Raw genomic sequence first — 115343 nt, 5'->3', positions numbered from 1 at the left:
CCTCTTCACCGCGCATATACCAGGAGGCGAACATGTGGATCAGGAAGCCGACGCCGGTGACCACGGAGAGCATGGTCAGCGAGAGGCCGTCCAGCACCAGGTTGAAGCCGATGTTGAAATCACCGACCGACATCCAGGTCCACAGCGGTACGCTGAAAGGCTGACGCCCGTTGTTAAAGAAGTCGATACCCGCATACGCTGTCACCAGCGCGGCCAGGCCAACAGAGCCCATGCCGACGGTCGCAGACAGATTCTCAGACCAGCGGCCGCGAGAAAACGCCAGCAGCACGAAGCCAATCAGCGGAAAAATAATGGTTAAGGCAAGCATGTTCATCCACGCAACTCACTTACTGAATCGATGTTCAGATTCTGGCGGCGACGATGGAGCTGCAGCAACAGCGCCAGGCCAATACTCGCTTCGGCAGCCGCGAGGCTGATGGCGAGAATGTACATCACCTGACCATCGGTCTGGCCCCAGTAGCTTCCGGCGACCACGAAGGCCAGCGCGGAGGCGTTAATCATGATTTCCAGCCCGATCAGCATAAACAGCAGATTGCGGCGGATAACCAGACCGGTCAGACCCAGAACGAATAAAATCGCAGCGAGGATCAGTCCATGTGTTAAGGGGATCATGCGCGCTCCTCCGTTTTTCTTTTCGCGCGGTCGTCAGTGCGGTTGCTCAGCACCTCGCCAGCACGCTCTTCGCGGCCAACGTGGAAAGCAACAACCAGACCTGCCAGCAGCAGCATTGAGGCCAGTTCAACCGCCAGAACGTATGGGCCAAAGAGCGTGATACCTACCTCTTTCGCGCCAATCGGCGTGCCGTCGATGCCCTGATCGTTAACACCCAGAATGGCGTACACGATCACCACCAGCATGATGGCCGACAAAATTGCCGGGCCGATCCACACCTGAGGTTTTAACCACTGACGTTCCTGCTCAATTTCAGAGCCGCCCAGGTTCAGCATCATCACCACAAACACGAAGAGCACCATGATGGCCCCGGCGTAGACGATGATTTCCAGCGCACCGGCGAAGTGCGCGCCCAGTGCGAAGAACACCCCGGAAATGGCCAGCAGCGAGATGATTAAGTACAGCAGCGCATGCACCGGGTTGGTGTGCGTGATCACTCGCAGCGTAGCCAGGATGGCGATAAGGCCACAGATATAAAAAGCGAATTCCATTGCCCTCTCCTTACGGTAACAGGCTCTTGACGTCGATAGGCTTAGCTTCGTTCTCTGCTTCACCCTTATCTTTGCCGTCGATTGCCATACCCGCCATCCGGTAGAAGTTATATTCCGGGTATTTGCCCGGACCGGAAATCAGCAGATCCTCTTTCTCGTACACCAGGTCCTGACGCTTGTACTCACCCAGCTCGAAGTCTGGAGTCAGCTGAATCGCCGTGGTTGGGCACGCTTCTTCACACAGACCGCAGAAAATGCAGCGTGAGAAGTTGATGCGGAAGAACTCAGGGTACCAGCGGCCGTCTACCGTCTCGGCTTTCTGCAGAGAGATACAGCCTACCGGACACGCTACCGCACACAGGTTACAGGCAACGCAGCGCTCGGAACCGTCCGGGTCGCGCGTCAGCACGATACGGCCACGGTAGCGCGGCGGCAGATATACCGGCTCTTCCGGGTACATCCGGGTTTCGCGTTTGGCAAACGCGTGCAGGCCGATCATCCAGATACTGCGTACCTGAGTGCCGAAGCCTACCAGTAATTCTTTTAAGGTCATGGTCTATAGCCCCTTATGGCTGCTGCCAGAGAATGACAGCCGCCGTTACCAACAAGTTGACGAGCGTCAGCGGCAGGCACACTTTCCAGCCGAAGGACATTACCTGGTCATAACGCGGACGCGGTAACGCTGCGCGAATCAAAATGAACATCATCATGAAGAACGCGGTTTTCAGCGCGAACCAGATGAACGGCGGTAAGAACGGGCCATGCCAGCCACCGAAGAACAGCGTTACCATCAACGCGGAAATGGTGACAATACCGATGTACTCGCCCACGAAGAACAGACCGAATTTCATACCGGAATATTCGATGTGGTAACCGTCGGCCAGTTCCTGTTCGGCTTCTGGCTGGTCAAACGGGTGACGGTGACACACTGCAACGCCCGCGATGGCAAAGGTAATAAACCCAAAGAACTGCGGAATAACGTTCCAGATGTCGGCCTGGTTATTGACGATGTCGGTCATGTTGAATGAACCGGCCTGCGCCACCACGCCCATCAGGGAAAGACCCAGGAACACTTCGTAACTCAGGGTCTGCGCGGAAGCACGCATCGCCCCCAGCAGCGAGTATTTGTTGTTACTGGACCAGCCTGCGAACAGGACCGCGTAAACCGCGAGGCCTGCCATCATCAGGAAGAACAGAATGCCGATGTTCAGGTCAGCGACCACCCAGGTCGGGCTGACCGGAACGATAGCAAACGCCAGCAGCAGCGAGGTGAAGGCGATCATCGGTGCCAGAGTAAAGATCACGCGGTCCGAGAAGCGCGGGATCCAGTCCTCTTTAAAGAACATCTTGATCATATCCGCGACCAGCTGGAGTGAACCACCCCAGCCCACGCGGTTCGGTCCGTAACGGTTCTGGAACAGACCGAGCAGACGACGTTCACCAAAGCTCATGAACGCGCCGCAGGTGACCACCACCAGCAGGATAACAATCGCTTTCAGAATGCTCAGCAGGATGTCGATAAGATCCGGCGTTAACCAACTCATGCTTTTGCCTCCTGCAGATTATCAAGACGCGCACCCGCCAGAACCGGCGCGATGCCAGGCATACCCATCGGCAGACCTACCTGCCCTGCTGTCAGACTTTCAGAAATAATCAGCGGCAGGCTGATGGTCTGGCCGTCATAGCTAAAGGCGATGTTTGCACCCGCGTTAACGCCAAGCTTCGCGGCGTCAGCCGGGTTAAGCTTGATGTACGGCTGCGGCATACGGGTCTGGAAGACCGGTGAACGCTGGGACAGCTCGTCGCTACCGAACAGGTGGTAGTACGGGGCAATACGCCAGCTACCGTCCTGCGCCTGGAAACTCGCCGGTACGGTGGTGAAGAAGTCCAGACCGGTTTCGGAGGCTTCAATCAGACGCACGCCCGGATCGCCGTGGCGCAGGGAGCCGCCCACTTCAGCCTGGAACTTGTTCCATGCCTGCGGGGAGTTCCAGCCCGGTGCCCATGCGAAAGGGATTTGCGAACGCGGCGCAGACGGCTGGTTGTTCCCTTCCATCGAGAAGGCGAACATGGTGTCTTTATCCTGCGGCTGGCGCGGTTCGTGCACGCTGATGTTGGCACGCATCGCAGTACGGCCACTGTAACGGTGCGGTTCACGCGCCAGTTTCTGGCCGCGAATGCGGAAGCTTGCTTCAGGCGCGGCATCTTTAATGCCTGCCAGCTGAGGCAGTTTTTCGACTACCGCGTCGATAACGTGGTCGAGCTGCGTCCAGTCCACTTCACGGCTCTGCACGGTGCTGTGCAGGGAGTGCAGCCAGCGCCAGCTTTCCAGCATCACGGTGTTGCTGTCGTAGTACGCCGGGTCATAAACCTGGAAGAAACGCTGTGCGCGGCCTTCGTTGTTGATAACGGTACCGTCGCTTTCTGCGAAGCTTGCCGCAGAGAGCACCAGGTGCGCTTTGTCCATAATCGCGGTGCGCTGATGGTCAATGACCATCACCAGCGGGGCTTTGGAGAGCGCGGCGTCTACGCGAGCGGCAGAAGCATGACGATGCAGGTCGTTTTCCAGCACCACCACGGCGTCAGCGGCACCGGATTCCAGTTCGCTTAGCGCTTTTTCCAGCGAGCCGCCGCCAATCATGCCCAGACCAATGCTGTTCACCGCACGGGCAATCATGGTCACACCGACGTCAGCACCGCGGCCTTTCAGAGCTTTGGCCACGTTGGCTGCTGCCTGAATGATCTCTGCGCTACCGGCGTTGGTACCGGAAATAATCAGCGGTTTCTTCGCACCGGCCAGGGCCTGAACAATCACGTCGACCTTGTTTTGCAGGTCGCGATCCAGCTCAACGGCCGGTGAGTTGTTGTCCAGCGCGTGGGCAATGGCAAAGCCAAGACGCGCCTGATCTTCAACCGGTGCGCAGTAGGTCCACGCCGCAATATCGTCCAGACGGGTGTTGTCGACGTTGGTCACAAACAGAGGATGCTTCGCGCGCTGGCCGATGTTCAGGATCGCCGCAATCTGCCAGTCAGCCACTTTCTGCGCCGCTGCCATTTCACGTGCTTTACCCTTCACCGCCTGGCGAACCGCCAGAGCCGCGCGTGCGCCGGTCTGCGTCAGGTCTTCACCCAGCACCAGGACCGCATCATAGGATTCGATTTCGCGCAGCGCAGGGGTATGGATACCGCCTTCACGCAGCACTTTCAGTACCAGCTGCAGACGTTCCTGCTCGCCCTGGGCGATACCGGTATAGAAGTTTTCCGCCCCAACCAGCTCGCGCAGGGCGAAGTTGCTTTCGATGCTGGCGCGCGGAGAGCCGATACCGATCACTTTCTTCGACTGGCGCAGAATGTCTGCCGCGCCCTGCATCGCCTGTTCAGCGTTCAGGGTAATGAAGTCGTCGCCACGGCGTTGAACCGGCTGACGCGGACGGTCCTTCAGGTTCACATAGCCATAGCCGAAACGACCGCGGTCGCACAGGAAGTAGTGGTTAACGGTACCGTTGTAACGGTTTTCGATACGACGCAGTTCGCCGTAGCGCTCACCAGGGCTGGTGTTGCAGCCGAGGGAACACTGCTGGCAGATGCTTGGCGCAAACTGCATGTCCCATTTACGGTTGTAACGCTCGGAGTGGGTTTTATCCGTGAAGACGCCGGTCGGGCAGATTTCTACCAGGTTACCGGAGAATTCGCTTTCCAGTACGCCGTCTTCTGGACGACCGAAGTAGACGTTGTCATGTGCGCCATACACGCCCAGATCCTGACCGTCTGCATAGTCTTTGTAGTAACGCACGCAGCGGTAGCAGGCAATGCAGCGGTTCATTTCGTGAGAGATGAACGGCCCCAGATCCTGATTACGGTGGGTACGCTTGGTAAAGCGATAGCGACGGAAGCTGTGACCGGTCATCACGGTCATATCCTGAAGGTGGCAGTTACCGCCCTCTTCACAGACCGGACAGTCGTGCGGGTGGTTGGTCATCAACCATTCCACAACGCTTTCACGGAACTGTTTCGCTTCTTCGTCATCAATCGAAATAAAGGTGCCTTCGGTGGCTGGCGTCATACAGGACATCACCAGGCGACCACGCGTGTCTTCCGCGTTTTGATATTGCTTCACCGCACACTGGCGGCAAGCACCGACGCTGCCCAGCGCCGGATGCCAGCAAAAGTACGGAATATCGAGGCCAAGAGACAGACAAGCTTCCAGCAGGTTGTCCGCCCCGTTGACTTCGTATTCTTTGCCGTCTACATGAATCGTAGCCATTAGCATGCTTCCAGTTGGCTCGGTCGAAACCGAGCGTTAATCAAAATTCTTGTCGTTACCAGCGCGCTTTAAGCAGGTTCGGCTGAATCCCATTGATGGCATGGGTATTGCTGAACGGCTGCTTGATGCCTGCTTCGAACTCGTCGCGGAAATATTTGATCGCGCTCTGCAGAGGTTCGACGGCACCCGGTGCGTGGGCACAGAAGGTTTTACCCGGGCCTAAGAATCGACACAGTTGCTCAAGCGTCTCGATATCGCCAGGCTGGCCTTCGCCACGTTCGATTGCACGCAGGATCTTCACGCTCCACGGCAGACCATCACGGCACGGTGTACACCAGCCGCAGGACTCACGGGCGAAGAACTCTTCCAGGTTACGCACCAGCGAGACCATGCCGATCTCGTGGTCGACGGCCATCGCCAGCGCCGTACCCAGACGGCTGCCTGCTTTACCAATGCTTTCGAACTCCATCGGCAGGTCAAGGTGGGCTTCGGTCAGGAAGTCTGTCCCTGCCCCACCCGGCTGCCAGGCTTTAAATTTCAGACCATCGCGCATGCCGCCGGCGTAGTCTTCAAGAATTTCGCGCGCGGTGGTACCGAACGGCAGTTCCCAGACGCCAGGATTTTTCACGCGACCGGAGAAGCCCATCAGCTTGGTACCGGCATCTTTGCTTGAGGAGATGCCCTGATACCACTCCACGCCGTTGGCGAGGATAGCCGGAACGTTACACAGGGTTTCGACGTTGTTTACGCAGGTCGGTTTCCCCCACACGCCGGAGCTTGCCGGGAACGGTGGCTTGGAACGCGGGTTCGCGCGGCGGCCTTCCAGAGAGTTAATCAGCGCGGTTTCTTCACCGCAGATATAACGCCCGGCACCGGTGTGCACGAACAGTTCGAAGTCAAACCCGGTGCCCAGGATGTTTTTACCCAACAGGCCCGCTTCGGTGGCTTCGGCAATCGCGCGACGCAGGTTTTCCGCCGCTTCAATGTACTCACCGCGCAGGAAGATATAGCCACGGTACGCTTTCAGCGCGAACGCGGAAATCAGCATGCCTTCCACCAGCAGGTGCGGCAGCTGTTCCATCAGCAGGCGGTCTTTATAGGTGCCCGGCTCCATTTCATCGGCGTTACACAGCAGGTAACGGATGTTCATGGATTCATCTTTTGGCATCAGGCTCCACTTCAGACCGGTGGAGAAGCCCGCGCCGCCGCGGCCTTTCAGGCCAGACTCTTTTACCGCGTTAACGATGTCGTCCGGCGCCATGCCGCCAAGGGCTTTACGCGCACCGGCATAGCCGTTTTTGCTCTGATATTCGTCGAGCCATACCGGCTGTTTGTCATCACGCAGACGCCAGGTCAGCGGATGCGTCTCAGCAGTACGAATTACAGTTTTCATTTGTACTGCTCCAGCAGGTCAGGAATCGCTTCCGGCGTCAGATGGCTGTGAGTGTCCTCATCAATCATCATGGTCGGCCCCTTGTCGCAGTTACCCAGGCAGCAGGTTGGCAGCAGAGTAAAGCGTCCATCGAACGTGGTCTGGCCCGGCTTGATATTGAGCTTCTTCTCAATCGCAGCCTGGATGCCCTGATAACCGGTGATATGGCAGACAACGCTGTCACAGTAGCGGATCACATGGCGGCCAACCGGCTGACGGAAGATCTGGCTGTAGAACGTGGCTACGCCTTCTACGTCGCTTGCCGGAATACCCAGCACTTTCGCGATCTCATAGATCGCCCCGTCCGGCACCCAACCACGCTGTTTCTGTACGATTTTCAGCGCTTCAATGGACGCCGCACGCGGGTCTTCGTAGTGGTGCATCTCGTGCTCAATGGCGGCACGTTCTGCTTCACTCAGCTCAAAAGCCTCGGTTTGTGGTTGTTGATTCTCGTGCATAATTAGCGGTCCACATCTGACATAACAAAATCGATACTACCCAGATACACAATCAGGTCAGAGACCAGACTGCCGCGGATGGCGGACGGAATCTGCTGCAGGTGCGCAAAGCTCGGCGTACGCACGCGGGTACGGTAGCTCATGGTGCTGCCGTCACTGGTCAGGTAGTAACTGTTAATACCCTTGGTCGCTTCAATCATCTGGAAGGATTCTTGCGCCGGCATGACCGGACCCCAGGAAACCTGCAGGAAGTGGGTGATCAGGGTTTCGATATGTTGCAGCGTGCGCTCTTTCGGCGGCGGCGTCGTCAGCGGGTGATCCGCCTTGAACGGGCCTTCCGGCATGTTGTTGAGGCACTGCTCAAGGATGCGCAGACTCTGGCGCAGTTCTTCCACTTTAAGCATCACGCGGGTGTAGCAGTCGGAAACACCGCCGCCCACCGGGACTTCAAAGTCGAAGTTCTCGTAGCCAGAGTAAGGACGGGCTTTACGCACGTCGAAATCAATACCGGTCGCACGCAGACCTGCACCTGTTGTCCCCCACTCCAGCGCTTCTTTCGCGCCGTAGGCAGCAACGCCCTGGGAACGGCCTTTCAGGATGGTGTTACGCAGCGCGGCTTTCTCGTAAGACGCCAGACGTTTTGGCATCCAGTCGAGGAATTCACGCAGCAAACGGTCCCAGCCGCGCGGCAGATCGTGCGCCACACCGCCGATGCGGAACCAGGCCGGGTGCATACGGAAACCGGTAATCGCTTCCACCAGATCGTAGATTTTCTGACGGTCGGTAAAGGCGAAGAACACCGGGGTCATCGCGCCGACGTCCTGAATGAACGTGGAGATGTACAGCAGGTGGCTGTTGATACGGAACAGTTCTGACAGCATGACGCGAATCACGTTAACGCGATCCGGCGTAACGATACCCGCCAGTTTCTCAACGGCCAGCACGTATGGCATCTCGTTGACGCAGCCGCCGAGGTACTCGATACGGTCCGTATACGGAATGTAGCTATGCCAGGACTGACGCTCGCCCATCTTCTCAGCACCACGGTGGTGGTAGCCAATGTCAGGCACGCAGTCGACAATCTCTTCGCCATCGAGCTGAAGAATAATACGGAATGCACCGTGCGCAGACGGGTGGTTCGGACCGAGGTTAAGGAACATGAAGTCCTCGTTGTCGGTACCGCGCTTCATGCCCCAGTCTTCCGGTTTGAAGGTCAGCGCTTCCATTTCCAGATCCTGTTTGGCTTTGGTCAGCTCAAACGGATCGAATTCGGTTGCACGTGCCGGGTAGTCTTTACGCAGCGGGTGGCCGGTCCAGGTCTGCGGCATCATGATGCGCGTCAGGTGCGGGTGGCCGTCGAAGGTCATGCCGAACATTTCCCAGGTTTCACGCTCATACCAGTTGGCGTTCGGGAAAAGTTTGGTGATTGTCGGCAGATGCATGTCGTTTTCAGACAATGCCACCTTGAGCATGATATCCGTATTACGGTCTATTGAGATCAGGTGGTAGAAAACGGAAAAGTCCGCAGCAGGGAGCCCCTGGCGGTGGGTACGCAGACGTTCATCCATGCCGTGTAAGTCAAACAGCATGACGTACGGTTTTGGCAATTTCTTGAGGAAATCGACAACTTCCAGCAATTGCTCACGCTTCACCCAAACAACGGGTACCCCGGTGCGGGTAGCCTGAACAGTAAAGGCATCCGGCCCAAAACGGTTGCGCAGTTCGCCAATGACTGGGTCATCCAGATGATCCCGGGTCTGCCAGGCGGCTTCTTGCGCGGTTAAGTCGGTCATATTGTTCACCATTGCAAATGGTCCGTGGTGACTGTTGAGCCTGGCTTCGCGCTATTTGAGTAGTGATATGCGAAGGTGTTCTCCAGGCCTACAGGCGCAATTTAAATTTCGTCAGGCGTACGCAGATTGGTGACGGCAATACGTTCACCACGTTTACGCTCGCGCTCAGACTGCATGTTCGCGCGATACACACCCTGATCGCCAACAACCCACGACAGTGGGCGACGTTCTTTACCAATAGATTCCTGCAGCAGCATCAATGCCTGCATGTAGGCTTCCGGACGTGGCGGGCAACCCGGGATGTACACATCCACTGGGATAAATTTATCTACGCCCTGTACGACGGAATAGATGTCGTACATACCGCCAGAGTTAGCACATGCCCCCATGGAGATAACCCATTTAGGCTCCAGCATCTGGTCATAAAGACGCTGAATAACAGGTGCCATTTTGGTAAAGCACGTACCGGCTACCACCATCAGGTCAGCCTGACGTGGGGAAGCACGCAGTACCTCTGCCCCAAAACGCGCAACGTCATGCACCGCAGTGAATGACGTCACCATTTCAACGTAGCAGCAAGAAAGGCCAAAGTTGTAAGGCCAGATGGAGTTCTTACGACCCCAGTTGACCATATCGTGCATGGCATGTTCGAGTTTGCCCATGTACACGCTTTTATTGACTTCTTGCTCCAGGGGGTCGGTTACGATCTCCTGTTTTTGCAGGGGGTAACGGTCATTCTCACCGTTAGGATCTATGCGGGTGAGCGTATAATCCATCTTATTGCCTCGCTGTTACTGCTGACGATTAGAGATACTGTTTTCCGGGTTGATGTGTTCACGACGTGAACGCGCAGGCGTCCAGTCAAGCGCGCCAATACGCACCAGATAAACCAGACCGGCCAGTAGCACTAAAATGAAAATTGCGGCCTCGACAAAGCCCACCCAACCACTTTCGCGGATGGACGTTGACCATGCGAAAAGGTAAAGCGCTTCCACGTCGAAGATGACGAAGAACATGGCTACCAGATAGAACTTGGCAGACAGGCGTAAGCGAGCGGAACCTACTGAATCAATACCTGATTCGAAAGGTGTGTTTTTGTGCCTTGCACGGGCGCGACCGCCCAGGAACCAGCCGCCGACTAGCATCAGGCAGCACAGGCCAATGGCTACAATAAGAAAGATTGCGAATGCCCAGTGATGAGCGATGACTTCTGTGGATGTTGACATACTCATTGCTTACTCATCAAAAGTGATACCAACGACACTGCTCTTGCTGGCAGATGGGCATCACATCGATTCATGGGGAGGAACAAATAACCTTACACTAACTGTCAGAAATGAGACGTAGACAGCAAAATGATGGGGTTTTTTACTCCTTTCTATAACCTATTGTCAACTTTAACAAAGGTTTCTTCACATTAAATTACATCGAGCGATTCTCATTAACATTTGGTGCCCTTTAACCCTGGTGGGTGCATGACTTTCCGTCAAATGTATGTTGTTGAATCGTGTCCGTTTCGGAAGTAAAAAAAATAACCCTCCTATTTTGACAGGATTTGCCAACGATTCCTCCCCCCAAATAGGAGTATTTTCTTGATCTGTGACACGCTTTTGTTAATTCAACCAGGAAAACGGCAACATATTTCCTGTTTTTTTAACATGAGAGGGATATGGATGAAGTTAGAACGGAAAACGGACAATATGTAAGCAAAATCATTTAGCTTATTGATAAATATAGAGTATCCTGAAAATCCATATGCTATAAGCGGATATTATTGCTAAAAAAAAGCCACTGCATGCGAAAATCACACGAGTGGCCTTTTTTTACACTTACATTTTGTTACCAGAATTTTGAGCAGGCGATCACTCAAAATCCCCTTCAACGATCAGGGAATCATCCCCCCCTTCGGAGGTAACGCGCTCGAACTGCCACGGGTTATGGTAGTTTTCCATCGCGTCGAACACCACCTTTGCCAGCTCGTTATGGCTGGACGAATTGTGGCAGAGCAGATATTCCGTATCCGGCAGCGCAGGCAGGCCATCGGATTTTCCCAGAACGCGCAGATCGGGGCTCATCATCTCTACCGGACGCGCCGTTACACCCAGACCGGCCTTCACGGCTGCACGGACCGCTGGCAACGTGGAAGCCACATACGCCAGACGCCACGGAATGTTGGCCTCATTCAGCGCCGTGAGCACCATATCACGGAACGGGCTCGGGTCATCCAGTAAGACCAGTGGCACCGGTTCCCCTTTTTGCAGCACGTATTCGGCTGCGCAATACCAGTGCGTAGGCGATGTACGCAGCGTCAGGCAATCAAACTGCCCGGGACGATGCGTAGTCACCACCAGGTCGACTTTATTCTCATTTAACATCTCAACCATAAAAGCATTACGCTTTACGCTAACGTCCAGTGCAAGCTTCGGATAAACCGAACTGATACGATTGAGAAGAAACGGCAATATTGTATCCGCTGACTCATCAGATGCGCCTAACGTTAGCACCCCTTGTAGGTTGCTAAACATTAATGACATACATGCTTCATCATTAAAGCGAAGAATTTTCCTGGCATAACCCAGAAGCTGAATACCGTGTTCCGTTAAGAGCTTATTACGCCCATGACGCGCAAAAAGCTCTTTACCAACCAGTTGCTCCAGCCGCTGCATTTGCTGGCTGACGGCGGACTGAGTTCGGCAAACGGCGGCAGCAGCTGCTGCAAAAGTGTTGAGATCGGCGACCGCAACAAACGTTCTCAGCAGATCGAGGTCGAGATTCATTATCGGACGATTTGCATTTATCATATCTATTCACTTTCAGGTTGCTCGTGCGGAGCTGCCCGGGTTGAAGCTGTGTGTAACAGTTAAGCAATTCCCTCTGAAGGTTTTCCCTCGCATCCCGGCCCGGCAGACTGCCTGACAGATAGTTATTGTGCTGCTTTATATCAACAGTCAGAAAGCACGTTTCATGACGTTATTTTTATTCTCTTAAACGTTCAGGATATTTAGATGTTCGCAGGTTTATGTAAATTACATTAAAGGTATAACACCTTTTCTGCCATCTTTATCGCAGCGCTGTCAACGTAGCAGGAGATGTTCGACACATTCCAGCCAGAGATAACTCCAACAATAACAATCAATTAATTCGGAAAATCAGTTACAGATATACAAAAACCGTGTATCTGCCCCCTGCTTTCCTGTAAGACATCTTAACCCAAATCCACTTTATTTATAAGTCTTATTGCAATATTGAGGATTAAAGAAGAATGTTAAGCTTCTAAACTAATTTTATTAAAATTAACTAAAGTTGCATTTTATAGGTTAATAATAAATAAATTTTAATTTAGATTAAGACCATTCATTAATGGCACTTAACATTAATTTCACATGAGTAACTTTTAGCCACATTATGCTTTTACAGGAACATTCCTCAAGCACTCAGGATTTACGAAAAGTCACTCAGGGTGATTGCTACCGTCGTCCGGCTCACCACTTATTTTATTCAGCACAATATACAGTATTTTGACAAATTAATAGCACATTCGCCCCATCCTGGTACCGTAAGTGCAACTTTAAGCCAGTATAAAAGCGAATGTGCAGCGAAAAAGATTTATCAATTTTTTGCTGCCGGCACAAAATCTTCTACTGCACACCCTTCAAAACGAAGCGAGGGGGGAGTACATTATTCCGTGCTGACTTCCACGGCAGGGAGTGGCAATAATAGCGAAAAGGTTAAAGGTTCATGTCCCCTATCGAAAAATCCAGCAAGCTAGATAACGTCTGTTATGACATCCGCGGCCCGGTTCTGAAAGAGGCAAAACGCCTTGAAGAGGAAGGCAATAAGGTTCTTAAACTCAACATTGGTAACCCTGCGCCATTTGGTTTTGAAGCGCCGGATGAAATTCTGGTTGATGTGATCCGCAACCTTCCTACTGCACAAGGCTATTGCGATTCAAAAGGACTTTACTCCGCACGTAAAGCTATCATGCAACACTACCAGGCACGCGGCATGCGTGATGTTACCGTTGAAGATATTTATATTGGCAACGGCGTCTCCGAACTGATCGTGCAGGCGATGCAGGCGCTGCTGAACAGCGGTGACGAAATGCTGGTTCCCGCACCGGACTATCCGCTGTGGACGGCTGCAGTATCCTTGTCCAGCGGTAAGGCCGTGCACTATCTTTGCGACGAGTCCTCCGACTGGTTCCCGGACCTCGATGATATTCGCGCAAAAATCACGCCCCGCACGCGCGGCATCGTGATCATTAACCCGAACAATCCAACGGGTGCGGTATACTCAAAAGAGCTGCTGATGGAGATCGTCGAGCTCGCCCGCCAGCACAACCTGATCATCTTTGCCGACGAAATTTACGACAAGATCCTGTACGACGCGGCACAGCACCACTCAATCGCAGCGCTGGCCCCGGATCTGCTGACCGTCACCTTTAACGGCCTGTCTAAAACCTACCGCGTGGCCGGTTTCCGTCAGGGCTGGATGGTATTAAACGGTCCGAAAAAGCACGCCAAAGGCTATATTGAAGGGCTGGAGATGCTGGCCTCCATGCGTTTATGTGCCAACGTTCCGGCGCAGCACGCAATCCAGACGGCGCTGGGTGGTTATCAGAGCATTAGCGAGTTCATCGTGCCCGGTGGACGCCTGTACGAACAGCGTAACCGCGCGTGGGAGCTGATCAACGATATTCCGGGGGTTTCCTGCGTGAAGCCGAATGGGGCGCTCTATATGTTCCCGAAAATTGACGCGAAGCGCTTCAATATTCACGATGATCAGAAAATGGTGCTTGATTTCCTGCTGCAGGAAAAAGTGCTGCTGGTCCAGGGCACGGCGTTTAACTGGCCGTGGCCGGATCATGTGCGCATCGTGACGCTGCCGCGCGAAGATGACCTCGAAATGGCCATCAGCCGCTTTGGTCGCTTCCTCTCTGGATACCATCAGTAATCTTAAAATCAGGCTACTTCGGTAGCCTGATTTGCATCTTCCCTCCCCTCCCCGCACAATGAACGCCTGTCGCAGTGAAGACAAAAGGTATCCTATGAGTCAGAGTCATTTCTTTGCCCACCTCTCCCGCCTGAAACTCATCAACCGCTGGCCGCTGATGCGCAACGTGCGCACAGAGAACGTGTCAGAGCACAGCCTGCAGGTTGCCATGGTCGCTCACGCGCTGGCCGCCATTAAAAACCGCAAATTCAACGGTCAGGTCAATGCAGAGCGCATCGCCCTGCTGGCGATGTACCACGATGCGTCAGAAGTGCTGACCGGCGACCTGCCTACGCCGGTGAAATATTTCAACTCGCAAATTGCGCAGGAATATAAGGCCATCGAGAAGATTGCCCAGCAGAAGCTGATCGACATGGTGCCGGATGAGTTGCGCGACATCTTTGAGCCGCTCATCGATGAGCATCAGTACACGGAAGATGAAAAGTCGCTGGTCAAACAGGCCGACGCGCTCTGCGCCTATCTGAAGTGTCTCGAAGAGTTGTCCGCAGGGAATAACGAATTTTTACTGGCAAAAACGCGCCTGGAAAAAACGCTGGAATCCCGCCGCAGCGAAGAGATGGATTATTTTATGCAGGTGTTTGTACCGAGCTTCCATCTGTCTCTGGATGAGATCAGCCAGGATTCACCGTTGTAATTTTTCGCCGGGTGGCGGCTTCGCCTTACCCGGCCTACGTTTCTGCGCTCACGCTTAAAACGGGAACAGGACCGGTATCAATACCACGCACACCACCATCACCAGCACGGTGAACGGCACGCCCAGCTTCACGAAATCGCTGAACTTATAGTTCCCGGGCCCGAGCACCAGCGTGTTCACCGGTGAAGAGACCGGCGTCATAAATGCCGCGGAAGCGGCCATCGCCACCATCATCGCAAACGGGTACGGCGATACGCCCATGGACTTTGCCATCGCCAGCGCGATAGGCGCCATCAGTACCGCCGTCGCGGTGTTGGAGATAAACAGACCGATGGTGGCGCACATGATAAACAGGCAGACCATCATCATGTACGGCCCATACCCGCCGCCGACGTCCATTAAGCCTTTAACGATCAGATCCACGCCACCGGTTTTTTGCAACGCCAGGGCGAAAGGCATCATCCCGACGATGAGAATAATGCTCGGCCAGTGAACGGCTTTATAGGCGCTTTCGGCGTCAATACAGCGGAATTTACCCATCAACAGGCAGGCGATGATTGCCGCGACCGGATTGGGAATTTCATCGGTCAGCATCAGCGCCACCATCAGCACCAGACAAAAAATAGCGTGAGGCGCCTGGCTGTGCGCAGGCGACGCGTCGCTCTCCTCAACAGGCATGTTGAGCACCACAAAATCACGCCCTTTTTGCCCGAGCTGGCTTATCAGCTTCCAGTTACCGACAACCAGGAAGATGTCGCCCAGCAGGATCGGCTCATCGACTACCGCCCCTTCCATCGCCACGCCATCGCGCTTCAGCCCCACGACATTCAGGCCATAGCGGGTACGGAATCCCATTTCCCGCACGGTTTTACCCAACAGTTCCGACTCCGGGATCAGCGACACCTCGGCCATGCCGACATCCAGCGCCTGATCGGAGAAATACTCCCCGCGAAGCACCATAGGTTCCAGCAGCTGTTCGCTGCAAAAATCGCGCAGATCCACGTCCGCGGTTGACATATCAATCAGCAGGACGTCACGCGCGCGGAATTCCGACACCCCGTTGACGTTAACGATCACTCGACGAAAACGTCGCCAGCGCTCTACGCCAATCACATTCGCGCCATAGCGCTCACGCAGTTTCAGATCATCAAGCCGCTGCCCAACCATCGGCGAGCCGGGGCGAATAGCCAGACGGCGCGCGCGCCCGGTAAGGCGGTACTCTTTAATCAAATCGCGGAAGGTGCGTCGCTTCCATCCTTCTTTATTTTTGTCCTGTCTTTCACCTTTAAGGGCAAAACGGGTCAGCAGCATGTAGACCACGCCCATTACAAGAATAACCAGCCCAAGCGGGGTGACGCTGAAAAAACTGAAGCCCTCAAATCCTTCCCGGATCAGCTCGCTGTTGACGACCAGGTTCGGCGGCGTTGCCACCAGCGTCATCATTCCGCTGATCAAACCGGCGAAACTCAGGGGCATCATCAGGCGCGACGGCGAGCTCTGCATCCGCATGGAAACGCTCAACACCACTGGGATGAAGATGGCGACCACGCCCGTGGAGCTCATAAACGCCCCCAGTCCGGCGACGGTCACCATCAGGTAGATCAGCATTTTGGTTTCGCTGCTGCCCGCCACTTTCACTAGCCACGACCCCACAATGGTCGCCACGCCGGTGCGCACCAGCCCATCACCAATAATAAACAGGGCTGCAATCAGGATAACGTTGGGATCGCTAAACCCGGAGAAGGCTTCCGGCAGCGTGAGCGTACCGCTCAGCACAAACGCGACGATGACAAACAAGGCGACGGCGTCCATGCGTACCTTGCCCGTTGCAAAAAGAAGGATGGCGATTAAAAGCAGGCTCAGGACCCAAATCAGTTCACCGTTCACAACATGTCCTTGTCAGTGGGAGATGAGAAATTTTGCCATAAAAAAGCCCCATCAGCGTGGGGCTATATCATGGGTTTACATTTTTAGCGAGACGGTTACAACACCATCAGAGGCTTTTGAAACAGCCAGTGCCGTCAGTGAATCGAGCACCAAATCTGCCTCCTCCAGGCGGGGAGATCCCGCCGGAACGTTAACGGCGATGACGTGGCTCCCTGCGTTCAGCCCGGCCAGTACGCCAGCCGCCGCATCTTCCACCACCACGCACTCTGCCGGGTCGAGGCCCAGCAGTTCAGCGCCCAGTAAAAATGCATCAGGTTCCGGTTTACCCCGCTTCACGCGCTCCGCCGTAATAAACACGTCAGGCGTCGGCAACCCTGCCGCCTTGTGTCGGGCGTGGGCAACCGGTACGGAACCGGAGGTGACGATAGCCCACGGGATCTGCGCCTCGTTCAAATGCTCAAGCAGTTCGCGCGCGCCCGGTAATGCGGTGATGCCGTCAGTATCGGTGGCTTCAATATGCTCCAGGTATTTGAACTCCGCCTGAATTTCGTCCTCAGTGCGTCCGGCCAGGAAGTGCCGTAGCGAGGTAATGGCCTGTTTGCCATGGATAAAATTCAGCACGTCCTGATGGTCGATGCCATGTCTGTCAGCCCAATGGCACCATGAACGCTCAACAACCGGCAGCGAGTCCACCAGCGTACCGTCCAGATCAAACAGAAAACCTCTACACTGCACACGCACCTCCGTCAGGCATTAATGATTTGTTGAATTTCGTTGCTGCTTAAATGGTACTGACGCGGACAGGCATGCCACGCGCTCAGCATGCGCTGATACTTATCCCACATCGGGGTCTGCGCGTTGAAGCCGTGGGTGCCCGCGTCAAAGTGGGTATAACGCCCTTCCGTATTCACCATAAAACGAACATAGCTCAGATAACGCGCTTCCGTTGCGGCATCAAAGCCTAAAAAGGTCACGCGGCGCTCGTCAATCGACTGCCGATCTTTGAGATTCGTCCATGACACGTGCAGAGCGTGATACATCTCCATAATGTCGATCACGATGCGGCAGGTTTCTTCTTTCAGCTCGCCAAACTCGCGGTCCAGTTCACGCATTTGCAAACCAAAGCCGCGTTCGACGATGGTTTGCAGGCGGCTGTAGCGCGCAGCGTTATCGGGATCAAGCATAGTCATCATCTTGTACTGGTTAGACAAAATCAGACGTTGAGCATGGGTCATTTCCATCTTTCGACTCCTGTAGCGCATTGCACTTAAAAAAAAGACACGGTAACTGATTGTTACTGTGCCTTCTTTTCGTCGTCGTTTCGATGATCAATCACAAATCATCGAGGAATGTTTTATCCAGTTGCTTAAAAGCACGCTTTAACGTGTCCGCCAGCGCCTGGTAATCCGGCTTGCCTTCAACCGGGGCGAGCGCCTGACCGGCCTCTTCCAGCTTACCGCGCACTTCATAAAACCAGTGTAAAATAGAAGGTGGAAGTGGCGTGATGGACCGTTTACCTAACCACCACAGGCCCTGCATCGGCAGGCTTAATGCGAAGAGCGCCGTGGCGACGGCAGGTCCAAGCTGCCCACCCAGCGCAATCTGCCAGCACAGCGTAAAGACAGCGACAGGCGGCATAAAGCGAATCGCATAGCGCGTGGCGCGGATGGTGCGATTCTCAATAAACATCGGCGCAAGGCGCTTTTCCATTGGCCACGTCTTTGCATAATGCTGTCCCCGACGAAACAGACTGAAGAAATTTACGGACGGGTTCTCTGGTGTCGACATGGCTGTACCTCAACTTCACATATAAAAATTAAAATTTTCGTGCAAAACCACAACAAGCTATGACAACGTTCAAAATATTTTGTCATCTCTACCCCGTATCGGGTATCCTGTGCCAGCCTGATAGGGCCATAGACGAGAATCATTAGCTCGTCAAATTATTGCATATTATGCCATTGGCTGAAAATTGTGCAAAATGGCATAAAATCATAGTTATTTCTTCCATCATGCCACAATGTTCGTTTGGCATGATGTTAATCATAAATGTCCGAGTCATCATGCGTTACGCTGTTAGACTCACTGACGTTTTTTTAGCCACGTATCAATAATAGGTACTTCCATGTCGAGTAAGTTAGTACTGGTTCTGAACTGCGGTAGCTCCTCACTGAAATTCGCCATCATCGATGCGCTCAACGGTGACGAATACCTCTCTGGTTTGGCCGAATGTTTCCATCTGCCTGAAGCACGCATCAAGTGGAAGATGGACGGCAGCAAACAAGAAGCGGCTTTAGGTGCAGGCGCCGCTCACAGTGAAGCGCTGAACTTTATCGTTAACACTATTCTGGCACAAAAACCAGAACTGTCTGCTCAGCTGACTGCGATTGGTCACCGTATCGTCCACGGCGGCGAAAAATACACCAGCTCCGTGGTGATCGACGAATCTGTGATCCAGGGCATCAAGGACTCTGCGTCCTTCGCACCGCTGCACAACCCAGCTCACCTGATCGGTATCGCTGAAGCACTGAAATCCTTCCCGAATCTGAAAGACAAAAACGTGGCCGTGTTCGACACCGCGTTCCATCAGACCATGCCGGAAGAGTCTTACCTCTATGCCCTGCCATACAGCCTGTACAAAGAACATGGCGTACGTCGTTACGGCGCGCACGGCACCAGCCACTTCTATGTGACTCAGGAAGCCGCAAAAGTCCTGAACAAGCCGGTTGAAGAACTGAACATCATCACCTGCCACCTGGGCAACGGTGGTTCTGTTTCGGCTATCCGCAACGGTAAATGTGTTGATACTTCCATGGGTCTGACCCCGCTGGAAGGTCTGGTGATGGGTACCCGTTCCGGTGACATCGACCCGGCAATCATCTTCCACCTGCATGACACCCTGGGCATGAGCGTTGACCAGATCAACAAAATGCTGACCAAAGAGTCTGGCCTGCTGGGTCTGACCGAAGTCACCAGCGACTGCCGTTACGTTGAAGACAACTACGCAGAGAAAGAAGACGCTAAACGTGCAATGGACGTTTACTGCCACCGTCTGGCGAAGTACATCGGCTCTTACACTGCGCTGATGGAAGGCCGTCTGGACGCGGTTATCTTCACTGGTGGTATCGGTGAGAACGCGGCAATGGTTCGTGAACTGTCCCTGGGCAAACTGGGCGTTCTGGGCTTTGAGGTTGATCACGAGCGTAACCTGGCTGCCCGCTTCGGCAAGTCTGGCTTCATCAACAAAGAAGGCACCCGCCCTGCTCTCGTAATCCCAACTAACGAAGAGCTGGTCATCGCGCAAGACGCGCACCGCCTGACTGCCTGATTCCACACCGCCAGCAATGCTGGCGGTGCTGTTTTGTAACCCGCCCAATCGAGGTGGTAACGAAAGAGGATAAACCGTGTCCCGTACTATTATGCTGATCCCTACCGGAACCAGCGTCGGCCTGACCAGCGTCAGCCTTGGCGTTATCCGTGCTATGGAACGCAAAGGCGTTCGTCTGAGCGTCTTTAAGCCAATCGCCCAGCCACGTGCCGGTGGCGATGCGCCAGACCAGACCACCACCATCGTGCGCAAAAACTCCAATCTGCCAGCGGCCGAACCGCTGAAGATGAGCCACGTTGAATCTCTCCTCTCCAGCAACCAGAAAGATGTGCTGATGGAAGAGATCATCGCCAACTACCATGCTAACGCGCAAGACGCGGAAGTGGTGCTGGTAGAAGGTCTGGTTCCAACCCGCAAACATCAGTTTGCTCAGTCTCTGAACTTTGAAATTGCGAAAACCCTGAACGCAGAGATCGTTTTCGTGATGTCTCAGGGCACCGACACCCCAGAGCAGCTGAACGAGCGTATCGAGCTGACGCGCAGCAGCTTCGGCGGCGCGAAAAACACCAACATCACCGGCGTGATCGTCAACAAGCTGAACGCGCCAGTGGATGAGCAGGGCCGTACTCGCCCTGACCTGTCCGAGATCTTCGACGACTCTTCCAAAGCGAAAGTCATCAAAGTTGACCCGGCTAAGCTGCAGGAATCCAGCCCGCTTCCAGTTCTGGGCGCGGTGCCATGGAGCTTCGATCTGATTGCCACCCGTGCAATCGACATGGCGCGTCACCTGAACGCCACCATCGTTAACGAAGGCGACATCAACACCCGCCGCGTGAAGTCCGTGACCTTCTGTGCGCGTAGCATTCCGCACATGCTGGAACACTTCCGCGCAGGTTCCCTGCTGGTGACCTCCGCAGACCGTCCAGACGTGCTGGTTGCAGCCTGCCTGGCCGCGATGAACGGTGTGGAAATCGGTGCGATCCTGCTGACCGGTGCCTACGAGATGGACCCACGCGTCAGCAAGCTGTGCGAACGCGCGTTCGCCACCGGCCTGCCGGTCTTCATGGTGAATACCAACACCTGGCAGACCTCCCTGAGCCTGCAGAGCTTCAACCTGGAAGTGCCGGTTGATGACCACGAGCGTATCGAGAAAGTTCAGGAATACGTTGCGGGCTACATCAACGCAGACTGGATCGAATCCCTGACTGCGACCTCCGAGCGCAGCCGTCGTCTGTCTCCTCCAGCATTCCGTTACCAGCTGACCGAGCTGGCGCGCAAAGCGGGCAAACGCGTTGTTCTGCCAGAAGGCGATGAACCACGTACCGTTAAAGCAGCGGCTATCTGTGCAGAGCGCGGCATCGCGACCTGTGTGCTGCTGGGTAACCCGGATGAGATCAACCGCGTAGCGGCATCTCAGGGCGTTGAGCTGGGCGCTGGCATCGAAATCGTTGACCCAGAAGTGGTTCGCGAAAGCTACGTTGCCCGTCTGGTTGAGCTGCGTAAGAGCAAGGGCATGACCGAAGCCGTTGCGCGCGAGCAGCTGGAAGACAACGTAGTGCTGGGCACGCTGATGCTGGAGCAGGACGAAGTTGACGGTCTGGTTTCCGGTGCGGTTCACACCACGGCGAACACCATCCGTCCACCGCTGCAGCTGATCAAAACCGCGCCAGGCAGCTCTCTGGTTTCTTCCGTGTTCTTCATGCTGCTGCCTGAACAGGTTTACGTTTACGGCGACTGCGCGATCAACCCGGATCCAACTGCAGAACAGCTGGCCGAGATCGCTATCCAGTCCGCAGACTCCGCGACCGCTTTCGGTATCGAGCCGCGCGTGGCTATGCTCTCCTACTCCACCGGCACCTCAGGTGCAGGTAGCGATGTAGAGAAAGTGCGTGAAGCGACCCGTATTGCGCAGGAAAAACGTCCTGATCTGATGATCGACGGCCCGCTGCAGTACGACGCCGCGGTTATGGCTGACGTTGCAAAATCTAAAGCGCCGAACTCGCCGGTTGCAGGCCGCGCTACCGTGTTCATCTTCCCGGATCTGAACACCGGTAACACCACTTACAAAGCGGTACAGCGTTCTGCCGACCTGATCTCCATCGGGCCAATGCTGCAGGGCATGCGTAAACCTGTGAACGACCTGTCTCGTGGCGCACTGGTAGACGATATCGTTTACACCATCGCGCTGACGGCGATCCAGTCTTCGCAGCAGCAGTAATGTTAAAAAGCCCGGTGGCGCTAGCGCTTACCGGGCAAGAAAGGCGACCACTTAACCGGTCGCCTTTTTTATTTACAGCAGCTCGCGCGCCGCCGATACAATGTCATGTGCCGTCAGGCCATACTCTTTCTGCAGAAAATCCTGCGTCCCCACCTGGCCGTAACGCTCCTTAACGCCCACCCGCCGCATCGGCACCGGGCAGGTTTCCACCAGCACTTCCGCCACCGCCGACCCGAGGCCGTTGTGAATGCTGTGGTTTTCACAGGTGACGATGCGCCCGGTCTTCTCGGCGTAGTTTTTCACCAGCATCCGGTCGATAGGCTTCAGGGTAAACATGTCGATGACCGCCGCGCTGACGCTCTCCTGCTCAAGCTGGCGCGCGGCTTCCAGCGCTTCCGACACCATGATGCCGTTGGCAATCAGGGTAATATCGGTTCCTTCGCGCAGCACGTTGCCTTTGCCAATGGTGAAGGTCGAGCCAGGCGCATACACGCTCGGTGCCTGCTTACGGATGGTCCGCACCCAGAAGAAGCCGTCGAGATCGATAAGCTGTCGCAGCACGTCCTCGAACATCACCGCGTCGGTGACCTCCAGTACCACCGAATGCGCCAGCCCGCGCACGATGCCCATATCCTCAAACGACATATGCGTTCCGCCGTTGTGGCAGGCCGTCACGCCCGCATCCGACGCTATCACCTTCACGTTGTTGCGCTGATAGTCCAGGGACATAAACAGCTGGTCAAAACAGCGGCGGCTGGCAAAGGCGGTGAAGGTGTGAACGAAAGGCTTGCGTCCGGTAAGCGACAGCCCCGCCGCCGTGCCGATGACGTTGGCCTCCATAATGCCGCAGTTAATCACGTGCTGCGGATAATCTCGCGCTACGCCGTCCATCGCCATCGAGCTCATCAGGTCTGCTTCGAGCGCAATGATGTCACTTCCGGACTCAATCTGTTTTGCCACGAAGCCAGCGTAGACCTTACGCATCTCAACGGCGTCTTTCTGTCCTGCCGGTGCAACCTTAATCATGTGAAGCCTCCAGTTGGCGAATCGTCTCGTTGAGGGCCGCTTTGCTCTCCGCGGTCAATCGCAGGTGGTGCGAGTTGCTGAGCTGCTCCAGATACGGCACCCCCTGGCCTTTGATGCTGTCGAGGATGACGACTAACGGACGCGCATCGGCTGCCCGGATCCGCGACGTCACTGCCAGCAGACCCGGAATGTCGTCCCCCTTCACCGTCGCCACGTCAAAGCCAAAGGCGCGGAATTTCCCCTCCAGGTCGAACGCGCTGATGATCTCGTCCAGCTCGCCGTCGAGCTGCTGTTTGTTCCAGTCGACAAATACCGTCAGGTTGTTCAGGCGATGGTGAGCAATAAACTGGAATGCTTCCCAGCACTGCCCCTCGTTCAGCTCGCCGTCGCCGACGATGCAGAAGACCCGATTCGGTCGCCCGGCCAGCCAGTGCGACAGCGCCATACCGCCGGCGATGGAAATCCCCTGTCCCAGCGAACCGGTGGTAGCATCTACGCCGCGCGTTTTCAGGCGGTCCGGATGGCTCGGCAGGCGCGTGCCGTTCTGGTTTAGCGTGCTTAGCTCTTCCACCGGGAAGTAGCCCTTGATTGCCAGCGTGCTGTAGAGCGCCGGGCCCGCATGGCCTTTCGACAGGACAAAATAGTCTCGCTCCGGCCAGTCCGGATCCGCCGGGTCGATTTTCATCACCGCGCCGTAGAGCACGGCCAGCGTTTCAACCACCGACATGCTGCCGCCATAGTGTCCAAAGCCCAGCTGCGTCAGCGACTTCAGCGTCTCAAGACGGATCTGACGCGCGAGTTCGGTTATCTCTTTCTCATTCATGATTTGGCTCCGGTGTTTTCCTGCGCGTTACCGCCTGCAGGTTTGTTTTTCGCGAAGATGTTGTACGCCACCAGCAGCGCAAACAGCGCTACGACCAGCCCGGTTATGGCCAGCGGCGACAGGAAGCGCGCCAGGTTGCCGAGCACAATCCCGACCGCGCCGAAGTCGGCGTCCGAGAAGGTGGTGTTGGCAAAACCAATGGCGCCCAGTACCGGCAGCAACAGGACCGGCAGGAAGGTAATCAGCAGGCCGTTGGCAAACGCACCGATCATCGCCCCGCGACGTCCACCGGTGGCGTTACCGAACACGCCCGCCGTTGCGCCGGTGAAGAAGTGCGGCACGACGCCCGGGAGGATCAGCACCCAGCTAAACTGACCGCAGATGAACAACCCCACAATCCCGCCGAGGAAGCTGAACAGGAAGCCAATCAGCACCGCGTTTGGCGCATAGGGGTACACCACCGGGCAGTCCAGCGCAGGACGCGCGTTCGGCACCAGTTTCTCCGAGAAGCCGGTAAAGGCCGGGACGATTTCTGCCAGAATCAGGCGTACGCCCTGCAGGATAATGAACACCCCCGCCGCAAAGGTGATTGCCATGATGATGGCGTAGACGAGGTAGTTCTGGCCGGCGCTGAAGGTAGCCTCGACGTACTCGCGCCCGGCGCTCACCGCCATGATCAGGTAGATAATCATCATGGTCAGGGAAATGGAGATCGAGCTGTCGCGCAGGAAGCTCAGATTCTTCGGCAGGTTCATCTCTTCGGTTGAGCGGGAGCCTTTGCCGACCTTGCTGCCAATCCAGCCCGACAGCACGTAGCCCAGCGTGCCAAAGTGGCCGAAGGCAATCTCATCGTTGCCGGTAATGCGCTTCATGTAGCGCTGCGCAATCGCCGGGAAGAAAGCCATGATCAGGCCGAGGATCAGCGAGCCGGTAAAGACCAGACCCACGCCCTCAAAGCCTGCTACCGTCAGGATCACGCCAATCATGCACGCCATGTAAAACGTGTGGTGCCCGGTCAGGAAGATGTACTTCAGGCGAGTAAAGCGCGCGACGATAATATTCGCCACCATGCCGAAGGCCATAATCAGCGCGGTCGCTGCACCGTATTTTTCCAGCGCAATGGAGACAATCGCTTCATTGTTTGGAATAATGCCCTGAATCGTAAAGGCGTGTTCGAACATACCGCCTAACGGATTTAATGACCCGACCAGCACCGTGGCGCCGCCGCCCAGCACAATAAAGCCCAGAATAGTTTTAATGGTTCCTTTCACCACGTCCGAAAACGCTTTTTTCTGCGCAACCAGACCAATAAGCGCAATTAAACCGACCAGCACCGAAGGGACTTTTAAAATATCAACAACGAAATTCAGCGTTTCAAGGATAAACATATCCACCTCGCCTTATCAGGGTTATTGTCTTTCGAACCAGGCGCGCAGCTGCGCTTCAAGTTCGTTGATGTCGATGATGTTGTTGATCACCACCAGCTGGCTTTCCGGCACGCTGGCGCTGGCCGCAATGTCTTTTGCCATCACGAACAGATCGGCCGCGCCCGGCGTGGCCGAGGAGAGATCGGAATGTTCAACCTCAGCCTCAATCTCCAGCTTTTTGAGCACCTTTTTTATATTCATTTCGACCATAAAACTGCTGCCCAGGCCAGAACCGCAAATAGCCATGATTTTCATTGTTGTCCCCTTATTTTGAGTAGAGTACGCCCCATCACGCTGACGCGTAATGTTGTGAAAAACCGGATTAAAGAATTAAATCAGAAGCGGTTAATAATTGTTTTAATTTCCTCCCGCGTATTCGCCTGATGCAGTTTCTCCATATCCTCGTCGCTGGAAAATAACTCTGCCAGCGACGAGATCATCTCGATATGGCTATTTTTGTCGGGTGCCGCGAGCATAATAATGACGTCGACAGGGTCAAACTCACCGGCACCAAACGAGACGCCCTGTTTTAGTTTTAATAACGACAACCCCAGTCCTTTGGCGCCTTCCTCCGGCCGCGCATGCGGCATCGCCAGCCCTGGTGCCAGCACATAATAAGGTCCTAACGTGTGATGCTGCTGAATGATGGCCGTGACGTATTCAGGCTCAATCACCTGCAAATCCAGCAGCGGCTTCGCGCACAGCTCCAGCGCCTGCGGCCAGTTTTCCACGCTCTCCTGCAGCGTGATGGTTGTATCATATATCCATTTTTTGAGCACTTTTTACTCCCGCTACACGCTAAAGATGAGCAAACTTTATTCAACACATCGCTGGATGACTGCGATCGGGATCACAAAGATAGCGCTACCAATCGTTAACATGCAGAAATGTGATAGCGCTATCAAATTACATTCACGGCGCTAAATCACAGCAAAAAAAGGGATTTAAGGCGTATACTGCCTGTCACGTGAAGCGAAGGAAATGAAGAACGCGTCTGGTCAGCAGGAAGGTGTATGTCTCTAACCCGAAAACGGCGCAGTACTGGTAAAGTGACACTCGCCGATGTCGCACAGCTTGCCGGTGTGGGCACGATGACCGTGTCCCGTGCACTCCGCACGCCCGAACAGGTTTCCGATAAATTACGAGAAAAAATTGAAGCTGCCGTGCAGGAGCTGGGTTATATGCCTAATCTTGCCGCCAGCGCGCTTGCCTCGGCGTCGTCATGGACGATAGCCATGGTGGTGCCCAACCTCTCCGAAGCCGGCTGCTCGGAGATGTTCGCCGGGCTACAGCAGGTGCTGCAGCCTGCCGGGTATCAGATCATGCTGGCAGAATCCCAGCATCGCCTGGAGCAGGAGGAGAAACTGCTGGAGACGCTGCTGGCGTCGAACATTGCCGCCGCTATCCTGCTCAGCGTTGAACATACCGATACCGTTCGCCACTGGCTGAAAAACGCCTCCATTCCGGTGATGGAGATGGGTGCCATGCGCGCCGACCCGATTGATATGAATATCGGGATTGATAACGTGGCGGCCATGTATGAACTCACGGAAATGGTGATTAAGCGCGGCTACCAAAATATTGGCCTCCTGTGCGCCAACCAGGAGCAGTGGATTTTCCAGCAGCATCTGCAGGGCTGGTACAAGGCCATGCTTCGCCACCATATGTCGCCGAACCGGGTCATTAACGCGGCGATGCCGCCGAGCTTCTCGACCGGCGCGGCGCAGCTGCCTGAATTCCTGCTGGCGTGGCCGGAGCTGGATGCGCTGGTGTGCGTCTCTGACGAGCTGGCCTGCGGCGCGCTGTACGAGTGTCAGCGCAGGCGAATCAAGGTGCCGGACGATCTGGCGGTGGTAGGGTTTGGCGATAGCGACGTGAGCCGCGTCTGTCAGCCGCCGCTGACGACGATGGCGGTACCGCATCGTAAGATTGGAGTTGAAGCCGGGAAAGCACTACTGGAGCGACTGAATGGCGGCGACTGGCGCGATCAAAAGCCCATCGCGTCCAGTCTGTGTCTGAGAGAGAGTTGCTGAAGCTTACTCAGCCTCTTCCTCTTTCTCTGATTTGGTCGATTCGTTTTTGGCGTTGCGGGTCATCCACAGCGCCAGCGCTTTTAATGAATCCGGCGTAAACTCGTCGCAACGCGCGGTAATTTCTTCCGGCGTCATCCAGCAGACTTCACTCACCTCTTCTTCCTGCAGGGCAAACGGGCCGTGAGAAACGCAGCTAAACAGCCCGCCCCAGACGCGACAGTTTTCGTCTTCGAAATAGAACTGACCGTGCTCGGCAAACGGCACACCGGCGATACCAAGCTCTTCTTCTGCTTCTCGACGCGCGGAATCCAGCAGCACTTCATCTGCCTGGACAACCCCGCCTGCAGTGGCATCCAGCATCCCAGGGAGAAAATCTTTGGTGTCCGTACGGCGCTGGACCAGAATTTTGCCCATACCGTCATGCACAACGATGTACGTTGCGCGGTGACGCAGACGCTCCGCACGCATTTGTTCGCGGCTGGCCTGCGCGATCACTTCATTCTCTTCGCTGACAATGTCAACCCACTCTGTACTTGCCAAATGACTCTGCTCCACCATCGGGAAACCTTCTCTTCTAAGCGCTCTTTCGGCGCGTTTGCAGTTGAGGTGTAACTTACGGATTAATCGCTACCTGCGCAATAACTTGCTGATCATTAAGTGCGATAACGCTCAGGGTATTTCCATCCAGCATGCCGTAGCTCGCAGGATATCCGCCTTTTGGGATGCTAACCGAGCCCGGATTAAAGTGATAAATCTCACCGCGTTTTTCCGCAACCGGAATATGAGTATGACCGTAAACCAGGACATCGCCAGCCGCGAGCGCCGGGAGATTATCCGGGCTAAAAAGATGCCCGTGGGTCAGGAACAGGCGGTGTTGTTCGAGCAGCACCTGCTGCCACGGCGCGGTAATGGGAAAATGCAGCAGCATCTGGTCCACTTCGCTGTCGCAGTTGCCGCGAACGGCGATGATGCGCGAGGCGTACGGGTTGAGCTTTTCCGCGACCTGCGCAGGGTCATAGCCTTCCGGCAGCGCGTTGCGCGGGCCGTGATTCAGCACGTCGCCCAAAATAATCAGCCACTGCGCACCGCTTTGTGCAAACAGGGAAAGGACACGCTCGGTTGCGGGCAGCGATCCATGGATATCCGACGCAAACATCAGTTTCATCAGTCACTCCTCGGTAAAACAGACTGCCCCCATCATACCTTATGCGTCTGGGCTTATCAGCCCGCGCGCTTAGCCGAGAGTGCCACATAGCGCTGCACGGAGGCACGCTGCCACTGAAACGCAGCATAATCCACCAGCAGCTGCGGCACCTCATCACCGTTGAGGATCAGGCGGTTTAGCATCAACGCCAGATCGGCGTCGGCAATGCACCACTCGCCAAAAAGATTCGGGTTGCCATGGGCAAGCAGCGAGGTGGCGGTTTCAATCAGTTTCTTCGCGCTTTCACGACCTTCAGCGCTGAGCGCTGGCTTTCTCACCCCGGCGAACACGACGTCCGTTGAGCGTTCCACGCGAATTGGCACCAGATCGCTACGCAGCCACGCCTGGATCTGCCGCGCCCGCGCGCGTTTTTGCAGATCGTGAGGATAGATACGTTCCCACTCCGGGGGGGCGAACCGATCTTCCAGATACTCATCGATCGCCGACGATTCGCTCAGGGCAAAACCATCAATTTCCAGTACCGGCACGCGTCGGGTCAGGTCGTAACCCTGCCACTGTGGTTTGAGATGTTCACCGCCGTCGAGATCAACGGTCTTCAGCGTAAAGGTGAGCCCTTTTTCGGCCAGCGCAACGTATACGCTCATGACATAGGGAGAATAAAAGTTCGCATCGGACCACAACGTGATGACGGGCTGGTTCATAACATCCTCATAGACTGATCGGTTTTTACTCAACATATAATCTCTTTGCCTCGCTGTCACTTGATGAAAACTCACGATTTACAACAACCACCTATACTCATTTGTCATGGCACCACTATTCGCATGGACAGGAGTTGAGAATGATCGACCTTTATTACGCCCCTACCCCAAACGGCCATAAGATCACCCTCTTTCTTGAAGAAGCCGAGCTGGATTACAGGATCATTCGTGTGGATATCAGCAAAGGCGAACAGTTCAGCCCTCTCTTTCTGGCTATTTCGCCGAATAATAAAATCCCGGCCATTATTGATAACCAGCCGGCGGACGGGGGCAGACCATTGAGCCTGTTTGAATCCGGTGAAATTTTGCTCTATCTGGCGGAGAAAACCGGCAAGCTGCTGAGCGGCGAACTGCGCGAGCGTCACCATACCCTGCAATGGCTTTTCTGGCAGGCAAGCGGGCTGGGCCCCATGCTGGGACAAAATCATCATTTTACCGCTTACGCCCCGCAGCCTATTCCTTACGCGATAGAACGCTATCAGGTTGAGACTCAACGGCTCTATGACGTTCTGAACCGTCGGCTGAAGAAAACGCCGTGGCTCGGGGGCGATCATTACAGTATTGCCGATATCGCCTGCTGGCCGTGGGTGAATACGCATGAAAAACACCGCATTGACCTGGCCGCTTACCCGGCGGTGAACAACTGGTTTGAGCGCATCCGGACCCGCCCGGCGACCGAGCGGGCGATGCAAAAAATCCAGCAAATTTAACCCGGTATGAGGCTGGGTGCCTGTGAAGCTCTCATGTATTATGGGCAGGAAATACTGACACGGAGAAGACCTGCAATGTCACAGCCAGACGCTATTATTCGCATAAAAAATTTACGCCTGCGTACCTTCATCGGCATCAAAGAGGAAGAGATCGCCAACCGTCAGGATATTGTCATTAATGTGGTAATTCACTACCCCGCAGACAAAGCGCGGGCCAGCGAAGACATCAACGACGCGCTGAACTACCGCACAATAACCAAAAACATCATCCAGTACGTTGAGAATAACCGCTTCTCTCTGCTGGAAAAATTAACTCAGGATGTGCTCGATATCGCACGCGAACATCACTGGGTCACTTATGCTGAAGTTGAGATCGATAAACTTCACGCCCTGCGCTATGCCGACTCCGTCTCCATGACGTTAAGCTGGCGGCGCCAGGCGTAAACCTGGAGGTTGTATGAAGATTTTGCTGACCGGCGGTACAGGCCTTATTGGTCGTCACCTCATTGCGCGTCTGCAGGCCATGCACCATGACATCACCGTGGTCACGCGCAGCCCGGAGAAAGCGCGCCAGGTGCTGGGGGCAGGTGTTGATATCTGGAAAAATCTGGCCGAGCAGCAAAATCTGGACGGCTTCGACGCCGTCATTAACCTCGCGGGTGAACCCATCGCCGATAAGCGCTGGACGGAAGAGCAAAAACAGCTGTTGTGCAGCAGCCGGTGGAACATCACCGAAAAGCTGGTCGAGCTGATCCGCAATAGCCACACGCCGCCTTCGGTGCTGATTTCGGGTTCCGCAGTGGGCTACTACGGCGATCTTGGCGAGGTGGTTGTAACCGAGGAAGAGCCGCCCCATAACGAGTTTACCCATAAGCTCTGCGCCCAGTGGGAGCGTATCGCCTGCGCTGCGCAGAGCGATCGGACCCGCGTCTGCCTGCTGCGGACCGGTGTCGTTCTCGCGCCGAAAGGCGGCATTCTGGCTAAGATGCTTCCCCCTTTCCGGCTCGGACTCGGTGGCCCCATCGGTAATGGTCGTCAGTACCTGGCCTGGATCCATATCGACGATATGGTCAACGGGATTCTCTGGCTGCTGGATAACGATCTGCGCGGGCCGTTCAATATGGTTGCGCCGTATCCGGTGCGCAATGAACAGTTTGCCCACGCGCTGGGGCATGCCCTGCACCGTCCGGCAATTTTGCGCGTGCCTGCGACGGTTATTCGCCTGATGATGGGTGAAGCGTCTGTTCTGGTATTAGGCGGGCAGCGGGCACTGCCCAAACGGCTGGAAGCGGCCGGGTTTGCGTTCCGCTGGTATGAATTAGAAGAGGCGCTGGGGGATGTGGTGCGGTGAATATGGTACAGTGACAGGCCGTGTTCCGAAGATATGGCGTAACAATGGCAACCATCACCACACCCCGGCTTTACCTCACCCCTTTCGAACCCACTGACTGGGCCTTCTTCCGCTCGCTGCGTGAAGATCGCGCCATCATGCGCTATATGGCCGCCATCGCCCCGGAAAAAGAGACCCGACGCGTGTTTGCCGCGCGACTCGCTGCTGCTCATGTGTTTGTTATTCGCGCCCGGGATGATGATACGCCGCTGGGCGATATCGGCCTGCAAATCAGCGCAGAGAATCGTGATGAGGCGGATATTGGCTATACGGTTGTGCCTGCCGCGCAGGGCAAAGGTATCGCCAGCGAAGCGCTGCGCGCGGTGTGTGATTATGCGTTCAACCAGACCGGCGTGAAAGCGATTAACGCGTATGTCCTGGCGGACAACGGCGGGTCGGTGCGGGTGCTGGAGAAAGTCGGGTTCGTGCGTACGCAGGTGCTGGAAAAGGCGTATGAGATTGACGGCGTGCGCTATGACGACTGGGTGTACAGGTTGGAGTGCGGTGCGGCCTGATGCCCTCACCTCGCCCCTCTCCCACAGGGAGAGGGGAAAGACAAAATCTACTTCAACGACCCCTTCAGGAACTGTTGCAAACGCGGGCTTTGCGGGTTCGCCAGCACTTCGTCCGGGTGCCCCTGCTCTTCAATTTTCCCCTGATGCAGGAAGATAACGTGGTTCGAGACGTTACGGGCGAAGCCCATCTCGTGCGTCACCACCACCATCGTTTTGCCCTCTTCGGCCAGCTTCTGCATGATGCGCAGCACTTCGCCAACGAGTTCGGGGTCCAGCGCGGAGGTCGGTTCGTCGAACAGCAGCACCTCGGGTTCCATCGCCAGCGCGCGTGCGATGGAGACACGCTGCTGCTGACCGCCGGAGAGATGCACCGGGTATTTCATCTGCTGGCGCTCGTCGATGCCCACTTTCGCCAGGTATTTCACCGCGCGCTCGCGAGCTTCATGCTTGCTCAGGCCCAGCACCTGAACCGGCGCTTCCATCACGTTCTCCAGCACCGTCATGTGGCTCCAGAGGTTGAAGTGCTGAAAAACCATCGTCAGGCGGGTACGCAGCAGGCGTAGCTGATTTTTATCCGCAACCTTCAGCTGTCCGTCTTTGTCACGGACCAGGTTAATATTCTGCCCGCTCACCACAATCGAGCCTTCGCTCGGCTTTTCGAGGAAGTTAATGCAGCGCAGGAAGGTACTTTTCCCCGAGCCGGATGAGCCGATGATACTGATTACGTCGCCAGCATTTGCCTGCAGCGACACCCCTTTCAGCACTTCATGTTCGCCGTAGCGTTTGTGCAAATCAATAACGTTTAATTTGTTCTCAGCCATCATCTTTCTCAGTGCGTCGAAGAAGGTTTTATATGCTGCAACCAGCGTTTTTCAGCCTTACGGAACAGGCTAATCAGAACATAAGAGATAATTAAATAGAGCACCGCCGCAATGCCAAACGCGGTAAACGGCTGATAGGTCGCGGAGTTAATATCGCGCGCGATTTTGAGCAAATCCGGCACCGTCGCGGTAAAGGCGAGCGCGGTGGAGTGCAGCATCAAAATCACTTCATTACTGTACGCCGGTAACGCAATACGCAGGGCCGACGGCAGAATGATGCAGCGATAAAGTTTCACCGAGGAAAAGCCGTACGCGCGCGCCGCTTCAATCTCACCGTAAGGGACAGAACGAATCGCCCCCGCGAAAATCTCGGTGGTGTAGGCGCAGGTGTTGAGCGTCAACGCCAGCACCGTACAGTTCAGACCGCTGCGGAAGAACGCATTCAGCATCTCAGTGCCTTTTACGATCTCAAGCGTATACATCCCCGAATAGAACACCAGCAGCTGCACGTACAGCGGCGTACCGCGAAATACGTAGGTGAACAGCCAGATCGGGAACTGGATGAATTTATTGTTCGACACGCGGCCAATGGCGAGAAACACCGCCAGAATACCGCCCATCACCACGGAGGAGATCAGCAGCCAGAGGGTAATCGCCACGCCGGTAAAGCGGTAGCCATCTGTCCACAGCAGCGATTTCCAGTATTCCTGAATAATCTCAATCACAGGTCAGCCCTCTTCACACCCACAGAGTAGCGACGCTCGAGAAGAAGCAGCACACCATTGGAGACGGTCGTAAAGACCAGATAGATCACGCCGCAGACCACCGCAAAGTAGAACGGCTCCCAGGTGCTCTTGCCCGCCAGCTGAGTCGCTTTCACGACGTCTTCCAGACCGAGCAGCGAGACCAGCGCCGTGGCTTTAAGGATAACCTGCCAGTTGTTGCCGATGCCCGGAAGCGCATAGCGCATCATGGCCGGGAACATAATCCGACGAAACGTTTGTGAAGAGGTAAAACCAAATGCGGTTGCCGCCTCAATGTGGCCTTTCGGCACGGCCATGTAGGCGCCGCGGAAGGTTTCGGTGAAGTAGGCGCCGTAGATAAAACCGAGGGTAATAATACCGGCCACCATCGGGTCGATATCAATTTGTCCCATGCCCATCGCGTCCGTTACGCTGTTCAGCGCAATCTGCAGACCGTAAAAGATAAGCAGCATCAGCACCAGATCGGGAACGCCGCGAATAAGCGTGGTGTAGCCTTCAAAGATCAGCGCCAGCGGTTTATTAGCCGAAAGCTTCGCCCCTGCGCCTGCCAGACCTATCAGCACCGCCAGCACCACGGAGCTGATAGCCAGCTCAAGGGTGACAAGCGCGCCCTGTAAAATAACGCCAGAAAATCCGTACAGCATACCGCGAGCCCTGTCGTATCGTGAGTGGTGGAACCGTGTCTTTTCCCCTCCCGCAGCGGGAGGGGCCGCACGTTATTTGACGGGGCGATTAGCCGCCGTAAACATTAAAATCAAAGTACTTTTTCGCCAGCTTGTCGTAGGTACCGTCAGCACGCATTTCAGCGAACGCTTTGTTCAGCGCCTCACGCAGCTCGTTGTCTTCTTTGCGCAGGCCCATACCGGTGCCCACACCAAACAACTTCACGTCCTTAATGGACGGGCCGCCAAACTTGTAATCTTTACCCACCGGCGTTTTCAGGAAGCCTTCGCTTGCCGCGACTTCATCCTGGAATGCCGCATCAATTCGGCCTGCCGTCAGGTCAGCGTAGATATTTTCCTGGCCCTGATAGGAGACGATTTCAATCCCCTTCGGCGCCCAGTGTTCGTTGCCGTAGGTTTCCTGCGTGGTGCCCTGCAGCACGCCGACGCGTTTGCCTTTTAGCGACTCCAGCGTTGGCTGAATGTCAGAAGCTTTAGCTACCACCAGACGTGAATCGGCCGCATAGAGTTTGTCGGTGAAGGCAATCTCCTGCTGGCGTTTTTCGGTGATGGAGAGCGAGGACATGATTACGTCGATTTTTTTCGCTTTCAGGGACGGGATCAGCGCATCCAGCGGGTTCTCAACGTAGGTACACTGTGCTTTGATGCGTTTGCACAGCTCGTTGGCCAGATCGATGTCAAAACCGACCAGTTCACCCTTTGAATTCTTCGATTCGAACGGCGCATAGGTTGGATCGGTACCAATTCGGATTTTCTGCGGAATGGCTGCGAATGCCGCGGTGGCGCTGGAAAAGGCCAGTACCAGAGATAGTGACAACACGAGTTTTTTCATATTTATCCTCAACAAACTGTCTTCATACGGGATTTTTACGACGACGGGGTGGTGCTAATGTGCCATTAATCCCCTCTGCCAGGCAAAGACTAATGCCCTTCAGGCGGGAATTTTTGCATTATAAATGCGTAAGTATGCACAAAGCGATCCAATACAGTGCATTTAATGCACTGTATTGGGTCAACCGCTCCCGCAACGCACCTCTCCGGTGCGTTACCGTCAGGTGTTATTCACCGTATACGTTGAAGTCGAAGTATTTCTTCGCCAGTTTGTCGTAAGTACCGTCTTTACGCAGCTCTGCAAAGGCTTTGTCGAAGGCGGCTTTCAGCTCGGTATCATCCTTACGCAGGCCAATACCGGTGCCGTCACCAAAGTACTTTTTGTCTTTTACAGACGGGCCAGCAAACGCGAATTCTTTGCCCGCAGGCTGCTTCAGGAAGCCTTCGCTCGCGGCGACTTCATCCTGGAATGCCGCATCCAGACGGCCTGCCGCCAGGTCAGAGTAAATCAGATCCTGGTTCTGGTAAGCCACCACGTCTACGCCCTTCTCACGCCAGTTAGCATTGGCATAGCCTTCCTGCGTCGAGCCCTGAAGCACGCCGACGTGTTTGCCCTTCAGAGAGTCGATGGTGGGCTTAATCGGGGAGCCTTTCGGCGCAATCAGGCGAGAATCCGCGGCGTAGAGCTTGTCAGAGAAGGCAATCTCCTGCTGACGTTTTTCGGTGATGGAGAGAGAAGAGATAATGGCGTCAATTTTCTTGGCTTTCAGCGACGGGATTAACGCGTCAAAGTCGCTGCCCACCCATGTGCATTTCACCGCAATGCGCTTGCACATTTCATTACCCAGATCGATATCAAACCCTACGAAATCACCTTTCGCATCCTTGGAAGAGAATGGCGCGTAGGTTGCGTCTGTACCGATACGAACCGTCTGTGGAAGCGCTGCGTAGCTACCTGCTGCCGCACTTAACCCCACGAGCAAAGACAGAGCCAGAACCGTCTTCTTCATACATTTACCCTCAAGTACCGTGATTTTATTATGTATTGTGTTGTGTGTTGTGTTGCAGGCTTCATCTTGCAGGTCTTATGCCACATTGCCGTCTGGTCAAAACTTCGACGTTAAATATGTTAATAAAACGTTGCGATATTGCCTTAATGGTGAAAGATAGCAGGTCTGCCGAACGAACCGGAAAGAGAAAAAGGGAAAAAACGAATTAAATGTCGAGGATATGATCGCCGTTGCATAATTGCCCTGAAACAGGGCAACTTGTCTTTTCATGCACCTGTTTTGTGCACAGATTCAGGCACCCTGCCAGCGGGTGAAGAGATCGTCGGGCAGGTTGATGTCAAACTGATCCAGCACGCGGTTAACGGTCTGATTAATCACGTCATCCAGCGAGGTCGGGCGATGATAGAACGCGGGTACCGGCGGCATGATGACAGCCCCCAGCTCCGCAGCCTGCGTCATTAAGCGCAGATGGCCCAGGTGCAGCGGCGTTTCCCGCACGCACAGCACCAGGGGACGCCGCTCCTTCAGCACCACATCCGCCGCGCGCGTCACCAGGGTGTCCGTATAGCTGTTCACAATGCCGGAGAGCGTTTTAATTGAACAGGGCAGGATAACCATGCCGGCCGTTTTAAACGAGCCTGAGGAGATGCTGGCAGCGATATCACGGGCATCGTGAACGACATCCGCCAGCGCCTGAACATCGCGCAGGGAAAGATCGGTTTCCAGAGAGAGGGTCTGCCGCGCCGCCTGGCTCATCACCAGATGGGTTTCGACGTCCGCCACGCTACGCAGAACCTGTAACAAACGTACGCCGTAAATCGCGCCGCTGGCGCCGCTGAGCCCAACAATGAGTCGTTTCATGATTTTCGCCCTTACTGATTTCAGGGCAGACTGTGCAGGATTTTGCGGGGAGTTGCAAGTGAGGGCATTCGCCCTCACCTGCCGGAGTATCAACCTTCGTTGTGCATCTCTAAGCTTTCGAGATCGTTCTGCAGCTGGACGGCTTTGGCGTCGTCGTTGCGCAGTGAATCAAGATAGTCGAGGTACTGCTGGTCAACGTCTTTGGTCACGTAAATACCGTTGAACACGGAGCATTCAAACTGCTGAATTTCCGGATTCTCGGCACGCACCGCGTCGATGAGATCGTTCAGATCCTGGAAAATGAGGCCGTCGGCACCGATGATCTGGCGAATTTCATCCACTTCACGGCCGTGAGCGATCAGCTCGTTGGCGGTTGGCATATCGATGCCGTACACGTTCGGGAAGCGAATCTCCGGCGCAGCAGAGGCCAGGTAAACTTTCTTCGCACCCGCTTCGCGCGCCATCTCGATAATCTGCTCAGAGGTGGTGCCGCGAACGATGGAGTCATCCACCAGCAGAACGTTCTTGTCGCGGAACTCCGCGCGGTTGGCATTCAGCTTGCGGCGCACGGACTTACGGCGCAGATGCTGCCCCGGCATGATAAACGTGCGGCCAACGTAGCGGTTCTTCACGAAGCCCTGACGGTATGGCTTGTCCAGAATGCGGGCGATCTCCAGCGCGATATCGCAGGAGGTCTCCGGGATAGGAATAACCACGTCGATGTCGAGATCGTCCCACTCGCGGGCAATCTTCTCGCCCAGCTTCGTGCCCATGTTGACGCGCGCGCTGTAGACGGAAATCTTGTCGATGAAGGAATCCGGGCGGGCGAAGTAAACGTATTCAAACAGGCACGGGTTGCTGACCGGGTTATCGGCACACTGGCGGGTAAACAGCTGGCCCTTCTCGGTGATATAGACCGCTTCGCCCGGCGCAACGTCGCGCAGGAATTCGAAGCCCAGGGTATCCAGCGCCACGCTCTCAGAGGCAACCATATATTCGGTACGGCCATCGCCGAGGTCGCGCTTGCCGAGCACCAGGGGACGAATGCCGTTTGGATCGCGGAAAGCTACCATGCCGTGACCGATAATCATCGCCACGCAGGCGTACGCGCCGCGGATCTGACGGTTTGTCGCGGCAATCGCGGCAAAGATGTTGTCTGCTTCCAGCGGATAGTGACGGAAGTTATCCAGCTCGCTGGCGAACACATTGAGCAGGATTTCAGAATCAGAGGTGGTGTTAATGTGGCGACGTTTCTCTTCGAACAGCTTTTTACGCAGCTCATGTGCGTTCGTCAGGTTGCCGTTATGGGCAAGGGTGATGCCGTACGGTGAGTTGACGTAGAAAGGCTGTGCCTCGGAGGCGCTGGAACTGCCAGCAGTAGGATAACGAACGTGACCGATCCCCATATTACCTTGCAGACGCTGCATATGGCGGGCTTCAAACACATCGTTTACCAGGCCATTCGCCTTGCGTAAACGGAAACAGTTGTTTGCATCAATGGTGATGATACCCGCAGCATCCTGCCCACGGTGCTGAAGCACCGTTAACGCGTCATAAATCGACTGGTTTACCGGCATGAAACCGGCGATACCGACAATACCGCACATTCGTCTTTTCCTCGTTAAGCCACATCTCAGGGTTTATGCCCTGGGCAAAAAACTCGACGAGCTTTGCAGATAGTCAAAGAACCATCTGATGATGAAGCTGAACTCTGGAATGAGCTGCGATTTCTGCCAGTCTTCGCTTTTGGAGAACCCGGTGAAGGTATCCAGGAAGAACAGGATCGCGGCCACAATCAGCACGCCTCGCAACGCTCCGAAACAGATCCCGAGCACCCTGTCCGTTCCTGACAGACCGGTTTTCTCGACCAGCTGACCTATCACGTAATTCACGATAGCGCCGACAATCAGCGTTGCGATAAACAGCACCGCGATGGCAATTCCGTTTCGGACCAGTTCATCTTCAAAGCCCGTGAACCAGACAGACAGGTAAGTGTAGTAATGACTGGCGACAAAGAAAGCACAACCCCAAGTCACCAGCGATAACGCTTCACGAACAAAGCCACGGATCAGGCTAACCAGACAGGAAAAACCAATCACCGCTATGATGGCGTAATCAATCCAGACCATATGTGTCCCACGATTTAACGCCCTGTCATCCAGTTCGGGGCGAATTCTAACAGAAAAAGAAAACGTTTGCGTAGGGATTTCCTTCCCGCGCGTAAATAAAAAAGGCGCTGAAAAAATGTTCAACGCCGTGGCTTATCGCCTCTCTCTTAAAGGAGCAGGTCGTACTTAGTTTGCGCTGTAACCCATCACCACACCGCTCAGGCCGGAGATCTGCTTCAACTCACCCAGCGACCCTTTCAGTTTGTCTTTAGACGCTTCTGGCCCCACGAGGATACGGGTAATTTTACCCTGCACCGGCGTGGAAGGTGAAGTGTAAACACGGTATCCCGCACTTCTCAGTTTGCTCACGACCTCGTTGACTTTGTCGGCGTTTTTCAGCGCACCGAGCTGCACCACGTAGGCTTTACCCGTTGGGGCAGCAGCGTCCTGCTGCGCCGGTTTTGCTGGCGGTGGGGTTTCTGACGCCGCGGCGAGCTGTTCTGCCGTTTTATCGCGCTGCGGTTTCGGCTGCGGCTTCTCAACCGGCTTCGGTTTTTCAACCGGTTTAGGCTGCTCTACCGGCACCGGATCGATATCGCTGCTGCTCGCTGCCGCCAGGCGAGACGGATCGAGCGACGGTGCTGCGGCATCGCCCGCGCGCACCTCTTCCGCCGCGCCTTCCGGTGGCTGAGCAGGCAGCGCCTGCGTCGCCGCGGGCAGCATATCCGGCTCATCGCGGTCACCCGGTTTAGGCACCAGCGGAATAGCGGCAAACTCATCCTGATAATGCTTTTTCTGCCCGTCGAGCAGCCCGGGAAGAATAATCACCCCGAGCGCGACCAGCACAATGGTTCCTGTTAAACGGTTCTGAAACTTACTCGCCACCGGTTCTCCCCGCGTCCATCACTTCCATGACATGTGCCACCGTGTGGAATGAACCACACACCAGCACGGTATCTTCTGGTTTAGCATCCGCCATCGCGGCATGCCAGGCCTGAGCCACGCTACTGTAGATTGCGCCTTTGCCGAGATGTTCCATCAGCTGCTCGGCCGTCGCGCCGCGCGGCCCCTCCAGAGGAGCACAATACCAGCTATCGACCACACTCTCCATGCAGGCCAGCGTCCCGCCGATATCTTTATCATGAAGCATACCGATAACCGCCAGCACGCGCCCGGTTTTTGGTAACGATTTGAGACGTCCCGCGAGATACGCCGCCGCATGCGGGTTATGCGCCACGTCCAGAATCAGGCGCGGTGACTCGCTGACAATCTGGAAACGCCCGGGCAGAATTGCGCTCTGAATGCCGTTGCGGATTGCCTGCTCGCTCACCACCAATCCGCTGGCGCGCAGTGCCGCCAGCGCGGTGGCCGCGTTCGGCTGCGGAACCTGCGGCAACGGCAAGTTATCCAGTGCCCCCTGCGCGTCGCTAAAGCGCCAGCCGTTGTTCTGAACCTCATACTGCCAGTCAACGCCGCGGCGCAGCAGACGCGCGCCCTTCTCGTTTGCTACGTCAGCAATAGTGTGCGGCATATCCGGCTCGCCGACCACGGCGGGTTTATTTGCCCGGAAAATACCGGCCTTCTCGCGGCCAATGCTTTCACGATCCGGCCCCAGCCAGTCGATATGATCCAGCGCGATGCTGGTGACCACCGCCACATCTGCATCCACGATATTGGTTGCATCAAGACGCCCGCCGAGGCCAACCTCAAGGATCACCACATCCAGCTGCGCCTGTTTAAACAGCCACAGGGCCGACAGGGTGCCGTATTCAAAATAGGTTAATGAGATCTCACCGCGCGCGGCTTCAATTTCCGCGAACGACGCCGTATGCGCGGATTCCGGCAGTTCGCGATTTTGCACGCGAACCCGCTCGGTGTAGCGGACCAGGTGTGGAGAGCTATAAACGCCTACCCTGTAACCGGCCGCCATCAGGACGGACTCCAGCGTGCGGCAGGTCGTGCCTTTACCGTTGGTCCCTGCGACGGTGAACACGAAAGGTGCCGGTTTGAGCACATCTAGACGCGTGGCAACCTGGCTCACCCGTTCAAGCCCCATATCGATGGTTTTACTGTGCAGGTTTTCCAGATAAGAAAGCCACGCGGCCAGGGGCGACGTGGCTTGGGGAATGCTTTTATTTTCCATAATGCCCGGTTGTCATTAACAGATTAGAAAGCAAAAGGGCAGCGCCAACCGGCCCTGCCCTTTTCAGTTATCAGGCCTCGGGTTCCTGATCCGGTACCACCACGCCTTCGCGCGGCTCATCCGGGTTTGGCGCTGGCAGATTCATCAGCTTCGCCAGGATGCTCGCCAGCTTCAGGCGCATTTCCGGACGGCGGACGATCATGTCGATGGCGCCTTTCTCGATGAGGAACTCACTGCGCTGGAAGCCCGGCGGCAGTTTTTCACGAACGGTCTGCTCGATAACGCGAGGACCCGCAAAGCCGATCAGCGCTTTTGGCTCAGCGACGTTCAGGTCGCCCAGCATCGCGAAGCTCGCGGAGACGCCGCCCATGGTTGGGTCGGTAAGCACGGAGATGTACGGCAGACCGCGCTCCTGCATCTTTGCCAGCGCTGCAGAGGTTTTAGCCATCTGCATCAGGGACATCAGCGCTTCCTGCATACGTGCTCCGCCGGAGGCAGAGAAACAGATCAGCGGACAGTTGTCTTCCAGCGCCTGCTCAACGGCACGCACGAAGCGCGCACCGACCACGGAACCCATTGAGCCGCCCATAAAGGAGAACTCAAACGCAGCGGCAACAACCGGCATCCCATGCAGGGTGCCTTTCATGACGACCAGCGCGTCTTTCTCGCCGGTCTCTTTCTGTGCGGAGGCCAGACGATCTTTATATTTCTTGGAATCGCGGAACTTCAGCACGTCTTTTGGCTCAAGCTCGCTGCCCAGTTCTACCAGAGAACCTTCGTCCAGCAGGCTATGCAGGCGGTTGCGCGCCGACATACGCATATGGTGGTCACACTTCGGACACACCTCAAGGTTGCGTTCCAGCTCTGCGCGATACAGAACCTGACCGCAGCTATCACACTTCGTCCATACCCCTTCAGGAATGCTCGCTTTGCGCGTTGGGGTAATGTTGCTTTTAATTCGTTCAATCCAGCTCATTGATAACCTTTCTGCCTGAACCTGGTCGTATGCCAGTTTTGCTATAAGAGGCGAATAATGCCATTTTTGCCTCCAACAGACCATGAATGTTGCACATTAAAACATAACAGCCCGAAACTTTGGATAAAAAAGTGGTCGAACCGCCAGCGTGCATTTACTTCGCTTGTTTTGCCGCCGCACGTTTGTGACGAATAATTTCGATAACGCCAGGCAGTACGGAAAGCACAATAATCGCTACAATCAGTAACTTAAGGTTTTCCTGAACCACTGGGAGATCGCCAAACAGGTAACCCGCATAGGTAAACAGCAGTACCCACAGCAGCGCCCCCACGACGTTATACATGGCAAAATGACGATAGGACATATGTCCCATTCCCGCCACAAACGGTGCAAATGTGCGCACAATAGGCACAAAGCGCGCAAGGATAATGGTTTTTCCGCCATGGCGTTCATAAAACGCATGAGTTTTATCTAAATAGCTGCGGCGGAAAATTTTTGAATCCGGATTGCTGAAAAGCCGCTCACCGAATACGCGTCCAATCGTGTAGTTGACCGCATCACCGACGATGGCGGCGATCACCATCAGCACCACCATAAGATGCACATTCAGATCGTTGGTGGGCAGCGCCGATAACGCCCCGGCGACAAACAGCAGTGAATCGCCCGGCAGAAACGGCGTGACAACCAGCCCGGTTTCACAAAACAGAATGAGGAACAGAATGGCATAAACCCAGACGCCATACTGCGCGACCAGCTCTGCCAGGTGAACATCAATATGCAGGATGAAATCAATCAAAAAACGAATTACGTCCATATTGTCTAAGCCTTAATTGCACCTTTGTTTAGTCCGCTAAAAACAGCGGCCCCATTGGCGGTTTCGGCAGGTCAAACCGATCCGGATAGTCTACCGAGACCAGATACAGCCCTTCCGCTTTCGCCGTGGCTGCCGCAAGCGTTCTGTCCTTCGCTGCCAGCAGGTCTGCAATCCAGCTCTCCGGCTGGTGTCCGGCACCCACTTCCATCAGGCTGCCCACAATATTCCGCACCATATGATGTACAAAGGCATTGGCTTTGATATCCACCACCACATACGCGCCAAAACGGCTGACGTTAATGTGCATGACATTACGCCACGGCGTGCGGGACTGACACTGCACCGCACGAAACGAGGTAAAGTCATTTTCACCAATCAGACACTGCGCCGCGCGATGCATGCGTTCCGCATCGAGCGGTTCATAAAAATGCGTCACGCCCTGGCTTAACACCGCCGGACGCAGACGCTGGTTGTAGATGACATAACGGTAACGACGCGCGGTGGCGCTGAAACGCGCATGAAAATCATCCGGCACAGCTTTCACCCAACGCACCGCAATGTCACCAGGCAAATTCGCATTTACACCCAGCGTCCAGGCGGCATCCTTACGCACGGCGGTGGTCTCAAAGTGCACCACCTGCCCCGTGCCGTGAACGCCAGCATCCGTACGGCCTGCGCACAGGACGTTAATCGGCTCGTTTGCCACCTGAGAGAGCGCTTTCTCCAGCTTCTCCTGAACGCTGCGCACCTCATTCTGACGCTGCCAGCCATAATATTTACTGCCATCGTACTCAATACCGAGGGCAATTTTATGAACCGGCTTTTGTTCCACGTCTGACATCAGTACAGGTACTCCTGCACCAGTTTTTCAGCGATCTTGACCGCCATCAGCGCGCCGCCGAAGCGAACGTTGTCGGCAACGGACCAGAACTGGACCTGCTCCGGCATACCGTAGTCGTTACGCACGCAGCCAACGGAAAGATGCGCGCTGCCGGTGGCATCGCCCACCTGCGTCGGGAACTCGCTCTCTTCGGAGAGGACGATGTCTTCCCCGCGGCCAAACGCATCGCGCGCCTCTTCTGCCGCCAGGGGACGCAGCGCTTCAAAGCCGACCATCTGCGCGTGACCGTAGAAGACCGGGGACTGCACGACGCTTGCGGAGATCATCAGGCCATCGTCCTGCAGAATTTTACGCACCTCATCGACGATACGGCGCTCTTCGCGCACGGAGCCCTCGCGATCCGGCAATAGCGGCAGCATGTTGAACGCCAGCTGGCGGCCAAAGAAATCATCTTCATCAATCGGAATGCCGTTCAGCAGCTTCGCGCTCTGCCCGGCCAGCGCGTCAACGGCCTTTTTGCCGTTTGCGGACGCCGACAGCAGGCTGGTGACGGTAATGCGCGACAGGCCGCCGTCGTCGGTCAGCGGTTTCAGTGCAGTCAGCAGCTGGCTGGTCAGGCTGTTCGGCACCGCAATGACGTTACGGTTGCGGTAGTCAGCCAGCACAAACGGGTTCACGTCCGGCACCACCAGCGGCACATCCGGCTCCATGGAGAACAGGCCGCTCAGGTCAATCACCAGGCAGCCTGCGTTGGTCGCCTCTTCAACGTACGCCGCAGTGGCTTCAGCACCTGCAGCGAAAAACGCCAGCTGCGCCTGCGTCCAGTCGAACGCCGCCGCATCCTGAACCATGACGGACTTACTGTTAAAACGCAGATGCTCACCCGCGCTATCCGTTCGCGCCAGCGCATAGATATCGCCCACCGGGAACTGACGCTCAGCAAGCGTTTCGAGCAGGGCTTCGCCCACGGCACCCGTGGCACCTAAAATGGCAATGTTCCAGCCTTCAGACATGGTGGTTTACTCCAGAAATAAAAAAGCGTCCCTGTCGGAGTATCCGACAGGGAGCATTAAGAAGACATTAATGCGCCGGGTGATGAACGGCGTTAAACCCCAGCTTGTGCAGCAGCGTCGCCGCCGGGGCGTCGTCGCACATCACATACAGGGATGACCACTCGCGGCGCTCAACGTAGTTCTTGCGCAGCTTATCAAACTCGCCCGGGATCCCCGCCACTTTACGCAGCAGCGCATCATCGCGGCGCACATCATACACCAAATGCACCAGCCTTTTCAGCGTTCCCTGATCGAGCGGGCCGTGGAGAGTAATGCGGCCAAATTCAGGCGCGGGGAGTAAGGTATCCAGCGCCACCTGCTGCGGATGGCCGATAAAGGCGCTATAGGCCTCGAAGACCTGCGTCGTGCCGCGGGCTTTCCCTTCGAGGGTATAACCGGCGATATGCGCGGTGCCCACGTCCACCTTGTTAAGCAGCTCAACGTTGAGGTCCGGCTCCGGCTCCCAGACGTCCAGCACCACGCTGAGATCTTGTCCTTCGTTCAGACACGTCAGCAACGCGGCGTTATCGACTACCGGACCACGACAGGCATTTATCAGAATAGTGCCAGCCTTCAGACGGCGAATGAGCGCCTCATCGGCAAGATGCAGCGACTTATACGGACCCTCTTTAAACAGCGGCGTGTGGAACGTCAGCACGTCACACTGTTCAACCAGCTCGTCCAGCGAGCGGAAATCCCCGTCCTCGCCGTTGTCTTTGCGCGGCGGATCGCACAGCAGAGTGCGGATCCCTAACGCTTCCAGGCGCTTTTGCAGGCGCCCGCCGACGTTACCCACGCCGACAATCCCCACGGTGCGGTCTTTCAGCGCAAAACCGTCGCGCTCGGCCAGCATCAGCAGAGAGGAGAAAACGTATTCCACGACGGCAATGGCGTTGCAGCCCGGTGCGGCGGAAAAACCGATTCCGGCCTGCTTCAGCCATTTATCATCCACATGATCGGTCCCTGCCGTTGCGGTCCCAACGAACTTAATCGCCTTACCGGCGAGCAACGCCTCATTTACTTTGGTCACCGAGCGCACCATCAGGGCGTCGGCATCGTCCAGTTCGTTGACCGGGATCGGGCGACCAGGAACAGCCTTTACGTTACCCAGGCGGCTAAATAGCTCACGGGCGTAAGGCATATTTTCATCAACGAGGATTTTCACGTCTGAGTACCTGTTTGAGAGGAAGAAAACCTGCCAAGTGTGCCATAATCTGGCCGCCAGGCATATACGTCTGCCAGGTTTACGCTGAGTTTTGACTTTAAGGATTTTTGACGATGCAGCCCATTTCAGGTACGCCGCCACGCCCTCCGGGTGAAGGCCCGGTCACGCCAAACGTTGCCGGTGAACAACCGCTATCCACGCAACAGCGCACCGTGCTGGAGCGACTGATCACGCGCCTGATTGCGCTGACTTCGCAGCAGAACGCGGAAGTCTGGGCCGGGGTAAAGCATGATTTAGGCGTGAGAAACGACGCACCGCTGCAGTCGCGCCATTTCCCGGCGGCCGAACAAAATCTGAACCAGCGTATTACGACCGCGCAGCAGAACCACACCACCCGCCAGATTGTTTCTCAGCTGACGGAGCTGCTGGGTCAGGGAAATAACCGCCAGGCGGTAAGTGATTTTATTCGCCAGCAGTATGGTCAGACCGCGCTGGGCCAGCTGACGCCCGACCAGCTCAAAACCGTGCTGACCCTGCTGCAGAATAACGAGCTGTCTATTCCGCAGCCACAGGTGCGCCCGGCGACCGAGCGTCCGCTGCTGCCCGCGGAGCACAATACGCTCAAGCAGATGGTGACGAAGCTGGCAGCGGCCACCGGCGAGCCGACGAAGCTTATCTGGCAATCCATGCTGGAGCTGTCCGGCGTGAAGGCGGGTGAGTTAATCCCGGCCAAACAGTTTACTCATCTGGTGACCTGGCTTCAGGCGCGCCAGACGCTCAGCACCCAGAGCGCCCCTACCCTGCATACCGTCCAGGCCGCGCTGAAACAGCCGCTTGAGCCGCACGAGTTCGAGGTGATTCGGGATTACGCCCAGCAAAACTGGCAGGCCACGCCGCAGACGGTACTGACCACCGCGCAGGTGCAGGATCTGCTCAACCAGATCTTCGTTCGCCGCGCAGAGCGTGAAGGCGGCGTGCCGGAGGTGAGAAACATTCAGCCGATCTACAGCCCGCTGTTTGCGCCGGTCGTGGAAACCTTCAGAACGCTCTCCGCGCGTCCGGGGTTGATGTTTATTGCGCTACTGATTGCACTGGCGATTTTCTGGCTGGTTGTCTGAGGTTTGGCCCGGTGGCGCTGCGCTTACCGGGCCTACAACGGCTCAAGTCCTGCGAAACGCCACCAGCGTGACCACAATCCCAACCACCGCGGAAACCGCACCTGCCAGGAAGACGGACGGATAGCCAAACGAGGTGGCTAACACCCCTGCCAGCGGTCCGGTTACCCCGTATGAGATATCCTGAAACGCCGCATAGCCGCCCAGCGCCGTACCGCGCACCTGCGGGGCCACGCGCTTCACCACTTCAACACCCAGCGCCGGGAAGATCAGTGAACAGCCGCAGCCGGTCAGCGCCGCACCAAGCAGCGCAACGGAAGCCACGGGAGCATTCCACAGCAGCAGCAGACCGATGGTCTCAATCACCAGCGACGCCACCGCCACCTTCACGCCGCCAAAGCGATCCGGCATCCAGCCGAAGAAGACGCGCATTAGCACAAACGCGCCGCCAAAAGCGGTGAGCGTAAAACCGGCCATCGCCCAGCCACGGCTCATAAAATAGAGCGAAACGAACGTCCCAATCACCGCAAAACCCACGCCCTGCAGCGCCAGGCCAAGACCCGGCTGCCAGATTTGGCCTACCACGCTCCACAGGGAAGGTCGCTCGCCTTTGTGCGCGGGCACCTTACGCACCGAGCCGTTAAACGCCCACGCCAGCAGAGGTAAAACCATGGTGGTTGCGGCCAATGCCGCAAATCCAAACTGGCTATTGATAAGCAGCCCAAGCGGCGCACCGGCAGCCAGCGCGCCATAGATGGCCATACCGTTCCAGGACATCACCTTACCGGAACGAGCAGGCCCCACCAGCCCCATTCCCCAGGTCAGGGTGCCGGTCAGCAGCTGGCTTTCACCGAAGCCAAGAATTAAACGGCCCAGTACAAGCAGCGCAAATTTATACGCAGCATCGACCGGCAGTAGAGCCGCCAGCAGCCAGGCGCCGCCCGCTAGCCCGCAGGCAAACATGCCCTGCAGCGCCGAGCGCTTGGCACCGTGCTGATCCGCCAGACGTCCGGCGTAACCGCGGGTTAATACCGTGGCTAAAAACTGAATGCCCACAGCAATGCCGACCATGGTGTTGCCATAGCCCAGTTCCTGATGAACGAAAAGCGGGATCACCGGCAGCGGCAGGCCAACGGTCATATAGGTCAGGAATACCGCAAAGGCGATACGGAACAGCGAGACGTTCGCTGAAGGGGTTGTTTCTGTTTGAGTTACTGCAGTCATGCTTTACTCCGAAATGAAGAGTAAGGCGGGAAAATGCCACGCCCCCTCTACCTGATTATCAGGATTAAGGTGCGTTGGTTGACGTTAAACGCTTACGCATTATCGTGAGGATAATGTTGAGGGGTAAAGTTTGCCTGTGAGATCAGCCGCTTGTCAATGCATAAAAAAGGGAGCCTTATGGCTCCCTTTCGGAATCAAACTTAAAACTTATGCTTTCAGCTTACGCATAACCAGCGTGGCGTTGGTACCACCGAAGCCGAAGCTGTTTGACATGACGGTAGTCAGCGTCGCTTCCGTTGGTTTGGTCACGATGTTCAGGCCGGCAGCCTGCTCGTCCATCTCTTCAATGTTGATGCTTGGCGCGATAAAGCCGTTTTCCAGCATCAGCAAAGAGTAGATCGCTTCCTGCACGCCAGCCGCACCCAGAGAGTGACCGGTCATGGCTTTAGTCGCGGAGATCGCCGGGCTGTTGTCGCCGAAGACTTCACGGATCGCACCCAGCTCTTTCACGTCGCCTACCGGAGTAGAGGTACCGTGGGAGTTCAGGTAGTCGATTGGGGTGTCAACGCCGTGCATCGCCATCTTCATGCAGCGCACCGCGCCTTCGCCGGATGGCGCAACCATGTCGGCGCCGTCAGACGTTGCACCGTAGCCCACGATCTCAGCGTAGATATGCGCGCCACGTGCCAGGGCATGCTCCAGCTCTTCAACCACAACCATACCGCCGCCGCCCGCGATAACGAAACCGTCACGGTGCGCATCATAGGTACGGGAGGCTTTATCCGGGGTTTCATTGTACTTGGTGGACAGTGCGCCCATCGCGTCGAATTCACAGGCCATTTCCCAGCCCAGCTCTTCGCCGCCGCCAGCAAATACGATGTCCTGTTTACCCAGCTGGATCTGCTCAACAGCATTACCGATGCAGTGCGCGGAGGTCGCACACGCGGAGCTGATGGAGTAGTTCACACCGTGGATTTTGAACGGGGTCGCCAGGCACGCGGAAACCGCAGAACCCATGGCTTTAGTAACCACGTACGGACCTACCGCTTTCAGACCACGCGGGCTACGCATTGCGTCAGCACCGAATACCTGCGCTTTAGATGAGCCGCCGGAACCGGCAATCAGACCCACGCGCGGGTTGTTCTGATAAACCTCTTCGCTCAGGCCGGAATCTTTGATCGCTTCCTGCATGGAGAGATAAGCATAAATAGAGGCATCGTTCATGAAACGAACCACTTTGCGGTCGATCAAACCGGTGGTGTCCAGTTTGACGTTACCCCATACGTGGCTACGCATACCTGAATCTTTAAACTCTTCAGAGAAAGCGATCCCGGAGCGTCCTTCACGCAGAGATGCCAGGACTTCCTGCTGGTTATTACCGATGCTGGAAACAATGCCCAGGCCAGTAATCACTGCACGTTTCATTCAATACCTCTGTAAGTCGCACTATAGTAAGTTTCGAGTCGCACAATAGCGTACACTTGTACGCCGAACAAGTCCGATCAGACATTTTCTGCGGAAATTTGCACCGATGGACTCACATCGTTAAGATCGTGCCACTGCCTGTCAGACGAGTAACTTACGTGAAACAAAACGCTATACAACCCGCCAACCTCGAATTCAACGCTGAGGGTACACCTGTTTCCCGAGATTTTGATGACGTCTATTTTTCTAATGATAACGGACTCGAAGAAACTCGCTATGTTTTCCTCGACGGAAACCAGCTCAGCACCCGCTTCCCGGCGCACCCGCGGAGCCTGTTTGTGGTCGCGGAAAGTGGATTCGGCACCGGGCTGAATTTTTTAACCCTCTGGCAGGCGTTTAACCAGTTCCACGCTGCTCACCCCGAGGCTACGCTACAAAGATTACATTTCATCAGTTTCGAAAAATTCCCGCTCACCGCGCACGATCTGCGGCTTGCCCACCAGCGCTGGCCGGAGCTTGCGCCCTGGGCAGAACAGCTTCAGGCGCAGTGGCCGGCCCACATCGGCGGCTGTCACCGTCTGATTCTGGACGGTGGACGCGTCACGCTGGACTTATGGCTCGGCGACATCAACGACCTGACCGACAGGCTCGATGATTCGATGAATCAGAAGGTCGACGCGTGGTTCCTGGACGGTTTTGCCCCTGCCAAAAACCCGGACATGTGGAGCCAGCATCTGTTTAACGCGATGGCGCGCCTGGCGCGCCCTGGGGCTACCCTTGCCACCTTCACCTCGGCGGGCTTTGTCCGCCGTGGGCTGCAGGAGGCGGGCTTTACCATGCAGAAGACCAAAGGCTTTGGCCGCAAGCGCGACATGCTGGTCGGCAGGATGGAGCAGACGCTGGACATCCCCGCTCAGACGCCCTGGTTTGCGCGCCGCGCCAGCGCATCGCGCGACGTAGCAATCGTTGGCGGCGGGATCGCCAGCGCCCTGCTCTCGCTCGCCCTTCTCCAGCGCGGCTGGCAGGTCACGCTCTACTGTGCTGACGACGCGCCCGCCAGCGGCGCGTCCGGCAACCGTCAGGGGGCGCTCTATCCGCTTTTAAGCGCGCACGACCCGGCTCTGTTCCAGTTTTTCCCGGCAGCGTTTACCTTCGCTCGTCGCCTTTATGACGCGCTTCCGGTGGCCTTCGACCATGACTGGTGCGGCGTCACGCAGCTCGGCTGGGATGAGAAGAGCCAGCAGAAGATCGCGCAGATGCTGTCTCTGGGCCTGCCCGAAGAGATTGCCCGCGCGGTAAGTGCGCAAGAGGTGGAAGACACCGCTGGCGTGGAAACCGGGTGTGGGGGCATTCAGTATCCGCTCGGCGGCTGGCTGTGCCCGGCTGAACTGACCGCGGCGGTCATTACCCTGGCGCAGTCGCGCGGGCTGACTGTGCAGTATGCCTACAAGGTTGAATCGCTGAGCCGGACAGAATGCTGGGATCTGCGTTTTGCTAATGGCAAAGAGGCACGCCATGCCAGCGTTGTGCTGGCAAACGGACATCACATCAGCCAGTTTGCCCAGACGGAGTCGTTGCCGGTTTATCCTGTTGGCGGCCAGGTAAGCCATATTCCCACCGCGCCTGAGCTCGGCAAACTGCGCCAGGTGCTGTGCTATGACGGCTATCTGACGCCGCAAAATCCGTCTAACGGCCATCACTGCATCGGGGCCAGCTATCATCGTGGCGAAACGGATATGCGCTACAGCGAAGTGGATCAGGCGCAGAACCGCCAGCGTCTGATTGACTGCTTCCCGGATGCGGCGTGGGCGAAAGAAGTCGACGTCAGCGCCGGAGACGCGCGCTGCGGCGTGCGCTGCGCCACCCGCGATCATCTGCCGATGGCGGGCAATGTGCCGGACTATCAGGCAACGCTTGAGGTTTATCAGGACCTTGCTAATAACCGGGATAAAGCGGTGAGCGCTCCGGTTTATCCGGAACTGTATATACTCGGCGGGCTGGGTTCTCGCGGGCTGTGTTCTGCGCCGCTGCTGGCCGAAGTCTTAGCCGCGCAAATGAGCGGAGAGCCGATTCCGCTGGACAGAATTACGCTTGCGGGCCTGAATCCGAATCGATTGTGGGTGCGGAAACTGCTGAAGGGGAAGAAGATTAAATAGGGTGCGTTCCGGGGCCCTCACCCCGCCCCTCTCCCACTGGGAGAGGGTGGTGAAACACTTACTTCGCTTTTGCCTGCTGGAACAGGTTGTCCCACATGCCCAGCACCAGAGACTGGTCGCGCGGAGAGAGTTCCCCGGCCTGAATGGCTTTCTCCAGACTGCGGGTCACTTCTTCGTGAACGGCGTCGGCAGAGTGATCGTCCCCCGCTTCAAGCTCGGCTACCGCGAGCGTCAGGTGACCACGCAGATAACCGCTGGCGAACAGCTCATCATCGCTGGCGTGTTCCACCATGTCATCAATTAACGCCAGAATGCGTGATTCAAATTCTGCGATCATCTTCTTTCCTCTGTTAAAGATCTTCCGGCCAAGGGAAGCATTCCGCCGCGATCGCCGGCGTGTGGTAATAATTCTGTAAGGCCTCGATCAGGCGCGCCGGACGTTCCGGGATGCCTTTCTCAAGATATTCCATCACCTGCGCATGCACGCGGCGCTGGAAGACGATACGGTCTGGCTCGAAGTCGCCTTCGAGGTTATCGCAGCTGACGTTGAACGGGAAACCCGCCGCGACGCAGAACAGCCATTCCAGCGCCTGCGGTTTGACTTCCACATCTTCAAACTGCCCCTGCGTCGCGGCGTCACGTCCGTCCGGGCAGTACCAGTAACCAAAGTCTACCAGCTCGCGCCGCGCTTTTCCGGCGATGCACCAGTGCGAAATCTCGTGCAAGCCGCTGGCGTAAAAGCCGTGGGCAAAGACGATGCGGTTATACGGAACCTCGTCATCTGCAGGAAGATAGATCGGTTCGTCGTCGCCTTTAATCAGACGGGTATTAAAATCGTCAGCAAAACAGCCGTCGAAAATCTCAATCAGCTGTTCGTATTTATGCGTACTGTTCATTAGTGCATCCCCAACCAGGTGAGGATCTCCTGTCCATGGCTGTCATAAAGTAGTTTGGCGCTCATCACGGCCGAGACGATGACGATCATCGGGCGAATCAGTTTTTGCCCTTTGCTTAATACCAGGCGCGAGCCCGCGCGCGCGCCCAGGAACTGCCCTGCCATCATCACAAACCCGGTTGCCCAGATAACCTTGCCGCCAATGATAAACAGCAGCAGGCCGCCGACGTTCGAGGTGGCGTTGAGCACTTTGGCATGGGCGGTCGACTTGGCGAGGTTAAACCCGGCCAGCGTCACGAACGCCAGCGCGTAAAACGAGCCTGCCCCCGGGCCGAAGAAACCGTCGTAAAAACCGACGCAGCCCCCGGCAATCAGGGCAAACGGCAGGCCGTGCAGACGACGCTGGCGGTCTTCCTCGCCGAGTTTTGGCATCAGCAGGAAGTAGAGACCGATGCAGATAACCAGCACCGGCAGGATCTGGCGCAAAATATCCGACTGCACGTGCTGCACCAGCAGCGCGCCCGACGTTGAGCCGATAAAGGTCATCAGGATATTGAGCTTCTGATCGGCCAGGCTCACCACCTTGCGGCGAATAAAATAGAGCGACGCCGAGAGCGAGCCGCCGCAGGCCTGCAGCTTATTGGTGGCAAGCGCCTGCGCCGGGCTCATGCCCGCCGCCAGCAGCGCAGGTACGGTTAATAACCCGCCGCCGCCCGCAAGGGCATCAATGAAACCTGCCAGCATGGCCACGAAGAACAGCACCACCAGCAGCAGCGGTGACACCATAAACAGATCGACGAAATTATCCATTAAAGTACATGCTCATCCAGTAGCGCCTGGCAGGAAGGCGGCAGCGGAGGCGGTGTCTTCTTCTCAGGCTTAGAGGTTCCAGGTTTTGCCGGTTCAAACCAGCTTTGCAGTTCCGCACCGCAGCCATCGCCCGGCGGAGGTAGCGGCTGATCTTCACATTCCAGGCTATTCGCCGGGCAGCGCAGACGAACGTGCATGTGCGCTCGATGCTGGAACCACGGCCGCACTTTGCGCAGCCAGTCACGATCGGTTCCGGCATCCAGGCAGAGCTGCTGCTTGATGGCAGGGTTAACGAAAATCCGCGTGACGTCGTTATCTTCTGCCGCCAGCTTGATCATGCTGGAGACCTCTCGCGTCCACAGGGACGGCACAACGCGCTTGCCGTCGCTCGCCACCAGATCCAGCGCCTGCGGTTTCAGCAGTTGGGCGGCGGTCCAGCGGGCTTTCGGCAGCTGCAGGAAGATATCCACATCCAGTCCGGTCTGGTGACTGGCGTGTCCACCGTTAAAACGACCGCCGGCAGGCATCCCCATATCGCCGATCAGCATCGTGCCCAGCCCCAGGTTATGAACCTGGTTTCCCAGTCGCTGAATGAACAGCACCAGATCCGGGTGGCCGAAGTAACGACGCTGGTCGGTACGCATCACCTGATAGGTCTCCGATTGCAGCGGAAGTTCCTGCGCGCCCACGATACAGCCGTTGGAAAAAGCGCCGATCGACTGCGCGCTCCCCGCCACCGGATGGGTGATTTTTTGCCACGGTGTGGCGGCCAGACTGGCTCCACTGGCAAGCAGCGCCAGCAAAGCAATTGCGGTTTTTTTCATGTTTACCAGCGTGGAATGGTGGTCGTCACATCCGCATTCTGCGCGCGCTGGCGCAGGAAGTGATCCATCAGCACGATCGCCAGCATCGCTTCTGCGATCGGCACCGCGCGGATCCCCACGCACGGATCGTGACGTCCTTTGGTGATCATCTCAACTTCTTCGCCATCGCGGTTAATCGTGTGGCCCGGCACGGTAATGCTGGAGGTTGGCTTCAGCGCGATGTTGGCAACAATCTGCTGCCCGCTGCTGATCCCGCCCAGGATGCCGCCCGCGTGGTTGCTCTGGAAGCCCGCTTTCGTGATTTCGTCGCGGTTCTGGCTGCCGCGCAGGGATACCACGTCAAAACCGTCGCCAATCTCAACGCCCTTCACCGCGTTGATGCTCATCAGCGCGTGGGCGATGTCGGCGTCGAGACGGTCAAATACCGGCTCGCCCCAGCCTGGCGGGACGCCATCGGCCACCACGGTCACTTTCGCCCCGATGGAGTCGCCCTCTTTTTTCAGGCCGCGCATCAGTTCGTCCAGCGCGTCCAGCTTGTCGGCATCGGCACAGAAGAACGGGTTTTGCTCGACCAGATCCCAGTCTTTGATCGCCAGCGGAATGTCGCCCATCTGGGTCAGACAGCCGCGGATAACGATACCAAATTTCTGCTGCAGGTATTTTTTGGCAATGGCGCCAGCCGCCACGCGCATTGCGGTTTCACGGGCGGAAGAGCGTCCGCCGCCGCGATAGTCGCGGAACCCGTACTTTTGTTCGTAGGTATAGTCGGCATGGCCCGGACGGAACACGTCTTTGATGGCGCCGTAGTCCTGGGAGCGCTGATCGGTGTTTTCAATCAGCAGACCAATGCTGGTGCCGGTGGTTCGGCCTTCAAAGACGCCGGAGAGAATTTTGACCTGGTCCGGCTCGCGACGCTGCGTGGTGTAGCGAGAGGTGCCCGGACGACGACGGTCGAGGTCGTGCTGTAAATCGGCTTCGGTCAGTTCGATGCCTGGCGGTACGCCATCAACGATACAGCCCAGCGCCAGCCCGTGTGACTCGCCAAAGGTGGTCACGCGGAATAACTGTCCAATAGTGTTTCCTGCCATCACGGCTCCGATGTTGTTGTTTGTGTTTGAGCGTTGTGAAACGGGCCGAAGCCCGCTGGATTAATCTTTATAGATGCTGAAGTGTTCGCGCGCGTCGAGCAGCTGCGCTTTGGTCAGCATAAAGACGCCGTCACCGCCGTTGTCGAACTCAAGCCAGGTGAACGGCACATCCGGGTACTGCTCTATCAGATGTACCATGCTGTTGCCCACTTCACAAATCAGAACGCCGTCGTCGGTCAGATAATCCGGCGCGCAGGCCAGAATGCGGCGGGTCAGCTTCAGGCCGTCAGAGCCAGAAGCCAGACCCAGCTCCGGCTCGTGGCGGTATTCGTTCGGCAGATCGGACATATCTTCCGCATCGACGTACGGCGGGTTGGTGACGATCAGATCGTACTGCAGCGTCGGCAGATCGCGGAACAGATCGGAGCGAATTGGCGTAACGTGATGGATCAGGCCGTGCTCTTCAATATTGTGTTCGGTCACGGCCAGCGCGTCGGTGGAGATATCGACGGCGTCCACTTCCGCTTCAGGGAAGGCGTACGCGCAGGCAATCGCGATGCAGCCGCTGCCGGTACACATATCGAGAATGTGCTGCGGCTGATGGCCGATCAGGCCTTCAAAGTGGTTGTTAATCAGCTCACCAATCGGCGAGCGCGGCACCAGCACGCGTTCATCGACATAGAACTCGTGGCCGCAGAACCAGGCTTTGTTGGTCAGATAGGCGACCGGAATACGCTCGTTCACGCGGCGGATCACGCGCTCAACGATGCGGTGTTTTTCGCTGGAGGTCAGGCGCGCGGTGCGCATGTCTTCCGGGATATCCAGCGGCAGGTAGAGTGACGGCAGCACCAGCTGCACGGCTTCATCCCATGGGTTATCGGTACCGTGACCGTACCAGATATTGGCGGCGCTGAAGCGGCTAACCGACCAGCGCAACATGTCCTGTATGGTATGCAGCTCGTTTACTGCTTCATCGACAAATATTTTATCCACTCTTTCCTCCAGGGCATGCTCGCATAATTTTCGGCGGCTAGTTTGCCATGAAGACGGCGATAAATCAGCAATGACGCGTCGCGCTTGAGGTTAAAAAATGCGTTTAGTCGGGTACACTATCGGAAATACGAGATGAGAATGACGAATGAAAAAGAAAACATCGCTCAGCGAGGAGGATCAGGCGCTCTTCCGACAGCTGATGACCGGGACGCGTAAGATCGCGCAGGACACCATCGTTCATCGCCCGCAGCGTAAAAAAATCAGCGAAGTCCCGGTCAAACGCCTGCTGCAGGAGCAGGCCGATAACAGCCACTATTTTTCAGATGAATTTCAGCCGCTGCTTAATACGCAAGGGGCTGTTAAGTATGTACGCGAAGACGTCAGCCATTTTGAGCTGAAAAAATTACGCCGCGGGGATTATTCGCCGGAGCTGTTTCTCGATCTCCACGGCTTAACGCAGATGCAGGCCAAACAGGAGTTGGGGGCATTGATCGCCGCCTGCCGTCGCGAACATGTTTTTTGCGCCTGCGTAATGCATGGCCACGGTAAACATATTCTCAAGCAACAGACGCCCCTGTGGCTGGCGCAGCACCCGCACGTGATGGCTTTTCATCAGGCACCGAAAGAGTACGGCGGAGATGCCGCGTTGCTGGTGTTGATTGAAGTGGAAGAGTGGCAACCGCCAGAGTTGCCCTGACAGAATGGCGGGAAGCACATTGCACCCCGCCATATCGCACGTCACGTCAGATCGCTTTTGCCATCTTCAGGTTGCACGGACTCATTTGCCAGTTGAAGACACCTTTGCCCGTTTCGTCGAGAGAAACATTGGCAATAGCGGATGTCGTGAACATAGGCGGGGTCTCGCCAGGGCAAAGCTCAGATACCAGATAGCCAACCAGTGGCAGGTGGGAAATGACCAGCGCGGAAGCGACACCTTCATTGCACAGCGCCTGAAGATAAGCGCTGACAAGGCCTACATCGCCACACGGGGTGAGTTCAGGGAGAACATCCACGCTGGATGGTAGGTTCATACACTCCCCTACCACGTCCAGCGTCTGTTCTGCACGCAGGAACGGACTCACCAGAACGCGTTCGATGTCCACTTTTTGACCGTTAAGCCAGGTCGCCATCAGACGAGATTCGTCGCAGCCACAGACGGTCAAAGGACGTACTGAGTCACTGGCGGCATCGAGTGCCGCGTCGCCGTGACGCATGATAAAAACTTGCATATTGCACCGCTTTTGTTAACCAGAATCACCGGCGTTAACTACCCGCGATAAATGCTGAGAGGTAGAAAACCCGATGGCCGGGCATTGTGCCTGATCCATTCGGTGAATGAAACGCTGTTTTTTACCTCAATGGCGTAAGTATAGTCAATCTCTGTTTACAAAATCGCCAGAACAGGTTCCTTCACCTCAGGATTTACCCTTCTTTGACCTCAGCTTACGAGGACAGTTTCCCTTGCTGGCCAAAATGTCTGGCCCCGTTCCGCCATCTGCAATAATTGGTCACACGGTGTAAACCGTGGACCATACTGCGAAGCCAGACGTTGCAGGATTGCAACCACTTCACCCGCGCCGAGCGTATCCATGTAACGGAACGGGCCGCCAAGGAACGGCGGGAAACCAATGCCAAATACCGCACCAATGTCTCCATCGCGCGCGCTCTTGATCGCCTGCTCACCAAAGCAGCGCGCCGCTTCATTGAGCATCATCATCACGCAGCGCTCAGCGCACTGAACGGCGGAGAGTTTTCCCTGACCAGAAGTCGTAATAAGTCCATAAACCGAAGGGTCGACCTGTTTCCTGCTTTTACGCCCTTTCGCGCCGTAAAGATAGAAACCGCGTTCATTTTTTCTGCCTTTGCGATCGTCCTTCAAAATCGCAGAAACAATATTTGCAGGTGGGCTGAAACGATCGCCATATGCGGCTTCCAGCACTGGTATAATTTTAGTGCCGGTGTCTATTCCCACCTCATCCAAAAGTTGGATTGGACCTACGGGGAAACCAAACTTTACCAGCGCCTCGTCGACGTGCTCGATCTTCTCTCCCTCCGTCAGCAATCGCATGGCTTCATTAATATAGGGAGCCAGAATGCGGTTAACGTAGAAGCCGGCCTTATCTGCTACTACGATCGGCGTTTTCCCCTGCTTCTTCGCAAGTTTGACTACCGTGGCGATGGTTTGCGGACTGGTCGTCGCGTGTGGAATGACTTCCACCAGCGGCATTTTTTCGACCGGGCTAAAGAAGTGCAGCCCAATCACCTGCTCCGGACGCGCGGCTTTCGCCGCGATATCGCCAATCGGTAATGACGACGTATTGGAAGCAAAAATGGTATGCGGAGCACAATGTTGCTCAACGTCTGCCACCATCTGCTGCTTAAGCGCCAGATCTTCAAACACGGCTTCAATCACCAGATCGCGGTGCGCAAAACCGCTGTAATCCGTCGTACCGGAGATCATCGCCAGGGTTTTATCACGCTCGCTTGCCTTGATATGGCGGCGTTTCACCTTTTGATCAAGTTTCTGCCAGCTGTACTGCAGCGCGTGGTTGATACCCTTCGGATTGATGTCTTTGATACGTACAGGTAATTTGCCTTTGCTGGCGGTAACAAAAGAGATACCGCCGCCCATGAGCCCCCCACCCAGTACGCCAATGGCACGCAGCGGTGCAGGATCAGCCTCGCTGCCGGGATCTTTTTTCACGTCCGTGCTGGCGAAGAAGATGCTGCGCAGCGCCTGTGACTGCGGCGTCATCGCCAGTTCGCCGAAGGCTTTGGCCTCCGCGGCATAGCCGCTGCTGCTTCCCTGCGACAGCCCGGTTTCGATCACTTCCAGGATCCGCTTTGCCGCCGGGTAGTTGCCTTTGGTTTTTTGTTCAGTCTTTTTGCCCACCATGTTGAACAGAAGCGTTCTTCCCAGCGGGCCAGCCAGCACGCGCTCGCGTACCGGCAAAGGACGTTTTGCCTGACGCCCTTTCAGCGCCACCTCAACGGCGGCCTCCAGCAAAATGGACTGCGGTACGACGTCATCGACCAGACCGGCTTTTAGCGCCTGACGGGCACGCAGCTGTTTACCGGTTAAGATCATCTCCAGCGCCGTGCTGACGCCCACGAGGCGCGGCAGCCGTTGCGTTCCGCCGGAGCCAGGCAGCAGGCCCAGCTGCACTTCCGGCAGGCCCAGAATGGTTTTTGCATCGTCAGTACAAATCCTGCTGTGACATGCCAGCGCCAGCTCAAGCCCGCCGCCCAGACAGGCGCCGTGGATCGCTGCGATAACCGGGATCGGCAGGCTGTTGATCTCCGACATTACCTGCTGGCCCTGACGCGCCAGCTCTTCGGCTTCCAGTGCGTTTTGCGCCCGGTCGATCATGTTGATATCCGCCCCGGCGATAAAGTTGTCGGGTTTGGCAGAGATAAACACCAGGCCGCGAATGGCTTTGTTTTCGCGGATCTGCTTTAGCATCGCGCGCACCTGAACACCAAATTCGGCCTTCAGGGTATTCATCTTTTCATCAGGCACATCAATAGTGATAACGGCCACGTTATCGAGGCGAACCGTCAGATTAAATGCAGATGGCATATCCATTATTCAGCCTCCAGAACCATTGCTGCGCCAAGGCCACCCGCCGCACAGGCGGTTACGAGGCCAAACCCGCCGCCGCGGCGACGGAGTTCATGTAATGTTTGCGTGATCATTCGCGCACCGGTGGCGGCAAACGGGTGACCGTAGGCGATAGAACCACCCAGCACGTTGAACTTACTCTGATCCACTTCGCCTGTGGCATGGGCGCGGCCCAGCACATCGCGCGCGAAACGCTCGCTTGCCAGTAGCTGAACGTTTGCCAGAGTCTGCGCGGCAAACGCTTCATGCATATCAATCAGGGTTAAATCAGCCATCGTCAGCCCCGCGCGCTCCAGCGCCAGCGGCGTGGACCATGCCGGACCTAACAACATGTCCTGCCAGACATCAATGGCGGTGAAGGCATAGCTGCGTAAATAGCCCAGGGGAGTGATGCCCAGCTCTTTCGCGCGGGATTCGGTCATCAGGATCACGGCGGCGGCCCCGTCCGTCAGCGGCGTACTGTTCGCCGCCGTCACCGTACCGTGCTTGCGGTCAAACGCCGGGCGCAGCTTTGCGTAATCCGCCAGCGTCGAGGTGCCGCGAATATTGTTATCTTCCGCAAGCGGTTCGCGATAGGGCGGAATGTAGGCGGTCATGACCTCGTCGGTCAGCTTGCCTTCCGACCAGGCTTTTGCCGCAAGCTGATGCGAGCGATGCGCCAGCGCATCCTGCTGTTCACGGGTAATGCCGTAGGTTTTCGCCATCTGCTCGGCGGTATCGCCCATGCGCAGGCCGGTGGAATATTCCGCTACGGCAGGGGGGACAGGCATCAGATCGCGCAGACGTAAACGCGAGAAGAGTTTGAGTTTTTGACCCGTTGTACGGGCTTTGTTGGCATCGACCAGGATACGCGCCAGCTTTTTACTGACCCCAATCGGCAGCACCGAAGAGGAGTCAGCCCCACCCGCAATTCCGGCGCGAATAGTGCCCGCCATCAGGCTTTCGGCTACGTTAGCCACGGCCTGGAAACTGGTTGCGCAGGCGCGGCTGACGCTGTAGGCATCGGTATGCACGTTCATCCCGGTACCGAGTACGATTTCCCGCGCAATATTGGGAGCTTCAGGCATCTGCACGACCTGACCGAACACCAGCTGCTCGATGACCTCAGGCGGAATTTCGCTGCGAGCCAGCATCTCCCCCACTACCATTTTCCCCAGGTCAACGGCCGGTATGCCATGAAACGCCGTTGCCTGACGCGCAAATGGCGTTCGCAATCCACTGACTATGGCAATGCGATCGCCCTGACGGGTAATTAGCGGTAATGCCTGACTCATAACACTCCCCTGTAAAAAATTTTTTCGCAAACATAAAGTGGTCTGACCTGATAATAGTCTTAACCATTTTTTTACATTCAGCCAATCGGGGAAACGAAAAAATGCGAGCTAAAACACAGAGAAGAAAAAGAAAATGCCCCTGCATGGCAGGGGCATTTGTGCGGTTTGTTGCCGGGTGGCGGCGTTGCCTTACTCGGCCTACACGATCGTAGGCCCATGCAAGCGAAGCGCCGCCGGGCAAAAAGGATTAACGCAGACCCAGCTGGAAAATCAGCGTTTCTGCTTCGCAGGCGAAAACAAAGTCGATGTCCAGCTTCACGCCGCCTTCCACTTCGGTGAAGGTCGACTTGATTTCACACGGATCGGATTCAACATCACGCGCACGCTTGCTCAGCGCGGCCAGGGTCTCTTCCGCTTCGGCACGGTTAGTGAACACACGGCTGTAAGACGCGGTGCAATCGGAGTTGTCCATGATGGTCCCAACATCCATACAGCAGCAAACCGGGGTTTCATCAGCACTGCATTTACTCATAGCTCAATTTCCTCTGTATTCGCGCAGCGCGCGAGATAAACACGATGCTGATATTTTACGCCCCGGCGCGGGCTCTCTCCAGCCGTTAATGGCGCAAAAACGGATAAGTGACCAATATCACACTAAAAAATGATCCAGAACAAAAACCACCCTTTTGGGTGAGTCGCGATGGTCACAATTTTGCCAACCAGATCTCGTTTCGCGAAACATGTTTGAAAATATTAATAAACAAACTTGCAACATTCTGGCTGGTCAGACCTATACTCTGGCCACTGGTCTGATTTGTCTGTCATACCTCAGACCCTACACTTCGCGCTCCTGTTACGGTATGTAACAATTATTGAATAAAAATAACTCAATGAGGTTATGGTCATGAGCCAGAAAACCCTGTTCAACAAGACTGCGCTGGCAGTCGCAGTGGCACTCGTCTCCACTTCCGCCTGGTCAGCGGGCTTTCAGTTAAACGAATTTTCTTCCTCTGGCCTTGGCCGTGCGTATTCCGGTGAAGGCGCTATTGCTGATGATGCGGGTAACGCGAGTCGTAACCCCGCGTTGATCATGATGTTCGATCGTCCGACTTTCTCTGCCGGTGCGGTTTATATCGACCCTGATGTCAACGTTTCTGGTAAGTCGCCTTATACGGGTGCGAACCTTAAAGCGGACAACATTGCCCCAACAGCATGGATCCCCAACCTGCACTTCGTTGCGCCTATTAACGAACAGTTTGGCTGGGGTGCATCCGTAACGTCTAACTACGGCCTGGCTACCGAGTTCAATAACAACTACCCGGCTGGTGAATACGGCGGTAAAACAGACCTTACTACGCTGAACCTCAACCTGAGCGGTGCGTATCGCCTGAACGATAACTGGAGCTTTGGTCTGGGCTTTGATGCCGTTTACGCCGATGCCAAAATCGAACGTTATTCCGGGGAACAGACTGCGCGCCTGCCTAAAAACAGCAATAAAATTGCCAGTCTTGAAGGTGATGAGTGGGGCTATGGCTGGAACGCCGGTATCCTGTACGAGCTGGACAAAAACAACCGTTGGGGCCTGACCTATCGTTCCGAAGTGAAAATTGACTTCGACGGCGATTACAAGAGCGGCATCCTGACGCCTGTGAACAACCTGGTTCCTGGTGCGGGTACAACCATTCCTTGGGGAACGTCCAACCAGACCGTTCCAGGTTCACTGTCACTGCATTTGCCAGAAATGTGGGAAGTGTCCGGTTACAACCGTGTTGCGCCGCAATGGGCTATCCACTATAGCCTGGCCTATACCAGCTGGAGCCAGTTCCAGGAGCTGAAAGCGACCGGAACCAATGGCCAGACGCTGTTCTATAAGGACGAAAGCTTCCACGACGCCTATCGTATTGCGTTGGGTACCACCTACTACTACGATAAAAACTGGACTTTCCGCTCCGGTATCGCATTTGACGACAGCCCGGTTCCGGCAGACAAACGTTCCATTTCCATTCCGGATCAGGACCGTTTCTGGTTAAGCGCGGGCGCGACGTATGCGTTCAACGAGAATGCATCCATCGATGCGGGCGTATCTTATATGCACGGTCAGAAAGTGACGTTCCAGGAAGGCCCTTACGAGTTTACCTCTGAAGGTAAAGCCTGGCTGTTCGGTACGAACTTCAACTACGCGTTCTAACCGCGACAGAATCAAAAAAGGTGAGCATTGCTCACCTTTTTTATTTACTCAGAATCGATATCTTTTAGTTCGTTCTCGATCGCCTTCGCGTTTGGATTCTCTTCCGGCTTCAGCTTACCGCCGTTGGCAATAAAGTCATGATTCTGGAAGTACGCTTCACGTACCATAATGTACGGGTCAGAAGACTGGCGCAGCAGGCCATCAGAGTCAAGCAATTGCGCGCGGGTTTCAATCCCTTCCACCGTCCATTTACCCACCGACAGCGGCCAGGTCAGCCATGACAGAACCGGATACAGCGTATCGACCATATCACCGCCGTCATCACGCACGGTGAAGCTGCCATAGAACGGCAGATGAACGTAAGGGCCGTAACCGACACCATAATGCCCCAGCGTACTACCAAAACGGTGCGGCTGTTCACGCTGAAGTTTCGGGTTCGCCATGCCTGCGACGTCAATAAAGCCGCCCATCCCCAGAATGGAGTTCAGGAAGAAGCGGGTAAAGTGGACCATCCCCTGGTAGGGGTCGCCCTGCAGGAAGTAGTTCACCATTACCGCAGGCTCTTCGAGGTTGCTGGTAAAGTTACTTAACCCGTTACGCGCGGGCTGTGGAACATAATCGCGCCATGCCACTGCCACCGGGCGAACCACATACGGGTCCAGCACGTTGTAGTTTAAGCTATACATGGAGCGGTTAAATCCTTCGAGAGGATCGGAGCGGCCCGTTTGCTCCCCAGAGCTGGCGCAGCCCACAAGCATCGTCGCGCCCAGCGCAAGCGCCGACAGCCGAAGTTTCATAAATATCTCCCTGTTCAGTATGGCTATCGTTGATTGCCATCCGTAACGGAGCCTGATGCTCCGTCTGTAAACGTGCAAGCGATTGTAACAGCACGTTTACCGATGTCTATGAGCACAATTACGGGCAGTAACCACCGTGACTCTGATCTCAGCATAGCCTGGCTTTTAGAATTCGTTTCGCTGGCAATTTTATAATGCCTTTGAAAGAGATGTATCACCTTTGTTGTCATTGCTGCCAATTTAAGAGCATCCCCACAGGCATCCCGACAAAAGCCGCTACGCTTAACAGAAAGATCAATCTCCGGGAGCATATATGAAAGAAGTGGGCGAAGAAAAAATTGGCGAGAGCAATGAGGAACTTGAAATTGAAAGCGAGGAGAAAGCGCGCGGCGAGAAAATAGAAATTGACGAAGATCGCCTCCCTTCCCGCGCGATGGCCATCCACGAGCATATCCGCCAGGACGGTGAAAAAGAGATGGAGCGCGACGCGATGGCTCTCTTCTGGTCAGCCATCGCTGCAGGGCTCTCAATGGGCGCATCTCTGCTTGCGAAAGGGATATTTCATGTGCAGCTGGAAGGCGTACCCGGCGGTTTTTTACTCGAGAACCTCGGTTATACCTTCGGCTTTATTATCGTCATCATGGCCCGCCAGCAGCTATTTACTGAAAACACGGTGACCGCGGTTCTGCCGGTGATGCAAAACCCCACACTCGGGAATTTCGGTTTATTGATGCGGCTCTGGGGCGTGGTCCTGCTGGGAAATATCATCGGCACGGGCATCGCGGCCTGGGCGTTTGAATATATGCCGATATTTGATGAACCCACACGGGATGCGTTTGTAAAAATCGGCATGGATGTAATGAAAAACACGCCGGTCGAGATGTTCTCGAATGCCATCATCTCCGGCTGGATTATCGCCACGATGGTGTGGATGTTCCCTTCAGCAGGCAGCGCCAAAATTGTCGTGATCATACTGATGACCTGGCTGATTGCGCTGGCGGACACCACGCATATTGTGGTCGGGACCGTTGAAATCCTCTATCTGGTCTTTAACGGTACGCTTCACTGGAGCGATTTCTTCTGGCCGTTTGCCCTTCCGACGCTGGCGGGAAACATCTGCGGTGGAACGTTTATCTTCGCGCTGTTAAGCCACGCCCAAATCCGTAACGACATGTCAAACAAACGCAAAGCTGAGCTTAAGGCACGGGAAAATGATGATAAATCGACAAAAAAAACGACCTGAATGGTGACTCTTTGAGCAGTCAGGCGGCGATGCGCTTAACGCAAAGTGTAAATAAGGCTATACTCGTGCCGCCTCGTCCCCTTAGTTAAATGGATATAACGAGCCCCTCCTAAGGGCTAGTTGCAGGTTCGATTCCTGCAGGGGACACTTTACCCTCCCGCTTATTTCTGCACATCGTTTCTCCACACCCGCATTCACTGAGCAGAAAAATCCTGTTTGATTTGAGCATAACGCGTTGCCAGCTGTCTTAGACGCAACTCCAGCTGGGTTTTTTCGGCTTCAGGAAGCGCACTTTCAGCACTATGCTCTGACAGGCGCCGGAGTTGTTCTTCAGCCGGTATGGTTTGGTTAAAGGACTGCATTGTCGAAAAAACCACCGATTTAAGCTCACTTACCGTGATATATTTTCCTTTTTGCTCATCCAGACTACTCAGCCTATGGCTCAGTTGCTGAAGCTTCATCATTCCCTGATACCAGCTGTTCATGGAATCGACAGGCAACGCTGCCGCGTTAAATTGTTGCTTCCACTGCACGGTGAGCGACTTCGCTTCCTCCGGCTGCAAAGTCTGGAGTTGCGCTAACAACTGAAGGCTGTAGGAAATATTCCAGTCAGGTGGGAGCTTATCCAGTCGGGCAAGCTGCTGCTGCGTTTCGGTGATAAACGTGGACGGAATGGTGCCTCGCTGCGCTAACGCGTCTTGCTGAACAGGAGTAAGCACTTCAGGTAACGGCGCCAGCGAGGCAATGGCCTGAGTCGTTAAGGGATCCGGTCTCGACAGAAAGCCCCCTCCCCACGCCACGGCGAGGCTGACCACCAGCACAGAACACATCCCGGCGAGAAAGGGTTTCCATGGTCTGACAGACCCTTGCGCAGTCGGACGCTCCTTTGTATCCGGCTGATTTTCCTGCTGCACAACGTAGACCCATTTCACTTCGCCAATCGGTTCTACCCTTTCCTGAGGTAACTCGCGACCGGGCATTATGATCGCATCCAAATCTGATGCGTCATTACCGCTTTCCAGCCGTTCAGCACTTGAACGTATCAACGTTCGTAACGTATTGAACTGGCTAAGGCGTTTGAGTTCGAGACGCTGGAACACCGCGCTCAGGCTGGTAAGCAACGCTTCAGCACTATAAAGCTCACGTAGATGGCTGTTGTTCAATGCAAGCATGCGCATGCGCTGCTGCAGGCGCTGGCTCAGGCCACTAAGGATTTCCAGACGAGCGTGTAGCGTCTTCGGCCAGAAAACGTCCCACTGGCGGCTAATCAGGGCCTCCAGAATTGCCAACCCTTCGTTCAGGCCAGCTAATCCAGACAGGTGAGTACGGGCAAGGGTGTACCAGGCCGCAGTCTGCAACTCCACACCGTTTTGTTCAAACAGAGAGAGACAGAGTCTTTCGACATATTGCCAGTTCACATCCGGGCGAGCAGGATGCGTAAGCTTACTGAGTTCATCGCGAAGGGCGGCGTAATCTGGCAGCGTACGCGGGTCGCCGCCGGTTTTTAACGTTATATGTGTGGTCATCCTGAAGGGCCTGCATATCCGTGTAGTTAATTTCGTCAGTTGAGATGTAAGGCTATTTTGCGATTAAAAATGCAGTGACTAATAAAAGGAATGAATGTTATCGCTATGGCAGCAGCGCTAAAATCAGACCGTAAAAAATGCCTTCATCAAATAGTTGTCCTGAACGGGATGAGATATCAGGGGGGCGTAAAGATCCAGCCATTTACGCTCCCCACTCGCATGAACAGGCGTCCCTGAGAAATCACCTTATCCCCGGAACAGAAAGTCACCTCGACACAACCTGCTACGCCCTGTCCATACAGAAAGATCGGCATAAATCTGACCGCTCGGCTGCCATAACGCAGAACGATACCGGAAATCTCAAAAGCCCCGCCCTCCACCAGCAGATCCGGAACGGATACCGTCAGTGGCTCCACATTCAGTCCCGTATCTGTCAGCCACGCGTTCATCTCATCCTGAAGCTCAGCCATTCGCTGGCGAAACTCTGCAATATCAGCCTGACTCCTGCTGATTGCAGGAACAGGTGCAGGTTGTCTTGCCTGCAACTTCTTCAGGAACTGTGATTTTACGGACATGATGTTATCGGACCTTATATACGGAGAGTGGTGTCGAGATACTGCTGTTGCCTGAGATGCCTTAACAGGACCCGTCCTTCGGGCATAAATTCAGTCCCGTAGCGCACCAGGCCAATCCCTTTAAGTTCAGCATCAATGGCATAGCGCAACTCACCAGGGATTTTCTGGTCGAGCAGAATGACATTTATGCTTTTCAGGCGCGGTTCATATTTGAGCAGAACGGCAGACAATGTGCCCATCAGCTCATGGGCCGTTCCCGGCATGCCCTGCAGGATTTTGGTCATGTCCGGCAGGCCGTAGTCAGGCAGATGCGCCAGCGTGCCGGCGCGGCAGTTGAGGATACGCTGCATGTTATCGAGTACGGACAAAACGACCTGGTTCTGCTCGCTGACCTGATGCAGGTCGAGGCCGCCGGTGAAGTTGCCATAAAGTGTTTCATACAGTGAAGGACGGAATGACTCACTCATCTTTCAGCGCCTGCAGAGTCAGTCGATTGTTGCCCGCGTCAATAACCCGGGCCTTATCCGGATCAAGCTCATCGCGGCTCAATACTACACGCCAGGTGTTGTTCTCCTGGTCCGGTGACATAAACATCCCGGCCACTGCCACATACTGCGCATCTTTTTCCATTGGCATATCAACCGTGACCGCCCCCCCGGGCTGCAGCCTTATATCTTTCTCCGCCATGAGGTCTGCCTTGACGGCCTGGCTGTCGTCTTTAAACAATGAGGGGTAGTCTGTGCTATCAAAGGTTTTGCGGTCTTTAAGCTGATAAATACGCACCACCGTCGACAGAGCGACACCACCAGCATTGCTGTTCACGGCTTCACGGGCACGAATATCGAGATGCAGAATCTTCACCTGCTTATAAAAAATCGATTTAGTCACGGCGACAGTGCCGTCCGTAACACTCTGAGTAAGTCCACAGCCTGCCAGTATCAGCGTAATGCCTGTAGCCAGCGTAACCAGAGGAAATTTACCAGCGGTAATCGCCATCTTCATCGGTCTCCCTGCGGTGAATATTTTCCTGTACGCGCTCGTAGCGGCCAAGATTGATGGTTATTGTTTTTGGATGTGATGCGGTCTTAGCCGCATTCAGCGGTCGCATCACGGCAGTGCGGCCCAGCTGAACCGCCCCGGCGTTGGGTTTACTGCTCATTGTCGCGTCCGGCAGCAGGCTACGGTCGACACACAGCTGTAACCGCACATCGAGGCGGGAGCCAAGATAGACATGCAGGAGCGCCATCAGGTCCGTGTGAAGCTCCCCATCCGGTAACCAGCCCCGCACCTCTGCCGGGTCAGTGGTGGTCAGACGCATCAGCACCTGACTGTTTACGTCGGTGGCATAGTTCCCCATCACCGGACGGCTGGTCAGGGTGACGGGCTGCCTGACGCTCATGGTCAGTGGCTTCTTCAGCGGTACACGGCGTTTGTCGTGGTGCCAGATTTTCGCCTGCGTGTTGGGTGCCAGCAGGCGCACCAGCGAGGCCATGCCTTCTGCGGTACGCCCCGGCAGCAACATGACCGGCAACAGTGCCAGAAAGCGCGAAGCCGGGGCCGCGATATTGTCCGTGCAACCGTTAATCCCGAGCCCGGCCAAACCCAGCAGATACTGTGAAGTTTTGTCCTTACCGCCTTCTTCAAACGTTGCCGGATACGAGTATTTACGCCAGATACGGTAGTACTGAGCAATCAGCCGGTGGTTGAAGATATCGAGGAAGTCCGCGTTAGCTTCGTACCCTTCCCGTCTCTGGGCGATGTCATCGATATAGTGCGTCGGCAGCGGAGACTCCACGCCGTAGAGCCCCATAAAGGTGGTACGAATCGTGGTTGGAAGGTGCGGATGTTCCGGTAGCTCTGCCCCTTTGATTTCAGAGGCCGGGAACCCCATCCCAGAATGGGGTCGAAAGCGTACCGGCTCTTGTCGCACCTGCCAGGTGCTGCCAGTGACCGGTTTATCCGGCTGGCTCTGCTCCAGTAGCTGACAGAAACGGTAAAAATTCATGTACGGCAGTCGGTCGCCCAGCTGCGCTATCAGCCTGGCAGACGCGGACTGTGATTCTCTTTCCACCGGATGCATTTTCCTTCTGGCTGAACAATGAGGGTAAGCTGATTGAACTGGTTCATATCGGCATACAGCGCAAAGAACCGGTTGAGCATTTCACCGAACAGGTGAATATCGCCCTCGCCGGTGAAGCCGTTGCTGTCGAGGGTCACTTCGATATCCAGCCCCCGAAGCAGGTAGCCCTGTTCAAAACGTTGAAGGCGATGGTGCTCCACGTGCTGAATCGCCTCCAGACGCCGGGTGTTCAGTTCATCTTCCTGCCAGTTATAGAGCGCCAGCGTCCCGCGCAGCACTTCGGCAGTACTCATCATGTTCAGGAACCCGGATCCCAGGTGGCTCAGCACCCGCCAGTGAAAACGGTCTTCAGAAGGCGGATAGACTGGCAGCGTTGGTTTGCAGAGGTTGCGTACTGAAAGTTGTGTACTGACCACCTGCTCACAGCGGTCAAGCAGCGTACTCTGTAGTGCACGGCGCGGCAGCTGGCCGTTGGTGCCGGTGATTTGCAGCGATACGGCTTCACGCTCAAACAGGCGGTCCTCTTCCCACTGGTGCCCCCCAAGGATAAGCCAGGTGTCATACAACCCGGTCACGCTGCGCTTTACGCGGGTGTGGTAGTAACGGGGTGGTGCATGACGGCGCATCATCCCGCCCTTGTGCCTGAAGCTGCTGAACGGCACATACTCTGCGTCACTGGTCCGGTTTGAGCCTGTCACCGAATCCACCGAATAAATCTCGGTATGTCCGTCCTGCAGACGTTTGGGGCGCAGCAGGTACTCGCTTTCAAGCCCGGTAATGGTGAGTGGGTCAGCTTCCAGTGTGAACAGGTTAATCACCGGCACACAGTGCAGACGAACCGCGTCATCGGTGACCGGCAGCTCTGATGGCCACGGTGTGCTGAACACGACTTCGATGTCGAAATACTCTGCTCCGGCAGATGGCGTAATGCCGTCCAGCCCGTTGAGGTGGACAAACATAAACTTGTCACGGAAAGTGAAGTACTCCAGCAGCAGCTGGTAGCCGCTGAAGGCGGTATCGCCCTTCGGCCACAGGCAGTCTTCCTCCGCAAAACCACCCGGCGAGAAATACCCGTCGAGGCGAATACGGTCGGTCTGCCCGGGCAGACGCATATACAGGGCAGCCTGTCGTTTGGTGAGCATCAGGTGCAGCTGGCTGCTGACCGGGGCATCCGCCCCGAGATACAAACTGAGGTGGCTGAGATCAGCATGGGACCAGTCCGCCTGGGTGCTGCAGGCAAAACGCATCCGCAGCAGAGAGCGCCCGTCCGGCTCAGTGGTCATGGTCACCCCAGAGATATTCAGCGGGTTAAGCATCACATCGCGGGTGGTGCGGTAGCGACAGACCGTGTTTTTCGGCCCCACCGGGCGGGAGTAAACTTCCAGACCCGCGGGTATCACTTCTGCCATTTTAACGGCCTGAAGCGCAGGCGTGAACGCCACCACCGAGAGAGACGGAATGGTGCGCAGGTAATGGGGCCAGAGCATGCTGACCAGCCCTTCGGTCAGTTCCGGCAAGTCGTCGTCAATCTTTTCGCGCAGCCGCCCCATTGAGAAGGCAAACCCTTCAAGCAGGCGTTCAACATAGGGATCGGGTGTGCCGGCCTTATCCAGGTCGAGCATTGCTGCACGATCGGGATGGGTTTGAGCGAACTCTTTCGCGGCTTCACGCAGGTACCGTATTTCTGCGTCGTAATAACGCAGGGTCAAATCTTCCATTTATTTCTGTTCCTGTGGATTTAACCGCAAAGCACGGCGGCACGGGCTGGATCGACGGCGATCAGTCCGGCAAGTAACTGGTCCATTACCGGTGTAAGGCGGGCCTTTTCAGCCTCGCTGCGACCGGCTTTCAGGCGCAGGAGTTTCAGATGGCGGGCCTGCACCTCAAACATCAGCTCAGGCTCCCAGTCACTGAGGGTCACTTCTCTTGCACGCTCACCCAGTTCTGCAAACAGGTGTACCGCCAGGTCATTTTTACCGTACTGCTCAGCAATGCGTCCCATCAGCAGACGCAACAGCCACTTCTGACGATCGGTGGTCATGCCCGGCCGGGTCTGCAACCAGCCCAGCGCGGCATCCGGGCCTTCACTGTCGGCCAGCGCCACGGCTTCCGGCTCCAGCGCCAGAATGTCATCATTACCGGCGGTGGCCGGGGCTGATGGCGTATCGTTGTCCCACCCACCAGTGGTATCAATCACGCTATTCTGGATCCAGTTCAGCGTCACTTCGTCCGCAAACGGTGTACCGTCACTGAACGCCAGTGTCTCCAGCCCGGACAGGCGAGACAGCAGCCCTTTCAGGTCAGCCACGACAATGTCGGCCAGCGTCTCCTGACCGGATTTCGTCAACGCCTGGTGGATATACCATTGCAAATCCAGCCACAGGTGATTGGCACCGCGGGAAAAGGTGCTGTCGGCCGTTTCCAGCATTTCAGCCCAGTTCTGCTGCAGGTAGAGGCGTTTGAGTAACGCGCGTTGATCCGCCCTTGGCGGCTCAATGCGTGTGCGCCCCTGCGCATCCGGGGCAGGAATGGCCCGCAGGGTGTCGTGCCGCAGGCTTTTCATCAGATGGTGTGCTGACAGCCAGCCGTCCGGCTGCTCGCGCAGATATTCAGTAAGGGTGCGGGCCTGGGCCAGCAAATCCTGACCGGAGGTGATCCGCCCGATGGCCGGGGCATCGCTGTGGCTGGCTGCCGAAGGGGTGTCGCTGGTGCTGGCATTCTGCGGTACCACCGCATCCACGCCGCCCGCTTTCTGCAGACGACTTTCCAGCGCGCTATAAAGCGCATTAAGTTCGGGACGGGTTTCATCCGGCTCATTCTCAATAAACTGTGATATCAGCAGCAGCGCACCAGTGGTTCGCATCGCATCGATCCTGACCACTTCCGGGTACAGGGAAAGCGAATCAGTCATGCGCGACCCGGCCAGCCATTCCAGTGCCGCCTTACGGCTACGGTCACGCTGCGGGTGCAGCTGTGGTCCAAAACGCTCCAGCAGACCGGTCAACAGTTCGAGTCCTTCAGCCAGCCCCCGCTCACCTTCGCGGTGCAGCTTTGCCCAGCAGTAGTACGTCGCCACACGGATATCTTTGGCAGTGGTGGTCAACAGCTTCTCAGCAAGCCGGCAGATGAGTTCGGTATCCGCGCCGGAGAGTTTGTTGACCTCCTCGCGCATCTGCTGGAAGTCATCGTCATAGCCCGGGTCTTCGCCAGCGGGCGATTGCCCGGACAGCGGCTGCAGCCAGTTGTCCCACTGCGCCACACGTTCTCGGGTTGCTACAAGCAGTGGTTCCTGTTCTGTCTGGCAGGCACTGAGTAAGGCATTGAGCGTGCTCATCAGTAGACCTCCTCTGCATCACTGGCCGCACTGGCGACCTGGTCTGACGCGACGGTCGTGCTGAAGATGGTTTCCGGCAGACGGAAATTGCGCAGCTTCAGCAGCGCCAGCGGCCCCTCGCCGGCTTCGGTACGCAGGGTATAATTGAGCGTACGACCATCCTGTGCCTTCCAGCTCAGGCTGTAGCTGCTGCCCACGCCCGGATACGCTTTCACGCTGGCTTTATCGAGCAGACGAATCAGCCCCCAGCTACCCGGAATATCGGCGTACTGACGGGTCCCGGCCTGCGTGCTAATCCAGCTCAGGTTGGCCCCCGGGGCTTCAGTATCAGCAGGCCAGGTGAACCGCTTCCATGCCGGCATCTGGTTCACATAGGTCAGCTTCTGGCTGTCGATAATCATGTCGGTCTGCATCACCCCATCGGCGGTGCCCGGGCGCAGTTCGAAGTTCATGCCGGCGTTGCCTTCGGTGAAGGCCACATCCGAGATAAGACTCAGGGTGTTGATGGCGTTAAGAAACGCCGGGTTAAACGTCAGGCCCTGTGAGTTGATGCTGTCCGGCACCCAGTGGTTCCCTTCTTTGTGCAGCACGCCTTTGAGACGGGTCTGCAGGAACTGAGCGATACGCCCGGAATCCGCGTTGAGGTATTTGGCCAGCAATGGCAGAGAAACATCGCTGCTGGAGTTATTGAACGGATAACGGCCACCAAAGGTACTGTTCCACTCAGCCACCACCGCCTGCTGCCACTGGGCATTGAGGCTCTCGGCCGCCGGGGTCAGCACCAGCTGCCAGGCCTGCTCCATCGGATTCACAAATACCGTACGCCCAAAGCCGCTCCATTCCTGACCCAGGCCTGCTGCAATCAGGCTGCCGTAGTCGCGGGTTTCGGTCAGGTCAACCGCTTTACCCTGAAATACGGTCTGGGCAATGGTCTGGGTCATGGCCTGAGGGTCTGCGGCATTAGTCACCTGCTGCAGACGCAGACGCACCTGCGTCACGCGAGTCAGGTACGACTGCAGGCTCAGCGCCTGCGCACCGGTGTTGCTTTTATCCATCAGTGCCAGTACCGGACCAAAGGTTGCATCCAGCGGACCGTGAACGCCGGCACTCTGGTCAATGGCATCCTTGTTGTCAACGCCCAGCAGATTTTTGGCTGATTTCACCAGTGAATCTGATATCGCTTCGCCTGTCTGTCCGGTACGCCCCTGAACATTCAGAGTGTTCATCAGCGCCACCAGAGGCGACTGACGCACGTCGGCCATCAGGGTCAACTGGTCAATGGAGTCCGACAGCGTGGTGGCCTGGTTCCAGCGCAGGCTGTTGAGGAATTCCAGCCAGGTGCCGCCAAAATCGGCAAAATAACGCTCCGTCAGGCGATTTTTAAGTGCTTCCGGGGAGATTTCATCCTGCTTATTGACCGGACGTTTGCTGTCCGTCAACACCCAGTCGAGCTCGTCCCGGCGCGCCTTCACCACCTTCTCGATGGCAGGCTGGACGGCCTGCTCCCAGGCCTGGCGGGTAAACATGCCCGGCACGACTTCCGTGGTGCTGAACAGACGGGATGCATTGGTATCGCCGGTCATGTCTTCAAGGCGCATGTCGACATACAAGTGTGCCACCTGTGAAAGCATATTCTGGTACAGAGTCGATTCGCTATTACGCAAGCCCATCAGGCGAACCAGCAGGGAACGCGTCTGGCTGACCATGCTCTCATCCGCACTGAGCTTCCATTCCGGGTGTACATTCAGCTGAGCGCCATAAAACGTCAGCAGTGACGGAGCTACACCCTGCCAGACGGCGTCTTTCACACCATCACGTTCTGGCCAGTCGTGCAGCAGCGCAGAACTGAACCAGGCTGCGTCCATATGTTCCGGACGCGCTAGCATCAGGTAGAGCTTAAGCTGGTCATAGGTAGTTTTTGCCATCTGTTCACGCAGCGGGCTGTCCGGCGGCAGTGCATTAAAGGCATTAATCTGTCTTTGCAGATGGTTTGCAGAAGCATCCCGCAACAGCGGTAGCGCACTGTCCTGATAGCGTGGCCAGAGTGCCGCCAGCAGGGTATTGTTCTGACTCAGGCCGGCCTGCTCATACCATGGCACACCATGCTCAGAGCGGTACTGCAGGCGGGCCAGCGTTTTCTGCAGTTCAGACAGCGCGTGCAGGCGCTGCTCCAGCGGCTGATTCTGTCGGGCAGCAAGTGCGGCTTGGGTATTCGCACCGGCAATCTGGCTGCGGTTGGTGACATACGCGATGCCCATCCACACAGCCCAGCCCACCATCGCCAAGGCGACAACAGAGGTCATCGCTTTACGCCACTGGATGCCCGGCTTGCGCGGACGCAGAGCCGCAGGGAGCGCCCGGACAGAGTCCGGCAGAACCTCCCAGCGCTTATCCATGCCCCAGTGGTGCGGCACGGCACGTTCGGCACCGGCAGAGGGCTGACTGAACACCACACCGGCCAGCGGCAGCGGGCGGTAGGGATTGAGCATCACCGACAGCGGTGCGGTCACGCTTTCCGGCTCACGAATTAGCTGGTCAGCAAGCGTCAGCAGGAAGCTGTGTTTCACGTCATCACAGGTCTGTTGCAAACCCTGTGAGGTCAGCGCTGGCGTCAGGGCAGTCAGTTGCTCAGCCAGGCCTTCCGCAGTACATCTGTCAGGCAGCAGACACCCCGCCGCCTGTACAACCCGCCCTTCCGGCTTACCGACCCGCAGATGCAGGGACCAGACGTACAGGGGAAGTTTCCAGCCGAGCGTATCCATACGGGCACTGATGGCATGCGACAGGGAGTCCATGGTGCTTTCAGACGGTACCGGCAGCGGCGGCTCCAGCCCTGGTGCTGAGAGCTGGTCAAAGGCCGAGGTGACCCACACCAGCCCATCTACCGGGCGACGGCGCAGTTTGCGCAGCGCGGTCAGCCAGGCACTGTCCGCTGGCGTATTGAGGCCACCGCCCCACAGCAACAGTGTGCCGCGGTCTTCCTGCCAGAGCTGAGTTGTAAGGCCCGGAGTCAGTTGTTCCACTTCAGCGGCCGTACCGGTTATCAGCAGGATGCGAGTTTTACGTCCCCAGCGATGGCCATAGAGGTTACGCATGGCTTCACGGATGGTGTCGACGGTGACGTTACGCGGCTCGGTCTGTTCAACGCGGCCTTCATCGGCTGGCAGAACATTCTTTCGCTTAGACTGGAAACGATGCCAGCCCTGTTTAATGGCGAGCGTAATGGTTTTGCCGTGGCGGAACAGCATCAATAAAATCAGGGCTCCGGCAATGACCAGCCCTTTAAGTAACGGGGTATGCAGCCCCATCTGATCACCATAGTGCCAGATGCCCCAGGCAATCCCGCCCGCTAAAAGCGCGGAGAACCCCAGTTTTCCCCATCCTCCGCGCCATGCTGAATCACCCGTTGTCATCGTTTCTGTTCCCTGTTTGCACGGTATTAATAAATTTCTGCTCACCATCTGTGGAGAGCATCAGACAGTCGGCTTTTTGTATATTCACGATATCGCTGGCTACTGCAGCCAGTATCCATGGAGAAAAAGGGCCGCTAAGCCCGGCATATTTCTCCAGCCAGTGGAGCTGTTCAGGTTTCCAGTAACCGTCATAATCTTGTGCCGCTGCGAGTAAATCAGAAAATGCATCACCCCACCCCACGCTGTCGCCGACAATACTGGCGGTGGCACAAGCTTGAGTCTGGGTCGAGAAAAATGTATCCAGTGACTTTTCTGAAATCGCCATGTCAAGTGCCATTGGACGCAAAATACGGGCGTTAAAGGAGAGATTATATTTTGTGGCGACATCATCGGAGGTCAGCAACAGGGCTGCCAGCACATCACTGTACCTATCCCGCCCCTGTGTCTGGTGAATCAGGATCAAATCCACATCCAGCGTCGGTGATTTAATTCGCTCATCCAGTGAAATGAAGGACCTTGACGTAAGGATCGTCAACTGTGGAACAAGGCGATCTACTATGGCTGTCTGCCAAGCCTGCGCAAATGCCTCCTGTAGTACCAGAATGTCATCGTGAGAATCTGTCAGCAGCGTAACGGCTGGGACTAAATCTGAATGCAACTTTGCCAGAACTTGGCTTAATCCTGTCAGCAGAACAGAAAAATGGGTCTCATGATCTTGCAGACAAATGCGTCGGGTCAGAGATGTGCTCTGCTCTAGCGCTAGCGGGGCTGCTATAAAATTTTGAAGGGTCAGATTTGCAGGCAGCAATACACCGCTGTGTAATACAGCGACATTGCGTCCAGACCATTCCATCCACTGTTGTTGCGCATATTCTGCCTCACCGGCTTCAAATTCGTGTCTGTCAAATGCATTGTTATAGAGCCAGCCACGCAGACAGAGAAAGAAAAACCAGACAACTGCAGGGGATGCGGTAACAATCCAAAAATTAAATGTTTGAAGTGGCCCAGCCAGTTGATTGGCATGCAGGACAAACAACAGCACGCACCCGACCAGTGCAAGAACACCCAGCATCATCCACAGGATGAATGAAGGTTCTTCGGGCTTAGCCGATATTGTTGATTTCTGACGCTCCCAGCTCATTACTTATCCTATTACACAATCCGGTGCACTGGAGATCACCTGACAACCACACTCACAGTGGCAACCATCCACAACGACAGCTTTACCATCAGAAGTCCATTCAGGCGAACCTTCAATAATGGCATTAATGCCATGCCCCTCTTTTGGGCAGCTGACTTTATCGCCCACGAGAGCAACCTTTTTACCATTAACTACCATTGATGATGAGGCGGAAATGACCTGCCCCCCGTGCGTAGTGTTATCACCAATTAATACAAAGCCTTTAGACATACGAAACTCCATTTTTTGATTTCTGCATATGTATCTCTTTATGCGGGTAAAAGCATTACTTCTCAGTTTTAATTTCTTTTAACTTATCACACGCATTAGAATCACCTGCAGAGCAACTTTTTTGGAATAGCGGAATAGCCTTATTTTGATCTTTAGTTACCCCTTTACCATCAAAGTACATCGTTCCCAAATGATTCATGGCTGAAGGTTCGCCTTGTTTAACGGCAAGTTCAAGAAAATTTTTGGCCTTAGCATAATCCACAGCGACGCCCTTACCATTAAGATATGCGTAACCTAAATACATCTGAGCTTTAGCGTTGTTGTTTTTCGCAGCCTTCTCATACCAATAATTGGCCTTTTCGTAACTCTGAGGGGTTTCTTCACCAGAATAATACATGTCACCTAAATCGACCTGAGCATCCGTATTTCCCAGTTCAGCAGCAACCTGATAGAGTTCAAATGCTTTTTTCATATCCTTAGGAACACCCATGCCCAAACGATAAACATTAGCCATTGAATTTGCATCGTCTGCTTTTGTAGTTGATGTTGGGTCTATAGTGATAGTTTCAGAAAAACACAAAGCGGAGATAAAAAACAACATTAATACGTAAAATGGTTTCATAAAAAGCACCCTCCACAAAAGCATGATAGATCATTAATGGTTAATGATGCTCATCATTACAAATTACTATTTACTACGATTACCAATTACCATAAGGGTATGTCTTATCTTTGATAAAATCAGGAGTATCTCCATAGTAAACATACCCATTAGGGTGCCCTGTCACTCCTTTGCACATATCGAGGTTTTTGCCTGAAACAGTCGTTATTTTTGTATCATTCAGTGAGATGTCCGAATGGCCATATTGCCTCAACCAGACCCGTACTTTTCCTTCCGGCGCCAATCCTATTAACATCGTTTGTCGATATGCATTCTTCCCAGGCTCTAATACATCAGGATAAGGAGTGATCATTTTATCCCATGTATTCTGAGAGAAAAATAAAGTTGATTGATATGTTTTTCTATCAATAATCGAGTCCCAGCAAAAAATCATTATCTTAGGCAATCTATCGGCTTTGTTAAACTGCGTACTCCCCGCGGAGTTCCTATCACTCCATTTTCCGACACTGATTCCACGCGGCTGATCGATAGTCCGATATGTCGATGCATATCCATCAACATCTAACAACTTCAACAGTGTAACCTGTGCTGGCAAAGCTTTTGGGGTAGTAAAGACAAAGTACCATTTGTCCCAAGGGATTTTAAGACTATTGGGTTGTTCACTAGCACAGGCACTAACAGAGCCCAAAAGAAATAAGATCGAGATAATTCTGGCATTTGATTTCATGGTTTACTTCTCTGCATATTCTAAGCAACTTAAACTGAGCAAAGGTTCATATGAATAAAGAGTATTGAACACAACTCCGTCTTTGAAATGCGATTATTCACCATGAACCATAAGGATATTTTTTACCCTTGATGAACTCTTTGGTTGTATTACTATACCCATAGGAAAAATCACTTCCCGTTACCCCTTTACACATATCAAGGTCTTTACCGGAAACTGTCGTTATTTTTGTATCATTTAATGGGATATCCGAATGGCCATATTGTCTCAACCAGACCCGTACTTTTCCTTCCGGCGCTAATCCTATTAACATCGTTTGCCGATATGCATTTTTTCCAGGTTCTAAGACATCAGGATAAGGGGTGGTCATCTTATTCCAAGTATCCTGAGTAAAGAATAAAGTGGACTGATAAACCTTTTTATCAATGATTGAGTCCCAACAAAATATCATTATCTGTGGCAATCTGTCGGCTTTATTAAACTGGGTGTTCCCCGCAGAGTTACGTTCACTCCATTTATCTACACTGATCCCTTGTGGCTGATCGATAGTCCGATATGTCGATGCATAACCATCAACATCCAACAGTTTTAACAATGTAACCTGTGCTGGTAAAGCTTTTGGTGTGGTAAAAGCGAAATACCACTTGTCCCAGGGATTTTTGAATCTGTTAGATTTTTCACTAGCGCAGACACTAACAGAGCCAAAAAAAAATAAGATCGAGATAATTCTGGCAATTGATTTCATGATTTACCTCCCTGCATATTCCAGACAGCTCGAAGCCAACCCGGATTTGGACGATTGATATAAAAAAACAAATCAGATGATTTCACTGCCCCGTAGATGGATTTCACTTTATCCCCGTCCAGCCAGACATCTTTTACAACCACAGGGTTCCAGTGAGCGGAACAGTGAATATATTTGCCAATTAACTGTAATTCTGGTGAGATAAAAGGCGTCGGCACACCACCATTTCTCGCAGCCCTACCCTGGTCAATTGCTTTTTGACACAAAGCTTCGAGCTCAGGCGGTAAAGAGAAATTCTCATCCTTGGGGAGGATCTCATTAAATAAGCCTCCAGACTCCTGAGCCGCATCCAGCATCACCCGTAAACTAACTTTGCTCCAGTCGTTAGTTACTACCCTCTCAATAGTGACTGCCGCCCCAACACGCTTTTGTGTGATGCCACCACGTTTTTTATCCTCGTTAACAAGATAGTCGTACCAGGTTTCTGTCTTTACTTCACCGCTCAGAATTATCGCACTTAACGCTGGCAGGCTCTTTAAGTCAGGTATTTCAGCCGCTGAACGCCGGTAGATATCAGTCACTTCAGAAGGAATACTTTCACTGACAGTTTCGTTTTGGGGCTGAGTCAGAAAAAGATATTCCTTTTCCTTCGGATTATAGCCACCGCCGATATCGGAATGTGCTCCCGGCAGAGCCAGTTCCGGCCACGATTCCTTGATGCTGTTCAGGCTAAAGTTGTAGCGGCACTCATGCATTGCCGTAATCTGAAAGACTTTCTGTGCAATATCTGGAGGCAGGTCCAGCTCAACGCCGGGGTTCACACCACTATGAACATCAAATAGATTACTTACTGTACCTACCGCGCACACGGTATCAAATAACCCCAGAAAGCGGGTTTCACCTGCAGGTTTCCCATGCTGATTTCGACCACCAAGCCCTTTCGTTATGGCCTGCTGTATGGCTTTATCGTTGTTTCTTACACGGTTAACAAAGTGGCGAGCTGCTGCCGCTCCGCGACTAAATCCAAAAACATCGAACTGAATTTTTTCGATTGCAAAATTTATCCCTTGGTTAAGAGCCAGAAATTGTGAAATCTGTTCAGCAATTTGACCAACGCCTTCATCAGATTTATCAACCACACCATAAAACCAACCGCCCGTCCCCATACTTATCGTGCTATCACTATTCCCCTTATCGGTACCGATCCCCTGTACATAGATAGCGCGTTGATAATCTAATTTCCCTTCAATTACTTCATCATTGGTAGCATAAAGTGTATTGAGCCAGTGAATATTTGAATAATAACCAATATAACTCCCTGCATTATCAATTTTTTTTCCCAGTTTTTTAGCACAGGCTTCAGTGTCTTCAGGCTTCATTCCAACGTCAAGATGAGAGCAGGACTCCAGGATGCGATTCTGGGTATTAAACGCATTATTCCCTGTACCATCAAAAAACATCCCGATCGTGATGGTTATCCCCGGGACGGGTTTTCGTTTGCAGACAACTGTTTTCTCGGAAATATTAACATCAGTGAAATGCTCGCAATCACTGGCTTCCCACGCATGGTAATCACTCATACTTATTCACTCCCTGTTGTTGAATTGCCGGTTCCAAGGATCTCAACTTTTAATTTGCCGGGCATTGTGGTATAAATCGGCAGTGTTTTGCCATTATCATCTGAAATGCCATGAAACACCTGCCCGTCAGCTGTCGTCACTTTATATTCAGTCTGAGGGATGATTTTCCCTTCTTCGTCAGTCAGAGAGTAAACACCACCATAACCTTTCGGAAATTCAGGGGCTGGCATGTTCAGCGAAGCTGCTCCCATTTTCTGAGCATTGGCACATTTCAGAAGAATATTTCCAGGACAACCCAACTCAATATTCCCGCCACTTAACTTGATATAGGCCCCACCACAGTTAACGACCAGTTCCGTTGCTGCTGTAATTTCAATTTTGCCTTCGGCACTCGTTACCGTAATATCTTTCTTGGCGAAAGCGTCCAGTGCGTCATCCTGTGCCTGAATTTCGACTTTCCCCTTCGCAGCAAACAGCTTCATACCCGCCTGACGGGCCAGCATACTGATAGCTTCACCTGCCGCAACCGTGAAACGCTTCATAGCGCTGATGTCTGCATTATTTTGCGTGACGATCCCCACGCTGGCACTTCCCGAGGAAATGCGTACACCTTCCGGGCTGCTGATGCTAACGCCTTGCGGTGCATTCAATACCATCCCCGGCTGTGCCAGTTCCGTCAGTGCATCCGTCAGCATTTTCTGGCTCTGGATATCCGCCGGATACGCCTGAGCACTTTCTGCCGCATCGGAAAGGCTTCTGGCGATACTTAACGCATTTTCAAGCTGTGCCACAGCCTCTTTCATGGAAAGCATTTTGTCACTGGCGAATGGTTGTTTGTCCGCACTAATGAATACACCGGCTCCGCCACGAACGGCCACCCATTTATCGGTGCGTAACTCCGCACCTTCGCCACGAAGCTTCCTGGAAGCGTCTACATTGTGACCTAAATTGAGTTGGGTTTTGCCGCCATACTCCGTACTGAGCTTGACGTGCTCTTCGCCGCGCTTGTCCTCCATCCGAAGCTTGTTCAGGCCAGCTGTGCGGACAACATTGCGCGTACTGTTGGCCTCAGTGACATGGTCAACGTGGCGGGAGTCGTGGAGGGCATGAGCAATGTATGGACGGTCGGGGTCACCTTCATGGAACGCAATGGCAACCTCAGTTCCCTGTATCAGCGGGAAGTGAAAGCCATACTTGTCGCCGCCGTAGGGTTTAGCAAAACGCACCGGCATACTTTCCTGGCCCTGACGCTTATCATCGCGGTCAGCATCAAACTTCACCCGGTACATGCCGGATGCATCCTGCCAGGCGTAGATGTCGTTATCTTTGGCGCTGGTCACGCGCGCCATCAGGGTGCCGCTGACCACCGGGCGCTTTTTAGCGGCAGGTCGCCAGCATCGGTTCTCGTAATATGGCATCCCCTCCCACATCACTATCAGGGCATCTTTACGACTGGCTATATAGCCCGTGCGGGTAATAATAATACCGTTGTCCGTTTCTGACGGCAGTGTCGGCGGTACCACACGTTCACTGATGGTCAGCACCTGGGCCGGAGAAAGCAGGGCATAATTACTACAGCCGCTGATAGTCGTCTGCCCGGACAGGAAACGCTCATGCTCCAGGCGTGCCCAGAAGTTGCCGGTTTCTGCTGCGGGGGTGATTTTGTCGCCGCGTTCAAGATGACGTGGCAGGTAGTGATACACATCACCGTAGGTCAGACCTTCACCATCACCCCTCGTCATGTCTGCCGGTACAGAAGTCAGGATGTTCTGGGCTTCACGGTGGTTGTAATCACTGGCGGTGACAGAGCGCTCGACTACGTTCTGTCGGACGTGAACCCCCCATACCGAGTCCGCTGCATTATCACTCATGCCCGATGGACTGCTTAGTGGCAGCGACTTACCGAACGTCCATACACTCTGCTTGTCTGCAAAATGCACCACCTCAGTCTGGGTGTCGGGTTGCAGGGTAAAGAAGTAGAAAATCCCCACTTCAGCCAGCAGACGCTCAATGAACGCGAGATCGTTTTCCTTGTACTGGTTAATCTGTTCACGCTTCGGATAGTCAGCTTTGAGGGTGAACTCATACTCCCAACCTTTCAGGCCATGCTCCTGCAATACTTCAGTGACAACTTCCGGTACTGACTTATTAACAAAAAAGCGGTGGGTACGGAATTGATTGCGCAGCAAAGACAGGAACGGCTCAATAATAATCTGGTACGTCGCCTGGTCACGTGAGCCACTGATACGCTTAAAATGCGTCACCACACCATGCACCACTTTCTCCCCGGTCAGCCCCATCAGAGGCCCGGTCCCCATGGTCAGCGTGGCAGGCTTAGTCAGCAGTTGCGCTGAACTGATATTTTGATCGCTGCTGGTAAAGATAACCTGGTAGTAATAAATCTCACTCATAAACTCCTTACCGCTGAAAGTTTCCACATCCAGTAAGGCTGTGCAGGACGGAATATCCAGACGATAGCGGTTCAGCCCGCCTTCAGTTAGCGCAGCCAGGGTGTTCTTCAGTGTATCTGTCAGACTCATGATTTTGACTCCATGGGATAACCTGCTGTTCATGACTTTAATGCCAACGGGTAAGTAACAGGTTTAATCAGGGGTACTCAGCGCGTACGAAAAAGAGTGATTACGGCTCCAGCCCCGACAGCACACATGAGGGCTTTAACCAGCAACACGGTCATTTCAAAGTTGTCCATCGCATTTTCCCCATTACCACTGATGGGAATAAAACGCTTAACAAACGTGTAAATAAAAGCTTCAGGTAGAAATAGAACACCAACGAAAAAAACAGAAATAAGATGAAAATTTCAATCTACTAGCCACCCCAACGTCAGGAAACAAAAGATTAAGCTATATATTTACAAAAGAATTATAAATACGGACACTTATTAGACTTGCTACTCTGGAGCCTTAATTGAACCATACGGCCTTGCGAATTCGCGATCTGTCAAAGGGAAATTATACACTTGATTATTATTAATACCGACACCAACAACAAAGCTTCTCGCTTCTTTATCATCAAGTGTTGAATGAAGTACAAACTCAACTATATACTTGCCACCATCTTTAAAATTAAAATAAGATGGAGGAATACATAATTCACCTTCAATAATCTTAAGGCCGGGGGAAAAATTAAAATCTTTCTCCATTGAAGGCGTCCCTCGCAGATTGATACCCATATCTACTGGCTGATAATCTTGTGCATTATCAATATTCACGCAAACATTATCACCCTTTTTACTCACCTGTGCAGTTTCATCAAAACGAAATCTGTCACCTGGTCCAGGGCATCCCGTCAGGATTGGAAGACAAAAAAACGCTAACAACAAAGAGTTAAGCTTAATAAAATAGTTACGTCTCACCATGGAAAGCCCCTCAAAGCATTTTTATATCCCTCACGTATCACCGACTCAGAAGTATCCCCATCGAGCGTAATATCGGGATATCTTTTATTTTCAAGATGACTCCAGATTTCATACCCAAAAGTCTGTAAAACAAAATTATCTGCAATAATCTGCGCCTGCTGCTCCATCGGATATTCGCTTAAGAGACGACCATCAAGGGTATAACGGTAACTCACCATCCAGCTCACCAGCCCTCTGAAGATCACATTCATTCCTTTTCCACGCTGCCAGACATGACTTATTTCATGGATGAAAAGATGCTGAAGACTGTCGGTTGTCTGTGAGAAATCATCGAAATATAGATCACGAAAATAGATCTCCCCGTTCGGGGTCATCGCCATATTGTTATCCTGTAAATTGAAAGGGAGATAACTTTCTCTGTGTATCCATACTTTCGAATAATCAATGGTGGATAAAAAAACGGATTGCGCCAGCTGTATTTCCCCCGCCGTGAGTAGTCTGACACCACCCTCTTTGATTCTGAACCCATCCTGCGTTTCATCAGCCATGTGTAAACTCCAGCCCTATGCCCTCTTCCTCACTCCATCCCAGAGTCAGGGAGTGTAGTTTCTGCTTCGCCGCCATATGGCTCAGCAACTGCTGACTCAGCACCGGCAGAATCTGCTGATTCAGCAGACTGTCAACATTCCTCGCACCAGTATCCGGCAGCAGGCAGGCGGCGGTCAGAGCGTCATACAGGCTCTCTTCAATATGCGTCAGCAGGCCGTAGTGTCGGTTCAGCCGCTTACTGACCTGTGACAGCTTCATCTCCACGATGGTTCGCATCGCCGCTTCCGCCAGCGGGCGATATATCACCGTCTGGAAGCGGGCCAGCAGCGCCGGCTGGAAGTGATCGCGCAGTATCGGACGCAGCAGCTCGTGAAGATCGCCTTCGCTGGCCTCCGGCTGCTCGTCAAGCAGCTGCATCAGGTGGTCGCTGCCGAGATTCGAGGTCATCAGAATGACGGTGTTGCGGAAGTCGATTTCACGCCCTTCGCCGTCGCGCATAAAGCCGCGATCAAAGACCTGATAGAACAGGTTCATCACGTCACGGTGGGCTTTTTCGACTTCATCGAGCAAAACCACACTATACGGGCGCTTGCGCACGGCTTCGGTCAGGATCCCTCCCTGGCCATAACCGACGTAACCCGGAGGGGAGCCCTTCAGTTGGGAAACCGTATGCGGCTCCTGGTATTCTGAGAGGTTAATCGTAATGAGTGACTTCTCACCGCCGTACATGACATCGGCCAGCGCAAGCGCGGTTTCGGTTTTCCCCACGCCGCTCGGTCCCACCAGCAGGAATACGCCCTGCGGGCCATTCTCTGAGGTGAGACCCGTTTTTGCCGCACGCAGACGCTGGGCGATGGCCTCGAGCGCCACATCCTGCCCGACCACACGTTTACCCATTTCATTTTCCAGGATCAGCAGTTCGGTCTGCTCATCTTTCATCAGCGATGACAGCGGAACGCCTGTCCAGTCAGCAATCACGTTGGCAACGGTGCGTACATCCACATCCAGAGAGAGCAGTGGGTTGCTGTGCTGCATGCCGTTCAGTTCCTGCTGCAGCATGTGCGTCTCGCTCTGACGGGAGATATCCTGGCGGCTTTCCAGCAGTTGTTCGGTGAGTTTCAATTCCTGCCCGTACTGCGTTTCAAGCTCGTCGAGAGCAACGATAAGAGCGTTCTCTTCCTGCTCAATGACGGTCAGGCGTTCACCATGGCTCTGATTGCCGACAGCAATATCTTCCAGCAGCGCCTGCTTCTCCATTTCAAGAGAGGTAATCTGCGAGCGAATGCAGGTCAGCTGTTCCGGTACCGTGTCGAGGCTCATGCGGACGCACGCTGCGGCGGTGTCGAGCAGATCAACCGCCTTATCCGGCAACTGGCGGCCCGTGAGGTAGCGACGGGAAAGCGTAACAGCAGCGCGCACCGCATCGTCGGTAATGTGCACGTTATGGTGCTCGGCGTAACGGGATTTCAGACCACGGAGCATCAGGCAGGCGGTGTCGTCGTCAGGCTCATCGACTTTTACCATCTGGAAACGACGCTCCAGGGCCGCGTCGCGTTCGAAGTACTGCTTGTACTCGCTCCAAGTAGTGGCCGCAATGGTACGCAGTTCGCCACGCGCCAACGCCGGTTTCAGCAGGTTCGCTGCATCGGCGCCCCCTGCCTGGTTGCCCGCGCCGATGATGGTATGCGCTTCATCAATAAATAGGAGGACCGGGGACGGGGATTGCTGCACCGCATCAATGACGTTTTTCAGCCGCTGTTCGAACTCGCCTTTCACGCCTGCACCGGCCTGCAGCAGGCCCAGGTCAAGGGTACGCAGAGTGACCGCTTTCAGGGATTCAGGCACATTACCCTCGGCAATACGCAATGCCAGGCCTTCAACCAGTGCGGTTTTCCCCACGCCCGGCTCGCCGACCAGAATCGGGTTGTTTTTGCGGCGACGAGAGAGGATATCCACCATCTGACGGATTTCTGTGTCGCGGCCAAACACCGGATCGATCTTCCCTTCCTTCGCTTTGGCGGTGACATCGAGGGTGAATTTATCAAGCGTGTTCTGCAGCGCAGGGCTCAGCTCCCCCTCTTTCATTTCCACGCCAGCCGGACGCCCGACAAACTCCACCTCACCACCGTGGTTCTGTGCCAGCTCGGCTTCGCGCTGCATTTCCGGACGCTCATCCGATTGCGCATCCAGCAACGGTCGCAGGCGCTCCAGCTGGCTTTGAGCAAGCGTTAACAACGGCCAAAGGCCGTCACAACGTGCCAGTTTCGGTTTTTCCACCAGGGCCATCAGCAGATGGACGCTGCGAATGTGCTCTTCACCATTGAGTGAGGCCAGTAGCCAGGCTTGCTGCATCAGAGTCTGGATGTCATCAGAGAGCTGGGGCCGATGGCGCACGGAGCGAGGTTGTCTGTCGAGCCAGCCGAGCAGATCCTGCCAGATGCCATCCATATCCCACTCGTAGCGGCGTGCCAGCACCGTCAGGTCACCTTCCCCCTGCTCCAGCAGCTTCAGCAGCCAGTGCTCCGGCAGAATTTCGGCATGGGCACGGGTCTGACAAAGCGAAGCTGCGCCTTCCATCGCTCGGGCACAGTAAGGGTTCAGACGACGTAACAGGATGGCTGGATTTTCCATGAGATTCTCTCTTTGTCGGTTCCTGGACACGCTACCGCCCCTCGCTGTTCACCAAAGCGCATAAGGTCAGGCAGGCAGATTGTTTTTTCTTTGCTGAGTGCCCGCATCTCAGGCACTCAGCAAAAAACTGCGGACAGGAAAACCTGCCCGCATCAGGATTACGCCGTGGCGCGTTCGTTCCAGGAATCGGAATGAATGATGTTGCCGTCTTTGTAGGTCCAGGTGATTTTTTCGTAACGCAGTTCAACGCGTTCAAGGTGGTTGTGCTTCTCTTTCGAAGGATCCTTGATGTCATACATTTCAGGATTCACTTTCACTACCTTCACGTTTTCCAGTTTGGTGTTGAAGTACTCCACTTCCTGGCCCGCGTCGTTGATTTTGTACCACTTGAATTCAGCGGATTTCAGGGTCTGACCGGTGGTCACCGCCTTGTACAGGTACGGGCTGGAGGAATCGATTTCCTTGGTGAACAGGAACGGGGTATGGATACGGGTACCGGTCAGCTTGCCGGTGTTGTTGTCGGTCGGGATGTACAGATTATGTTCCTGAGCGACCACTTCAATGCTGCCTTCACGATCCTGAACGTCAACAGACCCTTTGATGTCCGCGCCGCCGTCGTCCTTCAGCCAAAGATAAACAGGAATTGCCATGGAATTACTCTCCATTGTGTAGTGAAGCGCCATCATCCTGCGATGACGCCGGGTGTTTGCCGGGTATCTGACAGGCGTTCGCCTGCGGTACCAGACTAATTTCGACACGGCGGTTAAGCGCACGCCCTTCCGGGGTGTCGTTGGTTGCGACAGGGCGGCTTTCGCCATAGCCCTGCACCGCAAAACAGCTTTCGGGTACGTCGCCGGTATCCCGCATCCAGCCGCGTACCGCTTCGGCGCGTTTCAGAGACAGCGTCTGGTTAAGTTGCGGATTGCCGGTGTTATCGGTATGCCCTGACACGACAATCAGCCAGCCCGGCTTCGCCTTCACGCCGACCAGAGAATTCACCAGCCTTTTGATCGAACCGGCTTTTAGCGCCGATTTACCCGAATCGAACAGCGACATGCTGTCGAGACGAATGGTTTTCGGACCCTGAATAATTTTCTTAATGACCGGAGGCGGCGGTGGCGGAGGTGCCCAGTCACTGACTGCGGCCTCAACGGGCGGAATCAGTCGCAGTCCCTGATACAGACCCAGGCGATAACGCAGTGGCTCCCCGCGACGTTGCCAGTCGTCCAGCAATGCGCCATCGGCCCGCAGGCGCTGCTGCGCACGCAGTTTCGGGGCAACAGGCTGACCCGTCAGCTGGTGATATAACGCAAGGTGATCGCCAACGTTACGAATGAGGAGCTGGTTGTTCATCCAGGACGCCAGCATCGCCAGCGCGAGAAAAATCCCGCACAGTAATCCGGCATAACGCCAGAACACCATCCTGCGGCTCACGCCACGTCGGCGCGGCAACGCCGGCAGCAGCAGTTCAGGCAGCGGCAGTGGCTCGGTGCTCACAAAGGCATCCGGTGGCAGCGCCGTCACGGAAGTGACGTGTTGTTGCCAGAGATTGCCCGCGATACCATTCACCGGCACCATGCACATACCCTGCACGCAGGGCGACATCACCGGTAACTCCCCCCGCCGTACCGACAGCAGGTCATTCACCGCGCTGTTTTGCCAGGCAAGCAGACTGTCCAGCCACAAGCCATGGCTCAAACGCGAAAGACGCCCGTCCGTTCCAATTTCCAGAGGCCAATCCGTCAGTGACACATTACCCTGACCGGGCTGATACACCTGTATACCGCTTCGCGGGCTTACCGTGGTAAACCAGACGGGCTCAGCCTCTGCACAGGCCGCAGGAGGAGATACCCAGGTCACGGTCCACAGCGGGGGGATAGTGCCAAATGCCGCACGGCACCGGACGACAGCACGCTGCCAGCCCCGAAGATGCTGGATAAAATCATCGCCGGAGGTGTGCTGTTCAGGTACCACCGCCAGCATGACGGAGATTTGCGGCACCTGAGCCGGACGCACCAGGCTCAGGTGTTGTGCCAGGAGTGGCAACTGCTCCGCATTCTTCACCCACAGATACCAGCCCTGTCGGGTTTCCCGGTTACGGGAGCCGGACACAAACAGTGGGCAGTTGTCGCCACAAACAAGGATCACCGCACCCTGAAAATCTTCCGGCGGCAGATTTTCATCCACAATTTCCCGGACAGCGGTCGCCCGTGCCTGAGAAGCCCGGCGCTGACGCCAGAGCATCATCCCGGAAACCAGCACAACCAGCAGACTGAGTGCCACACGGCTGCCCAAGGACAGTGGCCAGAATCCCAGAATGAGCCATAGCGCCAGTACAGCACCCAGGGCAGTTAACAGACTTCGGTACGCATCCCGCATCGCTTACCCCGGCCTGACGATCTGGCTTACCAGCTCGGTAAGCGAAGATGAAAGGAAAAACCAGAGCGCAGCCAGGGCGACAGCGACCACAACCCAGCTCAGCCAGTACCCGCGACGGCCGCTGCGCAGACGCGATGCGCGTGCAACAATGGGGGCATCCTGTGCCAATGTGAAGGCGGGCACCCGCTCTGCGAGAGCGCGAACAATATCTTCCCTACGCTCATCATCCTGAGCGCGATACTTTCCCACGAACCCCAGTTGCAGAGTCCGGTACATACAGGTCAGGACGGCGGTATCAGGGGCAGTTTCTTTCAGCAGGTTACGGATTCTTTCCCATAGCTCTTCACCAGCATTGAGTGTACCGAAGAAGTGAGCCTGCAGCGGGTCACGGCGCCAGGTCAGGTAGCCATCATCGGTGGTTCCCCGGTTCATCACGCTCTCATCAAGCAGTGCACACAGGGCATACACCATATGGTCACGGCTGATGTCGCTGTAACCTGCCTCTGTGAGCGCAGCTTTCGCCTCCCTTACCAGACGGCAGGCACGGCGATAGAGCCCTTCCCCGTCACGCACTTCCTGACCACCCTGCAGTTGGCTGGCCATCAGCCAGCCCGGGTAGAAGATATTTTCTATCTGACTGAGTTCAGATTTATTCATGTACGCAACACCGCAAAGAGTTCGAGATCAACATCACCCAGCGAGCGTGGGGTATAGAAGGTACAACAGCCCATCTCAAGCATTGCGCGAGCCGCCTCACAGCTCAGATCCAGCGAGAAATACTGGTTCTCAAGGCGCAGCGGGATAGCGGCCGGAACATGCGTCAAAGGCTTAATCAGCATCCCACTCAGAGCCACATTCACCACATCCGAAACATCATCGAAGCTGCCCGCTTTACACAACTGCGGGAATTTAATCTGAAGCTCATGGTTCGGCATGGAAGAACGTACTGAGAGGTAGAAGTCCGCCCCTTCGCGCAGGCGTGCATCGTGCAGTGCACCCTTCCAAATCTGGTCCTGATGCTCCAGGTGAATACTTACTACCCGCGACGGCAGGCTCGCTTCCAGAAGCTTGTCCAGCAGTGCCAGCAGCGGTGGGAATACCCGTTCAGGTGCATCGTGCTGGTAAGCAGGGATGTCACCAGCGTCATGCTCCAGTGAGAATGTCAGCAGACTGCCGGCAAGACGGGTCAGTTCGCGATACAGGAGTTCCGGGTGACGAGCGGGCGTCTGCAGAAGTTCCGTTAACACCGGCTCGGCGCTGTTCAGAGCATTCAGCAGCCAGAACAGGGAAACATCTGCGACAGCAAAGTCAGCCATCCGCTCATTGCTTTCACGGCGCATGGCCATCAGGCGACGGCGGCGGGCCTGCAGACGAACCAGCAGGTCACCCAGTTCGGTGGTCAGCGAAGGGCTGGCAGAAACGGAAAGCATGGGGGGAATGAAAGCAGGGTCCCGACCCCACTGCCCCTGAGCATTACGCACCAGACGGGTCACCGGACAGGTTAAGTATGCCGTGTTTTCCTGGCTGGACAGACGCAGTGTTAGCGCATTACGTAGAATGGCGAGTTCCCCGCTTTCATGACCAGCCAGTTCCTGCACCACCACACGTTCGGCTTTCCAGCGACGTGGGCGTTCACTATCCTGCCCGTTATCGAGGTTGCCACCACTGGCGCTCAGCAGCGGCAATGCGGCAACCACCTCAACAGCCTCAAAGCCGTTTGCGGCAGACAAATCACAGACCGGCGGAATATTATCCGCCAGATCCGTATCAACAATCGTGCCATCCTGGAAACGTACGACCAGACGGATGGCATTCAGACGCGAGAGCGCAAGTGCAGCATCATCAAATTCTGCCGCAACCACGCCCCAGGGATGAGAAATACCCATCCGGGCGACCATGTTGGCAACGTGCTCACTCCAGCGGACCTGCTGCTGGAACTGTTGCGGGGCCAGAGCGGCCCCATCCTCCCAAAGTGGGCGGTAAATTTTCATCCCTGATCACCCCTCGCCTTACGATTTCGCTTTCGGCATCTGGGAAACCAGCGACAGGTTGACGTCCATCCCTTCCACCTGGAAGTGTGGAATCGCATACAATTTCACGCGGAAGAAGCCTGGGTTATCTTCAATATCTTCCACCACCACTTTTGCATCACGCAGCGGATGAGACGCCTGGAGTTCGTCGCCCGGGTCGGTCATTTCGGTCACCAGACTGCGGACCCAGGTGTTCAGTTCCAGCTCCAGTAGTCGACGATCCTTGGTGGTACCGATGTTCTCGCGCTGAATTAGCTTCAGGTAGTGGGCAATACGCGACAGCAGGAAGATGTACGGCAGACGCGCATTGATACGGCTGTTGGCCGTTGCATCAGCGGTGTCATACAGCGCCGGTTTCTGAGTGGAGTTTGCTGAGAAGAAGCAGGCGTAGTCGCGGTTTTTGTAGTAGGACAACGGAATAAAGCCCAGATTCGCGAATTCGAATTCACGCGTTTCAGGGATCATGACCTCAGACGGGATTTTTACCTGATTGCCTGTCCCCAGATCATACAGATGGATAGGCAGATCCTGAACCGCACCGCCGGCCTGCGGGCCACGGATTTGGACACACCAGCCGTTATTAATAAAGCTACGCACCATGTTGGAAGCGAAGGCAAACGACGCATTCGTCCACAGGTATTTGTCGTGATCCGGACCTTTGACTTCTTCTACATAGTTGAAACTGCGAACCGGAACGGTATCCGGGCCATACGGTAAACGTCCCAGTACGCGCGGCATCACCAGACCGATGTAGCGAGCGTCGTCCGTATCGCGGAACGATTTCCACTTGATATACTCGGCGCGATCAAAATAGTTACCAATATCTTTAATCGCAGCGACGTCTTCCATTGATTCTTTGAGGAAGAATTTCGGGCCTGCCGAGCCGATAAATGGCATATGTGCAGCCGCAGATACTTTTGAGATGTTGCGCAGCAGAGCGACATCCTGCGCTGAAGCATTGAACTCATAAGCGGAAACCAACGCCGCAATCGGCTCGCCGCCCGGGGTATCGTATTCATCAATGTAGGTGTGTTTATACAAACCACTCTGGATGACTTCCGGGCTGTCTTCAAAGTCCTGGCGCAGCTCTTCTTTAGACATGCTCAGAAGCTCGATTTTTACGTTCTGGCGAAAATCTGTTTTATCAATCAGCGACTTCACTCCGCGCCACAGGCTCTCAACCGACTGAAACTCTTCATGGTGCATAACGGCGTCCAGCTGGCGGCTTATCTGGTAGTCGAGCTCAGCGATATGGTGATCGATCAGGCTTTTATCCAGTTTTTCGACCTTCGAGCCAGCCTTGGTCAAGCATTCCAGAAAGACCTGCATACCTGCGGTCAGACGCTCGTCAGCGGTCGCATCCGACATCGCCTGCGCATCTTGCCAGATGTCCAGCGCGCTCAGCTCAGAGACTGGGTTCAGATTGATTTTCTCAAACAGTGAGGCGTACACCCCACCCACAACAGGGCGTTCCAGCACCACGCTTTCCCCGCCAGCAGTATTATTTTGTACAGACATGAGCATTCCTTGATTAATCCGTTAAAACAGCATGATGATTAAGGTTTTTTTGAAGCCAGCGCGGATAACTCATTTCGCAACTCAGCACTAAGCGTCTGGTCAAGAACGATTTTCTCCAGCTCTTTTCGGAAAGTCTGGTTATCCAGCAGGTTGGCCTTCAGATCGCGGAGCAAATTGCGCATTGCCAGCATCGCCTTCAGCTGTGGAATTTGGGCCGCCACCTGCTCTGGCGTGAAATCTTTCATGCTCTGGAAAGTCAGCTGAATGTTGTCCTCACCGCCATCTTCAGACAGCGTATTTTTAACGGCCAGATTAACTTTTGGGGAATATTCGGAAAGAACGCTATCAAAATTATTTTTGTTGATATTAACTTTTTCACGCTCTGATATTGGTGCAGATTCCTGTCCATTACTGAAATCACCTGTAACAAGCAATTTCAACGGTAATTCCATTTTCTTGCTTGCTCCGCCAGTATGCAGGTCAAGCTTCAGGTTAATACGTGCCTTAGGCACCTCATTCTGAAAACTGTCAGCCATTTAATCATCCCTCTTTGTTTAGCTATGCCAACTTCACGGTATCGTTCTTGATGCGCAATAATAGAATAATGATCGAAACAAAATCAAATACACAGATCATTTATCCACGACAAGAATTTTCTTAAGAATTTTCCTCTAATACATTATCGCAAATTGCCTAATTAACTCAGAAAAAGAAACTGCTCTTTTCGCACAAATCGAATATTTGTATCGCAGAAGGGATTGCAGCCAGAGAGATGTTAATAAAAACATCTTGTTTTGATTTGCATCACAGCACCACGCCAAAAAACGCTAAAGAACTGCAATAACTTATTGCGGCACGATTAAAAGGGGAACGTAATCGAGGAAAGAAGGCGACCACTCCATTAACAGCATGAATAATACTTAAGAATTTTCATAAAGAAAATTCTTAAGTATTATATGAAGGGATAAATAAACGCGTAAATATTTAATTTGGCGAAAATCAACGACGCATTTTTTTCGTTACGCTTTCTTTCTGAACGCTAACGCTACTGCGTTCCGCTGGGGGAGGAAAGGCGCTTTCTATGTGAAAGTCGATAAAATCTGTAAAATCAAACACCTCCTTAGCTGCCGCTTTTTTAATCAAAAACGAGTAATAGCACATATCGTATAACGGTGCTACATTACGCCGCCCGCCCAAATCAGCAGTGGCCAGGCAACGCCGTAAAGTTCGGTAAAGCCTGCAACCATCACCTTGAAGAACGGTCTTATCGGCACGTCGTATCGCAAACTCTGCGCTACCTTTACAGGCTTCATATAGGTTCTACTATTTTGTCTCAATCCAAATTTCAACGCGCGTTTTTACATCCGCGTTACTGGTTTACATGGTTTGGTCTTGGCGTACTCTGGCTGCTGGTTCAACTTCCATACCCTGTCCTGCGCTTGCTGGGGTCGAAACTGGGCAGCGCTTCCCGCGTTTTCCTGAAACGACGCGAATCCATCGCGCGTAAAAATATTGAGCTTTGTTTTCCGCAGTACAATGCCGAAGAGCGCGAGAAACTCATTGCTGAAAACTTCAAGTCTATCGGCATGGCGCTGCTTGAAACGGGCATGGCCTGGTTCTGGCCGGATGAGCGTGTCCGCAAGTGGTTTGACGTGGAAGGACTGGATAATCTGAAACGCGCGCAGATGCAAAAACGCGGCGTGATGGTCGTCGGCGTTCACTTTATGTCGCTGGAGTTGGGTGGCCGCGTGATGGGGCTTTGTCAGCCAATGATGGCAACTTACAGACCGCACAACAGCGCTCTGATGGAGTGGGTGCAAACGCGTGGCCGCATGCGTTCCAATAAGGCGATGATCAGTCGTAACAATCTGCGCGGTATGGTCGGCGCTCTCAAGAAAGGAGAGGCCGTCTGGTTTGCACCCGATCAGGATTATGGACGTAAAGGCAGCAGCTTTGCCCCCTTCTTTGCGGTGAAAGACGTTGCGACGACTAACGGTACCTTTGTCATTTCTCGATTATCGGGCGCCTCCATGCTGACCGTGACGATGGTGAGAAAAGCAGATAAATCAGGCTACCGTCTGCACATCTCCCCTGAAATGGCTAACTATCCGGAAAACGAGTGCGAAGCCGCAGCGTTTATCAATAAAGTCATCGAAACTGAAATCATGCGTGCTCCAGAGCAGTATCTGTGGATGCATCGTCGTTTCAAAACACGCCCTCTTGGCGAAGCCTCGCTCTATATTTAAGCTCTTCATGAAGGTTAGTTTCGCTAAGAAACTAACCTTTTCAATCACCTGTCTTCCCGCTGAAAACCCGTCACTCATTGCGTCGCTCAAAGTGAATTTATTGCGTTGTGAAATCAAACTGTCGCCGTTCCACGACACTCGTAAGTAGCGGAAATTATTTAAAAAAATCCCTCTTGTCACCCTTCATTTTTAGGCGTACATTAGCGCCGTCTGGCAACAGGAAAGCACAGAATTCTGAGCTGGAGTCAGCGGCGTAACGGGAAAATTCTCATTTTCGTTTTGACCGGATTTCAGCTCTCTATAATCAGGTGGACTCTGTTTTTATATGCGTACCACAAGATACGCGGAGCGATGAAACGTGAAATATTTCTTTATGGGCATTTCGGTGATTGTTTTAGTCTGGGCCGGAACCTTTGCCCTGATGATTTAGTGAAGAACATGCAGTCAAAAAAACAGGAGCCATCGGCTCCTGTTTTTTTATGTCATGACGATGCGGGATGTTCTGCGACGCTCTTTGAGGTGAGAAGACCATCGGCCCGGAACATACTCTTGATGCCCCTCACCGCCTGACGAATACGGTCGCTGTTTTCAATCAGGGCAAATCGCACATGGGTGTCGCCATAATCACCGAATCCAATGCCAGGCGAGACACACACTTTTGCATCCTGGAGCAGTTTTTTGGCAAACTCCAGCGATCCCATCGCCGCGTACGGTTCCGGAATTTTTGCCCAGACGTACATAGACGCCTTCGGCATTTCCACCATCCAGCCCGCTTCATGCAAGCCTTTTACCAGCACGTCACGGCGGCGCTTATACTGGGCGGCAATCTCGTGAACGCACTGCTGGTCGCCCTCCAGGGCAGCGATAGCCGCGACCTGCAGCGGCGTGAAGGTGCCGTAATCGTGGTAACTCTTAATGCGCGCCAGTGCGCTCACCAGCGTTTTGTTACCCACCATAAAGCCAATACGCCAGCCCGCCATGTTGTAGCTTTTCGACAGTGTAAAGAACTCTACCGCCACGTCACGCGCGCCCGGGACCTGCATAATCGACGGGGCTTTCCAGCCGTCATAGACGATGTCAGCATAGGCTAAATCGTGAACCACCAGCACGTCATAACGCTTAGCCAGCGCAACAACTTTCTCGAAGAAATCAAGCTCCACGCACTGCGCCGTTGGGTTCGACGGGAAGCCGAGGATCATCATCTTCGGTTTCGGATAACTTTCACGAATCGCACGTTCCAGTTCGTTAAAGAAATCGACACCTTCCACCAGCGGCACAGAGCGGACCTGGGCGCCGGCAATCACCGCGCCGTAGATATGGATCGGATAGCTTGGATTAGGCACCAGCACCGTATCGCCATGATCCAGCGTGGCCAGCATCAGGTGTGCCAGCCCCTCTTTCGAGCCGATGGTGACAATCGCTTCACTTTCCGGATCGATATCAACCTGATAGCGATCCTGATACCAGCGCGAGATCGCGCGACGTAACCTGGGAATACCGCGAGAGGTTGAGTAGCCGTGCGTATCCGGACGCTGGGCAACCGTGCAGAGCTTCTCAACGATATGCGGTGGCGTTGGGCCGTCAGGGTTACCCATGCTGAAATCAATAATATCTTCGCCGCGCCGACGCGCAGCCATTTTCAGTTCAGCTGTGATATTGAAAACATAAGGGGGGAGACGATCGATACGCGTAAAACGGCGTTCAGGACTGAATTCAGCCATAGATTCCTCAGATTAACGTTAGCGCCCGGACCGTCCGAGCGACGCTGCCACCGATGTGGCATGCTTAGAAAATAACCTGAAAAAAATGATGCTGTCGAGAGGGAAGTGAAAAAAAAGCGAACGCCTGAAAACCGGAACCCTCCTGTGCCGAAAAGCGGAAGCCCCTGTTTCAGGGTTGGCTTTCTGATAGCCGTTATTTAACAGGATGATATCAAAACAGTTACCTGACGATACGCAGGCTATAAAAAATCAGGACGTGTCCGTTACCGACAGACAATCCCCTTTAGAAATTATGGTTTTTCCTCATTTGATAAACCTGTCGGATAGCTGGTCAATACGCGTCAGGTTTTTTATCATGGCTCTTTCCCGTTTTCCCAGGTCTACTCGTGCACGAAATATTTACTATGCTGCTGGCGGTTTTTGACCGTGCGGCATTAATGCTGATTTGCCTGTTCTTCCTCATTCGCATTCGCCTGTTTCGCGAGCTGTTGCACAAATCCGCACACTCGCCAAAAGAGCTGCTGGCCGTTACCGCTATCTTTTCCCTGTTCGCCCTGTTCAGCACCTGGTCAGGCGTGCCGGTAGAGGGTTCGCTGGTTAACGTGCGCATTATAGCCGTGATGTCCGGCGGAATTTTGTTTGGCCCGTGGGTGGGCGTCATCACCGGCGTGATTGCCGGAACCCATCGCTATCTGATTGATATCGGCGGCGTGACGGCGGTGCCCTGCTTTATCACCAGCATTATCGCCGGGGTGCTATCCGGCTGGATCAGCCGCAAAATCCCGAAAAAACAGCGCTGGCGCGCCGGGATCGTGGCGGGCATGGTGTGCGAAACGCTGACCATGATCCTGGTCGTTATCTGGGCCCCCACCACCGCGCTGGGGCTGGATATCGTCTCGAAAATCGGTATTCCGATGATTCTGGGCAGCGTGTGCATCGGCTTTATCGTGCTGCTGGTGCAAAGCGTTGAAGGCGAAAAAGAAGCAAGCGCCGCACGTCAGGCCAAGCTGGCGCTGGATATCGCCAACAAAACGCTACCGCTCTTCCGTCACGTTAACGCGGAATCATTGCGTCAGGTCTGCGAGATCATTCGCCACGACATTCATGCTGACGCTGTCGCCATCACCAATATTGACCACGTGCTGGCCTACGTCGGCGTGGGGGAACACAACTATCGCGACAACGATGACACCATTAGCCCGACCACCAGACAGGCGATTAACTACGGTAAAATCATTATTAAAAACAATGATGAAGCCCACCGAACGCCGGAAATCCACTCCATGCTGGTGATCCCGCTGTGGGAGAAAGGCGTCGTGACGGGTACGCTGAAAATTTATTACTGCCACGCGCATCAGATCACCTCGACGCTGCAGGAGATGGCCATCGGCCTGTCGCAGATTATCTCGACTCAGCTGGAGGTTTCGCGGGCAGAACAGCTGCGTGAGATGGCAAATAAGGCAGAGCTTCGCGCGCTGCAGAGCAAAATCAATCCCCATTTCCTGTTTAACGCGCTGAACGCCATCTCCTCGTCCATTCGTCTTAATCCGGACACCGCGCGCCAGCTGATTTTTAATCTGTCGCGCTATCTGCGCTACAACATCGAGCTGAAAGATGACGAGCAGATCGACATCAAAAAAGAGCTGTATCAGATAAAAGACTACATCGCGATTGAGCAGGCGCGCTTTGGCGACAAGCTCACGGTCATTTACGATATTGATGAAGAGGTCAACTGCGTGATCCCGAGCCTGCTTATCCAGCCGCTGGTCGAAAACGCGATTGTTCACGGCATTCAACCCTGTAAAGGCAAAGGGGTGGTCACCATCAGCATCACCGAAAGCGGAAACCGGGTGCGGATTGCCGTGCGCGATACCGGCCACGGAATTGATCCTAAAGTCATTGAGCGCGTCGAGTCTAACGAGATGCCCGGAAATAAAATCGGCCTGCTGAACGTGCACCACCGGGTCAAGCTGCTTTACGGCGATGGACTGCACATTCAGCGTCTTGAACCGGGCACCGAAATTGCTTTTTACGTCCCGAATGAGCGCTCTCCGGTCCATTCGACAACATCACTGTTGCCCCAGGTGGAGTAACCCATGAAAGTTATTATTGTCGAAGATGAAATTCTGGCTCAACAGGAGCTAACCTGGCTTATCAACACCCACAGCCAGATGGACATTGTGGGTACGTTTGATGACGGTCTGGACGTGTTGAAGTTTTTGCAGCATAACCGGGTCGACGCCATTTTTCTGGATATCAATATTCCGTCGCTGGATGGCGTATTACTGGCGCAAAACATCAATCAGTTTGCCCATAAGCCGTTTATTGTGTTCGTTACCGCCTGGAAAGAGCACGCCGTAGAGGCCTTCGAGCTGGAGGCGTTTGACTATATCCTTAAGCCTTACCAGGAATCGCGGATTGTGAGCATGCTGCAAAAGCTGGAGGCCGCATGGCAGCAGCAGACAGCCCCTGCTAACGCCAGCCCAACGATAAGGGACAACGACACCATCAATCTGGTCAAAGATGAGCGCATCATCGTGACGCCGGTCAATGATATCTACTATGCCGAAGCCCATGAAAAGATGACATTTGTCTATACGCGGCGGGAATCTTACGTGATGGCGATGAACATCACCGAGTTTTGCAGCAAGCTGCCTGCGTCGCACTTTTTCCGCTGCCACCGCTCGTTCTGCGTGAATTTAAACAAGATCCGCGAGATCGAACCGTGGTTTAACAATACCTATATATTGCGTCTGAAGGATCTGGATTTTCAGGTGCCGGTGAGCCGCAGCAAGGTGAAAGAGTTCCGCCAGCTTATGCACCTGTAACGAAAAAGCCCTCTCCCGCGGGAGAGGGCCAAGCATCAGAGAATCTGACCGAGAACCTGACGCAGGTGGGCACCCGACCCCAGCAGGCCTGGGTTATCATGCACGATCAGATAAACCGGAATGTCCTGCACGTAGCTTCTGAAGCGCCCTTTATCCTCGAACCCGCCGCGGAAGCCGGAGGCTTTGAAGAACTCCAGGAAGCGCGGCACAATGCCGCCCGCGATATAAACGCCCCCGAAGGTGCCCAGCGTCAGCGCCAGGTTGCCGCCGAAGCGTCCCATAATCACGCAGAACAGCGACAGGGCACGACGGCAGTCAATGCAGCTGTCCGCCAGCGCGCGTTCGGTAACGTCTTTTGGCTGCAGATTTTCCGGCAGACGACCGTCTGATTTCACAATCGCCCGGTACAGGTTCACCAGTCCCGGACCTGAAAGGACGCGCTCGGCGGAGACGTGGCCGATCTCAGCGCGCAATTCTTCGAGGATAATGCCCTCTTCTTCGCTGTTAGGCGCAAAGTCCACGTGACCACCTTCACCCGGCAGGCTCACCCAGCGCTGAGCGACATGCACCAGATGTGAAACGCCCAGGCCGGTACCGGCCCCGTAGACCGCAATCGGCTTACCCTCGACCGGTTCAGCGCCGCCAAACTGGATCAGATGCTCAGGCTTCAGCATCGGGATCGCCATGGACACCGCGGTGAAGTCATTGATGATTTCAAGATGCGCAAAGCCGAGGTTTTTTCTCATTTCGGCGATGGAGAATGCCCAGGTATGGTTGGTCATGGCGACCCAGTCGCCGGTTATCGGGCAGGCAATTGCGATGCAGCCATCTTCAACGCTCACCTGATGTTCTTCCAGATAGACGCGGACAACGGCCTCAAGGCTTGGATAATCCAGCCCGGAATAGGTTTTCGCCCGGGAAATTTCACCGCTACTTACATCGCATAATGCGAGGCGCGCGTTCGTGCCGCCCACATCACCTACCAACGCATACTTTGTCATTCTTCAACTGCTCCGCTAAAGTCAAAATAAATCTTTGGGACACTGTAAATTCAAGGCGTGATAACAACAACGACCGGAAGATGAATGCCCATGGATTATCGATCTTCGTCACAGAATAACTTTACCGTTTCAGCACCTTTTGCACTATTGCCATAAGGCTTAATGTGCAAAGTAACGTAATACCGTTTTGTACAAGGAAATCATCATGCTCCACCCGCGAGCCAGAACCATGCTGTTGCTGGCCATTCCGGCGCTCATCATTGGCGTGGTTTCAAGTCTGGTGCTCATCGTCGTGATGAAAGTCGCGTCGGTGCTGCAAACACTATTATGGAACGCGCTTCCTGCAGGACTGGGCGTCCCCGCTGATTCTCCTGCCTGGATCGTTGGAATGCTGACGTTAACCGGTATTGCGGTGGGTCTGGTGATCCGTTTCAGTCCCGGCCATGCTGGACCAGACCCGGCGCAGGAACCGTTGATTGGTGCCCCGGTTGCGCCCTCGGCGTTGCCAGGGCTAATCATTGCGTTGATTCTGGGCCTTGCCGGCGGCGTCAGCCTGGGGCCAGAGCATCCGATTATGGCCGTGAATATTGGCCTGGCGGTTTTTCTCGGTTCACGCATTTTGCCTCGCGTCGGCGCGCTGGACTGGACCATTCTCGCCTCCGCAGGCACCATCGGGGCACTCTTCGGCACGCCCGTTGCGGCGGCACTGATCTTTTCTCAGACGCTCAGCAGTAACAACGACGTCCCGCTGTGGGATAAGCTGTTTGCGCCGCTGATGGCCGCCGCAGCCGGGGCGTTGACCACCAGCCTGTTTTTCCATCCCCATTTTTCACTCTCCCTGCCACACTACGGCCAGATGCAAATCGCCGATATCTTCAGCGGCGCCATCGTCGTCGCCATCGCCATTGCGCTGGGCATGGTGGCAGTGTGGTGCCTTCCACGTCTGCATCGGCTGATGCATAAACTTAAACACCCGGTGTTGATTCTGGGAGCCGGCGGTTTGATCCTCGGTATTTTAGGGGCAATCGGCGGGACGGTGACATTGTTCAAAGGTCTGGACGAGATGCAGCAGCTGGCCTTCAGCCAGGTGTTTAGCGTCTCCGACTATCTGCTTTTTGCCGTGATCAAGCTGGCAGCGCTGGTGGTGGCCGCCGCCTGTGGTTTCCGCGGTGGACGCATCTTCCCGGCGGTCTTTGTCGGCGTTGCGCTGGGGCTGATGCTGCACGAGCATGTCGATGCGGTCCCTGCGGCCATTACCGTCTCTTGTTCTATTCTGGGATTGGTTCTGGTGGTCACGCGCGACGCCTGGCTAAGCCTGTTTATGGCGGCGGTAGTCGTACCGGATTCAACGCTTTTCCCGCTGCTTTGTATCGTGATGTTGCCCGCCTGGCTCCTGCTGGCGGGCAAACCGATGATGATGGCATGGCGAAACGACAAATAATCAGGCGCTATTACGCGCTTCCAGCGCTTTGGTAATCGCCCCCAGCAGCGGCGGGATATCCGCTTTCGGCAGCATCACCTCAATCAGCGAGAGCCGCTCGTGGTGCGCCACTTTTTCAAGGACGTCCGCCAGCTGCTCCGCTTCACTGACCCGCCAGCACTGGGCCTGGGGATCAAGGCTCAGTGCCTGCGGGATTTGCGTCCAGTTCCATAGCGCAATGTCGTTATACCGCTGCTCAGGCCCATGGATCGCTCTTTCCACCGTGTACCCTTCGTTGTTAAGGACCAGAATGATGGGGTGTTGTTTATCCCGCAGCATCGAGCCGAGCTCCTGGATGGTGAGCTGCGCCGCGCCATCCCCCGTCAGAACAATCACGCGCCGGTTCGGGCAGGCCGTCTGTGCGCCAAATGCCGCAGCCAGCGTATAGCCAATCGATCCCCACAGCGGCTGGACGATAAAATTCACGTCCGCCGGCAGACGAAGGTCGATCGCGCCGAAGGCCGAGGTGCCCTGATCCGCAAGAATGATGTCTCCCGGACGAATAAACGTCTGCAGCGTTTGCCAGAAATTCGCCTGTGTCAGCGAGCCATCCGGCTGCGGGTAGGCCATCGAGCTTTGAGAGGATGGCACGGGCGTACCGTGCACGTGCTGTTTACACAGCTCCACCAGCGTTTCGATTGCCTGAAGCATGGGGATGCCGGTAAACCAGATATCACCAACGCGTGAAGCATGAGGCTGAACTTCTATCGTTTGTGCCGGGGTGAGCTGATGCGTGAAGCCGGCGGTAAGGGTATCGGTAAATCGCGTCCCGATGCACAGCACGGTATCCGCCCCTTCAATCGCCTCTTTTACCGCGCCGGCGCTCGCCGAACCGCTGTAGGTGCCGTAAAAACCAGCGTGACGTTCGTCGAATATACCCTTGCCCATCAGCATGGTGGCGTGTGCCATCGGTACGTCTTTGACCCATTTCTGTAGCGCATGCTTCAGGCCGTGGCGCAGGACAAGGAAATCGGCCAGCAGCGCAGTACGCTTGCTTCTGGCAAGCTTGTTCTCAGCGGCCTCCCGGAACGCTTTCAGGCAGGCGCTATCGGCATGCGCATGGCGGAGCGTGAGAGCGCTTACAGGAGGCGTGGCGGCCTTTTTTGCCACGTCGGCAGGCAGCATCAAATAGCCGGGGCGACGCTCCCGGAGCATAGTGGTTAACACCCGGTCGATTTCATAGCAGGCGTTTTGTTCGGTCAGGATCGCCTGTGCAGCAGTAATCGGCTCGCTCATATGATAAAAATGACGAAACTCACCGTCGCCCAGCGTGTGGTGCAGCAGCTCACCTCTTTGCTGTGATGCCATCCCCGGCGCTCCCACAATATGCAAGACCGGAACGTGCTCGGCGTAGCTGCCCGCAATGCCGTTCATGGCGCTTAACTCTCCTACGCCAAATGTCGTCAGCAGCGCGGCGAAGCCCTTACATCGGGCATATCCGTCCGCGGCATAAGAGGCGTTTAACTCGTTGGCACAGCCCACCCAGCAGATATCGGGGCTGTCTATCACGTGGTCGAGAAACTGCAGGTTATAGTCGCCCGGCACGCCAAACAGATGATCGGCTCCACAATCTGTAAGACGGTCCAGCAGGTAATCGGCGACGCAGTATGGGGTACGCATGAACAGGTATCCTTCTAATGTTGACCTCACCTTGAGTATTAAATAAGCGTGATGGCTGTCCAGAATTGGCGATAAGAAGGGCATGGAAAGAATGCTTTACAAAAAAGGCTGCGCTATGCTGCTTTTTTTCCTAAAAATGTAAACGCATACACTGATTTTACACTTCAGCGCCAGAGGTTACGAAAATGGGTTATCAGCCGGACAAAAATCGTTACGGGACAATGGAGTATCGCCGCTGTGGGCAAAGCGGGCTCAGGTTGCCCGCCATCTCGCTCGGGCTGTGGCATAACTTCGGTGATACCACCCTTATCGAAAACAGCCGTCAACTTTTACAGCGTGCGTTCGATCTGGGCATTACGCATTTCGACCTTGCCAACAACTATGGCCCGCCACCGGGATCGGCCGAACGTAATTTCGGCCGTATTTTACAGGAGGACTTCCTGCCCTGGCGCGACGAGCTAATCATCTCAACCAAAGCGGGCTATACCATGTGGGAGGGTCCTTACGGCGACTGGGGGTCACGCAAATACCTGCTGGCAAGCCTCGATCAAAGCCTGAAGAGGATGGGGCTGGAGTATGTGGATATCTTCTATCATCACCGTCCTGACCCGCAGACGCCGCTGCTGGAAACTATGAAAGCGCTTGACCATGCGGTGCGTCAGGGGAAGGCTCTGTATGTTGGATTATCCAACTACCCCGCTGAACTGGCCCGCAAGGCGATTGATATCCTTGACGATCTCGGTACGCCCTGCCTGATCCACCAGCCGAAATATTCCCTGTTTGAGCGTGCGCCGGAAGAAGAATTGCTGGACGTGCTGCAGGAAAAAGGAGTCGGCTGTATTCCCTTCTCGCCGCTGGCCGGTGGGCAACTGACCAACCGTTATTTGAACGGCATTCCCGCAGACTCACGCGCGGCAAGCGGCAGTCAGTTCCTTAACCCCGACCAGCTCACCGAAGAGAAGCTGGAGAAGATTAGAAAGCTGAACGCCATGGCGGAAGAGCGCGGCCAGAAGCTGTCCCAGATGGCGCTGGCCTGGGTATTACGTCATGAGAGTGTGACCTCAGTGCTGATTGGGGCGAGTAAAGCGGCTCAAATTGATGACGCCGTGGGGATGCTGGCAAACCGCCATTTCTCTGTGGATGAGTTGGCCCGTATAGACGCGATCCTGAGCAGTTCAATATAAAACCGTTTTTAGCAAAAAGTGCTCTCCCCCAGGAATTCGGAGTTGAGGCGATGATACGAAGCTTTACCAACTCGTAAAATTGCGTTAACAGGCCCACCAAAGGCCCCGATCGTGAAGGAGAAAGAGTATGTTCAGGTCACTGATTCTTGCAGCGGTATTACTGGCTTCGGCGCCGCTGATCGCCACTGCGGGCGAAATCACCCTGTTGCCATCAGTAAAATTACAAATTGGCGATCGTGACGACTACGGCAGATACTGGGACGGCGGCTACTGGCGCGACCGTGACTACTGGCACCGTCATTATGAATGGCGCGGCGATCGCTGGTGGAAACATGATAACGGCAGACACCGCGGCTGGTATAAAGACAACGCGTATGAGCGCGGCTACCGTGAAGGCTGGAACGATCGTGACGACCGTCGCGGCGGCTGGGGTCGCGGGAAAGGTCATGGTCACGGCCATCACCACTAATAAAAAAGGAGCCATGGAGGCTCCTTTTTTGTTAAAGACCCAGTGCGGTTCCCACCAACAACCACAGGTTCAGCGCAACGACCACCACCACGATGGCCCATCCGGTTCGTTTTACCAGCGTTGAGTTAACCAGCTCGCCCATCAGAGTTTTGTTGCTGGTAAAGATCAGCAGCGGCACCAGCGCCAGCGCGATACCAAAACTCAGCAGAACCTGGCTCATGACCAGAATTCGCGTTGGGTCGAGACCCATCAGAATCACCACAAATGACGGTAGCATGGTGACGGAGCGACGAACCCACAGCGGAATGTGGAAGCGGACAAACCCCTGCATCACAACCTGGCCTGCCAGCGTGCCCACCACCGTAGAAGAGAGGCCTGCAGCTACCAGGCTGAGACCAAATATCGTGGCGGCAGCATGGCTCAGCAACGGCTCCAGCGTGAGATACGCCTGGTCGAGATCGGCAATACCGGTATGACCGTTAAAGTGGAAAGCCGCGGCTGCAGTCGCCATCATCGCCAGGTTTACAAACCCTGCGATGGTCATAGCGATCGCGACGTCCCACTTGGTGGCGGAGTAACGCTCTTTACGCGTCCCACCGTGGAGATGCTGCGTCAGCGAGGAGTGCAAATAAATCACGTGCGGCATGATGGTCGCCCCCAGCACCCCGGCGGCCAGGAACACCGCTTCCGACGTTGGCAGGCTTGGGATCGCCATCCCTTTACCGAGCTGTGCCAGATTCGGCTGTGAGAAAATCAGCTCGACAATGTAGGCCGCCGCCACAAAAAGCAGCAGACCACCAATCACCTTCTCCAGCGGCTTTTGACCCCGACGCTGCAGCATCAGGATGAGGAAAGTGGCAATCCCGGTCAGCACCGCCCCTTGCAACAGCGACACGCCCAGAATCAGCTTAAAGCCGATCGCTGCACCGATAAACTCAGCGAGGTCAGTGGCCATGGCGATGATTTCAGCCTGAACCCAGTAGAGCCAGACGGCGGGGCGCGGGTAATGGTCGCGAATTTGCTCCGCCAGGTTTTTACCCGTCGCAATCCCCAGCTTTGCGGAGAGCATCTGAATCAGCATCGCCATCAGGTTAGCCCAGACGACCACCCACAGCAGCTTATAGCCGAAGCTGGCCCCGGCCTGAATATTGGTCGCAAAGTTTCCTGGATCGATATAGCCAATGGCAGCGATGAACGCAGGTCCCATTAATGCGAACCGCAACTTGCGCGCGGCTCTGCCACTGCTACCCTCTACGCGACTGTTTGTCATTTCTGCCTCTGAAATATAGCCTTTGCTATGTTTAATGCTACCAAAATGAGAATGATTATCAAGATCATTAATGAAGCTTGCAGTGATTTCTCTGATAGCTTTGAACGATAGACGGGCGGGTAAGTGGGGCGATCTAACCGAAACTGAAATCGCGCATGCTTTTGTGAAGACTAGCACACAAACTTAACTTTTCACTCATTTACCTAACATAACAAAAATGTATTGTGGATCACTATTTTTGAGACTCGTCACAGGATGTAACTATAGTGTGTCCTCGATCTCGTTTTCTTTTCGGTTGTTACATAGAATGTGCACGAAAATTAAACCTGCCTCATATTTGGAGCAAATATGGACCGCGTCCTTCATTTTGTCCTGGCACTTGTTGTCGTTACTGCACTTGCATTGCTGGTCAGCACAGACCGCAAAAAAATTCGTATCCGTTATGTTGTTCAACTGCTGGTCATTGAAGTTTTACTTGCGTGGTTCTTCCTGAACTCCAACGTAGGCCTCGGCTTCGTGAAAGGCTTCTCCGAAATGTTCGAAAAACTGCTCGGATTCGCCAACGAAGGGACCAACTTTGTCTTCGGTAAAATGAACGACGAAGGTCTGGCGTTCTTCTTCCTGAAGGTTCTCTGCCCTATCGTCTTCATCTCCGCGCTGATCGGTATTCTGCAGCACATCCGCGTTCTGCCTTTCGTTATTCGTGGAATTGGCTTCCTGTTATCCAAAGTGAACGGCATGGGCAAGCTGGAATCCTTCAACGCCGTCAGTTCCCTGATCCTCGGTCAGTCTGAGAACTTCATCGCGTATAAAGATATTCTCGGCAAGATGTCCCGCAACCGCATGTACACCATGGCGGCAACCGCAATGTCTACCGTGTCCATGTCTATCGTGGGCGCGTATATGACTATGCTGGAGCCAAAATATGTGGTTGCTGCACTGGTTCTGAACATGTTCAGCACCTTTATCGTTCTGTCGCTGATCAACCCGTACCGCGTTGACGCAAGTGAAGAGAACATTCAGATGTCAAACCTGCACGAAGGCCAGAGCTTCTTCGAAATGCTGGGTGAGTACATTCTGGCCGGTTTCAAAGTCGCGATTATCGTTGCCGCCATGCTGATCGGCTTCATTGCGCTGATTTCTGCGCTGAACGCCCTGTTCGCCGCGGTGCTGGGTATCTCCTTCCAGGGGATTCTGGGCTACATCTTCTATCCGGTTGCATGGGTGATGGGTGTTCCGGCTCACGAAGCGCTGCAGGTGGGCAGTATCATGGCAACCAAGCTGGTTTCTAACGAATTCGTTGCAATGATGGATCTGCAGAAAATTGCCAGTACGCTTTCTCCTCGTGCGGAAGGCATTCTCTCCGTGTTCCTGGTCTCCTTCGCGAACTTCTCTTCCATCGGGATTATCGCGGGTGCGATTAAAGGTCTGAACGAAGAACAGGGTAACGTGGTATCTCGCTTCGGCCTGAAGCTGGTTTACGGCTCTACGCTGGTGAGCGTCCTGTCAGCGTCCATTGCGGCACTGGTCCTGTAACGTTTACCGTGAAACAAAAACCGGGAGCCTGGCTCCCGGTTTTTTTATGTCCGTAATTCTTCCAGCGGTTTGGGTTTGCCTATCAAGTAGCCCTGCAGGTAATCCACACCGAAGCGGAGCAGCATCTCCCGCTGCGCCGGTGTTTCCACATATTCCGCGACGACGCAGAGCGATTTTGTCTTTGCCAGATTACACATCGACTGCACAATCATTGCATCCATGTCGTCTGTACAAATGTCTTTCACAAAGCAGCCGTCAATTTTAATGATGTCCGCCTGCAGGCGTCTGAGGCGCTCATAGTTAGCGTAGCCAGTACCAAAATCATCGATGGCAATACGGAAACCATACTCCCGCAATTGCTGAATATTGTTGATACTCGTGCCTGAATTTGAGAAAGCCTGCTCTTCAGTAATCTCAATCACGACTGCCTGAGGCGCAACGCCGTACCGTTCAAACAGCGCGCAAATCTCGGTCGCCACCTCTTTTTGCATCAGCGTCAGCGGCATCAGGTTGACGGAAAAACGGGCGCCAGCGTGCGTTGCAGGGTTATCGCGCAGCCACACCAGTAATTTTTCCATGACGCACATATCAAACCGGTGGCTGAGGTTGAACTGCGCAATCAGCGGAATAAAGCGGTCAGGGGTAATAATCTCCCCCTCGCTCTCCATTCGCGTCAGGATTTCATAGTACCCGCTCCCGTCCGCCTTCTGGATCGGCTGCGCATACAAATTGAACTGCCCCGCCTCCAGGGCATGCTTAATCCGAGCCAGCATCAGGACACGCTCTGTCGTTTGCCCTGATGCCACCTCAAGACTATTCGTGAGCGCGAGTACGTTTTGCTCTCCGCAGGCCTGTTCTGCCAGCCAGCTTAGCTGCCCCAGCGTGTGATGCAGTTTCTCGCCGTCTTCGACCATTCCCCATGACGCGCCAAACTCAATATCCAGCCCGGTGTTGTTCCAGAAAATCTTATTGCTGTTGAGCCGATCGACCATATGCTGGAGACGTTCAGCAATTTCCGGCCCGAGCAAGACCAGCACCAACTCGCTTCCGGGCAGCTGGAAGAGCATTTCATCTTTTTGCAGAAGCGGCTGAAGCGACGTGGCGATCGTTCGTTTGCAGTGGACCCGCATGATAATCCCGTAGTGGCGGCTTAAAAACTCCAGATTATCCATGCGCAAAATGCACACTTTGGCATCCGGATGAATTTCAAGGTAATCCTCCAACGCACGAATATTAGGCAAACCGGTAAGAGGATCGGTCAGCGCCCTGTCCTGCCAGCCCCGCTTCAGCCACTCGCTGCGCTGGTAAATGCGAGACATGTAAAGCAAACAGATGGCGAAAGAGATCAGCACGGAGAGGATAAAGGAGAGCGAATGTCCCGATTCCACCCCGTTAAGGAAGTTGTAGTTGTATGTCAGCAGCAGGAGCGCTGAGGTGGCCCACAGCAGAGAAATCAACGCATAGGTCAGGCGGCTTATCGCTAAGGTAAAAAGAATAAATATCAGCGGCATCAAATAGCCCGCAATGATCGGTGACTCAAAAGGACCACATAAAATGACAAGAATGAAGCTTAAAAGCGCTAACCAGACAAAAATATATAATGGATTCTTGTGATAAAACATGGGCTTCACGCTTCGCCGCCAGAAGGTGACGGCATAACGAGGATTAATTATCATTCTTAGCGGGTAATAGAACATCATGGTAAAAATCAGCGCCGCGCATATCAGGCTTTGAATATCCACAACGTTATAAATTACCGTGCCTTCGCCGAAATAGGTCGAAATTGTCACCGGAAAATCAAAGAAATAGCCTGCCATATACATCGACAGCTTAATACCTAATGGCACGACAAAACCGAGCCAGAATATACGAAGCCCGATGTGTTTGTTAGGGATACTGTAGCGCCAGCGCTTGCCCAGCATAAGGCGTAGCAGGCCGCACCCCGCGAATAACGCAAAGGTCTGACAGAACAGTAAAACTGGATATTGTAGCGGCGCTAAATTAATATAGAATAAATTAGTGACAGTAAAACCTAACAGAATGGGAAGAATTGCTCTACGCCCAAATATCAGAATGACCGCCAGCATAACGCTGAGTGGCAACCATGCTAAATAAACGTCGTGACCATTAACAATTGCGCGTGGAGAAAGATAACGGGAGACAGGTACCGCAATCAGGCAAAGTGCCAGGGCAATCATAAATATCTTTACATTATCATACGTTTTTTTATTCATTAATCAGGGACGTTATTTTCCAGGAGAATCATTGACCGGATGGATAATAGGTTTATTAATTGCGCGAATCAAGTTCAAGTCTATTTATAGACCGGTTTATTGATTACGATTGAGGTGAGGTACAGAAATACCTTCTTTTTGATAACAAAATGCGGTAAAGGGCGTTACAAACAGATAAAAAAAACCCCCGTCATTCGACGAGGGTTTACAATTTTGGTGGAGCTAAGCGGGATCGAACCGCTGACCTCTTGCATGCCATGCAAGCGCTCTCCCAGCTGAGCTATAGCCCCACATATGACTTTACTGACCGCACTCTGTTGGGTTCAGAGTTTGGTGGAGCTAAGCGGGATCGAACCGCTGACCTCTTGCATGCCATGCAAGCGCTCTCCCAGCTGAGCTATAGCCCCATCGTAAAGCTGTCATGTTGACGGGCGGCATAATATGAATTCCGCTGCGGAGTGTCAACGGCAAAATCAATTCCAGCTATTCAATCGCCGAAAAATCATGCAAATGAATCACTTTGCGAGCCTGCTCGCAGTCAGGAGTTAAGCCTGTCACGTTTTCACGTTAAAGGGTGCTATAAAATGAGCCGCTAATTAACCCCACGGATATTCAGGAAATTGCATGATCAAGGAACGAATGACGCCAGAAGAGTTAGCCCTCCTCACTGGCTATAGCCGACAGACCATCAATAAATGGGTACGCAAAGAGGGTTGGATTACGTCACCAAAGCCAGGCGTCCAGGGCGGGAAAGCGCGTCTGGTACATGTGAACGAAAAAGTCCGTGAATTTATCCGCAGTGCACGTCGGGCAAGCGAAACATCCGAACTGCCAGAAGGCGTCAGTCATGATAGTTCACTTCACACCCTGCTCCTGACGCTAGCCAATGAAATGACGCCGGAAGAGCAGAAGCAGATGACATCGCTATTACTGCGAGAAGGGATCACCGGATTATTGCAACGTTTAGGGATTCGCGATCGGGACTGATATGAAAAGATTACGGAGCAAAATGACCACGGAAGAGCTGGCGGAGAGTTTGGGCGTCGCCAGGCAAACGGTTAATCGTTGGATACGCCAGCAGGGATGGAAAACCGAAGGGCTCAACGGCGTGAAAGGCGGTCGCGCGCGACTCATTCATGTCGATGCGCGCGTGAAGGAACATATTATGAGCCTCCCGGCAATTCGCACCCCTCACGAGGTTTACCATCTCGCGGAGGCCACGTCTTCCTACGGTACCCCCTCTTCAAACCTGTATCCGGGCATTATTGAGACGCTGGAGAGTATGACTAAGCCGGAGCAGAAGCGTCTGGATGCGTTATTGAAGCGCGAAGGCATACACGGATTTCTTAAGCGTCTGGGTATTGCAGAAGAAGAAGCATAAAAAAACGGCAGGTTCCCCTGCCGTTTGTTTTATCTGAGACGTTATTACTGCTGATTTTCTCGTTCAGCGATAAAGTCCAGCGCCTTGTTAATGCGCGAAACGCTGCGTGATTTGCCGATGGCATGAACCGTTACGTCCAGCGCCGGAGACTGACCCGCACCGGTCACCGCAACGCGCAGTGGCATACCGACTTTACCCATGCCGATTTCCAGCTCGTCCGCCGTCGCCTGAATGGCGTGATGCACATTCTCAGCGGTCCATTCGGTGAGCGCAGCCAGCTTGTCACGCACCACTTCCAGCGGCTGACGCGCAACCGGACGGAGGTGTTTCTTCGCGGCGTCCGCGTCGAACTCAGCAAACTCTTCATAGAAGTAGCGGCAGCTTTCAGCAATCTCTTTCAGAGTTTTGCAGCGCTCGCCGAGCAGTTTCACCAGATCCGCCAGCTCAGGGCCAGTGCGGGTATCAATATTTGCCTGCTCAATGTGCCACTGCAGGTACGTCGCCACATATTCCGGCTGCATGGTATTAATGTAGTGATGATTCAGCCACTGGAGCTTGTCGGTATTAAACGCGCTCGCTGATTTGCTGACAGAGCTCAGAGAGAATAGTTCGATCATCTCTTCGCGGCTGAAGATCTCCTGGTCACCGTGAGCCCAGCCCAGACGCACCAGATAGTTCAGCAGCGCTTCTGGCAGATAACCGTCGTCGCGATACTGCATGACGCTGACCGCGCCGTGACGTTTAGACAGCTTTTTCCCGTCGTCGCCGTTGATCATGGAGACGTGCGCATAAACAGGCACAGGGGCGTTCAGCGCCTTCAGGATGTTGATCTGACGTGGCGTGTTGTTGATGTGGTCTTCACCACGGACAACGTGAGTAATTTCCATATCCCAGTCGTCAACCACCACGCAGAAGTTGTAGGTTGGGGAACCATCGGTGCGGCGGATGATCAGATCGTCCAGCTCCTGGTTGCTGAATTCGATCGGGCCACGGATCTGGTCGTCAAAGATCACAGACCCCTCTTGCGGGTTAGCAAAACGCACAACGCAAGGCTCATCAGCAGCATGCTCGCTGTGGTCATGGCGGCAGCGGCCGTCATAACGCGGCTTTTCACCATTCGCCATCTGCTCTTCGCGCAGCGCATCCAGACGCTCTTTGGAGCAATAGCACTTATACGCCGTGCCCGCGACCAGCATTTCATCAATGACGGCGTTATAGCGGTCAAAGCGTTTGGTCTGGAAATAAGGGCCTTCGTCCCATTCCAGATTCAGCCAGTTCATCCCATCCATAATGGCTTCAATTGCTTCCGGCGTGGAGCGCTCAAGATCGGTGTCTTCAATACGCAGCACGAACTCACCTTTGTTGTGGCGTGCGAAAAGCCAGGAATAGAGAGCGGTACGTGCACCACCGACGTGCAGATAGCCTGTCGGGCTCGGCGCGAAGCGAGTTTTGATTTTCATGAAATGGCCTTACGTTATAAAGATGCCGGCAATCGGCAAATCCTGGGGAAAAAAAAGATGGGCAATATTCTATCACTGTGGGGGGATTCCTCAATGTTGATCCCTTTATCGTGACCGAGTTTGCGATTTTTGTTTAGAAATCATGCGCCACAGCCCGTTTCGCGATCGTTTTGCTTAATTTTACGACGAACGAATAAAAACTTTAGAAAATGCGTTGACTCATTTTCAACTCTCCCTATAATGCGACTCCACACAGCGGGGGTGATTAGCTCAGTTGGTAGAGCATCTCCTTTACACGGAGGGGGTCGGCGGTTCGAGCCCGTCATCACCCACCATCTACTTCGGTAGACCCGCAGTGTAGATAAGAATTGAGATTGGGCGATTAGCTCAGTTGGTAGAGCATCTCCTTTACACGGAGGGGGTCGGCGGTTCGAGCCCGTCATCGCCCACCATTCTCACCTTATCGCAGTAGTTCCGAAATGGGCGATTAGCTCAGTTGGTAGAGCATCTCCTTTACACGGAGGGGGTCGGCGGTTCGAGCCCGTCATCGCCCACCATTTCGGGTCGTTAGCTCAGTTGGTAGAGCAGTTGACTTTTAATCAATTGGTCGCAGGTTCGAATCCTGCACGA

The 115343-nt window shown here is 54.7% G+C and carries 107 protein-coding genes and 7 tRNA genes (2 of these 114 cut by a window edge); 29 read left to right on the top strand and 85 right to left on the bottom strand.

Annotated elements, in window-relative coordinates; translation table 11 throughout:
- The 12 genes from nuoL to lrhA all read right to left on the bottom strand — a co-directional run.
- On the bottom strand, positions 1-334 hold the beginning of the coding sequence (gene nuoL / locus UR504_RS14105; RefSeq protein WP_023325763.1) for an NADH-quinone oxidoreductase subunit L. Its footprint begins 1508 nt before the window's first position; 334 of the gene's 1842 nt are visible here — the first part of the coding sequence; its start codon is at positions 332-334; the stop codon falls past the left edge of the window.
- On the bottom strand, positions 331-633 hold the full coding sequence (gene nuoK / locus UR504_RS14100; protein ID WP_003861496.1) for an NADH-quinone oxidoreductase subunit NuoK: 303 nt from the start codon (positions 631-633) through the stop codon (positions 331-333). Before nuoK ends, nuoL begins: the two co-directional genes overlap by 4 nt.
- Positions 630-1184 carry an NADH-quinone oxidoreductase subunit J gene (gene nuoJ, locus UR504_RS14095; RefSeq protein ID WP_008500212.1) on the bottom strand — a complete coding sequence of 185 codons (555 nt, stop codon included), beginning with the start codon at positions 1182-1184 and terminating at the stop codon, positions 630-632. Before nuoJ ends, nuoK begins: the two co-directional genes overlap by 4 nt.
- Positions 1185-1194: 10 nt before the next feature.
- Positions 1195-1737, bottom strand: coding sequence for an NADH-quinone oxidoreductase subunit NuoI (gene nuoI, locus UR504_RS14090; protein WP_003861491.1), 543 nt, complete (start codon positions 1735-1737; stop codon positions 1195-1197).
- Positions 1738-1750: 13 nt separating this feature from the next.
- A complete protein-coding gene (nuoH, locus tag UR504_RS14085; protein WP_008500211.1) occupies positions 1751-2728 on the bottom strand; it encodes an NADH-quinone oxidoreductase subunit NuoH in 978 nt (325 codons plus the stop codon).
- Entirely contained in the window at positions 2725-5448 is a 2724-nt protein-coding gene (gene nuoG / locus UR504_RS14080; RefSeq protein ID WP_274240397.1) for an NADH-quinone oxidoreductase subunit NuoG, read from the bottom strand. The genes nuoH and nuoG overlap by 4 nt, the downstream gene beginning before the upstream one ends.
- Before the next feature lie 55 nt (positions 5449-5503).
- A complete protein-coding gene (gene nuoF, locus UR504_RS14075) occupies positions 5504-6841 on the bottom strand; it encodes an NADH-quinone oxidoreductase subunit NuoF (RefSeq protein WP_008500209.1) in 1338 nt (445 codons plus the stop codon).
- Complete coding sequence (nuoE, locus tag UR504_RS14070; RefSeq protein ID WP_006176513.1) at positions 6838-7338, bottom strand: NADH-quinone oxidoreductase subunit NuoE; 501 nt, start codon at positions 7336-7338, stop codon at positions 6838-6840. The genes nuoF and nuoE overlap by 4 nt, the downstream gene beginning before the upstream one ends.
- A 2-nt stretch (positions 7339-7340) precedes the next feature.
- Positions 7341-9143, bottom strand: a complete 1803-nt coding sequence (gene nuoC / locus UR504_RS14065) for an NADH-quinone oxidoreductase subunit C/D (RefSeq protein WP_023312537.1) — start codon at positions 9141-9143, stop codon at positions 7341-7343.
- 89 nt (positions 9144-9232) lie between these two features.
- Positions 9233-9907, bottom strand: a complete 675-nt coding sequence (gene nuoB / locus UR504_RS14060; protein ID WP_003861482.1) for an NADH-quinone oxidoreductase subunit NuoB — start codon at positions 9905-9907, stop codon at positions 9233-9235.
- A 15-nt stretch (positions 9908-9922) separates the two neighbouring features.
- Positions 9923-10363 carry an NADH-quinone oxidoreductase subunit NuoA gene (nuoA, locus tag UR504_RS14055; RefSeq protein WP_014171000.1) on the bottom strand — a complete coding sequence of 147 codons (441 nt, stop codon included), beginning with the start codon at positions 10361-10363 and terminating at the stop codon, positions 9923-9925.
- 630 nt (positions 10364-10993) lie between these two features.
- Positions 10994-11932: a transcriptional regulator LrhA gene (lrhA, locus tag UR504_RS14050; protein WP_111965271.1), complete on the bottom strand. Its 939-nt coding sequence runs from the start codon at positions 11930-11932 to the stop codon at positions 10994-10996.
- 937 nt (positions 11933-12869) lie between these two features.
- On the opposite strand from lrhA, the gene alaA reads away from it, so the two are divergent.
- Together alaA and yfbR are read left to right on the top strand one after the other, a co-directional pair.
- A complete protein-coding gene (gene alaA, locus UR504_RS14045; protein WP_008500204.1) occupies positions 12870-14084 on the top strand; it encodes an alanine transaminase AlaA in 1215 nt (404 codons plus the stop codon).
- Positions 14085-14178: 94 nt separating this feature from the next.
- On the top strand, positions 14179-14778 hold the full coding sequence (yfbR, locus tag UR504_RS14040) for a 5'-deoxynucleotidase (RefSeq protein WP_010433329.1): 600 nt from the start codon (positions 14179-14181) through the stop codon (positions 14776-14778).
- A 54-nt stretch (positions 14779-14832) separates the two neighbouring features.
- Here the strand turns inward: yfbR and UR504_RS14035 are convergent, their stop codons facing one another.
- From UR504_RS14035 to yfbV, 4 genes are all read right to left on the bottom strand, one after another.
- On the bottom strand, positions 14833-16665 hold the full coding sequence (locus tag UR504_RS14035; protein ID WP_302235932.1) for an SLC13 family permease: 1833 nt from the start codon (positions 16663-16665) through the stop codon (positions 14833-14835).
- A gap of 75 nt (positions 16666-16740) precedes the next feature.
- On the bottom strand, positions 16741-17400 hold the full coding sequence (locus tag UR504_RS14030; RefSeq protein ID WP_115875897.1) for a sugar phosphatase: 660 nt from the start codon (positions 17398-17400) through the stop codon (positions 16741-16743).
- A gap of 11 nt (positions 17401-17411) precedes the next feature.
- On the bottom strand, positions 17412-17906 hold the full coding sequence (locus UR504_RS14025; protein WP_023617380.1) for a YfbU family protein: 495 nt from the start codon (positions 17904-17906) through the stop codon (positions 17412-17414).
- 91 nt (positions 17907-17997) lie between these two features.
- Entirely contained in the window at positions 17998-18453 is a 456-nt protein-coding gene (gene yfbV / locus UR504_RS14020; RefSeq protein WP_023312543.1) for a terminus macrodomain insulation protein YfbV, read from the bottom strand.
- A 337-nt stretch (positions 18454-18790) separates the two neighbouring features.
- Between yfbV and ackA the strand changes: the two genes are divergently transcribed.
- Positions 18791-19993 carry an acetate kinase gene (gene ackA, locus UR504_RS14015; RefSeq protein ID WP_063145415.1) on the top strand — a complete coding sequence of 401 codons (1203 nt, stop codon included), beginning with the start codon at positions 18791-18793 and terminating at the stop codon, positions 19991-19993.
- Between the two features lie 76 nt (positions 19994-20069).
- Positions 20070-22211 (top strand): phosphate acetyltransferase, encoded by a 2142-nt coding sequence (gene pta / locus UR504_RS14010; protein WP_045327913.1) that lies wholly within the window; start codon positions 20070-20072, stop codon positions 22209-22211.
- Positions 22212-22283: 72 nt separating this feature from the next.
- On the opposite strand, the gene UR504_RS14005 is transcribed toward pta, so the two are convergent.
- The 5 genes from UR504_RS14005 to UR504_RS13985 all read right to left on the bottom strand — a co-directional run bounded on the left by UR504_RS14005 (position 22284) and on the right by UR504_RS13985 (position 26266).
- Positions 22284-23237: a transketolase family protein gene (locus UR504_RS14005; RefSeq protein ID WP_302235936.1), complete on the bottom strand. Its 954-nt coding sequence runs from the start codon at positions 23235-23237 to the stop codon at positions 22284-22286.
- Positions 23230-24060: a transketolase gene (locus UR504_RS14000; protein ID WP_302235938.1), complete on the bottom strand. Its 831-nt coding sequence runs from the start codon at positions 24058-24060 to the stop codon at positions 23230-23232. The genes UR504_RS14005 and UR504_RS14000 overlap by 8 nt, the downstream gene beginning before the upstream one ends.
- Positions 24057-25448 (bottom strand): PTS ascorbate transporter subunit IIC, encoded by a 1392-nt coding sequence (locus UR504_RS13995; protein ID WP_115875900.1) that lies wholly within the window; start codon positions 25446-25448, stop codon positions 24057-24059. The genes UR504_RS14000 and UR504_RS13995 overlap by 4 nt, the downstream gene beginning before the upstream one ends.
- 21 nt (positions 25449-25469) lie before the next feature.
- Positions 25470-25742, bottom strand: coding sequence for a PTS sugar transporter subunit IIB (locus UR504_RS13990; RefSeq protein ID WP_003861447.1), 273 nt, complete (start codon positions 25740-25742; stop codon positions 25470-25472).
- Between the two features lie 80 nt (positions 25743-25822).
- Positions 25823-26266 carry a PTS sugar transporter subunit IIA gene (locus tag UR504_RS13985; protein ID WP_274240420.1) on the bottom strand — a complete coding sequence of 148 codons (444 nt, stop codon included), beginning with the start codon at positions 26264-26266 and terminating at the stop codon, positions 25823-25825.
- Between the two features lie 234 nt (positions 26267-26500).
- Between UR504_RS13985 and UR504_RS13980 the strand changes: the two genes are divergently transcribed.
- Positions 26501-27520, top strand: a complete 1020-nt coding sequence (locus UR504_RS13980) for a LacI family DNA-binding transcriptional regulator (protein WP_127731794.1) — start codon at positions 26501-26503, stop codon at positions 27518-27520.
- 3 nt (positions 27521-27523) lie between these two features.
- On the opposite strand, the gene yfcD is transcribed toward UR504_RS13980, so the two are convergent.
- Genes yfcD through yfcF form a run of 3 tightly spaced genes read right to left on the bottom strand, consistent with a single transcriptional unit; the run spans position 27524 to position 29386 of the window.
- A complete protein-coding gene (gene yfcD / locus UR504_RS13975) occupies positions 27524-28078 on the bottom strand; it encodes an NUDIX hydrolase YfcD (protein ID WP_032641987.1) in 555 nt (184 codons plus the stop codon).
- Positions 28079-28133: 55 nt separating this feature from the next.
- A complete protein-coding gene (yfcE, locus tag UR504_RS13970; protein ID WP_302235941.1) occupies positions 28134-28685 on the bottom strand; it encodes a phosphodiesterase in 552 nt (183 codons plus the stop codon).
- 56 nt (positions 28686-28741) lie between these two features.
- Complete coding sequence (yfcF, locus tag UR504_RS13965; protein WP_302235943.1) at positions 28742-29386, bottom strand: glutathione transferase; 645 nt, start codon at positions 29384-29386, stop codon at positions 28742-28744.
- A 140-nt stretch (positions 29387-29526) separates the two neighbouring features.
- Between yfcF and yfcG the strand changes: the two genes are divergently transcribed.
- The 4 genes from yfcG (at position 29527) to UR504_RS13945 (ending at position 32061) form a co-directional block, all read left to right on the top strand.
- The gene (gene yfcG / locus UR504_RS13960; RefSeq protein WP_023312554.1) at positions 29527-30156 is read left to right on the top strand and encodes a GSH-dependent disulfide bond oxidoreductase; all 630 of its coding nucleotides are present in this window, start codon (positions 29527-29529) and stop codon (positions 30154-30156) included.
- 75 nt (positions 30157-30231) lie between these two features.
- Entirely contained in the window at positions 30232-30600 is a 369-nt protein-coding gene (gene folX / locus UR504_RS13955) for a dihydroneopterin triphosphate 2'-epimerase (protein ID WP_023312555.1), read from the top strand.
- A 13-nt stretch (positions 30601-30613) separates the two neighbouring features.
- Positions 30614-31507 (top strand): TIGR01777 family oxidoreductase, encoded by an 894-nt coding sequence (locus tag UR504_RS13950; protein WP_302235945.1) that lies wholly within the window; start codon positions 30614-30616, stop codon positions 31505-31507.
- Between the two features lie 44 nt (positions 31508-31551).
- Entirely contained in the window at positions 31552-32061 is a 510-nt protein-coding gene (locus UR504_RS13945) for a GNAT family N-acetyltransferase (protein ID WP_302235947.1), read from the top strand.
- Positions 32062-32108: 47 nt separating this feature from the next.
- Here the strand turns inward: UR504_RS13945 and hisP are convergent, their stop codons facing one another.
- The 15 genes from hisP to pdxB form a co-directional block, all read right to left on the bottom strand.
- Complete coding sequence (gene hisP / locus UR504_RS13940) at positions 32109-32882, bottom strand: histidine ABC transporter ATP-binding protein HisP (RefSeq protein WP_014832781.1); 774 nt, start codon at positions 32880-32882, stop codon at positions 32109-32111.
- 8 nt (positions 32883-32890) lie between these two features.
- Positions 32891-33607, bottom strand: coding sequence for an ABC transporter permease (locus UR504_RS13935; protein WP_008502590.1), 717 nt, complete (start codon positions 33605-33607; stop codon positions 32891-32893).
- Positions 33604-34290, bottom strand: coding sequence for a histidine ABC transporter permease HisQ (locus tag UR504_RS13930; protein ID WP_014832782.1), 687 nt, complete (start codon positions 34288-34290; stop codon positions 33604-33606). The genes UR504_RS13935 and UR504_RS13930 overlap by 4 nt, the downstream gene beginning before the upstream one ends.
- A gap of 88 nt (positions 34291-34378) precedes the next feature.
- On the bottom strand, positions 34379-35161 hold the full coding sequence (gene hisJ / locus UR504_RS13925; RefSeq protein ID WP_023336423.1) for a histidine ABC transporter substrate-binding protein HisJ: 783 nt from the start codon (positions 35159-35161) through the stop codon (positions 34379-34381).
- A gap of 226 nt (positions 35162-35387) precedes the next feature.
- Positions 35388-36170, bottom strand: coding sequence for a lysine/arginine/ornithine ABC transporter substrate-binding protein ArgT (argT, locus tag UR504_RS13920; protein ID WP_023616063.1), 783 nt, complete (start codon positions 36168-36170; stop codon positions 35388-35390).
- Between the two features lie 291 nt (positions 36171-36461).
- Entirely contained in the window at positions 36462-37031 is a 570-nt protein-coding gene (locus tag UR504_RS13915; RefSeq protein WP_248193785.1) for a UbiX family flavin prenyltransferase, read from the bottom strand.
- A gap of 89 nt (positions 37032-37120) precedes the next feature.
- Positions 37121-38638: an amidophosphoribosyltransferase gene (gene purF / locus UR504_RS13910; protein WP_021241570.1), complete on the bottom strand. Its 1518-nt coding sequence runs from the start codon at positions 38636-38638 to the stop codon at positions 37121-37123.
- Between the two features lie 33 nt (positions 38639-38671).
- On the bottom strand, positions 38672-39160 hold the full coding sequence (gene cvpA, locus UR504_RS13905; protein WP_000262116.1) for a colicin V production protein: 489 nt from the start codon (positions 39158-39160) through the stop codon (positions 38672-38674).
- A gap of 165 nt (positions 39161-39325) precedes the next feature.
- A complete protein-coding gene (dedD, locus tag UR504_RS13900; RefSeq protein ID WP_111965258.1) occupies positions 39326-40024 on the bottom strand; it encodes a cell division protein DedD in 699 nt (232 codons plus the stop codon).
- On the bottom strand, positions 40014-41282 hold the full coding sequence (gene folC, locus UR504_RS13895; protein ID WP_274240441.1) for a bifunctional tetrahydrofolate synthase/dihydrofolate synthase: 1269 nt from the start codon (positions 41280-41282) through the stop codon (positions 40014-40016). The genes dedD and folC overlap by 11 nt, the downstream gene beginning before the upstream one ends.
- A 70-nt stretch (positions 41283-41352) precedes the next feature.
- Positions 41353-42258 carry an acetyl-CoA carboxylase, carboxyltransferase subunit beta gene (accD, locus tag UR504_RS13890; protein WP_111965256.1) on the bottom strand — a complete coding sequence of 302 codons (906 nt, stop codon included), beginning with the start codon at positions 42256-42258 and terminating at the stop codon, positions 41353-41355.
- Positions 42259-42412: 154 nt separating this feature from the next.
- The gene (locus UR504_RS13885) at positions 42413-43072 is read right to left on the bottom strand and encodes a DedA family protein (RefSeq protein ID WP_008502599.1); all 660 of its coding nucleotides are present in this window, start codon (positions 43070-43072) and stop codon (positions 42413-42415) included.
- A 28-nt stretch (positions 43073-43100) separates the two neighbouring features.
- Positions 43101-43913 (bottom strand): tRNA pseudouridine(38-40) synthase TruA, encoded by an 813-nt coding sequence (gene truA / locus UR504_RS13880; RefSeq protein WP_008502600.1) that lies wholly within the window; start codon positions 43911-43913, stop codon positions 43101-43103.
- The gene (locus UR504_RS13875; RefSeq protein WP_320739810.1) at positions 43913-44926 is read right to left on the bottom strand and encodes an aspartate-semialdehyde dehydrogenase; all 1014 of its coding nucleotides are present in this window, start codon (positions 44924-44926) and stop codon (positions 43913-43915) included. Before UR504_RS13875 ends, truA begins: the two co-directional genes overlap by 1 nt.
- A gap of 67 nt (positions 44927-44993) precedes the next feature.
- Positions 44994-46130: a 4-phosphoerythronate dehydrogenase PdxB gene (gene pdxB / locus UR504_RS13870; protein WP_136195500.1), complete on the bottom strand. Its 1137-nt coding sequence runs from the start codon at positions 46128-46130 to the stop codon at positions 44994-44996.
- Between the two features lie 113 nt (positions 46131-46243).
- On the opposite strand from pdxB, the gene flk reads away from it, so the two are divergent.
- Positions 46244-47248 carry a flagella biosynthesis regulator Flk gene (flk, locus tag UR504_RS13865; RefSeq protein WP_045402671.1) on the top strand — a complete coding sequence of 335 codons (1005 nt, stop codon included), beginning with the start codon at positions 46244-46246 and terminating at the stop codon, positions 47246-47248.
- A 42-nt stretch (positions 47249-47290) separates the two neighbouring features.
- Here flk and UR504_RS13860 read toward each other — a convergent pair whose 3' ends face one another.
- Both UR504_RS13860 and fabB read right to left on the bottom strand, forming a co-directional pair.
- A complete protein-coding gene (locus UR504_RS13860; protein ID WP_032659215.1) occupies positions 47291-48469 on the bottom strand; it encodes an MFS transporter in 1179 nt (392 codons plus the stop codon).
- Positions 48470-48676: 207 nt separating this feature from the next.
- Positions 48677-49894, bottom strand: coding sequence for a beta-ketoacyl-ACP synthase I (fabB, locus tag UR504_RS13855; RefSeq protein WP_320739807.1), 1218 nt, complete (start codon positions 49892-49894; stop codon positions 48677-48679).
- A gap of 158 nt (positions 49895-50052) precedes the next feature.
- On the opposite strand from fabB, the gene mnmC reads away from it, so the two are divergent.
- On the top strand, positions 50053-52050 hold the full coding sequence (gene mnmC / locus UR504_RS13850) for a bifunctional tRNA (5-methylaminomethyl-2-thiouridine)(34)-methyltransferase MnmD/FAD-dependent 5-carboxymethylaminomethyl-2-thiouridine(34) oxidoreductase MnmC (protein WP_274240448.1): 1998 nt from the start codon (positions 50053-50055) through the stop codon (positions 52048-52050).
- A gap of 58 nt (positions 52051-52108) precedes the next feature.
- Here mnmC and UR504_RS13845 read toward each other — a convergent pair whose 3' ends face one another.
- Genes UR504_RS13845 through prmB form a run of 6 tightly spaced genes read right to left on the bottom strand, consistent with a single transcriptional unit; the run spans position 52109 to position 56660 of the window.
- On the bottom strand, positions 52109-52387 hold the full coding sequence (locus tag UR504_RS13845; RefSeq protein WP_048029667.1) for a YfcL family protein: 279 nt from the start codon (positions 52385-52387) through the stop codon (positions 52109-52111).
- Positions 52388-52400: 13 nt separating this feature from the next.
- On the bottom strand, positions 52401-52946 hold the full coding sequence (locus tag UR504_RS13840; RefSeq protein WP_111965248.1) for an elongation factor P hydroxylase: 546 nt from the start codon (positions 52944-52946) through the stop codon (positions 52401-52403).
- The gene (locus tag UR504_RS13835; protein WP_008502609.1) at positions 52946-53755 is read right to left on the bottom strand and encodes a sulfite exporter TauE/SafE family protein; all 810 of its coding nucleotides are present in this window, start codon (positions 53753-53755) and stop codon (positions 52946-52948) included. Before UR504_RS13835 ends, UR504_RS13840 begins: the two co-directional genes overlap by 1 nt.
- Entirely contained in the window at positions 53755-54579 is an 825-nt protein-coding gene (gene mepA, locus UR504_RS13830; protein ID WP_115875912.1) for a penicillin-insensitive murein endopeptidase, read from the bottom strand. Before mepA ends, UR504_RS13835 begins: the two co-directional genes overlap by 1 nt.
- A gap of 2 nt (positions 54580-54581) precedes the next feature.
- On the bottom strand, positions 54582-55667 hold the full coding sequence (aroC, locus tag UR504_RS13825) for a chorismate synthase (RefSeq protein WP_115875913.1): 1086 nt from the start codon (positions 55665-55667) through the stop codon (positions 54582-54584).
- A 60-nt stretch (positions 55668-55727) separates the two neighbouring features.
- Entirely contained in the window at positions 55728-56660 is a 933-nt protein-coding gene (prmB, locus tag UR504_RS13820) for a 50S ribosomal protein L3 N(5)-glutamine methyltransferase (protein WP_008502612.1), read from the bottom strand.
- A gap of 145 nt (positions 56661-56805) precedes the next feature.
- Here prmB and smrB point away from each other — a divergent pair, with 145 nt between their 5' ends.
- Positions 56806-57357, top strand: coding sequence for an endonuclease SmrB (smrB, locus tag UR504_RS13815; protein WP_008502613.1), 552 nt, complete (start codon positions 56806-56808; stop codon positions 57355-57357).
- 46 nt (positions 57358-57403) lie between these two features.
- Here smrB and sixA read toward each other — a convergent pair whose 3' ends face one another.
- The 4 genes from sixA to UR504_RS13795 form a co-directional block, all read right to left on the bottom strand.
- The gene (sixA, locus tag UR504_RS13810; protein ID WP_045330962.1) at positions 57404-57889 is read right to left on the bottom strand and encodes a phosphohistidine phosphatase SixA; all 486 of its coding nucleotides are present in this window, start codon (positions 57887-57889) and stop codon (positions 57404-57406) included.
- Positions 57890-58098: 209 nt separating this feature from the next.
- The gene (gene fadJ, locus UR504_RS13805) at positions 58099-60246 is read right to left on the bottom strand and encodes a fatty acid oxidation complex subunit alpha FadJ (protein ID WP_320739804.1); all 2148 of its coding nucleotides are present in this window, start codon (positions 60244-60246) and stop codon (positions 58099-58101) included.
- A complete protein-coding gene (fadI, locus tag UR504_RS13800) occupies positions 60246-61556 on the bottom strand; it encodes an acetyl-CoA C-acyltransferase FadI (protein WP_115875915.1) in 1311 nt (436 codons plus the stop codon). Before fadI ends, fadJ begins: the two co-directional genes overlap by 1 nt.
- 247 nt (positions 61557-61803) lie before the next feature.
- A complete protein-coding gene (locus tag UR504_RS13795; protein ID WP_023294142.1) occupies positions 61804-62088 on the bottom strand; it encodes a YfcZ/YiiS family protein in 285 nt (94 codons plus the stop codon).
- Between the two features lie 372 nt (positions 62089-62460).
- Here UR504_RS13795 and fadL point away from each other — a divergent pair, with 372 nt between their 5' ends.
- Complete coding sequence (fadL, locus tag UR504_RS13790) at positions 62461-63744, top strand: long-chain fatty acid transporter FadL (RefSeq protein ID WP_320739803.1); 1284 nt, start codon at positions 62461-62463, stop codon at positions 63742-63744.
- A gap of 44 nt (positions 63745-63788) precedes the next feature.
- Here the strand turns inward: fadL and mlaA are convergent, their stop codons facing one another.
- Complete coding sequence (gene mlaA / locus UR504_RS13785; RefSeq protein ID WP_115875917.1) at positions 63789-64541, bottom strand: phospholipid-binding lipoprotein MlaA; 753 nt, start codon at positions 64539-64541, stop codon at positions 63789-63791.
- A gap of 313 nt (positions 64542-64854) precedes the next feature.
- Between mlaA and UR504_RS13780 the strand changes: the two genes are divergently transcribed.
- Entirely contained in the window at positions 64855-65784 is a 930-nt protein-coding gene (locus UR504_RS13780; RefSeq protein WP_115875918.1) for a formate/nitrite transporter family protein, read from the top strand.
- 75 nt (positions 65785-65859) lie between these two features.
- Positions 65860-65931: transfer RNA gene (locus UR504_RS13775), tRNA-Arg, on the top strand.
- Positions 65932-65978: 47 nt separating this feature from the next.
- On the opposite strand, the gene UR504_RS13770 is transcribed toward UR504_RS13775, so the two are convergent.
- From UR504_RS13770 to UR504_RS13650, 25 genes are all read right to left on the bottom strand, one after another.
- Positions 65979-67310: a VasL domain-containing protein gene (locus UR504_RS13770; RefSeq protein WP_302235955.1), complete on the bottom strand. Its 1332-nt coding sequence runs from the start codon at positions 67308-67310 to the stop codon at positions 65979-65981.
- 176 nt (positions 67311-67486) lie between these two features.
- Entirely contained in the window at positions 67487-67885 is a 399-nt protein-coding gene (locus tag UR504_RS13765; RefSeq protein WP_302235957.1) for a hypothetical protein, read from the bottom strand.
- Between the two features lie 14 nt (positions 67886-67899).
- The gene (tssE, locus tag UR504_RS13760; RefSeq protein WP_274240468.1) at positions 67900-68352 is read right to left on the bottom strand and encodes a type VI secretion system baseplate subunit TssE; all 453 of its coding nucleotides are present in this window, start codon (positions 68350-68352) and stop codon (positions 67900-67902) included.
- Positions 68345-68881, bottom strand: coding sequence for a type VI secretion system lipoprotein TssJ (gene tssJ, locus UR504_RS13755; RefSeq protein WP_181899766.1), 537 nt, complete (start codon positions 68879-68881; stop codon positions 68345-68347). The genes tssE and tssJ overlap by 8 nt, the downstream gene beginning before the upstream one ends.
- Positions 68862-69965: a type VI secretion system baseplate subunit TssG gene (gene tssG, locus UR504_RS13750; protein WP_302235959.1), complete on the bottom strand. Its 1104-nt coding sequence runs from the start codon at positions 69963-69965 to the stop codon at positions 68862-68864. The genes tssJ and tssG overlap by 20 nt, the downstream gene beginning before the upstream one ends.
- Positions 69920-71683, bottom strand: coding sequence for a type VI secretion system baseplate subunit TssF (tssF, locus tag UR504_RS13745; protein ID WP_302235960.1), 1764 nt, complete (start codon positions 71681-71683; stop codon positions 69920-69922). Before tssF ends, tssG begins: the two co-directional genes overlap by 46 nt.
- Before the next feature lie 20 nt (positions 71684-71703).
- Complete coding sequence (tssA, locus tag UR504_RS13740) at positions 71704-73299, bottom strand: type VI secretion system protein TssA (RefSeq protein WP_302235962.1); 1596 nt, start codon at positions 73297-73299, stop codon at positions 71704-71706.
- Positions 73299-76712, bottom strand: a complete 3414-nt coding sequence (locus tag UR504_RS13735) for an ImcF-related family protein (protein ID WP_302235964.1) — start codon at positions 76710-76712, stop codon at positions 73299-73301. Before UR504_RS13735 ends, tssA begins: the two co-directional genes overlap by 1 nt.
- On the bottom strand, positions 76699-77853 hold the full coding sequence (locus tag UR504_RS13730) for a hypothetical protein (RefSeq protein WP_302235966.1): 1155 nt from the start codon (positions 77851-77853) through the stop codon (positions 76699-76701). The genes UR504_RS13735 and UR504_RS13730 overlap by 14 nt, the downstream gene beginning before the upstream one ends.
- Positions 77854-77856: 3 nt before the next feature.
- Entirely contained in the window at positions 77857-78123 is a 267-nt protein-coding gene (locus UR504_RS13725) for a PAAR domain-containing protein (protein ID WP_211438325.1), read from the bottom strand.
- 55 nt (positions 78124-78178) lie between these two features.
- On the bottom strand, positions 78179-78745 hold the full coding sequence (locus UR504_RS13720) for a tetratricopeptide repeat protein (protein WP_211438326.1): 567 nt from the start codon (positions 78743-78745) through the stop codon (positions 78179-78181).
- Positions 78746-78824: 79 nt separating this feature from the next.
- Entirely contained in the window at positions 78825-79472 is a 648-nt protein-coding gene (locus UR504_RS13715) for a DUF2931 family protein (protein ID WP_302235971.1), read from the bottom strand.
- 97 nt (positions 79473-79569) lie between these two features.
- Positions 79570-80217, bottom strand: a complete 648-nt coding sequence (locus UR504_RS13710) for a DUF2931 family protein (protein ID WP_320739798.1) — start codon at positions 80215-80217, stop codon at positions 79570-79572.
- Positions 80214-81797 (bottom strand): T6SS phospholipase effector Tle1-like catalytic domain-containing protein, encoded by a 1584-nt coding sequence (locus UR504_RS13705; RefSeq protein WP_302235976.1) that lies wholly within the window; start codon positions 81795-81797, stop codon positions 80214-80216. Before UR504_RS13705 ends, UR504_RS13710 begins: the two co-directional genes overlap by 4 nt.
- Before the next feature lie 2 nt (positions 81798-81799).
- Positions 81800-84337, bottom strand: a complete 2538-nt coding sequence (locus UR504_RS13700) for a DUF2345 domain-containing protein (RefSeq protein ID WP_302235977.1) — start codon at positions 84335-84337, stop codon at positions 81800-81802.
- Positions 84338-84708: 371 nt separating this feature from the next.
- The gene (locus UR504_RS13695; RefSeq protein WP_302235979.1) at positions 84709-85176 is read right to left on the bottom strand and encodes a putative T6SS immunity periplasmic lipoprotein; all 468 of its coding nucleotides are present in this window, start codon (positions 85174-85176) and stop codon (positions 84709-84711) included.
- On the bottom strand, positions 85170-85724 hold the full coding sequence (locus UR504_RS13690) for a type IV secretion protein Rhs (protein WP_302235982.1): 555 nt from the start codon (positions 85722-85724) through the stop codon (positions 85170-85172). Before UR504_RS13690 ends, UR504_RS13695 begins: the two co-directional genes overlap by 7 nt.
- Positions 85717-88356 (bottom strand): type VI secretion system ATPase TssH, encoded by a 2640-nt coding sequence (gene tssH / locus UR504_RS13685; protein ID WP_302235985.1) that lies wholly within the window; start codon positions 88354-88356, stop codon positions 85717-85719. The genes UR504_RS13690 and tssH overlap by 8 nt, the downstream gene beginning before the upstream one ends.
- A 158-nt stretch (positions 88357-88514) precedes the next feature.
- Positions 88515-89006 carry a type VI secretion system effector Hcp gene (gene hcp, locus UR504_RS13680; protein WP_023325816.1) on the bottom strand — a complete coding sequence of 164 codons (492 nt, stop codon included), beginning with the start codon at positions 89004-89006 and terminating at the stop codon, positions 88515-88517.
- 4 nt (positions 89007-89010) lie between these two features.
- Entirely contained in the window at positions 89011-90735 is a 1725-nt protein-coding gene (locus UR504_RS13675) for an OmpA family protein (RefSeq protein ID WP_320739795.1), read from the bottom strand.
- Between the two features lie 3 nt (positions 90736-90738).
- Positions 90739-91392: a type VI secretion system protein TssL, short form gene (gene tssL / locus UR504_RS13670; RefSeq protein ID WP_115875936.1), complete on the bottom strand. Its 654-nt coding sequence runs from the start codon at positions 91390-91392 to the stop codon at positions 90739-90741.
- A complete protein-coding gene (gene tssK, locus UR504_RS13665; protein WP_320739794.1) occupies positions 91389-92726 on the bottom strand; it encodes a type VI secretion system baseplate subunit TssK in 1338 nt (445 codons plus the stop codon). Before tssK ends, tssL begins: the two co-directional genes overlap by 4 nt.
- Before the next feature lie 18 nt (positions 92727-92744).
- Positions 92745-94289, bottom strand: coding sequence for a type VI secretion system contractile sheath large subunit (gene tssC, locus UR504_RS13660; protein ID WP_302235998.1), 1545 nt, complete (start codon positions 94287-94289; stop codon positions 92745-92747).
- A gap of 32 nt (positions 94290-94321) precedes the next feature.
- On the bottom strand, positions 94322-94819 hold the full coding sequence (tssB, locus tag UR504_RS13655) for a type VI secretion system contractile sheath small subunit (RefSeq protein ID WP_111965220.1): 498 nt from the start codon (positions 94817-94819) through the stop codon (positions 94322-94324).
- A 639-nt stretch (positions 94820-95458) separates the two neighbouring features.
- Complete coding sequence (locus UR504_RS13650) at positions 95459-95596, bottom strand: hypothetical protein (RefSeq protein WP_159427010.1); 138 nt, start codon at positions 95594-95596, stop codon at positions 95459-95461.
- Between the two features lie 12 nt (positions 95597-95608).
- Between UR504_RS13650 and lpxP the strand changes: the two genes are divergently transcribed.
- Both lpxP and ypdK read left to right on the top strand, forming a co-directional pair.
- Positions 95609-96529: a kdo(2)-lipid IV(A) palmitoleoyltransferase gene (gene lpxP, locus UR504_RS13645; protein WP_024907634.1), complete on the top strand. Its 921-nt coding sequence runs from the start codon at positions 95609-95611 to the stop codon at positions 96527-96529.
- A 358-nt stretch (positions 96530-96887) separates the two neighbouring features.
- Entirely contained in the window at positions 96888-96959 is a 72-nt protein-coding gene (gene ypdK / locus UR504_RS13640) for a membrane protein YpdK (RefSeq protein WP_099458937.1), read from the top strand.
- Between the two features lie 52 nt (positions 96960-97011).
- On the opposite strand, the gene alaC is transcribed toward ypdK, so the two are convergent.
- Positions 97012-98250, bottom strand: coding sequence for an alanine transaminase (gene alaC / locus UR504_RS13635; RefSeq protein ID WP_023308710.1), 1239 nt, complete (start codon positions 98248-98250; stop codon positions 97012-97014).
- A 386-nt stretch (positions 98251-98636) separates the two neighbouring features.
- Between alaC and UR504_RS13630 the strand changes: the two genes are divergently transcribed.
- The gene (locus tag UR504_RS13630; protein WP_115875940.1) at positions 98637-100343 is read left to right on the top strand and encodes a sensor histidine kinase; all 1707 of its coding nucleotides are present in this window, start codon (positions 98637-98639) and stop codon (positions 100341-100343) included.
- Positions 100344-100346: 3 nt separating this feature from the next.
- Positions 100347-101078: a LytR/AlgR family response regulator transcription factor gene (locus UR504_RS13625; protein WP_115875941.1), complete on the top strand. Its 732-nt coding sequence runs from the start codon at positions 100347-100349 to the stop codon at positions 101076-101078.
- A gap of 35 nt (positions 101079-101113) precedes the next feature.
- Here the strand turns inward: UR504_RS13625 and glk are convergent, their stop codons facing one another.
- On the bottom strand, positions 101114-102079 hold the full coding sequence (gene glk / locus UR504_RS13620; protein ID WP_115875942.1) for a glucokinase: 966 nt from the start codon (positions 102077-102079) through the stop codon (positions 101114-101116).
- 205 nt (positions 102080-102284) lie between these two features.
- On the opposite strand from glk, the gene UR504_RS13615 reads away from it, so the two are divergent.
- Entirely contained in the window at positions 102285-103520 is a 1236-nt protein-coding gene (locus UR504_RS13615; RefSeq protein WP_302236008.1) for an ion channel protein, read from the top strand.
- Here the strand turns inward: UR504_RS13615 and ipdC are convergent, their stop codons facing one another.
- Positions 103521-105179, bottom strand: coding sequence for an indolepyruvate decarboxylase (gene ipdC / locus UR504_RS13610; RefSeq protein ID WP_223580128.1), 1659 nt, complete (start codon positions 105177-105179; stop codon positions 103521-103523).
- Positions 105180-105364: 185 nt separating this feature from the next.
- Between ipdC and mgrA the strand changes: the two genes are divergently transcribed.
- Both mgrA and UR504_RS13600 read left to right on the top strand, forming a co-directional pair.
- Positions 105365-106363 (top strand): L-glyceraldehyde 3-phosphate reductase, encoded by a 999-nt coding sequence (gene mgrA, locus UR504_RS13605; protein ID WP_274240518.1) that lies wholly within the window; start codon positions 105365-105367, stop codon positions 106361-106363.
- A 127-nt stretch (positions 106364-106490) separates the two neighbouring features.
- Complete coding sequence (locus UR504_RS13600; RefSeq protein ID WP_111965213.1) at positions 106491-106832, top strand: DUF2502 domain-containing protein; 342 nt, start codon at positions 106491-106493, stop codon at positions 106830-106832.
- A 31-nt stretch (positions 106833-106863) separates the two neighbouring features.
- Here the strand turns inward: UR504_RS13600 and UR504_RS13595 are convergent, their stop codons facing one another.
- Positions 106864-108102 carry an Nramp family divalent metal transporter gene (locus UR504_RS13595; protein WP_008501590.1) on the bottom strand — a complete coding sequence of 413 codons (1239 nt, stop codon included), beginning with the start codon at positions 108100-108102 and terminating at the stop codon, positions 106864-106866.
- Between the two features lie 348 nt (positions 108103-108450).
- On the opposite strand from UR504_RS13595, the gene UR504_RS13590 reads away from it, so the two are divergent.
- On the top strand, positions 108451-109638 hold the full coding sequence (locus UR504_RS13590) for a NupC/NupG family nucleoside CNT transporter (RefSeq protein WP_008501591.1): 1188 nt from the start codon (positions 108451-108453) through the stop codon (positions 109636-109638).
- Between the two features lie 44 nt (positions 109639-109682).
- Here UR504_RS13590 and UR504_RS13585 read toward each other — a convergent pair whose 3' ends face one another.
- From UR504_RS13585 to UR504_RS13575, 3 genes are all read right to left on the bottom strand, one after another.
- Entirely contained in the window at positions 109683-111872 is a 2190-nt protein-coding gene (locus UR504_RS13585) for an EAL domain-containing protein (protein ID WP_302236020.1), read from the bottom strand.
- Positions 111873-112086: 214 nt separating this feature from the next.
- Positions 112087-112162 (bottom strand) — tRNA-Ala (locus tag UR504_RS13580).
- Positions 112163-112203: 41 nt separating this feature from the next.
- Positions 112204-112279, bottom strand: a tRNA-Ala gene (locus UR504_RS13575).
- A gap of 217 nt (positions 112280-112496) precedes the next feature.
- Here UR504_RS13575 and UR504_RS13570 point away from each other — a divergent pair.
- The gene (locus tag UR504_RS13570) at positions 112497-112859 is read left to right on the top strand and encodes a YfeC-like transcriptional regulator (protein ID WP_115875947.1); all 363 of its coding nucleotides are present in this window, start codon (positions 112497-112499) and stop codon (positions 112857-112859) included.
- Position 112860: 1 nt separating this feature from the next.
- Positions 112861-113253: a YfeC-like transcriptional regulator gene (locus UR504_RS13565; protein WP_320739789.1), complete on the top strand. Its 393-nt coding sequence runs from the start codon at positions 112861-112863 to the stop codon at positions 113251-113253.
- 44 nt (positions 113254-113297) lie between these two features.
- Here the strand turns inward: UR504_RS13565 and gltX are convergent, their stop codons facing one another.
- Positions 113298-114713, bottom strand: a complete 1416-nt coding sequence (gltX, locus tag UR504_RS13560; RefSeq protein WP_127731880.1) for a glutamate--tRNA ligase — start codon at positions 114711-114713, stop codon at positions 113298-113300.
- A 259-nt stretch (positions 114714-114972) separates the two neighbouring features.
- Between gltX and UR504_RS13555 the strand changes: the two genes are divergently transcribed.
- The 4 genes from UR504_RS13555 to UR504_RS13540 all read left to right on the top strand — a co-directional run.
- A tRNA-Val gene (locus UR504_RS13555) sits at positions 114973-115048 on the top strand.
- Positions 115049-115089: 41 nt separating this feature from the next.
- A tRNA-Val gene (locus UR504_RS13550) sits at positions 115090-115165 on the top strand.
- A 29-nt stretch (positions 115166-115194) separates the two neighbouring features.
- A tRNA-Val gene (locus UR504_RS13545) sits at positions 115195-115270 on the top strand.
- 4 nt (positions 115271-115274) lie between these two features.
- A tRNA-Lys gene (locus UR504_RS13540) sits at positions 115275-115343 on the top strand (it continues 7 nt past the right edge of the window).

Source organism: Enterobacter sp. 241F3 (assembly GCF_034106785.1).
Lineage (GTDB): Bacteria > Pseudomonadota > Gammaproteobacteria > Enterobacterales > Enterobacteriaceae > Enterobacter > Enterobacter vonholyi.
The sequence above is the reverse complement of the archived record's forward strand: the minus strand, read 5'-3'. Positions and strand labels throughout refer to the sequence as shown.

Bases quoted from the DNA above. Each gene is read 5' to 3' on its own strand.
- fadL (WP_320739803.1), top strand. From the start codon at position 62,461: ATGAGCCAGAAAACCCTGTTCAACAAGACTGCGCTGGCAGTCGCAGTG.
- mlaA (WP_115875917.1), bottom strand. From the start codon at position 64,541: ATGAAACTTCGGCTGTCGGCGCTTGCGCTGGGCGCGACGATGCTTGTG.
- UR504_RS13950 (WP_302235945.1), top strand. From the start codon at position 30,614: ATGAAGATTTTGCTGACCGGCGGTACAGGCCTTATTGGTCGTCACCTC.
- hisP (WP_014832781.1), bottom strand. From the start codon at position 32,882: ATGGCTGAGAACAAATTAAACGTTATTGATTTGCACAAACGCTACGGC.
- UR504_RS13795 (WP_023294142.1), bottom strand. From the start codon at position 62,088: ATGAGTAAATGCAGTGCTGATGAAACCCCGGTTTGCTGCTGTATGGAT.
- UR504_RS13915 (WP_248193785.1), bottom strand. From the start codon at position 37,031: ATGAAACGACTCATTGTTGGGCTCAGCGGCGCCAGCGGCGCGATTTAC.
- tssH (WP_302235985.1), bottom strand. From the start codon at position 88,356: ATGGAAAATCCAGCCATCCTGTTACGTCGTCTGAACCCTTACTGTGCC.
- tssE (WP_274240468.1), bottom strand. From the start codon at position 68,352: ATGAGTGAGTCATTCCGTCCTTCACTGTATGAAACACTTTATGGCAAC.
- UR504_RS13945 (WP_302235947.1), top strand. From the start codon at position 31,552: ATGGCAACCATCACCACACCCCGGCTTTACCTCACCCCTTTCGAACCC.
- folX (WP_023312555.1), top strand. From the start codon at position 30,232: ATGTCACAGCCAGACGCTATTATTCGCATAAAAAATTTACGCCTGCGT.
- yfbR (WP_010433329.1), top strand. From the start codon at position 14,179: ATGAGTCAGAGTCATTTCTTTGCCCACCTCTCCCGCCTGAAACTCATC.
- UR504_RS13715 (WP_302235971.1), bottom strand. From the start codon at position 79,472: ATGAAATCAAATGCCAGAATTATCTCGATCTTATTTCTTTTGGGCTCT.
- yfcD (WP_032641987.1), bottom strand. From the start codon at position 28,078: ATGGTGGAGCAGAGTCATTTGGCAAGTACAGAGTGGGTTGACATTGTC.
- alaA (WP_008500204.1), top strand. From the start codon at position 12,870: ATGTCCCCTATCGAAAAATCCAGCAAGCTAGATAACGTCTGTTATGAC.
- ackA (WP_063145415.1), top strand. From the start codon at position 18,791: ATGTCGAGTAAGTTAGTACTGGTTCTGAACTGCGGTAGCTCCTCACTG.
- UR504_RS13885 (WP_008502599.1), bottom strand. From the start codon at position 43,072: ATGGACGTAATTCGTTTTTTGATTGATTTCATCCTGCATATTGATGTT.
- yfcG (WP_023312554.1), top strand. From the start codon at position 29,527: ATGATCGACCTTTATTACGCCCCTACCCCAAACGGCCATAAGATCACC.
- aroC (WP_115875913.1), bottom strand. From the start codon at position 55,667: ATGGCAGGAAACACTATTGGACAGTTATTCCGCGTGACCACCTTTGGC.
- argT (WP_023616063.1), bottom strand. From the start codon at position 36,170: ATGAAGAAGACGGTTCTGGCTCTGTCTTTGCTCGTGGGGTTAAGTGCG.
- UR504_RS13615 (WP_302236008.1), top strand. From the start codon at position 102,285: ATGCTCCACCCGCGAGCCAGAACCATGCTGTTGCTGGCCATTCCGGCG.
- UR504_RS13600 (WP_111965213.1), top strand. From the start codon at position 106,491: ATGTTCAGGTCACTGATTCTTGCAGCGGTATTACTGGCTTCGGCGCCG.
- UR504_RS13730 (WP_302235966.1), bottom strand. From the start codon at position 77,853: ATGAGCTGGGAGCGTCAGAAATCAACAATATCGGCTAAGCCCGAAGAA.
- UR504_RS13565 (WP_320739789.1), top strand. From the start codon at position 112,861: ATGAAAAGATTACGGAGCAAAATGACCACGGAAGAGCTGGCGGAGAGT.
- glk (WP_115875942.1), bottom strand. From the start codon at position 102,079: ATGACAAAGTATGCGTTGGTAGGTGATGTGGGCGGCACGAACGCGCGC.
- alaC (WP_023308710.1), bottom strand. From the start codon at position 98,250: ATGGCTGAATTCAGTCCTGAACGCCGTTTTACGCGTATCGATCGTCTC.
- nuoJ (WP_008500212.1), bottom strand. From the start codon at position 1,184: ATGGAATTCGCTTTTTATATCTGTGGCCTTATCGCCATCCTGGCTACG.
- UR504_RS13675 (WP_320739795.1), bottom strand. From the start codon at position 90,735: ATGCGGGATGCGTACCGAAGTCTGTTAACTGCCCTGGGTGCTGTACTG.
- ipdC (WP_223580128.1), bottom strand. From the start codon at position 105,179: ATGCGTACCCCATACTGCGTCGCCGATTACCTGCTGGACCGTCTTACA.
- UR504_RS13690 (WP_302235982.1), bottom strand. From the start codon at position 85,724: ATGGCTGATGAAACGCAGGATGGGTTCAGAATCAAAGAGGGTGGTGTC.
- tssL (WP_115875936.1), bottom strand. From the start codon at position 91,392: ATGAATAAATCTGAACTCAGTCAGATAGAAAATATCTTCTACCCGGGC.
- tssF (WP_302235960.1), bottom strand. From the start codon at position 71,683: ATGGAAGATTTGACCCTGCGTTATTACGACGCAGAAATACGGTACCTG.
- UR504_RS13930 (WP_014832782.1), bottom strand. From the start codon at position 34,290: ATGCTGTACGGATTTTCTGGCGTTATTTTACAGGGCGCGCTTGTCACC.
- tssB (WP_111965220.1), bottom strand. From the start codon at position 94,819: ATGGCTGACAGTTTTCAGAATGAGGTGCCTAAGGCACGTATTAACCTG.
- flk (WP_045402671.1), top strand. From the start codon at position 46,244: ATGCAGCCCATTTCAGGTACGCCGCCACGCCCTCCGGGTGAAGGCCCG.
- fadI (WP_115875915.1), bottom strand. From the start codon at position 61,556: ATGAGTCAGGCATTACCGCTAATTACCCGTCAGGGCGATCGCATTGCC.
- UR504_RS13725 (WP_211438325.1), bottom strand. From the start codon at position 78,123: ATGTCTAAAGGCTTTGTATTAATTGGTGATAACACTACGCACGGGGGG.
- nuoH (WP_008500211.1), bottom strand. From the start codon at position 2,728: ATGAGTTGGTTAACGCCGGATCTTATCGACATCCTGCTGAGCATTCTG.
- gltX (WP_127731880.1), bottom strand. From the start codon at position 114,713: ATGAAAATCAAAACTCGCTTCGCGCCGAGCCCGACAGGCTATCTGCAC.
- UR504_RS13840 (WP_111965248.1), bottom strand. From the start codon at position 52,946: ATGAACAGTACGCATAAATACGAACAGCTGATTGAGATTTTCGACGGC.
- nuoK (WP_003861496.1), bottom strand. From the start codon at position 633: ATGATCCCCTTAACACATGGACTGATCCTCGCTGCGATTTTATTCGTT.
- tssK (WP_320739794.1), bottom strand. From the start codon at position 92,726: ATGAAAATTTACCGCCCACTTTGGGAGGATGGGGCCGCTCTGGCCCCG.
- UR504_RS13780 (WP_115875918.1), top strand. From the start codon at position 64,855: ATGAAAGAAGTGGGCGAAGAAAAAATTGGCGAGAGCAATGAGGAACTT.
- UR504_RS13710 (WP_320739798.1), bottom strand. From the start codon at position 80,217: ATGAAATCAATTGCCAGAATTATCTCGATCTTATTTTTTTTTGGCTCT.
- nuoC (WP_023312537.1), bottom strand. From the start codon at position 9,143: ATGGTGAACAATATGACCGACTTAACCGCGCAAGAAGCCGCCTGGCAG.
- UR504_RS13705 (WP_302235976.1), bottom strand. From the start codon at position 81,797: ATGAGTGATTACCATGCGTGGGAAGCCAGTGATTGCGAGCATTTCACT.
- accD (WP_111965256.1), bottom strand. From the start codon at position 42,258: ATGAGCTGGATTGAACGAATTAAAAGCAACATTACCCCAACGCGCAAA.
- UR504_RS13995 (WP_115875900.1), bottom strand. From the start codon at position 25,448: ATGTTTATCCTTGAAACGCTGAATTTCGTTGTTGATATTTTAAAAGTC.
- tssG (WP_302235959.1), bottom strand. From the start codon at position 69,965: ATGCATCCGGTGGAAAGAGAATCACAGTCCGCGTCTGCCAGGCTGATA.
- UR504_RS13770 (WP_302235955.1), bottom strand. From the start codon at position 67,310: ATGACCACACATATAACGTTAAAAACCGGCGGCGACCCGCGTACGCTG.
- UR504_RS14005 (WP_302235936.1), bottom strand. From the start codon at position 23,237: ATGATTAAGGTTGCACCGGCAGGACAGAAAGACGCCGTTGAGATGCGT.
- smrB (WP_008502613.1), top strand. From the start codon at position 56,806: ATGAAAAAGAAAACATCGCTCAGCGAGGAGGATCAGGCGCTCTTCCGA.
- UR504_RS13835 (WP_008502609.1), bottom strand. From the start codon at position 53,755: ATGGATAATTTCGTCGATCTGTTTATGGTGTCACCGCTGCTGCTGGTG.
- sixA (WP_045330962.1), bottom strand. From the start codon at position 57,889: ATGCAAGTTTTTATCATGCGTCACGGCGACGCGGCACTCGATGCCGCC.
- truA (WP_008502600.1), bottom strand. From the start codon at position 43,913: ATGTCAGACGTGGAACAAAAGCCGGTTCATAAAATTGCCCTCGGTATT.
- nuoF (WP_008500209.1), bottom strand. From the start codon at position 6,841: ATGAAAACTGTAATTCGTACTGCTGAGACGCATCCGCTGACCTGGCGT.
- hisJ (WP_023336423.1), bottom strand. From the start codon at position 35,161: ATGAAAAAACTCGTGTTGTCACTATCTCTGGTACTGGCCTTTTCCAGC.
- folC (WP_274240441.1), bottom strand. From the start codon at position 41,282: ATGGAAAATAAAAGCATTCCCCAAGCCACGTCGCCCCTGGCCGCGTGG.
- UR504_RS13980 (WP_127731794.1), top strand. From the start codon at position 26,501: ATGTCTCTAACCCGAAAACGGCGCAGTACTGGTAAAGTGACACTCGCC.
- nuoI (WP_003861491.1), bottom strand. From the start codon at position 1,737: ATGACCTTAAAAGAATTACTGGTAGGCTTCGGCACTCAGGTACGCAGT.
- UR504_RS13625 (WP_115875941.1), top strand. From the start codon at position 100,347: ATGAAAGTTATTATTGTCGAAGATGAAATTCTGGCTCAACAGGAGCTA.
- yfcE (WP_302235941.1), bottom strand. From the start codon at position 28,685: ATGAAACTGATGTTTGCGTCGGATATCCATGGATCGCTGCCCGCAACC.
- UR504_RS13990 (WP_003861447.1), bottom strand. From the start codon at position 25,742: ATGAAAATCATGGCTATTTGCGGTTCTGGCCTGGGCAGCAGTTTTATG.
- UR504_RS13845 (WP_048029667.1), bottom strand. From the start codon at position 52,387: ATGATCGCAGAATTTGAATCACGCATTCTGGCGTTAATTGATGACATG.
- yfbV (WP_023312543.1), bottom strand. From the start codon at position 18,453: ATGTCGACACCAGAGAACCCGTCCGTAAATTTCTTCAGTCTGTTTCGT.
- UR504_RS13650 (WP_159427010.1), bottom strand. From the start codon at position 95,596: ATGAAGCCTGTAAAGGTAGCGCAGAGTTTGCGATACGACGTGCCGATA.
- nuoB (WP_003861482.1), bottom strand. From the start codon at position 9,907: ATGGATTATACGCTCACCCGCATAGATCCTAACGGTGAGAATGACCGT.
- UR504_RS14025 (WP_023617380.1), bottom strand. From the start codon at position 17,906: ATGGAAATGACCCATGCTCAACGTCTGATTTTGTCTAACCAGTACAAG.
- UR504_RS13860 (WP_032659215.1), bottom strand. From the start codon at position 48,469: ATGACTGCAGTAACTCAAACAGAAACAACCCCTTCAGCGAACGTCTCG.
- yfcF (WP_302235943.1), bottom strand. From the start codon at position 29,386: ATGAACCAGCCCGTCATCACGTTGTGGTCCGATGCGAACTTTTATTCT.
- mepA (WP_115875912.1), bottom strand. From the start codon at position 54,579: ATGAAAAAAACCGCAATTGCTTTGCTGGCGCTGCTTGCCAGTGGAGCC.
- lrhA (WP_111965271.1), bottom strand. From the start codon at position 11,932: ATGATAAATGCAAATCGTCCGATAATGAATCTCGACCTCGATCTGCTG.
- UR504_RS13590 (WP_008501591.1), top strand. From the start codon at position 108,451: ATGGACCGCGTCCTTCATTTTGTCCTGGCACTTGTTGTCGTTACTGCA.
- nuoE (WP_006176513.1), bottom strand. From the start codon at position 7,338: ATGCACGAGAATCAACAACCACAAACCGAGGCTTTTGAGCTGAGTGAA.
- UR504_RS13695 (WP_302235979.1), bottom strand. From the start codon at position 85,176: ATGGTGAGACGTAACTATTTTATTAAGCTTAACTCTTTGTTGTTAGCG.
- mgrA (WP_274240518.1), top strand. From the start codon at position 105,365: ATGGGTTATCAGCCGGACAAAAATCGTTACGGGACAATGGAGTATCGC.
- UR504_RS13585 (WP_302236020.1), bottom strand. From the start codon at position 111,872: ATGAATAAAAAAACGTATGATAATGTAAAGATATTTATGATTGCCCTG.
- purF (WP_021241570.1), bottom strand. From the start codon at position 38,638: ATGTGCGGTATTGTCGGTATCGCCGGTTTCATGCCGGTAAACCAGTCG.
- fabB (WP_320739807.1), bottom strand. From the start codon at position 49,894: ATGAAACGTGCAGTGATTACTGGCCTGGGCATTGTTTCCAGCATCGGT.
- UR504_RS13595 (WP_008501590.1), bottom strand. From the start codon at position 108,102: ATGACAAACAGTCGCGTAGAGGGTAGCAGTGGCAGAGCCGCGCGCAAG.
- UR504_RS13720 (WP_211438326.1), bottom strand. From the start codon at position 78,745: ATGAAACCATTTTACGTATTAATGTTGTTTTTTATCTCCGCTTTGTGT.
- UR504_RS13875 (WP_320739810.1), bottom strand. From the start codon at position 44,926: ATGTCTGAAGGCTGGAACATTGCCATTTTAGGTGCCACGGGTGCCGTG.
- UR504_RS13700 (WP_302235977.1), bottom strand. From the start codon at position 84,337: ATGAGTCTGACAGATACACTGAAGAACACCCTGGCTGCGCTAACTGAA.
- UR504_RS14000 (WP_302235938.1), bottom strand. From the start codon at position 24,060: ATGAATGAGAAAGAGATAACCGAACTCGCGCGTCAGATCCGTCTTGAG.
- UR504_RS13765 (WP_302235957.1), bottom strand. From the start codon at position 67,885: ATGTCCGTAAAATCACAGTTCCTGAAGAAGTTGCAGGCAAGACAACCT.
- tssA (WP_302235962.1), bottom strand. From the start codon at position 73,299: ATGAGCACGCTCAATGCCTTACTCAGTGCCTGCCAGACAGAACAGGAA.
- tssC (WP_302235998.1), bottom strand. From the start codon at position 94,289: ATGCTCATGTCTGTACAAAATAATACTGCTGGCGGGGAAAGCGTGGTG.
- UR504_RS13570 (WP_115875947.1), top strand. From the start codon at position 112,497: ATGATCAAGGAACGAATGACGCCAGAAGAGTTAGCCCTCCTCACTGGC.
- nuoG (WP_274240397.1), bottom strand. From the start codon at position 5,448: ATGGCTACGATTCATGTAGACGGCAAAGAATACGAAGTCAACGGGGCG.
- fadJ (WP_320739804.1), bottom strand. From the start codon at position 60,246: ATGGATATGCCATCTGCATTTAATCTGACGGTTCGCCTCGATAACGTG.
- UR504_RS13735 (WP_302235964.1), bottom strand. From the start codon at position 76,712: ATGACAACGGGTGATTCAGCATGGCGCGGAGGATGGGGAAAACTGGGG.
- cvpA (WP_000262116.1), bottom strand. From the start codon at position 39,160: ATGGTCTGGATTGATTACGCCATCATAGCGGTGATTGGTTTTTCCTGT.
- nuoA (WP_014171000.1), bottom strand. From the start codon at position 10,363: ATGAGTATGTCAACATCCACAGAAGTCATCGCTCATCACTGGGCATTC.
- tssJ (WP_181899766.1), bottom strand. From the start codon at position 68,881: ATGGCGATTACCGCTGGTAAATTTCCTCTGGTTACGCTGGCTACAGGC.
- hcp (WP_023325816.1), bottom strand. From the start codon at position 89,006: ATGGCAATTCCTGTTTATCTTTGGCTGAAGGACGACGGCGGCGCGGAC.